Origin of the sequence: Specibacter sp. NPDC057265 (assembly GCF_042668835.1) — a bacterium.
Taxonomy (GTDB): Bacteria; Actinomycetota; Actinomycetes; order Actinomycetales; family Micrococcaceae; genus Specibacter.
Genome location: NZ_JBHUYE010000005.1, coordinates 1 through 112,388 on the forward strand (window position 1 = coordinate 1; position 112,388 = coordinate 112,388).

Consider the following 112,388-nt stretch of genomic DNA (forward strand, 5'->3'; position numbering starts at 1 on the left):
GTGGCTCCCACCCAGGAAGGTACTGGCCCCCAACGGCAATATCAAAGGTCCCCAACGGCAATAATGGGTGGTCCCCAAACCGTCGAATACTCACCTCAAGGACTTGGATCCGCTTGATCAAAACTGAAAGCGGGATTTCATGACAGCTACACGAGTCATGCGTCTGTGAAGTGCATCTATAAAATCCGGAGTCTTTGCATGAGTCAGCCGATCATGATGCCATAATGACACGGGTACTTGCAGTCCCTGGCTGGCTTTCATCGAAAGGAAACACGGAATGAGTACCATTGCATCCAGCGCCGATGTTGCGGAAGATTCGTGTCTGGGTGAAGGTAGCCAAATTTGGCATTTAGCCCAAGTCCGGGAAGGTGCTGTGCTGGGGCAAAACTGCAACGTTGGCCGAGGTGCCTATGTGGGTCCTGGAGTTAAAATCGGTGACAACACCAAAATTCAGAACTATGCCCTCGTCTATGAGCCCGCAGTCCTGGGTCATGGTGTTTTTATTGGCCCGGCAGTTGTGCTCACCAATGACACTTATCCACGTGCCGTCAATCCTGACGGGACCTTGAAGAGCGCACATGACTGGACTCCGGTGGGAGTAACAATTGAAGACGGGGCCTCCATTGGCGCCCGTGCCGTGTGCATTGCGCCGTTGACCATTGGCCGCTGGGCAACAATCGCAGCCGGCTCCGTAGTCACCAAGGACGTTCCCGCCTTTGCCTTGGTTGCAGGTGTTCCCGCGCGTCGACTCGCTTGGGTGGGAAAGGCAGGCTTCCCGCTCACTGCCGATGGCGCTTTCTGGGTTTGCCCGGAAACAGGTGCAAAGTATGTAGAGGAATCTGGTTCCCTGAAAGAAGCAGCGGACAACAGCTGAATCGCGGCCCCATACCCGCAAAAGCGGGTGCTTCGGCACGGTCAAAGCCGGACCCTCGGCCAGACAAAACTGCATCGGCGTCCGGAACAAGTTATCCACAGTTCCCACTTCCCTCTGGCGTGTTTCGTTGCCCCGGGTCTAGGCTCCTGAACTACAACAGGGTTGGGGGCCGCCATTGCTGCGGGGGTGATCTGAGTGGATGCGCTGGGGCTTGTCGAGGATGAGGTCCGTGAGCTTATCCGGCGCAGGGGCTTGGACCCGTTAAGGCAAAATTTCCAGGTCCGTGCTTTGGTGGACGCCGCCGTGGATGACTACGGCGAGCGGGCACTCTTGGGGGCCGTTCCCGTGTTGAACCCAGGCCAGGACGCCAAGCGGCATGTGTTCAACGCTGTGGCGGGGTTTGGGGAGTTGCAGACGTTCCTGGATGATCCCGACATTGAGGAGATCTGGCTCAACGCCCCCGATCAGGTGTTCATTGCCAGGCACGGCGAATCGGAGCTGACAGGGATCATTTTCACCGCCCAGCAGGTGCGCGACCTGGTGGAGCGGATGCTCAAAAGTTCCGGTAGGCGCCTGGATCTCAGCAGTCCTTTTGTGGATGCCGCATTGCCTGACGGCAGCCGTCTGCATGTGGTCATCCCGGACATCACCCAAAGCCACTGGGCGGTGAACATCAGGAAGTTCACTGCCCGCGCCAGCCACCTGGAGCACCTCGTGGAATTGGGCTCCCTCACCCCTCAGGGGGCACGCTTCCTGGGCGCGGCCGTCAGCAGCGGACTAAACATTCTGGTCTCCGGTGCAACCCAGGCAGGGAAGACCACCTTGCTCAATTGCCTGGCCGCCGGCATCGGTTCACGTGAACGCGTGGTCACGGTGGAGGAGATTTTTGAGTTGCGGCTGCCGCTGCGGGATGTGGTGGGTCTGCAGTGCCGTCAACCTAATCTTGAGGGGATGGGCGAGATTCCCCTGCGCCGCCTGGTGAAGGAAGCGCTGCGCATGCGCCCGGACAGGTTGATAGTGGGTGAAGTGCGCGAGGCTGAAAGCCTGGACATGCTCATTGCCCTCAACAGCGGCTTGCCCGGCATGGCAAGCGTGCATGCGAATTCGGCCCACGACGCCGTCGTGAAGATCTGCACCCTGCCGCTTTTGGCAGGGGAGAACATCACAGCCGCCTTTGTGCTCCCCACCGTGGCGGCGTGCATTGACTTGGTGGTCCACTGCGTCAGGGCACCTAACGGCCGCCGCAGCATTGGGGAAATCCTGTCCCTGGGCCGCCGGGTGGAAAACGGCATCATTGAATCCAGTCTGGTCTTCAGCACCGTCGACGGCCGCCTCACCGCATCCAGCACCGCCATGCCCGCGCCGGAGAAATTTGCCGCCGCCGGTTTCAGTGTGGCGGCGCTCATGGGGGAGCCCTGATGTCCGCCGTGGTGGGCTTGCTGGCCGGGTTGGGCTTTTTTCTGCTGTGGACCGCGTGCTGGAGCGTCCCGGTCCGCCACGGGCAGCCGGGCCGGACCGGCAGGCTGGAGCAGTTGCTGGCGCAGGCCGGCATCCACCAGGTGACGCCCGCCTCGCTGTTGGCCAGCACCGCCGGTTTGGCCCTGGTGGTGCTGCTGTTGGTCTATGTCCTGACCGGGGCGCTGGCCATTGCCGCGTGCCTTGGCTTGTTCAGCGCCTATCTGCCTTTTGCATTGGTGAAAATGCGTGCACGACGCCGGGCCGCGGTCATGCGTGAACTCTGGCCCGACGTGGTGGACCACCTCCGCTCGGCGATCCGTGCGGGGCTGTCCCTGCCCGAGGCCCTGGTGCAGTTGGGCGCCAAGGGACCCGAGCAGCTTCGCGGGGAATTCACCGCCTTCGCGGCCGACTACCGCGCCACCGGCCAGTTTGAGGGTGCCCTGCAGTTGCTCAAGTCCAGTCTGGCGGACCCGGTGGCGGACAGGATCATTGAGGCCCTGCGCTTGACCCGGGACGTGGGGGGTTCCGATTTGTGCAGATTGCTGGGCACGCTCTCGGAATTTTTGCGCGATCACGCCCGCACGCGCAGTGAGCTGGAGGCACGGCAGTCGTGGACGGTCAATGCCGCCAGGCTGGCAGTGGCGGCGCCGTGGATTGTGCTGCTGCTGATGTCCACCAGGGCCGAGGCGGTGGCTGCCTACAATTCCCCGGCGGGATGGGCGGTCCTGGGTGGCGGTCTGCTGCTGTCCGCGCTGTGCTACCGGATCATGCTGCGCATTGGGACGCTGCCCAACGAACAAAGGGTGCTGCGGTGAACGGCCAGCTGGCGCTGGTGGCCGCCGTGGGACTGGTTTTGGGAACCGGGTTGTGGCTGACGCTTTTCCGGCTTCCGGTGATGCGCCGCCCCAGCTTCTCCCAACGCGTGGAACCGCAGTTGAAATCCCTGACGGGGTACTCGCGGCTCCTGGCCGAGGAGGAGGCAGGGGCCATGTTTGGCCCGCTGGAGAAAATCCTGCGGGTGGCGGTCTCCGACGCCGCGCACCGCCTGGGGAGGTTCAACATCAGTGTGCAGGGGCTCGGGGCCCGGCTGGAACAGGCTGGGCGGAACGAATCGGCGCTGGAGTTCCGTGCCATGCAACTGCTCTGTGCCGGGGTGGGGCTGCTGGCTGGCGTGCTGCTTTCGCTGCTGCTGCTGTGGCAGGGGAACATCAGCATGATGGGAGCCGTGGCGTTGACGCTGGGACCCATGGTGGGCGGTTACCTTTGGTACGACTACCTGCTGGGCCGGCGCATCAAGAAGCGCCAGGCCCGCATGCTCGCTGAATTCCCGGCACTGGCCGAACTCATGGCGCTCGCCGTGGGGGCGGGGGAGAGCGCAGCCGGGGCCCTGGACCGGGTGGCACGAACCTCCAATGGCGTGTTGTCGGCGGAATTTTCCGCCGTGCTGGCGCAAACACGCACCGGCATGCCGCTGGTGGTGGCGTTGAACCAGTTTTCACGCCGGGTGAACATCCCGGCCCTGTCCCGCTTTGTGGACGGCATTTCCGTCGCCGTCAACCGCGGCACCCCGTTGGCCGAGGTGCTCAGGGCCCAGGCCCAGGACGTGCGCGACGTGGCGAAACGGGAACTGATGGAATCGGCGGGACGCAAGGAAATCGCCATGATGGTTCCGCTCATTTTTGGGGTGCTCCCGCTGACCGTGGTCTTTGCCGTATTTCCGGGTCTGGCCATGTTGCAAATGGGTTTTTAAATGACACCGGAACCAGCCAGTGTCCAAGGGAAGGGACATCGCCATGCAGCTCGGCATCAGCATTGTGGAACGGGGGAGGGCGCTGCTTTTCGCCGTCGGACTGTGGGTCAGCGCCGCGGTGGCGGCCCTGCTGCGGCGCCTGCGAAGCTGGCGGCCCGCCGCCGGGGGCACCCGCGGGGACGTTCCCGGCTGGGTTTTGATCACCTTGATGTCCGCGGTGCTGGTGGCCGGACTGCTCGCCATCGCCGGACCCGCGCTGCAACAGCTGTTCAACCAGGCCATGCAGCAGGTCCAGCCCTAGCCGGGGCGCACAGGGACCGGGCAAGCCCCGCACGCCAGGTGGGATCCGCCGTCGTCGACTTTGTCCTGGTGGGGGCGCTGGTCACAGTGATCTTTGTGGCCCTGCTGCAATTGGCGCTGGTCCAGCACGTGCGCAACACCGTCGCCGATGCCGCCTCGTCGGCGGCGCGCTATGGGGCCTTGGGGGACAGGACAGCAGCGGACGCGCAGGAACGGGCCCGGGTGCTGCTGAGCTCCGCGCTGGGGGAACGCTATGTCCAGGAGGTGGCGGCGTCGGTGGAAAACCGGGACGGTCTGAATGTCATGACGGTCACCATCACCGCGCCCCTGCCGTTGATTGGTTTGGCCGGGCCGGCGCGCTCGCTAAGGATGACCGGCCATGCAGTGGTCACGCGCTAGGGTCCGCGGTGCCGGGTTCCGCCGACAGGCGCGGCGCGGCGGGGCGGAGGAGGGCAGTGCCGTGGTGGAGTTCATTTTCCTGGCGGTGCTGCTGATGATCCCGGTGGTGTATTTGATCCTGACGGTGGGCCAGGTGCAGGGCGGCGCCTACGCGGTGGTGGGGGCCGCGGACCAGGCTGCGAAGGTCTTTGTGCTCAGCGACAACCCCGCCGCCGCGCATCAAGCCGCCGAACAGGCAGTGGCCTTGGCCGTGACGGATTTGGGATTTGACGCGGCCAACGCCAGGCTCACCATCAGCTGCGACGGCGGCTGCCTCACCGCCGGCAGCACCGTGCACGCCCGCGTGGAACTGAGCGTGGAACTGCCCGGGGTGGGCGCCGTTCCCGGCATCGACGCCACGGCGGCCACGGTGGATGCCTCGGCCCACCAAAAAGTGGGCAGGTTCAAGTGAGGACGCGCGGCGCAGGGGACGCAGGGCACGTGACGGTGCTGATGATTGGCTATGTGCTGCTGGTCCTGCTGGTGGTCACGGTGGTGGCGGCGGCCGGCAGCCTGTACCTGGGCCAGAAAAGACTTCTGTCCCTGGCCGACGGTGCCGCGCTCGCAGCCGCCGACACCTTCGTGTTGTCCGGCGGCAGCGGCACCGCCGATCCCGGCACGCTGCTGACGGGCCCAGGCGTCATCTCCGCGGCGCAGAACCATTTGGCGGAAGTGGGAACGCCCGCCGGGATGGGCGGCATTGCCTTGGCTCCGGGCACCGGCGCCCCGGATGGGCACACGGCGCAGGTGAGCGTGTCCGGCGTCGTCCATCCGGTGTTCATCAATTTTCTGGTTCCCGAGGGCATAACCATCACCGTGACCAGCACGGCGCGTGCCAACCTGGCCCTGTGAGTGCCCGCGCGGGCGGCTCATGACGTAGGCTTGAACATCATGGCAGAGATCGACTTTCCCGCAGAAATCAAGGCGCTCCGCGCAACCTACGTCTCCATTGAGCAGGTCTCCGAGGTGGAGCAGCTTATGGAAGACATTGAGGACTTGTCTGATCAGGCCGGCTCGCCCAATTTGTGGGACGACCCCGCCGCCGCCCAAAAAGTCACCTCCCGGCTCAGCCATGCCCAGTCCAAGTTGGAAAAGCTGCGCACGCTCGAGTCCCGGATTGATGATCTGGAGATTTTGGTGGAAATGGCCCAGGAAGAGGCCGACGCCGACTCGCTCGCCGAGGCTGCGAAGGAACTTGATGCGCTGCGCAAATCTCTGGCCGAGTTGGAAATTGTGACGCTGCTGGCCGGTGAATGGGACGAACGTGAGGCCGTCATCACCATCCGTTCCGGTGCCGGGGGAGTCGACGCCGCGGACTGGGCCGAGATGCTGCTGCGCATGTACCTGCGCTGGGCCGAACGCCACGGCTACCCCACGGCCGTGCTGGACACCTCCTACGCCGAAGAGGCCGGGCTGAAATCCGCCACCTTTGAGGTCAAGGCACCCTACGCCTTTGGCACGCTCAGTGTGGAAGCCGGAACGCACCGGCTGGTGCGCATCAGCCCCTTTGACAACCAGGGCCGGCGCCAGACGTCCTTTGCCGCCGTGGAGGTCATTCCCTTGATTGAATCCACCGACAGCATCGACATCCCTGACAATGACATCCGCGTGGACGTGTTCAGGTCCTCCGGCCCCGGCGGCCAGTCCGTGAACACCACCGACTCCGCCGTGCGCTTGACCCACCTGCCCACGGGCACCGTGGTGTCCATGCAGAACGAGAAGTCCCAGATCCAGAACCGGGCTGCGGCCATGCGCGTGCTGCAGTCGCGCCTGCTGCTGTTGAAAAAGGCTGAGGAGGATGCGCAGAAGAAGGCCATGGCCGGGGATGTGAAGGCCTCCTGGGGAGACCAAATGCGCTCCTACGTGCTCAACCCGTACCAGATGGTCAAGGATCTGCGCACCGAACACGAGGTGGGCAACGCCGCCGCCGTGCTCGACGGGGACATTGATGACTTCATTGACGCCGGCATCCGCTGGCGCGCCGACAACCGCAACGCCGCCAAGGCGTAGCTTCCAGGCCCAGGCACAGGCTGCTGCCGTGGAGGTGGCACCCAGGGCCGCAACAAGCGCAATCCCGTCCGCAGTGCCCCGGCATGTTGCGGGGGCAGGACCCCTGCTGCAGGGCCTGCGGCGGCCCAAGGCCTGGGGATTCACAGGAAGCCGCCGCTGCGACACGCCACCAGGGGTTGGGGAATCGCCGGTGGCTGCGCATATAGTCGATATGCTGGCGGCTTCCTCCCCCAAACCCTGCCCTTCCTCCGGCGGCTGCTGTCCCAGCAGCCAGGCAATGAAAAAGTCATGATTCGTTTTGAAAATGTGAGCATCGCCTACGACCGCAGGTCCAAGCCGGCGCTCGACGACGTATCCCTGGACGTCCAGCGCGGCGAGTTCGTGTTCCTGGTTGGCTCCTCGGGTTCGGGAAAATCCACCCTGTTGCGCCTGGTGCTGCGTGAATACCGCACTCCGCACGGCCAAATCTATGTGGCCGGCCAGAACGTGGCCACGGTGCCCAGCTGGCGTGTGCCCAAGTTCCGCCGCGGCATTGGCGTGGTCTTCCAGGATTTCCGTCTCATCCAGACCAAGACCGTGTTTGCGAACGTGGCCTACGCCATGCAGGTGTTGGGCAAGTCCCGCGCCGCCATCCGCGCCGAAGTGCCGCGGGTGCTGGAATTGGTGGGCCTGGAGGACAAGGGGCGCCGCCTGCCCACCGAACTTTCCGGCGGTGAGCAGCAGCGTGTGGCCATTGCCCGGGCCATTGTGAACCAGCCCGGGATCCTGCTTGCCGATGAGCCCACCGGCAACCTTGACCCCACCACCAGTGCCGGCATCATGGAGATCTTGGACAAGATCAACCAGAACGGCACCACGGTGGTCATGGCCACGCACGATGAGGAAATTGTCAACACCATGCGTAAGCGCGTCATTGAGCTCAAGCATGGCAAAGTGGTGCGCGATGAAGCAGTTGCCCAGTACACCTCCATGATTCCGATCGTGCCGGCCGCAGGCAGCAAGGCAGAGGGGGCGGAGCAGCTCGGCAAATCCGACGCCGAACCCCAGACCCGGCGCCAGCGCATTGTCAGCGCCGCGCAGCTCCGCGCCGCCGACGCGGAGGAAGGCATGCCGCCACGCCTTGAGCGCAAGCGCGGGAGCCTGCCGGCCGGTCCGGGAACGCCGCCGACACACACCGAAGTTGAGGACCACAAGTGAGACTTGCTTTCATTCTGGGCGAGTTGGGCAGTGGCCTGCGCCGGAACATGACCATGGTTATTTCAGTGATCCTGGTGACCTTTGTATCGCTGACCTTTGTGGGTGCGGCGGGTCTGCTGCAGATGCAGATCGGCCAGCTCAAGGGTTTTTGGTACGACAAGGTGCAGGTGACCGTTTACCTTTGCAATGACGTCCCTGCCAACACCAACTGCATCTCGGGGCCGGTGACGGAGGAACAAAAGTCCACCATCGAGTCAATGCTGGAGTCGGAGGCTGTGAAGCCCTACATTGAAACCTGGGCTTTTGAGAGCCAGGATGAGGCACTGGGCCACTTCCAGGAACAGTTTGCCAACTCGCCGCTGGTGGATTCGGTGGAAGCGAACAACCTTCCAGCGTCCTTCCGCATCAAGCTGACCGACCCGGAGAAGTACCAGATCATTAATGAAACATTCTCGGCGACGCCGGGGGTGGATTCAGTGGTGGATCAGCGCAAGGTGCTGGAGAAGCTGTTTTCCTGGATGAACATTGCCACCTATGTGGCCATAGCCGTGGCCGGGTTGATGACTGTCTGCGCGGCCCTGCTCATTGCCACCACCATCAGGCTTTCGGCGCAGTCCCGGACCAGGGAAATTGAGATCATGCGCCTGGTGGGCGCTTCCCGGACGGTGATTCAGCTGCCCTTTGTGCTCGAAGGCGTCATTGCCGCCACTGTGGGTGCCCTGTTGGCCTCCGGCGCCGTGTGGTCCATTGTGCACTTCTTCATGGGCGGATATTTGGCCGAATCCAACTCGGGAACGCCCTTCATTTCAGCAAGCGACGCCCTGGCGATCTACCCGGTCCTGATTCTTTTGGGCGTGGTTTTGGCGGGTGTGGCCTCGGCGGTGTCATTGCGGAAAAACCTAAAAGTGTAGGGTAGGTGTGGCGCACCTTGCGTGGCTGACATGTGACGGGCGCAACCATCTTCGTTTGAGCGCGGCTTTTGACGGCATTTTTGAAGGAGCATTACGGCATGTATTCCACACCTTGCAGGGCAACTGACAGGGCCCACGCCCCTCGTTTTGCCCGGCGCATGACCGGCGCGCTCACAGTCCTGTTGGCTATTGGGCTGGTGGGAGTCATCCCGCCGGCACAGGCACAGGACCTCAACGAACAGGCTGCGGCCCTTGAAAAGCAGGCGCAGGATGTGGAAACGTCGCTGGAGTTCGTGGACTCGGGGATTGCCAAATCCGCAGCGGATCTGGTCCTGTACCAGGGCCAGCTTCCCGGTGCGCAGGCCGCGTTGGCGGACGCGCAGAACCGGGTCAGCACGGCAACGGGTGAAGTGAACTCCCTGGCCTCGCGCATTGACCTGGCTCAAAAAAGCAAGGACGACATTACGGCGCAAATTGCCGCGGATGCGCAGAAGGCCACGGAAACCAAGGCCATGATTGGCCAAATTGCCGCACAGTCCTACAAGGCTGGTGGCCTGCCCGTGAACCTGACCTTGATTTTGGGTGCGGCATCCCCCACCGACCTTGCCGGTTCCATTGACTTGGCGGAGCAGGCCCTGCGCAGCCAAACCGCTGCGCTGGAGGCCCTCACCGCGCAGAAGGCCACAAATCAAAATGCCGAAGCCCGGCTGGTGGCCGTGGAAGCGGAAATCAAGGATTTGAAGGAACAGGCCGAAGCCGCCCTGGCCGCAGAGCAGGTGGCGCGCGATGCGGCCGCGGCCCAGAAGGCGACGGTGGATAAGCTCATCAGCGACTCCGCTTCACTGAATGCCAAGTTGGAGGCGGAAAAGCCCCGCGTCCAGGCGCAGCTGAAGCAGGTTCAGGCCCAACAAAGTTCAGTGGCCAACCAGATTGCTGAAATTCAACGCAAGGAACTTGAGGCAGCCGCCGCGGCAGCCAAGGCGGAAGCCGAACGGGTTGCCCGTGAGCAGGCGGCAGCGGCAGCAGCAGCCCAGAGCAGCGGCGGGGGCGGGGGCGGCGGTGGTGGCGGCGGCTACGTTCCGGCGCCTTACGTTCCGCCGGCTCCTGGCAATGTCTCGGCCTTTGGACTGCAAAAGCCGTTCCCCGCCAACATTCCCGTGACCTCTCCCTTTGTCCGCAACCGTCCGGTGCCTGCCGGCACGGCCGACTTCAACGGCACGGGCTATTACGACCATACGGGCATTGACTTTGGCGCACCCTGCGGCACCCCCATTTACGCCCCCGCCGACGGCAGCGTGACCATAGCCGGTCAAACCAATGTGGTCTTCGGCGGCGGCAATGTGCTGTACATCAGCCACGGCGTCATCCAAGGCAATGCCTTAATGACTGTTTTCTACCACAATTCCTCGGTGCTTGTTTCCGCCGGCCAGAGCGTCAAGCGTGGACAGCTCGTGGCCTACTCCGGCAACACGGGCAATTCCACCGGCTGCCACGCCCACTTTGAAACCTGGCTCAATGGTTCACCTGTTGACCCTGCAGGTCTGCTCTAGGGACCCACAGCTGTTGCTAGACTGGAAGGCACTGCAAGTCTGCGGTCCAAACGTGTAAAAGGAGTTAGCCGTGCCCAAGGAAAGTGGCCTGAAGGTGGTGGCCACCAATCGCAAGGCCCGGCATGATTACCACATCATGGACAGCTACGAGGCCGGTCTGGTCTTGATGGGCACCGAGGTTAAATCCCTGCGCGAGGGCCGGGCTTCGCTGGTGGACGGCTTTGCCACCTTCTACAACAATGAGCTCTGGCTTGAGGCCGTGTACATTCCCGAATACCTCAACGGCAGCTGGACCAACCACACGGCGCGGCGCCGGCGCAAGCTGTTGCTGCACCGGGACGAGCTGGAAAAGATTGCGGCGAAGACCCGCGAATCAGGCTTCACCATTGTCCCTTTGCAGCTGTATTTCCTGGACAGCCGGGCCAAGGTGGAAATAGCCATTGCCCGCGGTAAAAAGGATTACGACAAGCGCCATTCGCTGCGCGAAAAGCAGGACAGCCGCGAGGCTTTGCGCGCCATGCGCGAAAAGAACCGCGGCAGCGCGTAGCCCCCATGACCCCCTGCCCCGGGGGAGGGGCATATAAAAATTGCCTGTCAGGAGGTGTTGACTGTGGCAGCAGGTTGGCGCCGCTGGATCATTGCCGTACTCCTGGTGGTGGGTTTGGCAGCCGCGCTGGCCCTGGCGCTTAACGTCCTTCCGGCCGGGCCGCCCCCTGCCGGTACGACGGCGTCCGCGGCCCCCAGCGCAACTCAAGGACCAGGCGCGGACCAGACGCCGCCGTCGTTGGTTCCGATACCCACAGCCACAGCCACGGATGTGGCCCGCTCCCGGCTCGCCACCCTGTCCCTGGAGCAAAAGGTGGGGCAGCTGTTGATGGTGTCCTCGCCCGTGACGGCTGCCGACGCCGATGCCCTGTACGCCCTGGACACCCTGCAGGTGGGCAATGTGTTCCTCAAGGGCCGCAGCACTGCCGGTGTGGCCGGAATTGGCGCCGAAGTGCAGGCGCTGGGCGCCCACATTGGTGCACACGGCCCGGCCGGGGTGCGCCCCTTCGTGGCCACCGACCAGGAGGGCGGGCTGGTGCAGGTGATGCGCGGCCCCGGTTTCTCGGACATGCCCCAGGCCATCGAACAGGGTGCCTTGGATCCGGATGCCCTGGCCACCGCTGCCGGCAGCTGGGGCCGGCAGTTGGCGGCGGTGGGCGTCAATGTGAATCTGGCTCCCGTGCTGGATACCGTGCCAAGCGCTGAATTCGCCCCGCAGAACGGACCCATCGGAAGATTTGGCCGTCAGTACGGCTACACCCCCGAGGCCGTCTCCAGCCGCGGACTCGCTTTTGCCCGGGGCATGATGAGTGCCGGGGTGGACCCCGTGGTGAAGCACTTCCCGGGGCTGGGACGGGTCACAGGCAACACCGATGATTCCAGCGGGGTCAGTGATCCGCTCATGTCCGCCAGCGATCCACACCTTGTGCCGTTCCGCGATGCGGTCGGCGCCGGGGTGCCGTGGCTGATGATCTCCAACGCGTCCTACCCGGCTCTGGACCCCGGGCGCCTGGCCCCGTTTTCGCCCATCATTGTCCGCAACATGGTGCGCGGAGACTTGGGCTTTGCAGGCATCATTGTCAGCGATGACCTGTGCGACGCCGTCCAGCTGGCCCAGGTGCCGGTGGCCCAGCGCGGCGTGGACTTCCTGGCCGCCGGCGGCACGATGGCGCTGTGCACCAACCAGGCCCTGCTGCCGGCCATGCAGGAAGGCATGGTGCGCGCCGCCGCGACGGTTCCGGGCTTTGCGCGGCTCGTGGACGAAGCGGCGCTGGTGGTGCTCGCCGCCAAGGCCGAAAAAGGGCTCATCGGCTGACTGCCGGAGGAATAATTTTGGGCCTGGATGCGCTACCATGGATACACCACCACCGGTTCCACACCGTGGGGACCAGGGGTGGTTTTGAAAAATAAATAGGGGATGATCGGTTTCGACGGTGTTTGTCGAGACAGGTGAAGCGGGTCGAGGATACAGGGTTAACTCGTAAACGATCTCTGTAAAAAACAAGTGCTGAATCAAAACGCACTGACTTCGCTCTTGCTGCCTAAGCAGTAAGACAGTCCGTCAGCCCGGGAATGCTCTCGTCCCGGATCCTGGCGTCATCTAGAGGGCCACTGCTCCAAGTGCTTGTTGCAGGCGCTTGGGGGACTTTAATGCAACTGGGCCTGGCAGCTGCTTGTTTGCGGGACAGCTGGGGCCGAGAAAAACCGTAGGCAAACTGCACCCGGAGAAGCCCTGACAACACAACATCGGACGGGAGTTCAATTCTCCCCATCTCCACATCCCTATTGAGGGGCCTGTTCCTGCCGTTGCGGCGGGAACAGGCCCTTTTTCATGCGCCCGTTAAACACTTGAGTGGTGATCAAGTTCCTACCCTTGATCACCACCCACCCCCAAAAAGCCCGGTCCACCGAAACGGCCCGGTTTGTTCACACATTCATTATCTTGCCAGATACTAATGCTTTTGTGGACATTGTGACCGCAATCGTTACCCAGCTGATGCATCCGGGCGCGGCCTGAGCGTGAATGACAGCCACAGCAGGCTCAGTCCCGCCGCCACCAAAAGAATGGCCACGAAGGCCGCAATGGTCTCAATGCCGTGGGACAACTCCAGGGTGTTCAAGGGAACCAGGGCCGCGGCGAGGGCAAAGCCGGCACACATGAGCAAGGCGGCAATCCTGTCCGGCCAGGGCCGCGGTGAAAGGGCGGCCTTGGCCGTGGGAATCACCACCACAGCCGAAATGTAGCCAACATAGGCCAGTCCAAACCATTTGTAGACCTCAATGGAGCTCTGATGGGTGGACAGGCTGGCCAGGCCCACGGAAGACCCCGCCACATCCGAGGCGAGGTAGCTCAGGCAGATCCCCAGACAGCACAGCACCAGTGCGGCAATTCCCACCGGTCCCTTGATGAGCCGGGCCGCCAGTGGGGAATCATAGGCGGCCGCAATCCTGGAACCGAGCAGGTAAAAAACCGCAAACAGGCTCAGGCGCAGGATGACATTGGCCACGTTCCGCTCGCCCAGCACCCCGTCCACCGCCAAATAAATGGGCGGGATGCTCAGGGCCACACAGAGGGACATGCAGGCAAGAATCCAAAACATGCCGCGGTTGTGTCCCCTGAGCATGCTGGGCAAGCGCCACAGGGCACACCCGAGCAAAACGGCCAAAGCTGCCCACTGCACACCAAATGTCATCCCAAGTTCTCCCACACGCGCAGCACTGCCGCTGAATCTTCCTCATGACGCCGCAAGGCCTTGCTTAACGCCTCCAGTCGCTGGGCCACCAGCAGCGCCAGGGCGCTGTCGGGGGTGTCTTGCAAAACTTTGGTCCTGCTTCCCGGCACCCAACCGGCCTCGCCCGGAGCCAGGAAACCATTGGCCACCAGTCCATTGGCCAGTCCCACCCCGGCAATGCGGGCACTTTCCACCGCCAGTTCCGCGCTGAGCCGGTTGGCGCTGATTTGCGCCGAGAGGTTTTGCGGTGCCATGGACATGCTGCGTGCCACCTTTTGCCGCAGATCCGAACCGTCAATGGCGTCCATCCAGGCGCGCACGGAGGAACGGTGGTAGGGCGGAGCCAGCAGGATTCCCGGGGGCTCGGTGTTCGTCTCCTCCGCCTTGCGCCGGTTGAGGAACTCCAGCAGCAGATCGTTGTCCGGAATCTGGCTCAGGAGTTCAGCATGTGTTGGCAGCTTGAGGCCCTGGGCCAGATCGTAAAATTTGGGAAACACCGACAGTGACTCCACCACCGGCAAATCCAGGGAACGGCTGACGGCTGCCACGGTGGCCACGGAGACGCGGCCGCGGACCAGCTGCTGGGCCAGGGTGGAGCGTTTAATTCCAGCCGCGCGGCACACAGCTGCCTGGCTGGTGTCACCGGCAACGCAGCTGAGCCATTGCTGGAAAAGTTTTGCCGGTACAGTCACGCCGTGAAGTCTACTTCAGTAATGTTCCGGCAGCGGTGGAGCGTTACCCGGTGGGCGGGTCCTGGGAGTCCACGATCCCCACAAAACGTGAGCCCACGCCGTCGTACCTGCTGCGGCGCCAGCCCTGTGCCAGCTGGGGAAGTTCGGCCGGGCCGTGGAAGTCGCAGACCACATAGGTGAAGTCGGGCCACCACTTCTTGGGCCGGGCCACTTCAAGGAAATCACACAGATAACAGCGCAGCTCCACCCACACCGGGCGCTTGCCGGTGGCATTGGCACGGGATTGGGCCAGCCAGGCCGGCGGGTCCGCGTCAAGGGCTGCGACCTCCGCCGCGGACATGCGCGAAGGGATGCCATTGCGGGCAGCCATTTCCGGGGGGATGTTCAGGGCCTGCGCCACTTGGCGTCGATTGAGTGAGGAGCGGGGGGAGGAATTGTTTGCCATGTTCATCCAAGGATAGGACGTGCAGCCGCGGCCGGTGCGCGCGGCGCGGTCCTGGAGGGCTGATGCGGGCCGTTCCAGGGAGGCCAGGCACGTGAGAGTGGCCACATTTGGCGCCGGCTTTAGGTGACGCGCGGATAAAGTTCGCCAGAATACAGGGATTTGGCGCGGACATCCCCTATGCTGTGGGAAAACATTGAGCGAATTAGTGCGCGGCCGCTGCTTTCCGGGGCTATGATAATGCGCTGAAAGACCAAGCCACAACCACCAGCAGTTCAGGAGTTAAAAAACCGAATGGCAACGGATTACGACGCACCCCGCAACAAGGATGAAGACCACGAGACAGAATCGCTGCAGGCGCTTCAGGTCCAGCGTGGCGGTGCCCAGACAGCCCACATTGACGTTGAGGATTCAGATACGGCCGAGGGCACGGACCTGCCCGGAGCTGACCTCTCCAACGAGGAATTGATCATCCAGGTCATTCCGGCCCAGGAAGACGAGTTCACCTGTGGTTCCTGCTTCCTGGTCCGCCACCGCAGTCAGGTGGCGCGTGAGAAGAATGGAATTTTCTACTGCAAGGACTGTGAGGGCTGACGCCTTCGCAGCAAGCTGCGGCCCGCCTGCGGCCGATTGTGGCATGGCTCTGACCATGCACCGGGAGTGAAACATGGGAAAAGGTGTGCAGGAACGGCTGGCTGCCTTCTCCGGGCAGGCGGCCGGTGCAGTGCACTTGTTCTGTGACGGGCACCGAGCGCAGGACACGGCATTGAGCTGCGTTGCGGCAAAGCTGAATTCCCAAGAGCTGAATTCCCAAGAGCTCAGTTACGGCGAACTGCGGGAGAAATCCACGCGGTTCGCCGCAGCTTTAAGCACCTTGGGGGTGGGCCGGGAGGATCGAGTGGCCATGCTGATGGCGGCTTCGGCCAACTGGGCCATAGCCCTGCTGGGGATCTGGCGTCTGGGTGCCGTGGCCGTGCCGCTGGCCACCACGCTTGCCCAGGACCGCATTGCCTTCGCGCTGCGCTCCAGCGGCGCCGGCTTGGTCATTGGCGACGCCGATCAGCGGCGCAGGCTGGTGCCGCCGGGCCAGGTGCCCACCGACGCCTCCACCCCCGTGGTGGTGGCCGGTGGCGAAGCATTTGGCTATGACCACAGTTTCGCTGAAATGGTTGCCGGGTCCGGCAGTTTCAGCGCCGTGCCCCAGCCGTCGACGGCTGACGCGTCCTTCCCTGGCGGGCCAGCCCACGGCCCGGTTGAGGACCCCGCGGGTGGTTCCCCAGCCCTGCTCCAGCTCTTCACCCCCGACAGGCCTGCAGGAGTGGACATGGGACTGCAGGAGCTCGGCTCCTTCGTAAAGGCACTGGACGCTGCCCTGGACGTCCGCCGGGACGACGTCCTTTTGGACCTCAGCGATGCCGGCGGGGCCAGCGGCAACTGCTGGGCCCTCATTGCCGCCCTGGCTTCCGGCCGCCGCGCCCTGCTGCTTCCCGCCGGCTTTGATGCCCGGCTGGTCTGGGCTGTCATGGACAAGTTCAAGGTCACCAAGCTGGTGGCCACAGCCGGCGTCTACAAATCCCTGCAGGCGGACTCGGCACCCGGCCGGCGCCACCGGCTGCGCCGCGCTTCCAGCACCGGGGAGCCGCTGGCGGCCGAGGTCGTGGCCTGGGCCCTGGAGGCCCTGGGTGTGGAGCCTGAGGCCCGGACGGCGGATGGGACCCTGGACAAACACCTGCCCCCAGGACCCGACGGCGTCCCCGTGCGCCGCAGCCGGTAGCTGCCGGCGCGGCCCCACCCCCGGCCAGCAGGAAAGTGACCATCATGGACAACCCTGCCGCTGCCCAGACAAACACAGCGGCCGGAGCTGCGGCCCTCCTGGCGGTCTGTGCGGCGGTGAATTTTACCCTGGCGCTTGTTGATGGGCGCCAGGGTGTGCCGCCACCGCCGTGGGGCTGTGGCGGTGCATGAGGGAACCGCCCGTGAGCTGCTGCACCGTGCAGCCGGCATGGGTGCCTTCGGACGCCAGCCACAGCGATGCCGCCACCTCGTCGCCCAGCATCTGCCCGGCGTCGGGCCCGTCGGTGGGGGAGTCCAGTACGCGCACCTGCAGCCCGGCACCGAAGGGGGGCCTGCCCAGCACCATCAATTCGGTGTCCAGGCCGATGCCCAGGCTCTGGAGGTGGCGCAGCAGATCCGGGTCATGGTCGCTGATGCGCGAGACGCGTCCGCAGTGGCCGGGATCGAGCTCGTCCAGACGGTGTGAGGGGGTCATGGTGATGTGGCCGGCGGCAGTGGGAATGGGGTCGCCGTGGGGGTCCCGGTCCGGGTGGCCCAGCTTGGCGCTCATGCGTTCAATGAAATGGTCCGACACGGCATGTTCCAGCCGTTCGGCCTCCTCATGGACCTCGTCCCAGGAATATCCCAGTTCACGGACCAGGTAGCTCTCCAGGAGCCGGTGGCGCCGGACCATGGACAGGGCCAGCCGCAATCCGTTGGCCGTGAGGTGGATGGGGCTGTAGGGCTTGTGGTCCACCAGGCCCTGATCCTTGAGCTTGCGCACCATTTCCGACACCGAGGAATTTGCCACCCCCAGCCGTGTGGCCAGCGCGGTGGCGGTGATGGGCTTGTCCTGCCACTCCGTGTGGGAGTAGATGGCCTTGACGTAGTCTTCAATGCTGGAGGATGCGGCCACGTGTTTCACCCCTCCAGACTACCCGTTGCACGCCCATCGTCCGTAGCCGCGCCTAGGCCTGACCGGTGGCTGTGAGCCACAGCAAAAGCGCGTTCAGGGCCACGATCAGCACCACGCTGAGCAGCGCCGCCGCGCGCAGCGGGAGCCGGTCCCGGTGTTCGCCCATGACTTTTTTGCTGGCGGTCAGCCGCAGCAGGGGAATCAAGGCGAAGGGGATGCCAAAGCTCAGCACCACCTGGCTGACCACGAGCGCCCAGGTGGGGTCCACGCCCACGGAGAGCAGGACCAGGGCCGGGATGAGGCTGATGACGCGCCGTGCCTGCAGCGGGATGCGGACCTTGAGCAGGCCATTCATGATGGTGGCTCCGGCGTAGGCGCCCACCGACGTCGAGGCCAGCCCTGAAGCCAGCAGGCCCACGGCAAAGACGACGCCGACCACAGTTCCCAGGTTCTCCACAATGGCCGCGTGGGCGCCTTCAATGGAGTCGGTTCCAGCCACCCCGCCAAGGGTGGAAGCTGCCAGCAGCAGCATGCCAATGTTGACGGCTCCGGCCAGGATCAAGGCCAGCACCACATCCAGCCGCGTGGCCTTCAGGATCCGCCGCAGCCGCTCCGGGGTGTTGCGGGCGTCAGTGTGCCGGTCCTTGGCCAGCTGGGAGTGCAGGTAAATGGCGTGCGGCATGACTGTTGCCCCCAACATGCCTGCGGCCAGCAGCACGCTGTCGGTTCCCGCGAATCGTGGCATCAGGCCGCCGGCCACGCCCGCCGGATCCGGAGGGCTCAACACCAGCCCGGTGAGGAAGCCAATGGTGATGATCACCAGCAGGAACTCAATGACGGATTCAAAGGAACGCTGGCCGTGGCGGTTTTGCACACTGAGCAGGATCATGGACACAATCCCCACCAGCAGCCCGCCCAAGGGCAGCGGGATCTGGAACAGCAGGTACAGGGCAATGGCCCCGCCCACCACTTCGGCCAGGTCGGTGGCCATCGCCACCAGTTCCGCCTGCACCCAAAAAAGCCGGCGGCTGGTGGTTTTGAACCGCTCACCCAAATGTTCCGGCAGGGACTTTCCCGTCACCACGCCAAGCTTGGCCGATTGGTACTGCACCAGCATGGCCATGATGTTGGCTGCGACCAGAACCCACACCAGCAGGTAGCCGTAACTGGCCCCGGACGTCAGGTTCGCCGCCACATTGCCGGGATCCACATAGGCAATCGCCGCCACGAACGCCGGGCCCAGCAGCAGGAGCATCCGGGCGCGCGGCCGGCGCGCCTTGACCGGCTTGACAGTATCGAGCACTTGACCACCTTCGCTGTGCCTAAGGAAATAATTTAGGTATGCCGAAATCATAGGCGGGTGAAGGTGCTGTTGTCGAGGGGCGCGGCCGGGGCAACGCCGGCGGGGCTAGAGTTTGCTGCTGTGCCAGGTCTGTGTCACGTAGGGCAGCTGTAGTTCCCTGCCCGCGGGGTGGCCCAGGTGCTCGTGCAGATACCACTGCAGATTGGCCATGACCTTGGCGCGTACGGCTGTGCCGGCGCGCAAATAGTAGCTGCGGGACTGGGCGAGTTCCATGATGCCCTCCGGCGTCAGCTCCTGCGCCCAGTGGCTGCGGTGGACGCGTGCCGGGGCGAACTCGGCTCCCAGTGCAGGCCGGAAGCCGGCCTTGTGCACATCCCCGGCGTGCATGATGCGGGCCAGCCGGTGCACCCAGGGGAGTTCGACGTCGAGCTGGTTCCAGATCAGCCCCAGGGACCCGCCGGGGCGCAGCACACGGGCAATGTCGGTGCTGGCGGCCACGGGGTCGCACCAGTGCCAGGCCTGGGCGACCACCGCAAGGTCGAAGCTGCCATCGGCCAGAGGCAGCTGCTCGGCCGTGCCCACCTGGACCGTGACCTGCGGCAACTGGCCGCGGAGCTGGGCCAACATGTCCGCCGAGGGGTCCACGGCTGTGAGGCGCCAATCCTGCTGGGCCAAAAGCTGGGTGTATTTGCCCGTTCCGGCACCCACATCCAGCACGTCCCGGATCCGGCCGGCGCTGTTGTGCGTGAGCCACTGCAGGGATTCCCCGGGGTACCCGGGGCGCACCTTGTGGTAGTGGCCGCCGCCGGCAAGGAACGCCGCCGCCAGGTCGGTGCGCCGCCCGGGATCAAAAACCGGTCCGCCAGTGCCTGCCATGGTGCTCCCGTCGGTTCAAGGCTTTAGTGCGCTTCAACCATACCCGCACCGCTTCCGCCCTGGCCGGTGGAGCAGGGGGCGGCGCCGGCCGTGCCGGGTGTGTTGGGCGCCCAAGCCGGGAACCGGCGTTCATCGTTTACCGGGATCCAGCGGCCCGCGTCCACCTCATAATCCCAGCCCAGCCCGTCCCGCAGCAGCGCTGCGACGCCGTCAATGAGCCGCTGGGCATCCTCCAGCCTTGAGCCCACCCCGAAGCTGGCGCGCAGGGATCCGGCCGGCAGCCCCAGCCGTTTGAGCAGGGGGTGCGCGCAGAACCTTCCGTCGCGTACGCCCACGCCGTGTTCGGCCGCCAGATAGGCGGCCACCAGGCCGGCGTCGTAGCCGGTGACCGAGAAGTTGACCACGCCAATGCTGCCGCAGCCGGGGTGGCTCTGTGAATCGGGGAACATCCTGTGGACGGTGGCCCCCGGCAGCGCCGCCAACCCCGCCACCAGGTGGGCGCGCAGCAGGGATTCATGCTCCGCCCACTGCCCGGGATCCAGGGCGCCCAGCACGCTGGCGGCCTTGGCCAGCGTGGCGGCGCCCAAAACATTGGGGGAGCCGGCCTCATGCCTGGCCGGACCGTGGGTCCACTGGGTCGATTCGAGCCGGACTTCCTTCACGGCGCCGCCGCCGGCCAAATGCGGTGCCCCGGCGTCGAGCCAATCGGGGCGGCCCAGCAGGACCCCTGCTCCGAAGGGGGCATAGAGTTTGTGGCCGGAAAACGCCAGGTAGTCTATGCCGCTGGCCTGGACATCAATCCGGCGGTGCGGGGCCAGCTGGGCGGCGTCGACCACAATGCGGGCCCCATGCCGGTGCGCCAGGGCGGCCAGTTCGGCAACGGGCAGCACCTCCCCGGTGACGTTGGAGGCCCCCGTGACGGCCAGCAGCAGCACATTTCCGGCGCGCAGGGCGGTTTCCACCCGGGCCAGGGTGGCTGCCAGGGAATCGCCTGCCACCACCGCGCGGTGCGGCAGGCCCTGCCAGGGCAGCAGGTTCGCGTGGTGCTCAATGTCCAGGTACAACACCTCGCCGTGGGCATTGGAACGGCCCGCCAGATGGCCATTGCGCGCCAGGATGCTGGCCACGCACCCGGCCAGCAGGTTCAGCGAATCAGTGGTGTTGCGGGTGAAGATGACGGTGTCGTCGGGGCGGGCGCCCACAAAGTCGGCCACAATGGTGCGGGCATTTTCATACAGGGAGGTGCTTACCTGGGAGGCGAATCCGGCGCCGCGGTGGACGCTGGCGTAATAGGGCAACACCTCGTTCAAGTGGTCCGCGACTTCCGCCACCGCCGGCGCCGAGGCCGCATAGTCCAAGTTGGCGTAACGGATGCTGCCGCCGTGGATCAGGGGCGCCAGCAAATCATGTCCCACCACCGGCAACAACGGCGAGTCCGCCAGCGTGCCGGCCAGGGTTTTTTCCAAAAGGGCATGGCTCATGGGTGTTTCCTTCTCACCAAAGGACCCCAAGGGCGTAGGAGTCCGCGCTTGCCATCACCGAATGGTCATGGCCAGGTCGTCACCCGGGGCACCCCGCCGCGAAAGGAGGGTTGCCGGCCAGCAAACCGGGGTTTAGCGCTGGCACTCGTGACCTATGCCCAAAAGAGTAGCCCAAGTTCCCCGCCGGGGAAACTTGTTACGAACGTTGACGTGGCGCCACCGCGCCGGGAACGCGCAGCTAGTTCAACAAATCATCCCAGGCGGGGTTCAAACGCTGCAGCACCTCACGGTGCAGGATGGAGTTGGTGGCCAGCGCGTTGCCGCCAAAAGGACCGTCGGCGCCCTCAAGGGAGGTGAAACGGCCCCCCGCCTCCTGCACTATGGGAACCAGCGCCGCCATGTCATAAAGGTTCAATTCAGGTTCGCAGGCAATGTCCACGCTGCCTTCGGCCACCATGCAGTAGGACCAGAAGTCCCCGTAGGCGCGGGTTCGCCAAACGTCATCGGTGAGGGAGATGAAGTCGTCCCGGTTCCCGCGTTCGGCCCAGCCGGTCAGCGAGGAATAGGACAGGGAGGCGTCCTTGAGTTCGGCCACATTGGAAACGCGGATGCGCGTGGCGGCGGCCAGGGACTTGCCCATGTACGCCCCGGTTCCCTGGGCGGCCCACCAGCGCTTGCCCAGGGCAGGGGCGCTGACCAGGCCCACCACAGGCACCCCGTCCTCCACGAGGGCGATGAGGGTGGCCCACACGGGCACGCCGCGCACAAAGTTCTTGGTCCCGTCAATGGGGTCAATGATCCAGCGCCGCGAACCATGCCCGCTGCTGCCAAACTCTTCCCCCAACACCGCATCCCGTGGCCGCACCCTGGCCAGCTGGCTGCGGATGGATTCCTCCGCGGCCTTGTCGGCGTCCGTTACCGGGGTCAGATCCGGCTTGGTCTCCACGGCCAAATCCAGGGCCCTGAACCGGGACATGGTCAGGGAATCGACGCTGTCTGCCAAAACGTGGGCCAGGCGGAGATCGTCATTGTACGTCTGAGGTGCGCAGGTCATGTGTTCACGCTACCGCGCTTTGCCGCCAATGCCCGGCAGGGCGCGGTGGCGCCACGGGCCGTTAATCAATGGTTCCCAGTTCCTTGGCCTCCGCGCGGCCCTCGGTGCGGTCGCTGGTGCCCAGCAGCCGGCGCAGGGAGGCCAGGCGCGCCGGTCCGGCGTCGCCGGCGTTGCCCTGCTCCACATAGGGGTCCAGACCGCAATTGACGGCCACGCTGTCATGCTTGCAGCCGCGCTCGCAGCCGTCGGTGCCGGGCTGCAGATCGGGGAAGGCCTGCAGGATCCTGTCCGCGTTGACGTGGGCCAGGCCAAAGGAGCGGATGCCGGGGGTGTCGATGATCCACGATCCCGGCAGCCCGTTTTTCAGCTGCAGGGCCAACGCCGAGGAGGAGGTGTGCCGGCCGCGGCCGGTGACGGCATTGACGCCGCCGGTGGCGCGCCGGGATCCGGTGAGGGCATTGACCATGGTGGATTTTCCCACGCCTGAATGCCCCACCATGACCGAGACCTTGCCGTCCAAATGGCCGTGCAGCTGCTCCACGGCGCCACCGGCCAGGAGGGCGGAGTCGCCGTCGTCGCTGCGGGCGTCAATGCCTGAGGCGCCGTCGGTGGCCGTGCGGCTGATGATCACGGTCATGTCCAGGTGCTCGTAATTGGCCAGCAGCTCCGCGGGGTCCTTGATGTCGGTCTTGGTGATCAGCAGCAGCGGGGCTATGCCGGCGTCGTAGGCGGCCACCAGCGCCCTGTCAATGAAACCGGTGCGCGGTTCGGGGTTGGCGGCCGCCACGACAATCACCAGCTGCTCGGCGTTGGCCACCACCACGCGCTCCACCGGGTCGGTGTCGTCGGCGCTGCGGCGCAGCAGGGTGCGGCGGTCCTGAACCCGGACCAGCCGGGCCAGGGTGTCGGGTTTGCCGCTGACGTCCCCCACCAGGGCCACAAAGTCACCGGCCACCACCGGGTTGCGGCGCAGTTCCCTGGCGCGGGCGGCCACCAGGATCCGCTCGGTGGGCAGGTCCTCATCCACAATGGCCGTGTAGCGCCCGCGGTCCACGGTGACAATGCGCCCAATGACTGCATCGTCATGGGCCGGGCGGTCCTTGGTGCGTGGCCGGCTGCCCTTTTTGTTGGCCCGCACGCGGACATTGGACTCGTCCCAGTTGCTGTAATCCTTTGCCATCTTTAAGCCTTGGCTTCCACCGCCGCGGACCCTTGCTCCTGGGCCGACGGCTGCTGCGTCTGCGCCATCATGGCTGCCCACAGGGCAGGAAATTCAGGCATGGTCTTGGCGGTGGTGGCAATGTTCTCCACTTCAATCCCGGGCACCGCCAGTCCCAAAATGGCGCCGGCGGTGGCCATGCGGTGGTCGTGGTAGCTGTGGAAGACGCCGCCGTGCAGGGGGGCGGGGGTGATGATCAGGCCATCGGGTGTTTCCTGAACCGCGCCGCCCAGGGCATTGATTTCAGCCACCAGCGCCGCCAGCCGGTCGGTCTCGTGCCCGCGCAGATGGGCAATGCCGCGCAGCCGCGAGGGAGCCTCCGCCAAGGCGCACAGGGCGGCAACCGTGGGGGCCAGCTCGGAGCTGTCGGCCAGGTCCACCCCGTGAATGTGTGTGCCGCCGGTGACGCTCAGCACGCCGTCCTCCAGTGTCACAGTTGCCCCGAACTGCGGCAGGATCTGGCGCCACTTGTCACCCACCTGGGTGGTGTTGGCCGGCCAGTTGGGGATGCGCACGGTGCCCCTGGTGGCCAGGGCTGCGGCCAAAAACGGTCCGGCGTTGGACAGGTCCTGCTCCAGGGAAACGTCAAAGGCGGCAATGCGTGCCGGCTCCACCACCCAGTGGCCGGGCGTGGAATCGTCAACGGTGACGCCCAGTGAGCGCAGGATTTCCACAGTCATCTTGATGTGGTCGGGGCTGGGCACAGACTCGCCGCTGTGTTCCAGATGCAGGCCGTTGCTGAAGCGGCTTGCCACCAGCAGCAGGGCAGAGATGAACTGCGAGGAGCCGCCGGCGTCAATTTTGACGTGCCCGCCGGCCACACTTCCGGTGCCGTGGACAGTGAAAGGCAAAAACCCGTCACCGCCGCCGTCCACCGCGACTTCCAGCCCTGCCAGCCCTGCCAGCAGGGGCGCCATGGGGCGCACCAGTGCGGCGGGATCGCCGTGGAAGCCCACCGGCCCGTTGACCAGTGCCGCCAGCGGCGGAACAAAACGCATGACAGTGCCGGCCAGGCCGCAGTCCACCTGCACGCCTGTGGCCACCTGGCCGGCCGGCAGCGGGGTGACCAGCAGGTCGGGGACGCCGCCGCTGCCGGGGACCTCCACAATGACAGCACCCAAGGCCCGCAGCGCCTTGATCATCAGGGTTGAATCGCGTGACTGCAACGGCGCGCGCAGGCGGGATTCGCCGTCGGCAATGGCGGCCAGGATCAAATACCTGTTGGTCAGCGACTTGGACGCCGGGATGGTGACGGTGGCGTCCAAGGGTGTTGCGGCGAAGGGTGCGGGCCAGTGGGAGGTCATGGGGAATTACTGTCCTGTCACATCGTGGGCGAGCGCGCGGACCTGCTTGTCCGCGTTCCGCAACTGCTTTTTGGTGGTCTTGCGCCCGGTCTCAATCAGCTTCCCGGCGCGCCAGGCCAGACCCGGACGGCCGGCGGTGTCGACGCTGGCCAACAACGCCCCACCCAGCAGGCCAATGTTCTTGGTGAGCTGGTGGCGCCGGTGTGAACGGTTTTCGCTGGTCCCGGCATCCGCACTGCGGTATTCCACCACGGTGGTCAGGCCGGCTGTGAGGGCCAGGGCCACCGCGGCCGTGCGGGAAGACTTGCCCAGTGCCAGAAGGAGGCCGGCGCCAAGCTGCGTGCCGGCAATGACGCGTGCCAAAGTCTTCTCGCTGGCGGCAACAGGCAGAGCCTGGCTCAGCGGCCGCAGCACCGGGGCCAGCTGCGCGGCTGTCTGATCCACATGCCGCAGCCGGTCAACGCCGGAAATGATGAATGAGGAGGCCAACATGGGACGGGCAAGGACGCGGACAATTGACAAGAGAATCTCCTTCAATAGGTGCAGGATGGTGCCGGAAACCTTCCTCCCGGCCCAGGAACGGCCGGTGGGAGGCTCATGCTGCTTCCAAGTCTCCCACGATTTGCCAAGCTGGCCATGTAGCCATTTGGGGCGTGTGCGGAATAGCTTTCGGCATGGCGGTGTTTGCATCAGTAGTGCCACGTCAAGAAAGGTTCAAATGCAGACTCTCAGCCCCACGGCAGCCCCGGAATCCGGGCTGTCGCTGCAACTGAGCATAGACTCGACTGTGATGAACACTTCCGAGCCCAGGCAAACCATCCACCCCGAAGCGGAGGCCGGCACTGCCGCCGTGGTGACGGACGTTGCCGATGTTGATGTTGCCAATGAATCCCCCACCGCCCGCCGGGCCCGTTTTGAACGTGACGCCATGGTCTACGTGGACCAGCTGTATTCGGCCGCCATGCGCATGGCCCGCAATCCCAGCGACGCCGAGGACCTGGTCCAGGAGGCGTACACCAAGGCGTTTTCGGCTTTTCATCAATACAAGCCGGGCACGAACCTCAAGGCCTGGCTGTACCGGATCCTCACCAACACCTACATCAACCTGTACCGCAAGCGCCAGCGCGAACCGTTGCAGTCCAACGCCGATTCCGTGGAGGATTGGCAGCTGGCACGGGCGGAATCACATACCTCGCGGGGTTTGCGCTCGGCTGAGGCCGATGCCCTGGACCACCTGCCTGATTCGGATGTGAAGAAGGCCCTGCAGGGCATTCCGGAGGAATTCCGGCTTGCCGTGTACTTTGCCGACGTGGAGGGATTTGCCTACAAGGAAATCTCGGAGATCATGAACACCCCCATTGGCACCGTCATGTCACGGCTGCACCGGGGACGAAAACTATTGCGGGAAATGTTGGCGGATTACGCCGTGGAACGCGGGTATCTCAAGGATGCCGAGCCAACAACTGAAACGGAGAAATAACCATGGGCGACTGCCAAACCTTGGGCGACTGCAACGATGAACGCATTGTCCGCATTTACGAATACCTGGACGGGGCACTGTCCCGGGAGGACCTGGGTGAGATCAAGACGCACCTGGACAACTGCACTGACTGCTCGGGCGAATACGACCTTGAGTGCGTCATCCGCTCCGTGGTGAAGCGTTCCTGCAAGGAAGCGGCGCCGGAGACCCTCAAGGCCGCCATTCTGGCCCGCCTGCACGGCGACTCGGTGGCCGTGTAACGCAGCTCAGCTGCCTGGCCGCCGGCCTGCTTCGGGCTGCCGCATGCCAATGGTGTGCAGCGCACCGGCGGGCCGGCCATTGACCCTGCGATGCAGGGAACCGGCAATTTGGTGGGCCTGGACCTTGGCCAGTTCGGCCTTCTCCCCGGCAAACAGCTCATCAACGGTGGCCGTCCACAATTGCAGCCAGCGGTTGAAGGACGCCGCATCCAGGGGCGATTTGGCAGCAATGGCAAGATGCACCGCCAGGGCGTTGCGGCGGTAGAGCCCGACCTTGAACAAGACCGTCTGCCAGAAGTCCGCCATGATGGGCAGGTGCCGCGGCAAATCCAGCTGCACCACCTCGGTAAAGACAGGCCCAATGAGTTCGTCCCGGAAGGCGCGGCGGTAGAAGGCCTCCACCAGCATGATGATGTCCCCGCGCCCGGTGATGTCCCCGTGCCCGGTGATGTCCCCGTGCCCGGTGATGTCCCCGTGCCCGGCGATGTCCCCGTGCCCGGCGTGCCTTGCGGCTGTGCCGCTTCTTGGCGCGTAGGGGGCCAGGGCCGACGCCGTCCTGCCGCCGGGCTGCGGATAGGGCTGCGTGCTGCCGCCGTCCGTGCCGTTGTGCTGGCTCATCGCTTTCCATCCTTTTTTCGGCAAGTGCCGCCGGGTGCGCAAAAACCCGTCCTGCCGGTGGGCGGAACGGGCTTTGGCTCGTGCATCAAGACTTACGTGTTGGGACGCTTACCGTGGTTAGCGCCGCCCTTTTTACGATCCCGACGCTTGCGTGAACGCTTCGACATAGCTGCCTCCAATCATTACAAAAAAGATCTTCAAAACCGATCCTCATCTAGTTTCGCATAAGTGGCACATGCGCACCTAACTGAAGCCCCTAGGCGCCCTCGGGAATCTCCAGCCACTGGTACCAGCCGCGGTGCAGCACCAGCCACGCCATCAGCCCGTACCCCGCCTGGCCGGGGGAGCCGGCGTTCGCGGCGACGTCATTGCGCCACTGCTCGTGGTTTTGCAGGGGTGCGAAGGTGTCAACATAGTGGTGCTTGCGGCGGGTGGTGACATCGGCGAAGGCCGCGTTGAGTTCGGCCAGTTTGCGGTTCAGGGCCGGGTCCAGCGAGGGTGGCGGACCCACCACAAAGACGGGAATGTTCAGCTGCGTGGCGCCGTCGAGGATATTGGCCAGGTTCAGCCGGCTGCGCGCCGTGGACAGCCCGTAGTCAATGTCCCGGCCGGACAGGCCAATGACCAGGCGGTTTTCGTGGAAGTCGTCAAAACGGCGTCCAGCCTCGTTCAGCCAGCGTCCTGCCAACGCCTCGGTGCCTTCACGCGGGGAAGCCAGCACAAATGGCTCAATGCTGACGCCCTCAGCGGACGTCCTGGCCAGCACCCGGCCCAGCCAGCCCAGCGCGCGGGGATCGCCCACGCCGGCCACCAGCTCGTCCCCAACAGCCACAATACGCACTTCCCGTTTCTCCACCGCGTCCTCTTCCTAATTCCACGTATCAAATGTCCAGCCATGAAATAAAAGATGCCCGGCCTGACGTTGCAGACCGGGCATCAGTATGGTTTTAGCTGCGATCAAACGCCTGCTTGACCAACAACGTTTGCTCCACGGCATGGTTCTTGGCCGAACCCGTCGCAGTGGCGGCCGAGGCCGGGCGTGAAACGCGGCCCAGCTTCTTCTCCAGTTCGGGCGCCAGGTTCAGGCCCATGTACGGCCACGGTCCCTGGTTTGCCGGCTCGTCCTGGGCCCACACCACGTCCGCGTTGGGGTACTTGGCCAGCTCGGCCTTGATCTCCTCCAGCGGCAGCGGGTACAGCTGCTCCACGCGGACAATGGCCACCTTGTCATCTTCGGCCTTGTCACGGGCCGCCAACAGATCGTAGTACAACCGGCCCGAGACCAACAACACCCGCTCCACGGCGTTGTTTGCCAGCGCCGCATGTTCGCCAATGACGGTGCGGAAACCACCCTGGGTGAAGTCCTCCACCGCGGACGCCGCCGCCTTCAAACGCAACAGCTGCTTCGGAGTGAAGATCACCAAGGGCTTGCGCGGACGCAGGTACGCCTGGCGGCGCAGCAGGTGGAAGTGCGAGGCGGGCGTGGTGGGGTTGGCCACGATCATGTTCTCTTCAGCGCACATCTGCATGAAGCGCTCAATGCGGGCCGAGGAGTGGTCGGGACCCTGGCCCTCGTAGCCGTGCGGCAGCATGAGCACCAGCGAGGAACGCTGTCCCCACTTCTGCTCGGCGGAGGAAATGAACTCGTCAATGACTGTCTGGGCACCGTTGACGAAGTCGCCGAACTGGGCTTCCCAGACCACCAGGGCGTCGGGACGCTCCACGGAGTAGCCGTATTCAAAGGCCATGGCGGCGTATTCGCTCAGCAGCGAATCATAGATCCACAGTTTTCCCTGGTCTTCGCTGAGCTCACCCAGCGGGGTCCAGACATTGCCGTTTTCACGGTCGTGGAACACTGCGTGGCGCTGCACGAAGGTGCCGCGGCGGGAATCCTGCCCGGCCATCCGCACCGGCACGCCTTCCATGAGCAGCGAACCATAGGCCGCCAGCTCGCCAAAGCCCCAGTCAATGCCGCCTTCACGGGACATCACGGCCCGCTTTTCCAGCAGCGGCTTGAGCTTGTGGTGGACTTCAAAGCCCTCGGGGATGTTCAAGTGGGCGTCGCCAATGTGCGCCAGGGTGTCGGCGCTGATGGCTGTCACCTGCGGGTTGTTGACCCCGCTGTCGGCCTGCTGCGAGGCGGGCCGCTCCAGATCCGAAATGGACTGCGCATCCCGGGTCACGATCGGGATGGGGGAGGTTTGGGCTGCATGCGTTTCAGCAAACACCCGTTCCAGCCGCTCCTGGTAGTCGCGCAGCAGCTGCGTGGCTTCCTCCTCCGTGATGTCGCCGCGGCCAATGAGGGCCTCGGTGTAGAGCCGGCGCACGGAACGCTTGGCCTCGATCAAGTTGTACATCAGCGGCTGGGTCATCGAGGGGTCGTCACCCTCGTTGTGGCCGCGGCGGCGGTAGCACACCAGGTCAATGACAACGTCCTTGCGGAAGCGCTGCTGGAACTGGTACGCCAGCTGGGCGGCGCGGACCACCGCTTCCGGGTCGTCGCCGTTGACGTGGAACACGGGGGCCTGGATCATCTTGGCCACGTCGGTGGAGTACACCGAGGAACGCGAGGACGACGGCGCCGTGGTGAAGCCAACCTGGTTGTTCACCACCACGTGGATGGTGCCGCCGGTGCGGTAGCCGCGCAGCTGGGACAGGTTCAGCGTCTCAGCCACCACGCCCTGGCCGGCGAAGGCGGCGTCGCCGTGGACCATGATGGGCAGCACGGGGAAGTTCTCGCCCTGGTCCAGGCGGTCCTGCTTGGCGCGCACAATGCCTTCGAGCACGCCGTCCACGGCCTCCAGGTGGGAGGGGTTCGCGGCCAGGTAGACCTTGGTCTGGTTGCCGGCGTCGGACGTGAAGGTGCCTTCGGTGCCCAGGTGGTACTTGACGTCGCCGGAGCCCTGGACACTGCGTGAATCCTGGGTGCCCTCAAATTCGCGGAAGACCTGGGCGTAGGTCTTGCCGGCAATGTTGGTGAGCACGTTCAGGCGGCCGCGGTGGGCCATGCCAATGGCCACCTCGTCGAGGCCGTCGTCGGCGGCGTCGGAAATGACCGAGTCCAGCAGCGGAATCAGGGATTCGCCGCCTTCCAGGGAGAAGCGCTTCTGGCCCACGAACTTGGTCTGCAAAAAGGTCTCGAAGGCCTCTGCGGCATTGAGCTTGGAGACAATGCGCAGCTGCTCTTCGCGGCTGGGCTTGGAGTAGGGGTGCTCGAGCTCGTTTTGGAACCATTCGCGCTGTTCCGGCTCCTGAATGTGCATGTATTCCACACCCGTGGTGCGGCAGTAGGCGTCACGGAGCACACCCAGGATGTCCCGCAGCGGCAGCTTCTGCTTGCCGCCAAAACCACCTGTGGGCCATTCGCGGTCCAGGTCCCACAGGCTCAGCCCATAGGTCAGCACGTCCAGGTCGGGGTGCTTGCGCTGGACGAATTCCAGCGGATCGGTGTCGGCCATCAAGTGGCCACGCACGCGGTAGGAGTGGATGAGCTGCTGGATCCGGGCGACCTTGTTGATTTCATCGGCCGGGTCCACCTGCTGGTCAACGCTCCAGCGCACGGGCTCGTACGGGATGCGCAGGGACTCAAAAATCTCGTCGTAGAAGTTCTCCGCACCAAGCAGCAGCTGGTGGATCTTCTTCAGGAACTCCCCGGAGCCGGCACCCTGGATCACCCGGTGATCGTAGGTGGAGGTCAGGGTCAGGATTTTGGAGACGGCATTGTGGGCAATGATCTTGGGGCTGGCGCCCTGGTACTCGGCCGGGTAGTCCAGGGAACCGACACCAATGATGGCCGCCTGGCCCTTGGACAGGCGCGGCACGGAGTGCACGGTGCCAATGCCGCCGGGGTTGGTCAGCGAAACCGTGGTGCCTGAATGGTCGTCGGCCGTGAGCTTGCCGGCACGGGCACGCTTGATCAAGTCTTCGTAGGTATGCCAGAACTCGGCGAAGTTCATGGTCTCGGCACGCTTGATGTTCGGCACCATGAGCAGGCGCGTGCCGTCGGGCTTGGGCATGTCAATGGCAATGCCGAAGTTCACATGCGGCGGCTGGACGGCGGCGGGCTTGCCGTCCACCTCTTCGTAGTACACGTTCATGGACGGGAAGGCGGCCAGCGCCCTGATCACGGCGTAGCCGATCAAGTGCGTAAAGGAGACCTTGCCGCCGCGGGCGCGGGCCAGATTGGAGTTGATGACCAGGCGGTTGTCAATGAGCAGCTTGGCCGGGATGGCGCGCACGCTGGTGGCTGTGGGCACTTCCAGGCTGGTGACCATATTGGCGGCAATGGCCTTGGCAGGCCCGCGCAAAATGGACTTCACGGCCTCTTCGGGAACCGACTTGTCCTTGGCGGTCTTGGGCAGCTGGGCCGGAATGGGGGTGGTGCCGGTGCGGGCGGCATCCTTGGCCGGGGCCGGCGGACGCGGGGCTGCCGGCGCCTTCGGAGCCGTGGCGGGAGCCGCCGGGGCGGCGGCGGGCTTTGCCGGCGTCGAAGCTGCTGCGGGGGCGGCAGCCTGGGCCGGGGCGGGCACTACCGGAATCTGGGCTGTGACAGGGGCGGGGTCCGCTGCGGCGGCGTGGCGGCCATTGCCGGCCGCGTCGTCGGCGGCAAAGCCCTCAAACAACGGCCACCATTTGGTGTCCACGGAGTTCTTGTTCCCTTTGTAGCGCTCATACAGTTCATCGACTAACCACTCGTTGCCGCCAAATTCTTCGGGTAGACGGTGGATGGATTGCTCTGGCACGTGTATTACGCCTCTTCCATGAGTTCTTGTTGCCCGTTGTGCAGTTTTGCGTTCACACGCACCCAAATCCGGCGGAGGCGTGAATCCTGCTACCTTGCACAGCCTAATCAGTTGGTCGGGGCCAACACACCCCGTCCCTTACGGCAAGTCTAGTAAGCTCCCGGGCCTGGAGGCCAATCAATCGTGCGGCGCGCCCCGGCTTGATCAACATTGTGTCCGGATTTGCGGCCAATTGCGCCACGGGCGCAGTCGGCGGCGCTGGTTAGACTCGTACAGCCGGGCAGCGGGCCCGCCCCGACCGGGTCCAAGGTGGACCCACGCCAGCCAGGAGAGTGCCATGCGTTTTCTCAACCAGCCCGTCACGGATTTAACCTACTCGGATGTGTTTTTGGTGCCCTCGCGCTCCACTGTCACCTCGCGGCTGCACGTTGACCTGTCCAGTGGCGACGGCACCGGCACCACCATTCCCCTGGTCGTGGCCAACATGACGGCGGTTTCCGGCAAGCGGATGGCCGAGACGGTGGCCCGCCGTGGCGGGATGGCTGTCCTACCGCAGGACGTGCCCGTGGAGGTGCTGCGGCAGGTGGTGGAGTGGGTGAAGATGCGCGATGCGCTTTTTGAAACGCCGCTGCTGATGTCCCCGGAAAACACTGTCCTTGACGCCACGCATTTAATGGACAAGCGCTCCCACGGTGCGGTGGTGGTGGTGGCGGGCAACAGCTTTGCGGGTGTGGTGCGCGGCTCCGATTGTGCCGGCGTGGACAGGTTCTCCTCCCTGGCCGCGGTCATGCGCGCCAATGCCTTGACGCTGGATGCGGCACCCTTTGATGCCATTCGTGCGCTGGCCGACGCCGGGGAACTGGACTTCGCGGCCGCCAAGGCACGCACCGACGCGGCCCTGCGTGCAGCCTTTGCCGTTTTGGACGCAGCCGGGACCGACTACGCGCCGGTGCTGCGCGGCAGGGAGGTGGTGGGCGTCCTGACCCGGGCCGGGGCCCTGCGCTCCACGATCTACCAGCCTGCCCTGGACGCGGACGGCCGGCTGCGTGTGGGCGCTGCCCTGGGCATTAACGGGGACGTGGCCGCCAAGGGTGCAGCCCTGTTGGACTGTGGGGTGGACGCCCTGGTGGTGGACACCGCCCATGGACACCAGGAGGGCATGGTGCAGGCGCTGCGTGCCGTACGGACCCTCTCGCCGGGCGTTCCGGTGGCTGCCGGCAATGTTGTCAGCGCTGACGGTGTGCGCGAGCTGGTGGCGGCCGGCGCCGACATCATCAAGGTGGGTGTGGGGCCCGGCGCCATGTGCACCACGCGCATGATGACGGCGGTGGGCAGGCCACAGTTTTCGGCGGTGCTGGAATGTTCGACGGCGGCGGCCGGGCTCGGTGCGCATGTCTGGGCCGACGGGGGTGTGCGTTATCCGCGGGATGTGGCCCTGGCCCTGGCGGCGGGGGCCAGTCAGGTCATGATCGGCTCGTGGTTCGCCGGCACCTACGAAAGCCCGGGGGACCTGCATCTGGACGCCGACGGGCGCCGGTACAAGGAAAGCTTCGGCATGGCCTCGGCGCGTGCGGTGCAAAACCGCACCTTGGGCGAGGCCGCCTTTGAGCGGGCGCGAAAGGGCTTGTTTGAGGAGGGCATCTCCACCTCCAAAATGTATCTGGATCCGGCCAGGCCAGGTGTTGAGGACCTGCTGGACATGATTACCTCAGGTTTGCGCAGCTCCCTCAGCTACGCCGGTGCCGCGTCCTTGGCCGAATTCCGGGAGCGGGCCCTGGTGGGCGTGCAGTCGGCCGCCGGTTATGAGGAGGGCCGGCCGCTGCCGCAGGGCTGGTAGCGGCCGGCTCCCGCAGTGGGGCCGGGCACGCCGGCCCCCAACACCAGGGCGGGAATCCTTCGACACCGGCGGCACGTGCCGCGGCCCCGCTGTGATCTTTGCTATACAGGAAGTCATGACCAGCCTCCACACCCGCACCAGCAGGCCCGCAAACCCGCCCACCGCCACCCATGTGGTGGTGATGGGCGTTTCCGGTGCCGGGAAAAGCACCATTGGTGCCTTGATTGCCGATGCCTTGAATTTTCCCTTTGTCGACGCCGATTCCCTGCATCCGCCGGAAAACATCCGCAAAATGGCTGCGGGCACGCCGCTGAGCGATCAGGACCGCTGGCCCTGGCTGGAACTGGTGGGGCACGAGCTGGCCCAGGCGCAGGGGGACGGAATGGTGGTGGCGTGCTCGGCCCTCAAACGCAGCTACCGCGACGCCATCCGCAGGCAGGCCCCGCACACGGTTTTTCTGCACTTGAACGGTTCCCTTGAAGTGTTGGGCACCCGTCTGGAGGGCCGCTCCGGCCACTTCATGCCGCCGGCCCTGCTGGCCTCGCAGCTGGCGGCGCTTGAGCCGCTGGAAGCGGATGAAGCCGCCGTCGTGGTGGATGTGGCCGCCGGCGTGAACCACATTGTGGAGCGTGCGGTGTCAGGCATCCGCGCCGCCACCGGCGCCTAGCCATGGCGGGGGTGCATGCCGGGCAGCAGTTGAGCGTGGGCCAGGTGGCCGAGCGGGCGGGCGTGAGCGTCTCCGCGCTGCACTTTTATGAGCGGCTGGAACTCATTTTCTCCACCCGCACCTCGGGAAACCAGCGCCGCTACGAGCGATCGGTGCTGCGGCGGGTGGCGGTCATCCGGGCTGCGCAGCGCGCCGGCATTCCGCTGTCGCTGGTGGCCGAGGTGTTTGCCACCCTGCCCTCCCAGGGCGTGCCCACCCAGACTGACTGGCAGGAGCTGTCCCGGCATTGGCAGGCGGAGCTGGATATCCGCATTGCGGCCCTGGAAAAGCTGCGCGGCAGTTTGGGCGGCTGCATTGGCTGCGGCTGCCTGTCCCTGGCCGAGTGCGGCTTCGTCAACCCGGAGGACCAAAATGCCCTCAAGGGCCCCGGCGCACGTGCCTTTGACGGTTCCCTCCAAGACGTTCCCCCAAATCCTTCGCCCAACGCCTGTGAGCCGCATCATGGCCACCCCGCTTGACCTCAACTAAGGTTGAGGTCTTAGAGTCGCTTGAGGATCCCGGCCACGGCGGCGGGACGTGGCGGGAGGAAAGGCAAAACCATGACAGTGCAGATGCGGCGGGAGCCGGCCGGGCCGGGGGCATTGACCAACGGCTTCAAGGCGGCCTTTGGCGGCCATCCGGCCGGGGTGGCCATCATCACGGCCCCCTCCGCCACGGGACCGGTGGGAATCACGGCCTCATCCGTGGCGTCAGTGTCCGCCGAGCCGCCGCTGCTCGCCTTCTCCCTGGCCGCCGCCAGCGGTTCGGCCGCCGCCATTGCCGCCGCGCAGACCGTTGTGGTGCATTTGCTGACCTCGAAGGATCTGGAACTGGCACGCATCTTTGCCAGTTCCAAGAGCGAACGTTTCTCCGGCTCCATGGCGTGGACCACCCTGGAGACGGGCGAACCCCTGCTGCTCCACGGCGGCTACGCCCTGCGCTGCACCATTTTGAGCCGCACCCCCGCAGGAGGTTCACTGCTGCTGGCGGCCCAGGTGGTGGACGTTTTGGCCCCGGCGGACACGCACGCGCCCATGGTCTACCACAGCCGCACCTTCCACGCCCTGGGAGAGCACAGCAGGCTTGCCTAGGCGCCTGCGCACCTTGTCCGGGCAAGGCGCTGGGGTACACTAAAACTCCTATGGAAAGTAAATCTAGGGGCCGGCGGAACAGCCTGCGAAGCACAGTGAAATGTGCACGCAAAACTGTTGCACATGCCGGCAAACCCCGAACACATGAACCCAGCACCACCATCGCCGCGCCGGCCGCCACGGGCCAGCCCGGCGCCGACCACCCTCCGCCGGCGGCCAGGCGGGCCTTCACCGCCACGCAGGATGCGCCACTTGCCCCTGCGCCGGCCGCCAGCATGAAGCGGGGGGTGGGGTAGCGCGTGGAATGGCTTCTTTTGGCAGCCGGCCTGCTGCTCATTCTGGGCACGGGATTCTTCGTGGCCGTGGAATTTTCCCTCGTGGCCCTGGACCAGGCCTCCGTGCAGCGCGCGGTGAACCAGGGCGACCAGCGCGCCGTGCCACTGCTGCGGTGCCTCAAATCCCTCTCCACCCAGCTTTCCAGCTGCCAGCTGGGCATCACCTTGACCACCCTGCTCACCGGCTTCCTCATGGAACCGTCGCTGGGCGCACTGCTTGCCACACCCGTGGCCGCGGTGGGGATCCCCGCGGCAGCCGCCAAGGGCGTTGCCCTGGCCATTGCCATGGTGCTGGCCACCCTGCTGTCGATGTTGATTGGTGAGCTGGTGCCCAAAAACATGGCCATTGCCAAGGCCTTCGAAATTGGCAAAATGGTGGCCCGGCCGCAACTGCTTTTTACTGCCATCTTCAAGCCCGCCATTGTGGTGTTGAATGGTTTTTCCAACAAGGTGTTGAACGTCTTTGGCATGGAAGCCAAGGAAGAGATTTCCGGGGCCCGTTCGCCGTCGGAACTGGCCTCCCTGGTGCGCCGCTCCGCCGCCATGGGCACCCTGGATGAGGGCACTGCGACCTTTATTGCCCGCACTTTGAGTTTTTCCGCCCGCACCGCCGCCGACGTCATGACCCCGCGCATGCGCGTGGAAACCATTGAGAGCACCAGATCCGTGGCCCACATCATTGACATTGCCCGGCGCACGGGTTTTTCACGCTTTCCCGTCATTGGGGAGTCGGCCGATCAAGTCCTCGGCGTGGTGCACTTGAAAAGCGCCGTTTCCATCCCCTTCCACAAACGCGAGGGCATTGAAGTGGGCGCCATCATGACCGAGGTCCTGCGGGTTCCGGAAACCGTCCATCTCGATGCCTTGATTTTGGAGCTCCGCGAGGGGAATCTGCAGATGGCAGTGGTGCAGGACGAATACGGTGGCACCGCCGGCGTCACGACCCTGGAGGACCTGGTGGAGGAAATTGTGGGGGAGGTCTCCGATGAGCATGACCGGGTCAAGCCCGGAATTCTGCTCACTGCCGACGGGACCTGGTATTTCCCGGGTCTGATGCGCCCCGATGAGGTCTCTGAACGCATTGGCGCGCTGAATGTTCCGGACGAGGCCGGCTATGAAACCCTGGGCGGTTTCATGATGGCCGAGCTGGGCCGCATAGCAGTGGTGGGGGACACCGTGGCGGTGGAGGGTGGCCTGCTGGTGGTGGACCGGGTGGAACGGCGCCGGGTCGATAGAATCCGCTTCATTCCCGCCGCACCGGATCCGGCAGGGGAAGCGCAATGAGCGCCGGAGCCGGAATTGCCTGGCTGGTGGTGCTGCTGCTGGGCAACGCCTTCTTTGTGGCTGCGGAATTTGCCGTCATGAGCGCCCGGCGGAGCCAAATCGAACCCCTGGCCGATGCCGGTTCCAAACGGGCCAGGATCACCCTCGGGGCGATGGAAAACGTCTCCCTGATGCTGGCCTGTTCCCAGCTGGGCATCACGGTGTGTTCGCTGTTGATCTTGAACGTTTCCGAACCCGCCATCCACCACCTGCTGGAAGGGCCGCTGCATGCCGTGGGCCTGGCCGAGGGCGTGGCGGGACCGCTGGCCTTTGTGGTGACGCTTGCGCTGGTGACCTTTCTGCACGTGACCTTTGGGGAGATGGTGCCCAAAAACATGAGCGTCTCCGCCGCGGACAAGGCAGCCCTGCTGCTGGCTCCGCCCCTGGTGCTGGTGGGCAAGCTGGTGCGCCCGGTGATTGTGGCCCTGAACTGGAGCGCCAACCACCTGGTGCGCTGCTTTGGGATCACGCCCCAGGATGAGGTCTCCTCCAGCTACACCCTGGAGGAGGTGCAGTCCATTGTGGAGGAATCCACCCGCAGCGGCCTGGTGGATGACCAGACGGGACTCATCACAGGGGCGCTGGAGTTCTCTTCGCAGACCGCGCGCGGGGTGATGGTGCCCTTGTCGGAGCTGGTGACGCTGCCCACCAGCGCCACGCCCGTGGACTTTGAGCACAAGGTGGGCAAAACGGGCTTTTCCCGCTTTGTCTTCGCCGATGACCAGAGCACCCTGCTGGGGTACCTGCACTTGAAGGATGTGCTGCGCATTCCGCGGGAGCGCTACCAGCTGCCCATTGGGGAGGGCCGGGTGCGCTCCATGGTGAACTTGTTGGCCACGGAGGAAATTGAGGACGTGCTGGCCACCATGCAGGCCACCGGCACCCACATGGCGCGGGTCATTGACGAGCAGGGCAGCACCCTGGGCGCCTTGTTCCTGGAGGACGTCATTGAACAGCTGGTGGGTGAGATCCGTGACGCCACGCAGACAAACATCCAGGACCGGCGTCGATCTTGATGCGAACCATTCCCAATATCAGCTATGCTGGTTCTCTTGGTAACAATTCTCATTAGCAACCTTCTAAGGAACCGCATGCTTTTTCCGCGCCGGATCTCTTTTCCCCTGGCGGCAGCCGCAGCTGCCGCGTTGACGCTCTCCGCCTGTGCCCCGGGCGGTACGGCGGCCGAGGGCGGTGCCGGCGCCCCGGACACCATCTCCGTGGTGGCGGCGACCAATGTTTACGGCTCCATTGCCCAGCAGGTGGGCGGCAGCCACGTGTCCGTGCACTCGATCATTTCCCAATCTGGTGCCGATCCCCACGGCTATGAGGCCAATGCCCAGGACAAGCTGGCGGTGTCCAAAGCCGATTTGGGCATTGAAAACGGTGGCGGTTATGACGATTTCTTCGGCCAGCTGGCCAAGGGCCAGGTGGATGACGCCAACGTCATCAATGTCAGTGAGCTCTCCGGCCTGGAGGCGGACTCCGGGGCGGGGGAGGAGTTCAACGAGCACCTCTGGTACTCGCTGCCCACCATGGGCAAACTGGCTGATGAGCTGGCCGGCCGCTTCAGCGCCGCACAGCCGGAACAGGCTGCGGATTTCGCTGCGTCGGCCGCTGCCTTTAAGGAAAAGCTGGCAGCACTGCAGTCCCGCCTGGATGCGCTGGCGCAGCTGCACCGGGACCAGCCGGCGGCCGTGACCGAGCCGGTGCCGCTGTACCTGCTCGAAGCGGCGGGCTTGAGCAACCAGACCCCTGAGGAGTTTACGGAGGCGGTGGAGGACGGCAGCGACGTTCCCGCCCCGGTGCTCAAACAGACCCTGGAACTCATGCGCTCGGAGGGGCTGGGCGTGCTTGCCTACAACGCCCAGACCAGCAGCGCCCAGACCGAAGAGGTCAAGGCCGCAGCCGTGGCCGCCGGCGTCCCGGTGGTGGACTTTGCCGAGACCATGCCGGACGGGCATGACTATGTGCAGTGGATGGACGCCAACACCACGGCACTGGAACAAGCCCTTGGGCAGGCACCGCAGGCGGCGTCCGGACAGTGACCACCCCCGTCATCAGCCTCAAGCGCGCCGCCTTGAAATACGGCAGCCGCACCCTCTGGCAGGACCTTAACCTCCAGGTGCAGGCCGGCGAATTTCTGGCCGTGCTTGGCGCCAACGGCAGCGGCAAGACGTCGCTGCTGAAGGTGCTGCTGGGCCTGGCCCCCTTGAGCTCCGGGCAGGTGATGCTCGACGGCGTCCCCGCCAGACGCGGCAGCCGCACCATTGGCTACGTCCCCCAGCAAAAAACCCTGGCACCGGAGCTGGCCCTGCGGGCACGTGATCTGGTGGGCCTGGGGCTGGACGGCCACAAATGGGGTTTCCGGCTGCGCGGGCGCAGCCACCGCGCCCGGGTCGATGAACTCCTGGCCCAGGTGGGCGCCGAGGACTACGGCCACATTCCGGTGGGCATGCTGTCCGGCGGCGAGCAGCAACGCCTGCGCGTGGCCCAGGCCCTTGCCGGCAATCCCCAGGCGCTGCTCTGTGATGAGCCGCTGCTGTCCCTGGACTTGAACCACCAAAAGGCAGTCAGTGCCCTGGTGGGCCGGCAGGCCAGGGAAAACAATACGGCGGTGGTCTTTGTCACCCATGAGATCAACCCCATCCTGGAACACGTGGACCGGGTGCTGTACCTCGCCGGCGGCCGTTTCACCATGGGCACCCCGGAGGAAGTCATGCAAACCTCGGTGCTTTCCAGGCTCTACGGCACCGATGTCGAGGTGCTGCACCTCAACGGCAGGATGGTGGTGGTGGGCCGCCCCGACACGGTGGTTGACGGCCACAGCTTCGATGAAGGCCACGCCCTGCTGCACGGCGGGGGTGTGCGGTGAACTGGGCGGATATTTTCGGTGCCGTCCTGGACTTCTCCAACTACGGGCAGCTGCTGCCGCTGTTCCGGGACACCCTCATTGCCGGGGCCATCCTGGGCCTGGTGGGCGGGCTCGTCGGCACCTTTGTCATGATGCGGGATTTGGCTTTTGCAGTCCACGGGATCGCCGAGCTGTCCTTTGCCGGGGCCGCCTTTGCCCTGCTCATTGGCGCCGACGTGATCTTCGGGTCCCTGGTCGGTTCGGTGCTGGCGGCCCTGCTGCTGGGCGCCATGGGTGTGCGGGCCAGGGAGAAAAACTCCGTCATTGGCGTCATCATGCCCTTTGGGCTGGGGCTGGGGATCCTGTTCCTCTCGCTTTACGAGGGGCGCTCGGCGAACAAGTTTGGCTTGTTGACGGGGCAGATTGTTTCAGTGGATTCCACCCAGCTCTCTGTTTTGGCCGGCACGGCGCTGGTGGTGGTGGCGGGGCTGGCCTTGATTTGGCGGCCGCTGACCTTTGCCAGCGTGGATCCGGACATTGCCACCGCGCGCGGCGTTCCGGTGCGGACGCTGTCGCTGGCCTTCATGTTTTTGCTGGGGATCGCCGTGGCGCTTTCCATCCAGGTGGTGGGTGCGCTGCTGGTGCTGGCCCTGCTCATCACCCCTGCGGCCGCGGCGCTGCAGGTCACGGCGGCACCCCGGATGGTGGTTGCGCTGAGCGTGGCCTTCGCCATGATTTCCACCGTGGGCGGGATCATGCTGGCTTTGGGCGGCAGCATCCCCATCAGCCCCTACGTGACCACCCTGTCCTTCACCATTTATGTGCTGGCCCGGGTGGCGGGATCGTGGCGGCGGCGCCGCGGCTGGGCCGCGCGGCCCGGCACTGCGGTGGCAGCGCAGCTAGGCGCGGGCTGAGCATTCCGGGCAGAGGCCGTAAATCTCCACCGTGTGCTGGACCTGGGTAAAGCCGTTGGCCTGGGCAATCTTGGCCGCCCAGCTCTCCACGGCCGGGGCCTGCACCTCCACTGTCTTGCCGCACTCGCGGCACAGCAGGTGGTGGTGGTGGTTGGTGGCCGAGCACCGGCGGTAGACGGCTTCGCCCTCACCATTGCGCAGGGTGTCCACCAGTCCTTCCTCGGCGAGGGAGGCCAGGATCCGGTATGTGGTGGCCAGGGAGACCCTGGTGCCCTGCGCATGCAGCAGGCGGTGCAGCTCCTGGGTGCTGACAAAGTCATCCAGGGTGTCCAGCGCGGCGCTGATGGCAAGGCGCTGTTTGGTGACCCGCTGCTGACTGACAGGCGCATCCGCCATGTCCACTACCTTCCCTCCTGCAGAGTATTCCAATGGACCAGCCTAGCGCACCCGCCTGCATCCCCAGCGGTGGCCATGGCCAAGAAGCGGCTGCGGCAATAGGCTGGGCCCATGCTGCTGACAAAATTCACCCATTCCTGTGTCCGGCTTGAACGCGACGGCAGGACCCTGGTCCTTGACCCGGGCGTGTTGTCCGAATCGGCGCAGGCGCTCACCGGTGCCGACGCCGTGTTGATCACCCATGAACACGCCGACCATTTCGACGCCGACGCCCTCGTCCAGGCCCTCTCCGCGTCGCCGGCGCTGACCATTCATGCCCCCCACAAGGTGGCGGCGGAACTGCGCGGCCAGGCTCCCGGGCAGGCCGAACGCATCCACGACACGGCGCCCGGCACCGGCTTCGAAGCTGCCGGCTTTTCCGTCCGGTGCTTTGGCGGCCAACACGCACTTATCCACGCCTCGGTCCCTGTGGTCCCCAATGTGGGCTACTTGATTGAGGACGCCGACGGCGCGGTGTATCACCCGGGGGATTCGCTCATTGTTCCCCATGGCGTTGCGGTGCACACCTTGCTGGTGCCCGTGCAGGCACCGTGGTCGAAGGTGGCGGAGGTGGTGGATTTTGTGGTCTCGGTGCGGGCTCCACGGGCCTTCCAGATCCACGACGGCCTGCTCAATGAGCAGGGCCTGGAGTTCACCGAGTCCCACATTGCCCGCATCGGAGCCCAGCACGGCGTGGTGTTTGAACACTTGGCGCCGGGCCGGACGGTGGAACTTTAGGAGCGGCCGCCGGCGTCCCAGCTGCCCGTGGCGAAGAAGTCGGCAAGGGTCCGCAGCTGTGCCGCAGGATCCAGGCCCTTGGCCGCCAGCCATTCGCTGTTGTTGTAGCTGCCCGCGTACCTTTCACCGCCGTCGCACATGAGCGTGACAATGCTGCCGCGCTCACCGGCGGCCACCATGCGCGCCACCAACTGCCACACGCCCCACAGGTTGGTGCCCGTGGACGGGCCGGCGTGGAGGCCGCTCAGCTGCTCAAAGTGGATCATGGCTGCCACGGAGGCGGCGTCGGGAACTTCAACCATGGCGTCAATGACCCCCGGGATGAAACTGGGTTCCACGCGTGGCCGGCCAATGCCCTCAATGCGGGAGGAGCGTCCCGTGACCCACTGCATGTCGGAATTTTTCCAGGCCGGGTAAAACGCCGAGCCTTCCGGATCCACCACCGCCAGAGCCGTGGCATGGGCGTGGTAGCGCAGGTACCTGCCAATGGTGGCCGAGGTGCCCCCGGTGCCGGCACCCACCACCACCCAGCGCGGCTCCGGGAAGCGTTCGTGGGCCAGCTGGCTGAAGATTGATTCGGCAATGTTGTTGTTTCCCCGCCAGTCGGTGGCCCGCTCGGCGTAGGTGAATTGGTCCATGTAGTGCCAGTTGTCCTGTGCAGCCAGGGTGGCGGCGGCCTGGTACACCTCCGGCGCGTGGTCCACAAAGTGGCAGCGCCCGCCAAACTGCTCAATCAGGGCAATCTTCTCCGGGCTGGTCGAACGCGTCATGACGGCCACAAAGTCTAGGCCCAACAGCTGGGCAAAATACGCCTCCGACACCGCCGTGCTGCCTGAACTCGCCTCCACCACAGTGGTGCCGTGGTTGATCCAGCCGTTCACCAGGGCAAAAAGGAACAGGGAACGGGCCAGCCGGTGCTTGAGGCTGCCGGTGCGGTGGGAAGATTCGTCCTTGACGTATAAATCCACTCCCCAGTGGGCCGGGAGCTCGATTTTATGCAGGTGCGTATCCGCCGAGCGGTTGTTTTCCGCCTGGACCTTGGCAATGGCTGCCTTGGTCCAGGCCCGCTGGGCTGCGGTGGCAAGATGGTCGGCGGGGTTTGCGTGGCTTGGCTCCATTGTTCCAGTCTAGGCACGCTGCCGCCGGCTGCCGCACGCTGCCGCCGGAACGGCGCTAGTGTGGATTCATGACCGAAGTAAAAGCATACGCAGCCACCTCACCCACCTCGGGCCTGGTGCCCAGCACCGTTGAACGCCGCGAGCCCGGCGCGCACGATGTGGAAATCGCCATTGAATTTTGCGGGCTCTGCCACTCCGATGTGCATACCATCCGCGCCGAATGGGGCCAGGTGAGCTACCCGCTGGTTCCCGGGCATGAAATTGTGGGCACCGTCAGTCGTGTGGGCAAGGCGGTTCAGGGCTTTACGGTGGGCCAGGTGGTGGGTGTGGGCTGCATGGTGGACTCGTGCCGCGAATGCGGTTCCTGCCTGGAAGGCTTTGAGCAGTACTGCGAAATGGGCAACACCGGCACCTACGGGGCCGTGGACCGGCGCAATGGGGACACCATCACCCAGGGCGGCTACGCCAAGGCCATTGTGGTGGATGAGAACTACGTGCTGCACATTCCCGAGGGCATGAACCTGGCCGCGGCCGCACCGCTGTTGTGCGCCGGCGTCACCACGTATTCGCCGCTGCGCTACCTCGACGTCCAGGAAGGCGACGCTGTGGGCGTCATTGGCCTGGGCGGGCTGGGCCACATGGGCGTGAAGATCGCCAAGGGCCTTGGTGCCACCGTCACGGTGTTCACCACCTCCGCCGCCAAGGCCGACGCCGCCCTGGCGTTGGGTGCCGACCACGTGGTGGTGTCCACTGACGCGGAGGCCATGGCGGGGGCCGCGAACTCCCTCAATGCGATCCTGGACACGGTGGCCGCCGTCCACGACCTCAACCCGTACCTGGCCACCCTGGCCCGGGACGGCGCCCTGATCCAGTTGGGTCTGCCCGCCGAGGCCATGCCGCCCATCCAGCCCGGGCTGATGATTGGCAAGCGCCTGGCCTATGGCGGCTCGCTCATTGGCGGCATTGCCGAAACCCAGGAAATGCTGGACTTTTGTGCCGAGCACGGCATTGCCTCGGACATTGAACTGGTGGCGGCCTCCGATTTGGACGCCGCCTATGACCGCATGGTGGCAGGGGACGTGAAGTACCGCTTTGTCCTTGACGTCTCCACGCTTTAAACCTTTGACAGGAGTAGTTCTTGAGCACCTTGTTCAGCAAAATCATTGCCGGTGAAATCCCGGGCCGGTTCGTGTGGAAGGACGAGGAGTGCGTATCCTTTTTGACCATTGGGCCCATCACTGACGGCCATGTTTTGGTGGTGCCCCGGCTGGAGGTGGACAAGTGGACCGACGCCCCGCCGGAACTGCTGGCGAAGCTGGCCACTGTGGCCCAAAGCATTGGACAGGCCCAGCTGGAGGCCTTTGGTGCACCCCGGGCCGGGGTGATGCTCGCCGGCTTTGAGGTCGAACACCTGCACATTCACGTGTTCCCGGCCTTTGGCCTGGGAAACTTCAGTTTTGACGCCGTGGACAACCACCCGGAACCGGACGTGCTTGATGACAATGCGCGCCGGCTCAGGGCCGCCCTGCGAAGGGCTGGACACGGCCAGTTCGTCCCGCAGGACTAAGTTCGGTTCCGGCGGCGGTTCCCGGCGCCGCCGCCGGTCCAGTTAGGCCAGGGCCTTGGCCAAGGCCACCTTGATGCGTTTCTCGGACACCGGGTACGCCGTGCCAAGCTCCACGGCGAACAAGCTCACGCGCAGTTCCTCAATCATCCAGCGCACGTGCTGAAGTCCCGCGGCGGAACGTTGGCCGGGCAGCAGCGCCGCCACGGCGTCGTCGTAGTCATCCTCCAGCCGCTGGACCACTGCCATGGACTGGGCGTCGCGGGCCACATTGGCGGGCAGTTTTTCCAACCGCTTTTCAATGGCGGCCAAATAACGCGGCAGTTGGCTCAGCTGCGCAAAGCCGGTCTTCGCCACAAAACCAGGGTGGACCAGCAGTTCCAGCTGCTGTGAGATGTCATTGAGGGCGCTGATCAGGGGCAGGCTGGTGCTTTGGGCCAGGGCCCGGCGGATGCGCATGTTCGCGGCCAGGACCTTTTCCACAATGGCGGTGACTGTAAAGACGGTGTCGATCAGTTCGGCCCGCACCATCTCGTACAGGGTGTCAAAGCCGGCCCTGTCCCAGGGCAGCTGGGCGGGGGTGAGCTTGTCAATGGTGGCCAGCGTGCAGTCGGCAATGAGTTCGGTGACGCTGCCGTGCGGGTTTTGGCTGAAGGTGAGCTTTTCAGTGTTGCTCAAGTGGTCCAAAACGTAGCGGTCAGGTGAGGGCACCCGCAGGGCCAGCAGCCGGATGACGCCGCGGCGCATGGCGCCCTCCTGGGCATCCTGGCGCTGGAACACCCGGACCCCGGCAGTGGCCCCTTCATCCACCAGTGCCGGATAACCCGTGACGGTGTGGCCGCCCACCAGGCGCTTCACCTCGCGCGGCAGGGTGCCAATGCTCCACTCAGTCAGCCCGGAGCGTTCGGCAATGCCGCCGCCGGGAGCTGCCGGTCCGGCCGTCCCGCCGCTGTGCGGCGCCCGGCCGGGAGCCTGGGGACCGGCAGGACCTGATCCCCGTGCGGCCTTGACGCTTTGCGGGGTGGCGCCGAGGGACTCGGCAATGGCGCGGCGGGTGGCCCCCGCCAGCTGTGCCTGCAGAGCCGCCAGGTCCTGGCCCTCCTCCAGGACGCGGCCATTTTTATCCACCACGGAGAAGGTCATGCGCAGGTGCGTGGGCACGGCAGCCCAGTTCCAGGAACCGGGCGGAATGATGTGGCCCTTGATGCGGCGCAGCGCCAGTTCCAGCGAGGGCTCCAGTTCATCCACTGCCGGGTCGAAGTCGGCCGCGAGCGCCTGTGCCGCCTGCCGGGCCACATCGGGGGCCGGAATGAAGTTCTTCCGGATGGCCTTGGGCAGCGACTTGATCAGCGCCGTCACCAGCTCGGCGCGCAGCCCGGGGATCTGCCACCTGAAAGGCGCCTCGGACAACTGGTTCAGGAACAACAGCGGCACCTGCACCGTGACGCCGTCGGACGGGTTGGGCGCGGAACCCGGCGCGGTGGGATGGAACTCGTAGCTCAGCGGCAACTCAAACTCGCCCTGGGTCCAGAGCTTGGGGAAGGCGTCCTGGTCCAGCCCGGCCTCCTCGGCCATGACCACGTGCGTGTCAAAGTCCAACAGGGCGGGGTTTTTGTGCCGGGCGTCCTTCCACCACTTGTCAAAATGCCGCTCGGACACCACCTCGGCGCCCACCCGCTGGTCATAGAACTCAAAGAGGGTCTCGTCGTCCACGCGCAGGTCGCGGCGACGCATGCGCGTCTCCAGCTCCTCCACCTCGGCCAGCACGGCCTGGTTGCGGTGGAAGAACTTGTGGTTGCTATGCCAGTCGCCTTCCACCAGGGCATGACGGATGAACAGCTCACGGCTCAGTTCGGGGTCTATGCGCCCGTAGTGGATGCGGCGGTCCGGCACAATGGGCACGCCATAGAGGGTGACCTTTTCATGGGCCATGACCGAGCCCATCTTCTTGGACCAGTGCGGCTCGCTGTAGCTGCGCTTGACCAATTCCGGTGCCACCTGCTCCGCCCACAGGGGATCAAACTTGGCGGCCACCCGCGCCCACAGCCGCGAAGTTTCCACCAGCTCGGCGGCCATGACCCAGTCCGGTGACTTCTTGAACAGGGCCGAGCCCGGGAAAACGGCGAACCTGGTGCCGCGGGCGCCGGCATACTCCCGTTTGCGCGCGTCGTAGAGGCCAATGTGGCTCAGCAGCCCCGTCAGCAGGGACATGTGGATGGCGTCGTGATTGCCCACCGGGTCAATGTCGTTGCCGGAGACCTTGATATCCAGCGACCTGCCCATTTGCTTGAGCTGGGTGAACAGGTCCTGCCACTCGCGCACGCGCAGGTAGTTGATGAACTCGGCCTTGCACAGCCGGCGGAAGGCGCTGGAGGAGAGCTCCGCCTGCTTGTCCTTGATGTACCGCCATAGGTTCAAAAAGCCGGTGAAGTCCGAATGCTCATCCGCAAAGCGCTTGTGCTTCTCCGCCGCGAGCTGCTGCTTGTCCGTGGGACGCTCGCGCGGGTCCTGGATGGTCAGGGCAGCGGCCAGCACCATGACCTCCGCGGCCACGCCGCGCTTGGCGGCCTCCACGATCATCCGTCCCAGCCGCGGATCCACCGGCAGCTGGGAGAGCTGGCGGCCGACGCCGGTGATGCCGCCCTGGGCGCTCAGCGCACCCAGCTCGCGCAGCAGGGTCACGCCGTCGGTGATGGCCCGGGAATCCGGTGGCTGCACGAACGGGAACTTCTCCACATCCTTGGGTCCCTTGGCCACGCCCATGGCAGTCATCTGCAAAATCACGGCAGCCAGGTTGGTGCGCAGGATTTCCGGATCCGTGAACTCACTGCGGGAGTTGTAGTCCTCCTCGGCGTACAACCGGATGCAGATGCCGTCGGAGACGCGTCCACACCGCCCGGAGCGCTGGTTGGCCGAGGCCTGGGAGACCCTTTCAATGGGCAGGCGCTGGACCTTGGTCCTGTGCGAGTAGCGGGAAATGCGCGCGGTGCCCGTGTCAATGACGTACTTGATGCCCGGCACCGTCAGGGAGGTCTCCGCCACATTGGTGGCCAGCACAATCCGCTTCCGGCTGCCGGGGCTGAACACCGCATGCTGTTCGGCCAGGGACAGCCGGGCAAACAGGGGCAGGATCTGCACGTCCCGCAGCCGCGGATTGCTTTTGACCCGCCCGGCCAGGGCATCGGCGGCGTCGCGGATTTCACGTTCGCCGGAGAAGAAGATCAAAATGTCCCCGGGTGCCTCCTTGGCCAGTTCGTCCACGGCGTCGCAGACGGCATCCAAAGGATCCCGGTCCTCCTCACTGTTCCCGCCGTCAAGGCGCCGGTCGGTGCCCACCTTGGCATCGTCGTCGTCCGCTGCCGGGCTGCTCAGGGGGCGGTAGCGGATCTCCACGGGGAAGGTGCGGCCGGAAACTTCAATGATGGGGGCGGGGCCGTCTTCGGAGGCGAAGTGGCTGGCGAAGCGTTCGGGATCGATGGTGGCCGAGGTGATGACCACCTTCAAATCCGGACGCTTGGGCAGGATCTGGCGTAGATAGCCCAGGATGAAGTCAATGTTCAGGGAGCGCTCATGCGCCTCGTCAATGATGATGACCGAATATTTGCGCAGGAGCCGGTCGCGCTGGATCTCGGCGAGCAGGATGCCGTCGGTCATGAGCTTGATCTTGGTTTGCGGGCCCACATGGCCGGTGAAACGGACCTGGAAGCCCACCTCCTGGCCAATTTCCACGCCAAGTTCGCTGGCAATGCGCTCGGCGACGGTGCGCGCGGCCAAACGGCGCGGCTGCGTGTGGCCAATGAGGCCCTTCTCTGCCAGGCCCAGCTCCACACACATCTTGGGGATCTGGGTGGTCTTTCCGGACCCGGTTTCACCGGCAATGATGGTGACCTGGTTGGCGGCAATGGCAGCCATAATGTCCTCGCGGCGCTCGGAAACGGGCAGCGCGGCAGGGTAGCTAATAGTCAAAGACATGATGGCTTTAGTTTATGCGCTCACCCGCTGCGGGGTTTCCCCGCGCATGCGGGCAGGCAGCGTCAGTGTTCCCTGGATGGCAACTGCCAATAGTACGACGCCGGCAACGGCCAGTGCCGCACCTGCCACCGCAGCGGCTGTTATCCACGCGCCTGCGGAGCCCGCAGCCGCGTCCCCCATGGTCAGGCGTGCAAGCAGCGCCGTGGCGCCAAGACCGGCCAGGGCCATGCCGTTGGTGAAAGCGGCCAGGTTCCGCAGCGCAAGCTGGCGCCACCTTTGATCCAGCGCAGCCATGCGCGGATCGGACAGGCAGTGTGTTGTGGCAATCCGGCGTGCTGCCAACAAAGCCGAGCCGGCGAGCGCGGCGGTGGCCAGCAATGCCGGGATGCCGTTCTGCCACGGCAGGTACCCCGGCGCCGTGGTGCCGGCGGCTGTGACGAATGCGGCGCCGGCCAGCAGTATTGCCAGCGTCAGCGGCAGGGACCGCTTGGCGGTCCAGCCGGGGCTTTCCTTGGGGCTGCCGGCCGTGGCTGGTCCGCTTGCCACTTTCCTTGCCGGCAGCGTGGAGAACAGCAGCAGGCCGGCGCTGCTGGACAATTGCGCGGTGAGGACCGCCGTCAGGGCTGCCTGGCCCGCGACAGCCACTGAAAAACGGAAAATGGTGGCAAATAGGGCCAGCGTGAAGACGGCAGCAACAAAAGTTCGCAATTGCGCCCCACGGAAGGAGCGGTTCTGTTCTGCAAGGCCCACGGCAGGCAGTGCCGTGCCCCGTCCCAGCGCGCGGGGGGCTTTTTTGGCGGTGATCCAGGACGCTGTTGCCGTGACGGCCCACGCCAGTGCAACGAGCAGGGCAAGAAGGGCAATCAATTTGCTCATGGTGAAAGTGTTCCATGAATCCATTGCCCGGCGTTCCGGGTTGCTTGCAGGGCCTGGGCGGGTGGAGGCCAGCCGGAGGGTTATGGTGAAGGAAGCTACTTTCTGGGAAGGTCCATTCGTTGATGCTGGAAACTTTTGCGCTCGCAAACGGGGAATTTCAACTGCGGCGGGCCACCGAGGCGGATGTTCCTGCCATGGTGGAGCTGCTGGCCAATGATCCCCTGCGCGCGGCCGCGGAGTCTGTGGCACCGGAGGACCGCGGGCCCTATCTGGACGCATTTCGGGCAGTGGATGGTGACACCGCGCATTTATTGTGTGTGGTGGTTGACGGGGCCGGGTTTGTTGCAGCCACCATGCAGCTGACGTTTTTGCCCGGACTGGCCCGGCGGGGTGCCACCCGGCTTCAAATCGAAGCTGTCCGTGTTCATGAGCGGCTGCGCGGACAGGGTTTGGGTTCGGCCATGATTGCCTGGGCTGTTCAGGAGGGCGGGCGCAGGGGAGTTGCCTTGGTGCAGTTGAGCAGTGATGCCGCAAGGCCCGAGGCACACCGTTTTTACCGGCGGTTGGGCTTTATCCAGTCTCATGCAGGATTCAAGCTGCAACTGCTCTGAGGCCTGCGGCCCGTCCCGGCCGGAGCAGATCGGGGCGCGTGATTTCCCTGGTGCAGGGTTGCTTCCTCCACAGCATCGCCAGCGGTGGCAGTTGTCCACAGATTCTTTGAACATGCGGTTTTTCCTTGGCCACGGCTGTGCCCGTATATAGAATTAAGGTACGAGGAGAATAGGAATTCTTCGAACATCAGCTTCAATGTTCAATTGATTTTTTCTCCATCAGCGGGCTCTGCTGACAAGCTGAAGCCCACGGCGCAGGCGGTGATGGCAATGGTGGTCCCAGAGCTTTTTGCTTCGGCCGGATCGGGCTCTGCTTCAATGCCGTGGGAGGGGCCTGCCGCAGCAGCGCACGGCGTCCACCGCCGGGCCCATGATGCTGTGGTTGCCGGCGGCGCCCCCGTGGGAAATACCGGCAGCGACGTGATGGCCAAATGCGACTCCCTCAGGGGACTTTGTTCCAGCGTCATTGAAAGCGGCGGAATGCTTTTTGATCCGGCCATGCTGGCGCAGCTGGACGCGGCCCTGGCGCATCAATTTTCCGCTCAAGCGCAAATTGCCGCCCAGGGGGCAGCGGCGGAATTCAACGCAGCGGTGCGGAAACAGGAGGGTGCTCAACTGCTTCTTTCCCTGCATGAACGCGCAGCTACTGCACAAAGAGCTGCCAGCCATGCTGAAAAACGCGCCGTCCAGGCGAGCGAAGTGATTACGGCACTTGGCGGGGTTCCCACGGAGCTTGGATTTGATGCCGCTGCCGTGGAATCTTTATCCGCGAAGGGTTTTGTGGATCTCATTAACACCTTGGAAGAAGCCAAAAACTCCATGGCTGCCGCCCAGGCCCAGGTCCAAACCCTGTTTGTGGCACAGCAGCGGCTCACTCAAGCCCGGTCCGGGGTGCCACATAAAAGAATAGGTCAAGGAATTGCGCAGCAGATAGCCTTGGCCCGGCGCGAGTCACCGCACCGGGGACGTCAACTGTGTGAACTGGCCGAGGTGCTGGTGCGGGAAATGCCTTGTAGCATGCGCGCCTTCTCCGAGGGCCGGCTCAGTGAATACCGGGCCACCATCATCGCCGCTGAAACAGTGTTCCTCTCGCTGGCAGACCGGGCACAGGTGGATCGGCAAATCGGCGGCGCAGCAGCTGGGGTCGAACTTATGGGCACTGGCGAGCTTAGGTCGGCGGCGCGGAAGGCGGCCTATACCCTCGACCCGGAGTCCTTTGTCAAGCGCCGGCGGAAGGCCGCGAATGACCGCTATGTCTCCCTGCGTCCGGCACCGGACGGCATGACTTTTTTGACCGCACTCATTCCCTTGAAGCAGGGGGTGCGTATCCTCAATACGCTCACCAAGATTGCCGGCAGCGCTCAAGCGGCCGGAGATGAACGTGGCAAAGGGCAAATCATGGCCGATGCGTTGATGCATCGTCTAATTCACCATGCGGCCTGTGACGCGGGTGCCGGTACGGTGGGGGATCACCGGGGTGCCCCGGCTGCTGACGGCAGTTCAATGCCGGCTGCGACCGGCGCTCTTCGGGAGCCATGGTGCACTGCAGTGGCCCAGCCGGACGTGGCACTGGAACTGATCATGACTGACAGAACATTGTTCGGCAACGACAATGAGCCTGCAATGTTGGTGGGCTATGAGGCCATACCGGCTCCTTTGGCCCGGGACATGGTTCTCGGCGAAGGCCCGCCGGAAGCAAGCGGCGGTGGCACGGCTTCTTCGCCGCGGGTGTGGCTCAAACGGCTCTTCACCCACCCTGACAGCAACGGCCTTCTGGCTATGGATTCCAAGGCACGGTTTTTCCCTGAAAATCTCAAAGAGTTCCTGCGAATTCGTGACCAGCGTTGTCAGAGCCCCTACTGCGACGCTCCCATTAGGGAGTACGACCATATCAAGTCATATGCCGCCGGTGGTTCCACCTCCCTCAACAACGGCCAAGGACTATGCACTGCCTGCAACCAGGCCAAGGAAGCTTCCGGTTGGTCCTTTGAAAGGGACGCCGGGGCCCAGTCCGGCTACCCGGAAACCAGGATCACCACACCTACTGGCCACCGCTACATTTCCACGGCACCCCCGCTTCCAGGCCCAAGCCGGAACGGCTCCAACCGCGGCGCACGGCGCCGGTGCTGACGGTACTGCCATGGTGACCAGGGCCCGGTGGTCCTGCCCAACCAGCTCCTTGCCGTGCACGCCGTACCCGACCCGGACTCCCCAAAACCGGACCCAAACGCCGCCCAACGGCGGTCTCAGCGCTTCCCGGAACGCATAAAAAATGGTGCCCGGTCCGGCAAATGAATTTGCCAAACCGGGCACCATCACAAAGTGCCCTCGATAGGATTCGAACCTACGACCTTCCGCTCCGGAGGCGGACGCTCTATCCCCTGAGCTACGAAGGCGTGGCAACCGGAGCTGCCAAAGGGAACGAGAAAGAGCTTAGCAGGTACACGCCGCTGGATGTAAAATTGCCGCGCTGCTCCCCGTCAGGCAGTGCAGCTTCAGGGAAGCCAGCGGCCGTGGGTGTGTGGTTGTGGCAGTAATATTGGGACAATGGTGTGTACGTGTCTGTGAATCAGCGGCCAACGGGCAAGATTTGGCTCCTTGCAAGTGCAATTATTCTGACGGCCCTGACGCTGCGCGCGGCGGTGACAGTCGTCTCCCCGGTGCTGTCAAACATCGGCAGTGATCTGGTCCTGAGTCCCATGGCCATCGGCGTTCTGGGCATGCTGCCCACAGCCGCCTTCGGCCTGTTTGGCTTTCTCACCCCCTTTGTGATTCGCGGGGCATCGCTGGAAAAGCTGATCATGGCCTCCCTGGCCGTGGGCATGGTGGGCCAGATCGCCCGCGTTTTTGCTACCACCACCCCCCTTTTCCTCATCTTCTCAGTTGTGGCCTTCGCTGGTTTGGGGGCTGGAAATGTGCTGCTTCCGCCGCTGGTCAAAAAGCATTTTCCCACCAAGGTGGGCCTCATGACGGCCGTGTACGTCACTGCCATATCTGTGGGTACGGCGCTTCCGGCGCAGCTTGCGGTGCCCGTTGCGGACGCCACGAACTGGCAGTTCTCCCTTTCATCATGGGCGGCCTTGAGCGCCGTGGCACTGGTCCCGTGGTTGGTGGCTGCCTTTTCCAAGGATTCTGGGGAGAAAGCAGCGCCAGCCGGTGCCAACGGCTCCGGTCCAGCCGGATTGGCGGGCCTGAACGTGCCCGGCTTGCCGCTGCGCCCCGCCCCGGCCCCAGTGCCACTGAAAATGAACCTCTGGAAGTCACCCACTGCCTGGGGTTTGACGTTGATGTTCGGGTGCACCTCCCTGAATACCTATGCCTTGTTTGCCTGGCTGCCCCAGATCCTGACCGAGGCGGGCCTCAGCCAGGGTGAAGCCGGCAGCATGCTGGCGTTGTTTGGGGCACTGGGACTGCCGCTAAGCCTGGGCATCCCCATCATTGCGGCCAAAATGCGCAACCCCTTTCCCGCGGTGGTGGTGACCCTGAGTTGTTTTGTGGCCGGCTATCTGGGTTTGCTGTTCTCTCCAGCTGACGCCACATGGCTGTGGGTGTCCCTGACAGGACTTGGCCCGGGAACCTTCCCGCTGGCGTTGCTGCTGATAAACCAACGGACCCGAACCCAACAGGGCGCTGGTGCACTTTCCGGATTTGGCCAAGGCATGGGCTATGCCTTGGCTTGCGCAGGTCCGCTGTTTTTTGGGATGCTCCATGATCAGACAGGCTCCTGGACCCTGCCCTTTACCTTCCTCTTCGCATCCCTGGTGTTGCTGGGCACCGGGGCCTGGATCATTTGCCGTCCCCGCATGCTCGAAGACGATTTCCCCGCACCCCGATTGGGGGACGGTACTGGCTGAACCGTACACTTGGAGACGTGACTCCTGAAGAACTTTCCGCCGCCATTGCCACCTGCCTCAAAGAAGCCGTCGACGCCGGTGATCTCACCGTCCCCGCCGAGGCACTGCCGTCGGAAGTGCGGGTTGAGCGTCCCAAGAGCCGAGAGCACGGGGACTGGGCCACCAACATTGCTTTGCAGCTGGCCAAGCCGGCGGGGGTTGCCCCTCGCAGGATTGCCGAGGTCCTGCAAAACCGTCTGGGCGCCATTGCCGGGGTGTCCAAAGTTGATATTGCCGGCCCGGGCTTTCTGAACATCATTGTGGACACCGCCGCCGCAGCCGAATTGGCGAAGGCCATCGTGGCGGCCGGCGCCACCTTTGGCACCACCACTGCCATGGCCGGCACCAAAATCAACCTTGAGTTCGTTTCGGCGAACCCCACCGGACCCATCCACCTCGGCGGCACCCGCTGGGCGGCCGTGGGGGATTCCCTGGCCCGTATTTTTCAGTCCCAGGGCGCCGACGTCACCCGCGAGTACTACTTCAACGACCACGGGAACCAGATCGACAAGTTTGCCCGTTCACTGCTGGCCAGCGCCAAGGGCGAGCCGGCACCCGAGGACGGCTATGGCGGAGCCTACATTGTGGAAATTGCCGAAGAGGTCATGGCCAACAATCCCGGAGTCCTGACCGCTGACGATCCCCAAGAGGAGTTCCGCGCCCAGGGCGTGGAGCTTATGTTCGCCGCCATCCGTGCCTCGCTGCACGAATTTGGGGTGGACTTTGATGTGTATTTCCACGAGAACTCCCTGTTTGAGGACGGGGCCGTGGAAAAGCTGCTGGACCAGCTCAAGGGTTCGGGCAACATGTACCTCAAGGACGGGGCCTGGTGGCTGAATTCCACCGACTACGGTGATGACAAGGACCGCGTGGTCATCAAGAGCGACGGCAACGCCGCCTACATTGCCGGGGACATTGCCTACTTCAAGAACAAGCGTGACCGCGGCTTCGACCTGTGCATCTACATGCTGGGCGCGGACCACCACGGTTATGTGGCCCGGCTCAAGGCGGCCGCGGCGGCCATGGGAGACGACGCCAACCGGGTTGAGGTGCTGATTGGCCAGATGGTGAACCTGGTCCAGGACGGCAAGCCCGTGCGCATGTCCAAACGGGCCGGCACAGTGGTGACCATGGAGGACCTGGTGGAGGTGGTGGGGACCGACGCTGCCCGCTATTCGCTGGCCCGCTTCTCCTCCGACTCCAACATTGACATTGATTTGGATGTATTGACCAAGAGGTCCAATGAGAACCCCGTGTTCTACGTCCAGTACGCCCACGCACGCACCTGTGCAGTGGCCCGCAATGCGGCCGCCGCGGACGTTCAGCGCAGCGCCTTTGACGCCGCCGCGCTGGGCCATCCCACGGAATCCGAGCTGTTGGCAGTGCTGGGACAGTACCCCGGAGTCCTGGCGCAGGCCGCCGGATTCCGCGAACCGCACCGCGTGGCACGGCATTTGGAAGTCATTGCCGGCGCCTACCACCGCTGGTATGACGCCTGCCGGGTGACCCCCATGGGCGAGGAAGCCGTCACGGACGTCAACCGCACCCGCCTGTGGCTCAACGACGCCGTGGGCCAGGTCCTGGCCAACGGCCTGTCCCTATTGGGCGTATCAGCCCCGGAACGGATGTAAAGTGAACCACCAAGCCGCAGCCGGCGCAGAGCTGGCCCCTGCCTGGCTTCCCGCCGCCGGGGACCTCAATGAGCTTGTTCCCGCCATGTGGGCGCACGACGTCGAACGCGGTCCAGGCGGCGGTCTCACCATTGGCGGCATTGCCGTGAGTGAACTGAAAGAGCAGTACGGCACCCCGCTGTTTGTCATGAGCGAAGATGACTTCCGCGCCCGGGCCCGCACCTTCAAGGACGCCTTTGACGCGGCCTTTGCCGACATTTGCGGCGGCGTGGACGTCTACTACGCGGGGAAGGCCTTCCTGTCCACGGAAGTGGCGCGCTGGGTGGATTCCGAGGGGCTGCGCCTGGACACCTGCTCCGGGGGCGAGCTCGCCGTGGCCCGGCGTGCCGGTTTGACGGGTGAAAAGCTGGGCCTGCACGGGAACAACAAATCCGACGCGGAAATCAACCGCGCCCTGGACATGGACCTGGGCCGGATTGTGGTGGACAGCCTCCACGAATTGGTGCGGGTGGCGGATCTGGCCACAGCGCGCGGCACGGTGGCCAAGGTGATGCTGCGCCTGACCCCGGGCGTGCACGCCCACACCCATGAGTCCATTGCCACAGCGCATGAGGACCAAAAATTTGGCTTGTCCATGCTGCCCAGCGGCGCCACGGCGGAGATGGAACTGAGCCCCGCCGAGACCGCCGCCAAATTCGCTGTGGACTCGCCAGGCATCAACTTCCTGGGCTTCCACGCCCACATTGGTTCGCAGATCTTTGAAGCCGAGGGCTTTGAAATGGCAGCCCGCAGGCTGCTGGCCTTCACCGCCGAAATTCAGGGCAAGTATGCGGTGACCTTGCCCGAACTTGATCTGGGCGGCGGTTACGGCATTGCCTATACAGCCGTGGACTCCCCGCGGCCGGCGGCCGAGGTCGCCCAGGCGATGGCCGCCGTCGTCCGCGAAAGCTGCAGGGAGCTGGGCATCAAGGCCCCCAGGATCTCCATTGAGCCAGGGCGTGCCATTGTGGGCAGCACCACCTTCACCCTGTACGAGACCGGCACGCAAAAAACGGTGCAGGTGGAGGTGGACGGCCAGGAGGATCTGACCGCACCGCGCCGCTACGTTTCCGTGGACGGCGGCATGAGCGACAATGCCCGCCCGGTGCTCTATGAGGCCGATTATGCGGCAGTGCTGGCCAACCGCAGCTCCGACGCGGCAGCTGCGCTGTCCCGAGTGGTGGGCAAACATTGCGAGAGCGGTGACATTGTTGTTAGAGATGTATATCTGCCCAATGACGTGGCGGCCGGGGATCTGCTTGCAGTTCCCGGAACGGGCGCGTATTGCTGGGCACTGGCCAGCAATTACAACTACGTGCCCCGTCCGCCAGTAATTGCCGTCAAGGACGGCATTGCACGCCTCATTGTGCGTGGCGAAACAGAAGATGATTTACTGGCACGCGATTTAGGGGCCTAGAGACCTTTGACAGAGCGCAACACCGTGGACACGAACGCGTCCGCCAACACTAAAACCCTGAGGGTGGCGCTCCTGGGCGCCGGGAATGTGGGCTCCCAAGTGGCCCGCATTCTGCTCGACGACGCCGAGGGCCTCGCCGCCCGCACGGGAGCCCGGCTGGAACTGCTCGGCATTGCCGTGCGGAACGTTGATGCACCGCGTGAGGTGGCAATTCCCCAGGAGCTGTTCACCACTGACGCCTCGGCGCTGGTGCGCGGTGCGGACATTGTCATTGAACTGATGGGCGGACTGGAACCGGCCCGGAGTTTGATCCTGGAAGCCATTGAATACGGTGCCACCGTGATCACCGGCAACAAGGCGCTGCTGGCAGTGGACGGGCCCACCCTGTACGAAAAGGCCGACGCCGCCGGCGTGCAGCTCTCCTACGAGGCGGCGGTGGCCGGGGCCATCCCGATCCTGCGCCCCATTGTCGATTCCCTGGCGGGGGACAAGATCACCCGTGTCATGGGGATCGTCAACGGCACCACCAACTTCATCCTTGACGCCATGGATTCCACCGGCGCGGACTTTGCCGAAGCATTGGCCGAGGCCACGCGGCTGGGGTACGCGGAGGCTGATCCCACGGCCGACGTCGAAGGTCATGACGCCGCAGCCAAGGGCGCCATCCTGGCCTCCCTGGCCTTCCACACCCGGGTTGCGCTGGAGGACGTGGATTGCCAAGGCATCACGGCCGTCACGGCCGCTGACATTGCGGCCGCCCAGGACGCCGGATACGTCATCAAGCTGCTGGCCATCGCCGAAAAGCTCAACTCAGGTGTCTCCGTCCGGGTGCATCCGACGTTGATTCCCCGCGAACACCCGCTGGGCGCCGTCCGCGGCGCCTTCAACGCAGTGTTTGTGGAGGCCGAAAACGCCGGCGAGCTCATGTTCTACGGCCGCGGCGCCGGAGGTGCCCCCACGGCGTCGGCCGTCATGGGCGACGTGGTCTCGGCTGCCCGCCGGCTGGTGCTGGGCGGACCGGGCAAAACCGACTCCACCGTGGAAGTGCTGCCGGTGCTGCCCATTGATGCGGTGGCCACCCGCTACTGCATTGGTCTGGAGGCGGCGGACCAGCCGGGCGTGCTGTCCAAAATCACTGCATTGTTCGCCGAACATGGTGTCTCCATTGAGACCATGCGTCAAACAGTGCACCGCGACGGGGATGGCGGAAGCAACGGAACCGTCTCCGCGGAACTGCGCTTTGTTACCCACCGCGCAAGCGAGGCTGCCCTGGCAGCAACCGTCGAGGCCATCCGCGGCCTGGACATCATTAATTCAGTTACGAGTGTCTTGAGGGTGGAGGGAGTCTAATGGCTCATCAGTGGCGCGGGGTTGTCCGCGAATATGCAGAGCGTTTGCCGGTCACGGCGGAAACCAAAATCATCACCCTGGGGGAGGGCGGCACACCTTTGGTGCCTGCCCGGCACCTCTCGGAGCTGACCGGATCCACCGTGTACTTGAAGGTGGAGGGCATGAACCCCACCGGCTCCTTCAAGGACCGTGGGATGACCATGGCCATGACGGCAGCCGTGGCCAACGGCGCCAAGGCAGTGGTGTGCGCCTCCACCGGCAACACCTCCGCCTCGGCGGCGGCCTATGCGCAGGCAGCCGGCCTCACCTGTGCGGTGCTGGTCCCGGAAGGCAAAATCTCCATGGGCAAGCTCAGCCAGGCCGTGGCCCACGGCGCCACGATCCTGCAGGTGGACGGCAACTTTGACAACTGCCTTGACGTGGCACGCAAGCTGGCCGATTCCTACCCGGTGTTCCTGGTGAATTCAGTCAATCCGGCCCGCATCGAGGGCCAGAAGACCGGTGCCTTCGAGGTGGTGGACGCCCTGGGTGACGCCCCCGACTACCATGTGCTGCCCGTGGGCAATGCCGGAAACATCAGCGCCTACTGGCGCGGGTACAAGGAATACTGCGCCCCGTACGAATCGGCGGAAAACGGCACCCTGGCGCCGGTGTCCACCCGCACGCCAACCATGTGGGGCTTCCAGGCAGCAGGAGCGGCGCCCTTCGTGGCCGGGCACCCCATTACCGAACCCGACACCGTCGCCACCGCCATCCGCATTGGCAACCCGGCGTCGTGGGACATGGCAGTGGCCGCCCGCGACGAGTCCGGCGGACTCATTGAAGCCGTTACGGATGAGCAGATTCTTGCTGCCCACCGCTGGCTCTCGGCCAAGGAGGGCGTGTTCGTGGAACCTGCCTCGGCCGCCGGCGTTGCCGGCCTGTTGAAGAAGCACGCCGCAGGCGAGGTTCCCACCGGGAAAACCTTCGTCATCACCGTCACCGGCCATGGTTTGAAGGATCCCGACTGGGCCCTGAAGAACGCTGACGGCAGCACGGCCGCGCCGCGCTCGGTTGTCTTTGACGTGGTGACAGTTGCCGATGCGCTGGGCCTGACGGACTAGCGGAACCCTGATGACAAGGTCCACCATGGTTTCCCCGCTTGTGAAAACCCCCGCCAGCGCCACGGCAACGGTTCGCGTCCCCGGCACCAGTGCCAACCTGGGACCGGGCTTCGACTCCCTGGGCTTGGCGGTGTCGCTGCATGACAGCTTGTCAGTCACGGTCCTGGACGGGAATGAACTGGAGTTTTCCCTCAGCGGGGAGGGCGCGGCGGAACTGCCCAGGGATGCCAGTCACCTGGTGGTGAAGACGCTGGAGACTGCCTGGGCCCGCCTGGGCTACCGCCGCCCCGGGCTGCGGATCACCGCCGTCAATGTGCTGCCGCACGGGCGCGGCCTGGGCTCCTCCGCCGCCGCCATTGTTGCCGCCATCATGGCAGCGAACGCCCTCGTGGCGGTGGAGGACCGCCAGGACAGCAACTGGGTGCTGCAGCTGGCTTCGGAACTGGAAGGCCATCCAGACAACGTGGCCCCGGCCATCTTTGGTGCCGTGGCCATTTCCTGGGCCGAAGGTGCGGCCTACGCCAGTGCCAGGCTCACGCCGTCGGACGCCGTGATCCCGGTGGTGGCGATCCCGAACGTGGAACTTAAGACCGAACGCGCCCGCGGCATGCTGCCGGCCTCGGTGCCGCACGCGGACGCCGCGGCCAACGCCGGCCGGGCAGCGCTGCTGATGCATGCCTTGACGCACGATCCGGCGCTGTTGCTGGCGGGAACACGTGACTACCTGCACCAGGATTACCGTGCCTCAGCCATGCCCGAAAGCGCCGCATTGGTGACCGGTCTGCGGGCTGCCGGACATGCAGCGTTCATTTCGGGGGCCGGCCCCACCGTCATGGTGCTGGCCAACGGTGCGGCCGAGGCGGACCAAGTTGTGCGCCGCATCACGAATGAGGGCGAAAAGGGCGCCCATGCCGACGCAAAAAGCGTGTCATGGCGGGTTTTACGGCTGCAAGTGGACCTTGAGGGTGCTAAAGTGGAAGTGCATCCGTAGCTCACAAATCTTTCCCCACTGGTCATTCTCTTGATCTGCGCGGAATTTACTGATGCCTCCCTTGCGGCCCATGTTGTCTTCTATGGCGTCTGCCGCTCCAATGCATGGCAGCCGCAGCAATGGAAAAGATCAAAAGCTCCCCGTGAGATTTGATTCCAAGGGTGAACCCATTCATTTCCCGCGCCCCTGACCAGTGCAGACGCGAAAAATGGAACCTTGGATTCTTGACCCTGCCTGTGCGGCAGCAGGCGTCGAATCCGACACTAATCATCGCGGCCCCAGCCACTGGGCCCGCCATCGAGGGGGAAGGATCCTTCGTGACCGAAACCATAACTTCAGCTGCTGCTCCTAAAGCTGCTGAATTAAATCAAGCCACTGCTCCGGCAAAGTCTGCCGGCCTGGCAGGCCTGAAGCTGGCCCAACTGCAGGTACTTGCAGGCCAGCTGGGCATCACCGGCGGCTCGCGGATGCGCAAGGGGGACCTGGTGGATGCCATTTCAGCCCATCAGCGCGGCTCGTCCGTTGCCGACCGCCCCGCTGCCGGCGCCGACCCGGCGACCAAATCCGCCCCGGCCAAGCGCGGATCCCGCAGGGCCTCCGCAGCTGAAAGCGCGCCGGGCTCCGCCGCGGAAAAGCCTGCAGCGGACACTGGCGCAGCCGCCAGCCCCGCCGCTGAAAACAGCGCAGCCGCCAGCCCCGCGGCTGAAAACAGCGCAAGCGAAAACACCGAACGTCCCACACGGGGCCGGCGCACCCGCCGCGCCTCCAGCAGCGACGGTGTTGTTACCACCGGAACCCAGGAACCAGCTGTGCAGGAGGCTGCCGCAGAAACCGAGCCCGGCGCGGCAACAAGTGATTCCGACGGCGAAAACCGCCGCCAGCCACGCACCCGCAACCGCCGGGCACAGGGTGGCGGACGTACCCAGGAAGCCACAGCGGAAGCTTCGCAGACGCAGGCACCGGCAGCGGAACCCGCCGACAACGGCGCCGCCGAGCAGACCGCTGCCGACACCGGTGAAGGCGCCGAGCGCACGGGCCGCAACGGACGCAACAGCCGCAATGACCGGAACGACCGCAACCAGCGTTCCGAACGCAACGCCAACGCAGGCAACGGCTCCAACGCCTCCAACGCCTCTGGCAATGCAGCCACCGCCGGCAACTCCAACAACAACGACGACGAGGACGGGACGCGGAACAACCGCAACCGCCGCAACCGCCGTGACCGGAACGCCAACGACTCCAATGACAGGAACGACCGTTCGGACCGCAACGACCGCGGCGGCAACAACAGCCGCAACGACCGCAACGACCGCAATGACCGTTTCCGTGACCGCAACGAACGCCGTCGTGGCCGCAACGCCGGACCGGACTTTGACGACACTGAAGTAACCGAGGACGATGTCCTGTTGCCCGTGGCCGGCATCCTGGACATTCTGGACAACTACGCCTTTGTCCGCACCTCCGGCTACCTGCCCGGATCCAATGACGTCTACGTGTCCTTGAACCAGGTAAAGAAGTACAACCTGCGCAAGGGCGACGCCGTCGTCGGTGCCATCCGTGCGCCGCGCGAAGGCGAGGACCGCAGCCAGGGCCAAAGCGCGCGTCAAAAGTTCAATGCGCTGGTGCGCGTCACCAGCGTCAACGGCAAGAACCCCGATGAACTTAAAGACCGTGTGGAGTTCGCCAAGCTGGTTCCGCTGTACCCCTCCGAGCGCCTGCGCCTGGAAACGGATCCCAAAAAGGTGGGTCCGCGCGTCATTGACCTGGTGGCTCCCATCGGCAAGGGCCAGCGTGGTCTGATCGTCTCCCCGCCCAAGGCTGGAAAGACCTTGATCCTGCAGGCCATCGCCAATGCAATCACCATCAACAACCCCGAAGTCCACCTCATGATGGTCCTCGTTGATGAGCGTCCGGAAGAAGTCACGGACATGCAGCGCACTGTCAAGGGTGAGGTCATTGCCTCCACCTTCGACCGTCCCGCCGATGACCACACCCAGGTGGCCGAGCTCTCCATTGAGCGCGCCAAGCGGTTGGTGGAAATGGGCATGGACGTGGTGGTCCTGCTGGACTCCATGACCCGTTTGGGCCGTGCCTACAACAACTCCGCACCTTCCTCCGGACGCATCCTCTCCGGTGGCGTGGACTCCGCGGCCCTGTACCCGCCCAAGCGCTTCTTTGGTGCAGCCCGCAACATTGAAAATGGCGGTTCGCTGACCATTTTGGCCACGGCGCTGGTGGAAACCGGCTCCAAGGCCGATGAAGTCATCTTCGAGGAGTTCAAGGGAACGGGCAACATGGAGCTGCGGCTTTCACGCCAGCTCGCCGACAAGCGCATCTTCCCGGCCGTTGACGTCAACGCCTCCGGCACGCGCCGTGAAGAGAACCTGTTGTCAGCGGAGGAAGTGAAGATCATGTGGCGTCTGCGCCGCGTGCTCTCCGGCCTGGAAATGCAGCAGTCGCTGGAACTGCTGACCTCCAAGATCCGTGAAACGCAGTCCAATGTTGAGTTCCTCATGCAGATCCAGAAGACCACCCTGGGCTCCAAGGCGGAGCAGGACAAGTAGCTGCAGACAAGAGGCGGGGCCGCACATCACCGTGCGGGCCCGCCTCTTGGCATTGGTGCCGGTGCTTAGATAGAAGTTATTAGACTTGACTTGATGTCGAGAGAGGTTTTCACATGTTTGAATCCATCCACGGGCTCCTTGATGAGCACGCCGAGCTGCAAATGCGCCTGAGCGAGCCGGAAGTCCACGCCAATCAAGGGCTGGCCCGCAAGCTCGGCCGCCGCTATGCGGAACTGAGCAATGTGGTGGAGGGCTACCACCAGGTGGAGACATTGGCGGACGACCTTGAGGCCGCCCGGGAAATGGCAAGCGAGGATGCCGAATTTGCCGCCGAGGTCCCCGTGCTGGAGGGACAGCTCGCTGCGGCCCAGGAAAAGCTGCGCCGGCTGCTGATTCCCCGCGATCCCGACGACGCCCGCGACGTGATCCTGGAGGTCAAGGCCGGGGAGGGTGGGGATGAGGCGGCGCTTTTTGCCGCGGACCTGGTCCGCATGTACACCCGTTACGCCGATTCACGGAGCTGGAAGACCGAAGTCATTTCAGCAACCGAGTCCGACCTGGGTGGCTACAAGGACATCTCCATTGCCGTCAAAGGCCGCTCCAATGACCCTGCCGAGGGTGTTTTTGCACGCCTGAAATTCGAAGGCGGGGTGCACCGCGTGCAGCGCGTGCCGGCCACTGAAAGCCAGGGACGCATCCACACCTCGGCTGCCGGCGTGCTGGTGCTGCCGGAAGTTGATGAGCCCGAGGAAGTGGACATCAGCGCCAACGATCTCAAGATTGACGTCTACCGCTCCTCCGGTCCAGGCGGCCAGTCGGTGAACACCACGGATTCGGCCGTGCGCATCACGCACCTTCCCACCGGCATTGTGGTGGCCATGCAGAATGAGAAATCGCAGCTGCAAAACCGCGAAGCCGGCATGCGGGTGCTCCGGGCCCGCATCCTGGCGCACCAGCAGGCCATTGTGGACGCTGAGAACTCGGCCGTGCGCAAGTCGCAGATCCGCACCATGGACCGCTCCGAGCGCATCCGCACCTACAACTACCCGGAAAACCGGATTGCTGACCACCGCACCGGCTACAAGGCCTACAACCTTGACGCCGTGATGAACGGGGACCTTGAGCCGGTGGTGCAGTCGGCCATTGAAATGGACGAGCAGGCCCGGCTGGACGCGCTCGGTGACTGAGCCGGCTCCCGGGGAATCCCTGGCCGAGGCGGTGCACCACGCCACCACTGTGCTGGCCTCCGCGGGTGTGCCTTCGGCGGCCGTGGACGCCCAATTGCTCGCCTGCCACCTGTTGGGGGTAAGCCGTGGCGAACTGGCAGCCATGTTATTTGGTACAAGCGTGTCACCACCGGGCTACCGAGAACTTGTGGCACGCCGCGCCGCACGGGAGCCGCTGCAGCACATCACCGGACTGGCGCCGTTCAGACACTTGGAGCTGGCGGTGGGTCCGGGCGTTTTTGTACCCCGGCCGGAAACTGAAACCGTGGTGCAGCTGGGCATAGACGTCTTAACACGTCTGCGCCATGAACGCGGCCCGGAGGCTCAGCTGACCGCCGTTGACCTGGGCACCGGCTCCGGTGCCATAGCCGGTTCCCTGGCCACCGAAGTGCCCGGCTGCCAGGTGTACGCGGTGGAACTAAGCGATGATGCCTTCCCCTGGGCGGTGCGCAATCTTGCCGGCAGCAACGTCACCCTCATCCAGGGGGACCTGCGTGATGCCTTCGCCGAACTCAATGGTGCGGTGGACGTGGTGGTCTCCAACCCCCCGTACATTCCAGCGGCCGCCATCCCGCGTGAAGTGGAGGTGCGTTTACACGATCCCCACATGGCACTTTATGGTGGAGGGGAAGACGGCATGGAACTGCCGGTGGCGGCCGCCACAACAGCTGCGCGGCTGCTGCGCCCCGGCGGCTTCTTCGTGATGGAGCACGCGGAAGTCCAGGGGGCCCGGATGGCCGAAATGTTCCAAGGCAGTGGCAACTGGCACAAGGTGCAGGGGCATCAGGATTTAGGCGGCCGGGACAGGGCCACCAGCGGCATTCGCCGTTGACCAAGGAGCGGCGTCCCGTGCGCGGGCGCTGTAATGAAAGAATGGATCACGTGAGTACCACTTCCTATAACTGCACCAATGAAGGACAGCGCGCCGAGGGCCTGGCCCACGCGCAAAAAGCCATTGCCGCCAAGCAGGTCATTGTGATGCCCACCGACACCGTGTACGGCATCGCCGCCGACGCCTTCTCACCCCAGGCCGTGGCAACGCTCCTGGCCGCCAAGGGCCGTGGACGCAACATGCCCCCGCCGGTGCTCATTGCCCGCATTGGCACCATGGAAGGTTTGGCCACCGACATTCCCGACGACGCCCGCAAGCTGGCGGAAAAATACTGGCCGGGGCCGCTGACCTTGATTTTCCATGCCCAGCCCACCTTGACCTGGGATCTGGGGGAGACACAGGGCACCGTGGCCCTGCGGGTGCCCGATGACCGGCTGGCCCTGGAACTGTTGGAACTGACCGGACCCCTGGCTGTCTCCAGCGCAAACCGCACCGGACAAACCGCCGCCCAAACGGCGTCCGGGGCACGTGCGCAGCTGGCCGAATCCGTGGAGGTGTACCTGGAGGACGGCTTTCGCCCCGTGGAAGGTACAGACCCGACACCCTCGACCATTGTTGACGCCACCGGGCTGCGGCTGCGGGTGGTCCGCGAGGGTGCCATCAGCCTGGCCCAGATCCAGGAGCTGGTCCCCAGTGCCCTGGGCGGTGACGCGGAAGCTGCCATGTGGGCTCCGGTGAACCTGGGCAAGGAAGCGGCGCCGGATGCACCCGCTGCGGACCCTGCCGAGGAGGCAAGGCCCGAGCCCACGCCCCCGGCAGTTCCGCACTCAGGCCCCTAAGCTGCCCTGCGCCCTGCGGCGCGCCTGTTCCAAAACCTGAGCTGCCGACGGGGTGGGAAGCAGGCCCACGGTTTGGGCCCACCCCGGTTCCTGGTCCTGCCCGAACCACATCAGTTCCACCCGGCGCAAAGAGCCGTGGAGCCGTTCGCCCAGCAAGCGCGAGGACACCGCAAAGCCGGCCGCCAAGGCTGCACGGCAAAGACCGCGAGGCAAGGACAACGGGCGGCGCCCGCCCGCGGCCACGAGCACCCCGCGGACATCCAGGCCTTCCCAGGGCTGCAGCACCACCGCCGGGACTTCCCCTGCATGCTGGGCCACCTCCGCAACAAACCACGCCAGGGCCGCAAGTGAACTGACGGGGGTGGGTGCAGTACCGGGGGAGGCCACCGACGCCAAGGGGGAGCGGGCAATGGCCACCAGGGATTGTGTGGTGGCCCTGTCCGCCCCCTGCACCGATGTGGCACGCACCGTGACAAGGCTGAGATGGTCAGCGGTGGCCGGAGCCAGCAGCTCCAGCGCCTCCTCGCCCAGGGCCTTCGAGCGGGAATAGGCGGAAAAAGGCGCCCGTTCACCACTTTCGTCAATGCTGCTGCGCTGGCCCTGGACCGAGGCGCTGCTGAGGTGAATGAATCTCCCGGTGCCGGCGGCGCGGGCGGCCGACGCCACCACTGCCGGCAGCAGGGCATTGGCACCGGTCAGGGCCGGCGAGGCAGCGGCACCTGGCAGTGCCAGGCCCGCGGCATTGATGACCACGTCAACATTGGCTAGGGCAGCGGCCAGGGACGCGCGGGCAGGTGCGGCAAGGGCTTCGTCCAGCAGCTCCCGCGCCGTGGCGGCAGAACTGGCCAGGCGCGGGGCCGGCAGGACAACCACGCTGTGGCCACGGGCTTGCAGTTCCGCCACCACGGCGCTGCCCACAAAGCCAGTGCCACCCAAAACCAGATAATTCCGGGTTTCCTTCAGGCCTGACACGTCAATTGCCGCCTTCCAGGGCCGGCATGGGCAGAAAATCCTTGGCAGCCATGATGCGCCGCGATTCCCGCCAGCCGGCAAGCAGCCTGCCCACGCCACGGAAGGACTTCTCCACGGCCACCAGCCGCAGCAGCTCCTTGCCGGCTGTCAAAACCGTGCCCAGGGCAAAGCCAACAGCATTGAAGCTGCCGTGCACGCGCAGGTACTGCGCCACCAGGCCCCGATTGCGCATCACGTAATACCTGCCCAGATCGGAGGAGTCATTTAAGTGGCGGATGCCCAAATCAATGGAGCGCTGCGCCCGTGCCTTGTGCAGCACAAATTCATTGACGTACCGCACGGGCCCGTGCCGCGAAATCAACCAGCCATAGACCGTGTCATCCCAGGTGAGGAAGAAACGCGGGTCCGGCAGGCCCACCCGTGCCACGGCATTGCGGTGCACCAGCATGCCCTCAAAACAGCCCGCATTGGTGGCGAATTCATTTGAATGGCTGAAAACATCCCCCGGCACCGGCAACGGAAATCCCAAAAAGGTGCTGAAGCGGTTTTGCCAGTAAAAGGGTTCTCCCGCGGCGTCGTAACGCCTGCCCACCAAGGCGTCGTAGCGTTCCATCCAGGGCCCAAAGGCGCCGATGGCCCCGGGAACCACTGTGACGTCGTCGTCCATCAACCACATCCACTGCGCACCCTCGGCCAGGGCCCGCTCCACCCCGGCAGAGAAACCGCCCGCGCCACCGGAGTTTGCGGCCAACTCGTGATGCAGCACGGCGATCGGGTGCGCCAGTGCGGCCAAGTGCGCCTGGGCTGCCGTGATGACGGCGGCGGTGCCGTCGGTGCTGGCATTGTTCACCACCACCACAGCGTCGGGGGCCGGACGCAGCTCAGCCACCGAGGCCAACAAAGCCTGCAGATACGCGGCACGGTTGAAGGTGGTGATGACCAAAAAGAACGCCCCGTGCCTGTCGGCGCTCAAAATTTCTGCTCCTGAACAGGTCCAAACTTTGCCCCCCGCAGCCCGGAGCCGTAAGTCCTGGCCCACAACAGCAGACCCTTCACATCACCCTTTTTTAGAAAATACAGCGGGTAGCCCACCACATCCGCCACAAAGGAACGGACCCGGCGGTGCCTGCGGGTCAAGTGACCCCGGTTGCGGTAGTAGTAAAAGCGCTTGAAGGGCGTTTCGGGAACCAGCACATGCAGACGGTCGCCGAGGACTTCCTGCACCTCGCCCCAGCCCACGGGATGGCTGAGCGCCACCGAGGTGACGGTGCCGAAGCTGATCTTGGCCTGGCGCAGGCGCAGCATGAAGTCGGTCTCGTCCCCGCGGATGAACAGCCGCAGGTCGGGCAGGCCCACCTTGAAAAAGACATCGCTGCGGATCAGGGCGCCATTGAAAAACTGCCCCACATTGTCAATGAAGCCCAGCGGTTCCACCTTTGAACGCTCATGCGTGAGATGCCCGTCAATCCGGAACGGGAAGGACAGCTTGTCCGGCTCGCCCGGGGCCACAATGATGGGCAGCACCACATCGAGCCGGCGCTCCTTCGCCGCCGCCAGCAAGGTGGCCAGGGCCTGCGGATCCTCCGGGTGGGCGTCGTCGTCCATGATCCACACCCACTGTGCCCCCGAGGCGATGGCGTTGAGGATCGCCAGGGAAAAGCCGCCGGCGCCGCCCAGGTTTGCCAGGGAACGGATGTAATTGACGTCCGCCGGGGCCTCTGCGGCAATGGCGCTGACATCCTGCGTGCCGGAATCAACCAGGGTGATGGCGTGCGGGGCGTGGGTTTGGGCGGACAAGGCAGCGAGCAGTGTCCGCACGTCCGCGGGCCTGTCAAAGGTAACGGCAGCCACGGCTACGGAATCGGTCAAGGAAGATCCTCTCGGTGCCTGCCCGCGGTGGATGAACGGCTTGCGGCAGGGCTGAAGCGCGGGTAATCGCCGTGAAGGGATTACTATTCTTGTGTAACCTCCACTTTAGTACAGCCCTCCTCATGGCCAGCTGCGCCGTGGTGGATCGAGGCGGGCGCACCCCTTCACCTGGCAGAAAACGGAAAATACGAATCACGTTGAATACCTCCAGCAAAAAAGCAGGCGCCCAAAACGCAGCCGCCACCGGAACGGGTGCTTCCGGGGACAGCGAGCAAAAACCCCGGCTTTGGCTCGCCTCCCAGGCAGTCCTTGATTCCGTGTCCTGGGCCTTGGCGCTCGTGCTGGCGGTGCTGCTGCGCTATGAACTCGACGTGGCCCTGATCAATGCCCCGGGTCTGCTGGTGCTGATGGCGGTGGCCGCAGCGACCCAGCTCATTGCAGGCTGGTACATGGCCCTGTACCGGGGCCGGTACACCTTTGGCAGCATCCACGAGGCCAGGATTCTCGTGGCCGTGACGCTCATTGTGGCCGTGGTGGCCAGCATTTTCCTTTCCGTGCTCATCAATGAACTGCACATAGCCCGTTCCGTGGCCGTCATAGCCTTCCCCTTCGCCGCGCTGCTCATGGCCGCCGTGCGTTACGCCAAACGTCTTTATGTGGAAGGCAAACCCACCTTTGGTGAAGAAGCCCAGCGCACCTTGATTTACGGGGCCGGCTTTTTGGGCAACTCCCTGATCACCCGCATGCTGCAGGATCCCGAATCGCCCTACGTTCCCGTGGGGCTCATTGATGACAATCCCGCCAAGAAGCACCTGCGCCTGAGCTCGGTGGGTGTTTTGGGTGTGGGGGAGGACCTGCCGGAAATCATCAAGCGCACCAAATCCACGGTGGTGGTGCTGGCCATGGCGAATCTTGACGCACGCCAGATCCGCACCATTTCAGACCGCGTCTCCGGTCTCGGCGTGAAGGTGCTGGTGCTGCCGCCGCTGCAGGACATGCTCAGCCCCGAAACCGACAAGGACCACAAGGGCGGACTGGCTGACTTTCGGGAAATTGACGTTGCGGACCTCATTGGCCGTTCCCCGGTGGAAACCCAGGTGGAACAAATTGCCGGCTACGTCAAGGGCAGGCGGGTTCTTGTCACCGGTGCCGGTGGATCCATTGGTTCGGAACTGTGCCGTCAGCTCCACGGCTTTGAACCCGCCGAGCTGATCATGCTGGACAGGGATGAATCCGGGCTGCAGCACACCCAGCTGTCCATTTGGGGCCACGGGCTGCTCGACAACAAGAACATTGTGCTGGCGGACATTCGCGACGCGCAGTCGCTGACGAAGATCTTTGCCGAACACCGTCCCGAGGTGGTGTTCCACGCAGCCGCCCTCAAACACGCGCCCCTGCTGCAGATGTACCCGGAAGAGGGTTGGAAGACCAACGTGATAGGAACCTTGAACGTGCTGCAGGCGGCCCGCGCGGTGGACGTTGACACTTTTGTCAACATTTCCACCGACAAGGCCGCCAGCCCCACCACGGCGCTGGGCCACTCCAAGCGTGCTGCGGAAAAGCTCACCTCCTGGATGGCGGGGCAGACCCAGCGCAGCTACGTCTCGGTGCGCTTTGGCAATGTCATTGGCAGCCGCGGCTCCATGCTGCCGCTCTTTACCGACCAGATCAACAAGGGCGGCCCCGTCACTGTCACCCACCCGGATGTGACGCGCTTCTTTATGACCATTCCCGAGGCCTGCCAGCTGGTCATCCAGGCAGGCGCCATTGGCCACGGCGGGGACGTGCTGATCCTGGACATGGGGGAGCCTGTGCGCATCATGGACGTGGCCGAACGCATGATTGCGATGTCGGGACGGGACATTAAAATTGAAATCACCGGCCTGCGTCCTTCGGAAAAGCTCCACGAACAACTCACCGGCGACGATGAAATCAACGACCCCGACGGGCACGCCAAAATTTCCCATACGCACGCCCGCCCCCTGGACCCGGCGGAGCTGGACCTTGGGCTGTGGCTGCGCCGGACCCGGGAAGAGGCCGGCCCGGACGGTGCCAGCATTGATGATTCCGACGGCGACGTTGCGGCGGGTGCCTGATGGAACCCTGGGCATTTGCCGCCGTGGCAGCCGTGGCACTGGTTTTGGCACTGCTGTTGCCGTTTTTCGTACGCCCGCTGCTGGCCCGCGCCGGCGTACTTGACGTCCCCAATGCACGCTCCTCCCATTCGGTGCCCACCATCCGGGGGATGGGAATTACGACGGCGGTGGCCTTGCCTGCCGCTGTTGCCGTGGCGTGGTTCCTGCCCCAGACACCGGTGGCCGCGCAGGGGCGCTTGACGCTGCTGGTGATTCTCGGCGTGGTGCTGGCAGCCTCCACCATAGGCTGGCTTGAGGACATCCGGGGCCTGTCGGTGAAGGTGCGTGCCGGACTGCAGTTGGCCGTGGGTGCGCTGGCCACGGCGGCAGTGGCGCTTATTGATCCGGGCCAACAACAGTTGTGGCTGATTCCGGCCGGAGCCCTGGCCGTGGCGGCATACGTCAATGTCAGCAACTTCATGGACGGCATCAACGGCATTTCCGGCATGCATGGGCTGCTGGTGGGAGGCTTCTATGCCTACGCCGGATATGCCAGCGGCAACGCATGGCTGGTGTACGCCGGCATTGCCATTGCCGCTGCCTACGCCGGTTTTCTGCCCTGGAACCTCAGCCGGAACAGGGTGTTTCTCGGGGATGTGGGCAGCTATCTTCTGGGTGCGGCCATTGCCGTCAGCGCCATGTGCGCATTCCTGGTGGGGGTCGCGCCGGAGTACATCTTCTCACCCGTGCTGATTTATCTCACCGACACCTTTGTGACCTTCCTGCGGCGCCTTTTGGCGGGGGAGCGCTGGTATGCGGCGCACCGCCAGCACGTCTACCAGCGGCTGACCATTGTGGGCCTGGGCCACCTGCAGGCCACGGCAGTGGTCAGCGGGGCAACTGTGGCCGTCAGCGTGCTGGGAATCATTGCCGCCCGGGGCAATGAATTGACCCAGATCCTCGCCACCACGGCCGGATTCGTGGTGCTGCTGTGCTATTTGCGCACCCCCACCCTGTTTCAAAAGCTGCTCCGGCGGCGTGGGGAACGTCAGCTGTGAGTCATATATCTGAATCCAACGTGCAACACGAGTTCTATCTCGTGTAGAATTGTTGACGGTGACACCACCAATCCCCGCCCGTGAATGGGCACCCGCCTGAGACGACGGAGCTCCCATGAAGGACCACAGGGCACCTAACGGTGCAGCGCCGCGGGCTCTGTCGGTTTCCGGCCCCACACCCAGTCCCAGTGCAAATATTTTGTGCAGGTGTCTGCTGGTTGACGGCTTGGCCCTTCTCGTGATGGCTTTGCTGGCCGGAATCTTCAGTGACCTTCACGGCGTGCTCAGCGTGGTGCTGGGAACCGTGCTCGTCATGGTGTTCTTTGGATTGAGCCTGCTGGCTGCGCATTTGTTTGGCGGACGCCGGCCACAGGCGCTGATCAGCATCTTTTTCATGAGCTACTTTGTCAAGGTGCTGGGCTTCGCCGCGGTGTTGTTTGCCGTGGGAACGCCCGACTGGCTTGACAAGCCCTGGTTCCTGGGATCAGCGGTGGCGGCAGTGCTGTTCTGGCAGGGCGTTGAGGTGTGGACCTTCAGTCAACAGCGCTTCCTGCGCTTTGATGAGCCCGCCACTGCCCAGCGGCCCCGCCCGGGGGCCGGCACGGGGGAACCCGGAGTCAATGATGATGCAAGGAGTGCTTAAATGACGGCCAAAAAAGCCGCCCATGACGGCCCCGACCACCCCGTGGTGCCACCCAAGTCCCAGTCCGGAAAGCTGGACTACACCTACATTATTGGCGGAATCCTGCTCTGGGGTTTGATAGGGTGGGGACTGGAATTTATGTTGCAGACTGGCTGGATTCTGTTCGCTGCACTGCCTCTCGGGGCGCTGTGTGGATATTACCTGGCCCGGCATCATCAACGGCATGGTCGCCCTGATGATGAGAGGCAGCAATGATAGCCACCATCAGACTATTTTCCGGTGGGACCCATCCTGCGATGCTCCACCACACTTGCCCCTTGACCGAAACTGCAGAGAGGACAGCGCGTTGACCGCGTTTGCGCTTCCGATGGCCTCGAATGACGGTGGCTACGTTCCACCGACAATTAGTGACACCCACCTCCCCGACATCTTCCCCTGGATGGCCGAGTACGGCACCGGGCTTGGCAAACAGATGATCATGGTCATCTTGTCGGTGGTGCTGATCACTGTGTTCTTTAAAGTAGCGATCCGAAATCCAAAGCTGGTTCCGGGCCGTGTCCAATTCTTCGCTGAAGGCTTTTACGGCTTTGCGCGCAACACAATTGGCCGCGACATCATGGGTGAGAAGAACTTCCGCCCCTGGGTGCCGCTCCTGTTCTCAGTGTTCCTGTTTGTGCTGCTGAACAACATCTTCGGTGCCATTCCGGTGCTGCAGCTGCCGTCCTTCTCCCACGCAGGCAGTGCCTACGCCATTGCCTTGATCATCTACTTCACGTGGATTGGGGTGGGCGTGCAGAAGCACGGCCTTCGCTACTTCAAGCTGGCAGTGGTTCCCTCCGGTGTCCCGGGCTGGATCCTGCCGCTGCTGGTGCCGTTGGAAATCATCTCCAACTTCATTGTCCGGCCCCTGACGCACTCCCTGCGTTTGATGGCGACCATGCTTGCCGGCCACATGATTGTGGCGCTGGCAGGCAGCGGTGCCGAGCACTTGATAGTTGTCCAGGACAGCATCCTGCTCAACGCCACCGGTGTGGCAGTGATCATTGGCTCCATTGCCATGTACTTCCTGGAACTGCTGATCATGGTGCTTCAGGCATTCGTGTTCGCACTCCTGACCGCGATCTACATCCAGGGCAGCCTGGAAGCAGACGCGCACTAACTTTTCCCCAGATTTACCCCAGCTTTCCCCCAAAGGAATCACCTCACAACCTGCCGGCACAACGCCGGTATCTTGAAAGGAACGAAATGGAACTCCACGGCTCGCTCAACATGATTGGCTACGGCCTGGCCACAATCGGCTCGGCAATTGGTGTGGGCATGATCTTTGCCGCATACATCAACGGTGTGGCCCGCCAGCCGGAAGCACAGCGCATCCTGCAGCCCATCGCCCTGCTTGGCTTCGCCCTTGCAGAAGCTCTGGCCATTCTTGCTCTGGTCTTCGCCTTCGTCGTTGGCGTCTAGTTCAGGGATTTCCCGTCCCGGCCTACGGGGCTTGAATTTTTCCTGGACAACTATCAGATTAAGGATTAGTGAGAAATGATTACCGCAGAAGTAATCCTCGCTGCCAGTGAGGGTGCAAACCCGCTTGTTCCCAACATCTGGGAAATACTGGTCACCGCTGTGGCCTTCGCTGTCCTGCTCTTTGTAGTGAAGAAATTCATTGCACCGGCGTTCGAAAAGAACTACACGGACCGTGTGGAAGCAATCGAAGGCGGGCTCGAGAAGGCGGAAGAGGCGCAGCTTGAAGCCAATGCCCTCCTGGAGCAGTACAAGGCACAGCTGATGGATGCCCGCACGGAAGCGAACACCATCCGTGAAACCGCCCGTGCCGAAGGCGCCCAGATTCTGGCCGAGCTCAAGGCGAAGGCTGCAGAGGAATCTGCACGCATCACCGCCCAGGCACAGCTGCAAATTGAATCCGAGCGTGTTGCCGCAGTGAACTCCCTCCGCAGCGAGGTTGGCACACTGGCAACGTCGCTGGCAGGCAAGATCGTTGGCGAAGCACTTGAGGACGACGCGCGTTCAAACCGCGTTGTGGAGCGCTTCCTGGCCGATCTGGAACAGCAGACGAACGCGGGTGCATCGAAGTAATGGCAGGTGTATCGAGCAAGTCATTGGCAGCGGCCCTGGAGTCGTTGGAACCCCAACTCGCCCTTGCGACCACCGCACTGGCACAGGATCTCTTTGGGATCCTGGAGCTCTTGGACAGCAACGCCGGCCTGCGCCGGGCATTGACCGATCCCACCCGTGCGGGTGCGGACAAGGCAGTCCTGGCCACCAAGCTGGTTTCGGGAAAGGTCAGCGCCACGGCGCAGACCGTTTTCCTGGATCTGGTTGACGCACGATGGAGCTCTGCCCGTGACCTGGGCGATGCACTGGAAGTTTTGGCAGCAACATCGGCTATTGCCGTTGCTGAAGGTCAAGGTGGCGGTCCTGCCAACCTGGACAAGCTGGAAGAGGAACTCTTCGGCTTCATCCGTGTTGTTGAGTCCAGTCATGAACTGCAGCGCGCTTTTGATGACGCGCAGGCCACGGATGCAGCCAAGGCCACTCTGGCCCGGCAGCTTGCACCCGGTGCCGGCGATGTCGCTGCGCTGTTGATCCGCCAGGCCGTGACAGCCCCCCGCGGGCTCAAGCCCACGGCCCTGGTGCAACGTTTCGTGGAATTGGTTGCCAAGCGCCAGCAGCGGTGGATTGCCTACGTCAGTGTCACCCGTGAGCTGACGACTGAGCAGCTGCGCCGCCTGCAGGCCGGTTTGAACAACCTCTATGGTCGCGAATTGAAGATCAATGTCACCATCGACCCGACATTGGTCGGCGGAATCAAGGTTGTCGTGGGAGCTGAGGTTGTTGACGCAACGGCAGCAACCCGCGTTGCCGAACTTCGCCGCCGCTTGGCAGTGTAGAAACACCTGGTTTCTAAACCCGCCAGTTTCACAACAGACTGAATTAAACACTTAGGCAGCCGGCATTTTTGCCGGCCGCCACAACTTAGGAGAGCAGGGACTGCAGATGGCCGACTTGACCATCAATGCCGACGACGTCCGGAATGCCTTGAATGAGTTCGCAGCGTCCTATGAACCGGGCAACGCAGAGCGCGTCGAGGTTGGCCGCGTCACCACGGCAAGTGACGGCATTGCCAAGGTGGAGGGTCTTCCCTCCGTCATGGCCAACGAGCTTCTTCGTTTCGAAGACGGCACACTGGGCCTGGCCCAGAACTTGGATACCCGCGAGATCGGCGTGGTCGTCCTGGGCGACTTCAACGGCATCGCCGAAGGACAGCAGGTCCACCGCACCGGGGAGATCCTCTCCGTGCCGGTTGGCGACAACTTCCTGGGCCGCGTGGTTGACCCTCTGGGTCAGCCCATTGACGACCTGGGCGAGATTGAAACCACTGAGCGCCGTGCCCTGGAGCTGCAGGCACCGGGCGTCACCGAGCGCAAGTCGGTTCACGAACCGCTGCAGACCGGCATGAAGGCCATTGACGCCATGATCCCGATCGGCCGTGGCCAGCGTCAGCTGATCATTGGCGACCGCCAGACCGGCAAGACGGCCCTGGCCGTTGACGCCATCATCAACCAGAAGGCCAACTGGGCCACAAACGATGTCACCAAGCAGGTCCGCTGCGTGTACGTCGCAATTGGCCAGAAGGCGTCCACCATTGCCGCCGTCCGCCAGACCCTGGCTGATCAGGGCGCCCTGGAATACACCACCATTGTGGCTTCCCCGGCGTCCGACCCGGCCGGTTTCAAGTACTTGGCACCGTACGCCGGCTCCGCCATTGGGCAGCACTGGATGTACAGCGGCAAGCACGTTTTGATCGTGTTTGACGACCTGTCCAAGCAGGCTGAAGCCTACCGCGCCGTTTCCCTGTTGCTGCGCCGCCCGCCGGGCCGCGAGGCATACCCGGGCGACGTCTTCTACCTGCACTCCCGCCTGCTGGAGCGTTGTGCGAAGCTCTCCGACGAGCTGGGCGCAGGTTCAATGACCGGCCTGCCGATCATTGAGACCAAGGCCAATGACGTCTCGGCGTACATCCCCACAAACGTCATTTCCATCACCGACGGCCAGATCTTCCTGCAGTCCGATCTGTTCAACGCCAACCAGCGTCCGGCAGTGGATGTGGGCGTCTCCGTTTCCCGTGTTGGTGGTGCAGCCCAGGTCAAGGCCATGAAGAAGGTTGCCGGCACCTTGAAGCTGGAACTGGCCCAGTACCGCGACATGCAGGCATTCGCCATGTTTGCCTCCGACCTGGATGCTGCCACCAAGCAGCAGCTGACCCGTGGCGCGCGTTTGATGGAACTGCTCAAGCAGGGACAGTACGCGCCGTTCCCGGTGGAAAACCAGGTCGTGTCCATCTGGATGGGCACCAACGGCTACCTGGACAACGTCCCGGTCGAGGATGTGCTGCGCTTTGAAAGCGAATTCCTCGAGCACCTGCGTCACAAGACGTCGGTTCTGACCACGTTGGCTGAAACCAACCTGCTGGAACCGTCCACCGTGGATGCGCTCAAGTCCAACATTGATGACTTCAAAAAGGGCTTCTTCGCCGCCGGAAACGACCAGCTGGTCGGTGCCGGGCATGAAGAATTCGCAGCCCTTGCCGCTGAAGATGTCGACCAGGAAAAGATCGTCAAGCAGAAACGCTGACACCATTTTTTGTACGGGCTGCCGGTCCATCAGGGCCGGCAGCCCGCACGGGAATTAGGAAAGGACAAACATGGGAGCCCAGATACGGGTTTACCGCCAGAAGATCTCATCGACCACGTCGATGCAAAAGATCTTCAAGGCGATGGAACTTATCGCCGCGTCCCGCATTGGCAAGGCACGTGTTCGTGTCACGGCATCGCTGCCGTATGCCAATGCGATCACCCGTGCCGTTTCTGCCGTTGCGTCCCAGTCCGAGGTCGATCATCCACTGACCACCGAGCCCGCACAGATCCGTCGGGCCGCGGTATTGGTAATGACTTCAGACCGTGGTCTTGCCGGATCCTACTCCGCCAGTGTGTTAAAACAGGCGGAGCACCTTATTGAACTGCTGCACGGAGAAGGCAAGGACGTCTCAACCTATTTGGTTGGCCGCAAGGCACAGGCGTACTTCGACTTCCGTGGCCGCGAGTACGCCAAGGTTTGGACCGGCGGAACAGACGCCCCGAAATTTGAAACTGCACGTGAACTGCGCGAGGTCCTGATGCAGGACTTCGCCACCGACTTCGAGGAGGGCGGCGTGGATGAAATCCACGTTGTCTACACCGCGTTCAAGTCAATGGTTGTTCAGGAGCCCACGGTAATTCGCTTGCTGCCTCTTGAAGTGGTTGAGGAGGAAGTTGAGTCCTCCGCCGACCTTTTGCCGCTGTACGAGTTTGAACCGCGGGCCGAAGACGTCCTGGACGCACTGCTGCCACGGTACATTGAGTCACGGATCTTTGCGGCACTGCTGCAGGCCGCAGCGTCCGAGCTCGCGGCACGTCAGCGCGCCATGAAGACCGCAGGTGACAATGCCAGCGAACTGATCAAGAAGTACACGCGTCTTCGTAACAACGCCCGTCAGGCCGAGATTACGCAGGAGCTCTCCGAGATTGTTGCGGGCGCCGATGCGCTCAACGCGTCTTAGCAGCCGACATTCATACTTATTCAATGCCATCTACACAAGTGAAGTGAGAGAGATGACTGCCCAACTTAACGAGCAGGGAACCGCTGCGAAGGCCGGTGCCACAGGCCGCATTGCGCGCGTCATCGGCCCCGTTGTCGACGTCGAATTCCCGGCCGACGGCATTCCCGCCATTTACAATGCACTCACCACCGAGATCAACCTCGGCGGCGTGTCCAAGACCATCACCTTTGAAACCAGCCAGCACCTGGGAGACGGCCTCATCCGCGCCATCTCCCTGCAGGCCACCGACGGGCTTGTCCGCGGCACCGCCGTGCTGGACACCGGCAACCCCATCACCGTGCCCGTGGGCGACGGCGTCAAGGGCCACATCTTCAACGTCCTGGGCGAGCCCCTGGATGTTGCAGCCTCGGAGCTGACCATTTCCGAGCGCTGGCCCATCCACCGCAAGCCGCCGGCATTTGCCACCCTCGAGGGCTCCACGGAGATGCTCGAGACGGGCATCAAGTCCATTGACCTGCTGACCCCCTACATCAAGGGTGGAAAGATTGGCCTCTTTGGTGGTGCAGGTGTGGGCAAGACGGTGCTGATCCAGGAAATGATCACCCGTGTGGCCCGCAACTTCGGCGGTACCTCGGTCTTTGCCGGCGTGGGCGAGCGCACCCGTGAGGGCAATGACCTCTGGGTTGAAATGGAGGAAGCAGGCGTTCTCAAGGACACCGCGCTGGTCTTCGGGCAGATGGATGAGCCGCCGGGAACGCGTCTGCGCGTTGCCCTGTCGGCCCTGACCATGGCCGAGTACTTCCGCGATGTGCAGAACCAGGACGTGTTGCTCTTCATTGACAACATCTTCCGCTTCACGCAGGCCGGTTCGGAAGTCTCCACGCTGCTGGGCCGCATGCCCTCCGCCGTGGGTTACCAGCCCAACCTTGCCGATGAGATGGGTCTGCTCCAGGAGCGCATCACCTCGACCAAGGGCCACTCGATCACGTCCATGCAGGCCGTTTACGTGCCCGCTGATGACTACACCGACCCGGCCCCGGCCGCGACGTTCGCACACTTGGACGCCACGACCGAGCTTTCGCGTGAAATCGCTTCACGTGGCCTGTACCCGGCCATTGATCCGCTGACCTCCACCTCACGCATCCTGGACCCCCAGTATGTGGGCCAGGCACACTACGACACGGCTGTGCGCGTGAAGCAGATCCTGCAGAAGAACAAGGAACTCCAGGACATCATTGCCATCCTCGGCATCGATGAACTGGGCGAAGAGGACAAGATCGTTGTCTCGCGCGCACGCCGCATCCAGCAGTTCCTCTCGCAGAACACCTACACGGCCAAGCAGTTCACCGGCGTCGAAGGTTCCACAGTGGCCATTGCCGACACCATTGAAGGCTTCACTGCCATCTGTGACGGCGACGTCGACCACATTGCCGAGCAGGCCTTCTTCAACGTTGGCGGCATGGACGATGTTGAGCGCCAGTGGGCTGCGATCCAGGAATCGACCAAGTAAGCATGGCTAACCTCGAAGTTGAAATCGTAGCGGCGGACCACTTTGTGTGGTCCGGTGCGGCGACCCTGGTCAAGGGTTTCACCAGCGAAGGCGAGATTGGAATTCTTTCCGGTCACAGCCCGCTGCTCGCGGTTTTGGCGCCGGGCTTGCTGGAAATTGCTCCTGTTGACGGGTCCCGTTTTCTGGTGGAAGTCGATGGCGGGTTCTTCTCGGTCGATAACGACCGGGTGGTCATTGTTGCCGACAATGCGCAGTTGAAGGACAGCGCGCCGTCTGGCTCAGGGATTCGCTGACAAAACGCTGATGGACGAACTGAGCCCTTTGTTCATCGCGCTGGCCGTAATTTTTGGGCTGGCTGTAGCAGCACTGTGCCTCTCCGGGGTGCGCCGCATGACTTTGCGGCGCACCCTTGGCACGATCGACGCCTCCATGCGCACCTCGGGAAACCGCTGGTCCATGGGGGTTTGTCGTTACCAGGAATCCCAGTTGGAATGGATGCGGCTGTTTTCGCTCAGTCCCTTCCCGTCCCGGGCCATGAAGCGCAATGAAATGCAATTGCTGGGCCGGCGGGAACCCACAGCTGCTGAACTGACCCGCGTGCCCCCCGGCACTGTCATTGTGATGGTGTCGCACCGGGGCCATGAAGTGTTGCTGGCCATGAAGTTTGGCGCCTATGCCGGCTTGTCCTCCTGGTTGGAGGCCGGACCGCACACGGGTGTTGGCACGTGGCGCTAGCTGCCTGCGGGCATGGGCAAGGTGCATGAACAAGGGGACCCGGCGGATATCCGCCGGGTCCCCTTGTTTGCCTTCGGGTGCCTTAGAGGGCCGTCACGCCGGTGGCCTGGGGCCCCTTGCTGCCCTGGCCGATTTCAAATTCCACCCGCGCGTTCTCATCCAGGGTCTTGAAACCATTGCCGTGAATTTCCGAATAATGGACAAAGACGTCGTTGTGTCCTTCGTCGGGGGTAATGAAGCCGAAGCCCTTTTCAGCGTTGAACCACTTGACGGTTCCCTGTGCCATGTGCATTTCTCCTTGTAATGAAAGGTCTGCCGTCCGTAACGTCCAGCATTTTTTCAGCATGGCATGAGTCACAGGCAAGGGCAACGAAACCCTGCAATGAGTCGCCTTTATGAACCGGCTTCAGCGGCTAGTCCAGCCACTGGCCGGCGCGCATGACGCGTTGCAGGCCCAAATCGGCGTCGACCAGCAGCACGTCAGCACGCAGCCCCCGGCGCAGCGAGCCCACCTCGTCCGTGAGGCCGAGCACGCCCGCCGGCACCGTGGTGGCTGCCGTGAGGGCGTCGCTGAAGGGCACACCGGCGGCGGTGGTGCGGCGCAGCACATCCAGCAGCGTGGCAGTGCCGCCGGCAATGGAGCCGGTGGCATCCAAGGTGGCCACGCCGTCGGTGACGGTCACGGCGGAGGGCCCCAGCATGTAGTGGCCATCGGCCAGCCCGGCAGCGGCCATGGAATCGGTGACCAAAATGATGTTGGCCGCCCCCACCAGTTCAAAAACCATCTTTACGGTCTCAAAATCCAAATGGGTGCCGTCGGCCACCAGCTCAACGGCGGCATTGCCGGTTTTCGCCACCCGCAGGCAGGCTGCGACGGGGCCGGGGGAGCGGTGGTGCATGGGCGGCATGCCGTTGAAAAGGTGGGTCACCGTGGGCCGGCCCGAGACGCCGTCGAAGCCGGTCGAGTCCAGCCCCTCCCGGGCCTGCGCCAAGGATTCGGCGGCAGTGGCGCTGTCACAGTCGGTGTGGCCCACCGAAGGGGTGATGTCGTGGCTGGTGAGCATGTCCACCAGCTCATCGGCGCCCGGCAGCTCGGGAGCGTAGCTCATGGTGGTGATGGCCCCGCCGCCGGCGGCAATGAGTTCGCCCAGCAGCTCCAGATCGGGCTCGAGCAGAAAGGCCGGGTTCTGGGCCCCGCAACGGGCGTGGGAGAGGAAGGGACCCTCCAAATGAATTCCGGCCAGCAGCCCCTCCGCGGTCATTTTGGCATACAGGCCAATGCCCCTGCGCAGCTCCTCGGGTGCGGCAGTGACCATGCTGGCCAGCAAGGTGGTGGTGCCGGCGCGGTGCAGGAAGTCCACGGCAGTGCGCGCCAGTTCCTCGTCCCCACTGGGAAAGTCCCCACCATTGCCGCCGTGGTTGTGCACGTCAATGAGTCCGGGCAGCATCATGTGTCCGGCGGGCACCGCAATGACCTGCCCGGCAGGCAGGTCTGCACCGTCAAAGCCGGGCTCGTCGAAGTGATCGGCACGGCCGGCATACACGATCCGGTCCCCGTCAATGGCGAGCAGTCCCCCTTCCACAATGCCGCTGTCGGTGACAACAGTGCCTTGCAGCAGGTACTTTGTGGCAATCGGCGCAGGCGTGAATTCAGTCATGGCTCAAGTCTAGCCAGCAACCGTGCCGGTGCCCTAGGTGTCGGCTGCTCTGCCGGAGGCTAGAACAGGCGTGCGGCGCTGTCGTCGACGCCGCGCATGGCGTCATAGTCCAGGGTTTTGCACTCAATGCCACGGTCGGTGGCAAGCGTGCGGGCCTGTGGCTTGATTTGCTGGGCGGCGAAAATGCCCCGCACCGGTGCCAGCAGGGGATCGCGGTTCAGCAGCTCCAAATAGCGGGTGAGCTGCTCCACGCCGTCAATGTCGCCGCGGCGCTTGAGCTCAATGGCCACGGTGGCCCCGGTGTGGTCGCGGGCCAAAATGTCCACGGGGCCAATGGCTGTGAAATATTCCCGCCTGATCAAGGTGAAGCCGGAGCCGAGCAGTTCAATTTGTTCAGCGAGCAGACGCTGGAGATCCGCCTCCACGCCGTCCTTGATCAAACCCGGATCGACGCCCAAATCGTGGCTTGACTCGTGGAGCTGCTCATAAATGTTAATGATCAGCCTGTCATCGGTCTTTGCCGACTGCACCACCCACTGCTCCGCCACCCCGACTTCGAGCTCGGCGTCGGCGGCGGCCACAGTGCGCAGCGTCGCAGGTGGACTCATCCAGTTCAGCGGTTTGTAGGAACCGCCGTCGGAGTGGACCAGAACTGAACCGTCGGCCTTGACCAGCAGCAGCCGCACGGCAAGGGGAAGATGGGCTTTGAGGCGTCCGACGTAATCGACGGAGCACTTGGCAATCACTAAACGCACGCCCTCCACTCTAATGCTTGTGCCGCGCGCGCGGGTGCGGCGGGTGCGGCACAATGGATGCATGCCCCGTTCCAACCGTCCCCGCCGCCGTGGCTCGCCCAGCAGGAGCACAGCCCAGGGCGCCCCGGACAAAATTGCCGGGGACCAGCTGCGGTTGGGGATTCCCCAGCGCGAAGCGGCGCCTGACGGCGTCTGGGCCGTGCGGACCATCACCGCGGCCAATGCCCAAAAGACCTATACCTGCCCCGGGTGCCACCGCAGCGTGGCTCCGGGCGTGGCGCATCTGGTGGTGTGGCAGGAGGATGCCCTCTTTGGTGCCGAGGCCGGACTGCGGGACCGGCGGCACTGGCACACTAATTGTTGGCGTGGCCGCAGTTACCGTTACCGGTAAGGTGGAAACCATGGTTTTTGATCCCGCAGCCCTGGAATTTTCCGACGCCGGCACCCCCGTCCCGATCAGGGCCGCCACCATTTTGCCGGCCCTGCGGGAGAACATTGAATTCACCACCGCTGACGGCTTGACCCTGGTGGGGGAGCTGGCGCTGCCGGCTGCCGGCCCCGTCCGGGCCACCCTGATCACCCTGCACCCCTTGCCCACCCATGGCGGGTTCATGGATTCGCACGTGTATAAGAAGGCTTCGTACCGGCTGCCTGCGCTGGCCGGCATTGCCGTGCTGCGTTTCAACACCCGGGGCACCAGCTCTCCCCGCGGCACCAGCGGCGGCGCCTTTGACGAAGGCGTTGCCGAAGCCCTTGATGTGGCAGCGGCAGTGCAGTTCGCCCTCGACCGGGGATTGCCCCATCGCTGGCTTGTCGGTTGGTCCTTCGGCACCGAACTGGTGCTTAAATACGGTGCCGTGGAACCCGTGGCGCAGCACATTGCCGGAGCGGTGCTGCTGTCGCCGCCGCTGCACCGCGCAGGTGATGCCGATTTGGACGCTTGGGCGGCGTGCGGCAAACCGTTGACGGTGCTGGTGCCCGAACACGATGACTACCTGCAGCCGGAACAGGCGCGGGAGCGTTTTGCCAGGGTCCCGCAGGCGCAGCTGATTCCCGTTGCCGGGGCCAAGCACCTGTGGGTGGGGGAAAAATACGCGGCCCGGGCCCTGGATGAAACCGCATCCACCGTCCTGGGTGCCGCCACCGAGCTTCCCCGCCAGTGGCACGGACCCATGGCTGTGCAGCCTGCCGACGTTTAGTGCTTGTCCTGCCGGGCAATGAAGACTTCCTTCACCAGCAGCATCACGGCTGCGGCCGTGGGAATGGCAATAAGTGCACCGAGCACGCCCAGCAGGCTGCCGCCGGCGATGACTGATATGACGGCCACCGCCCCAGGTACTGCAACTGCCTTCTGCATGATGCGCGGCGAGATGAAATAGGCCTCAAACTGCAGGTAGGCAAAGTAGCAGATGGCATAAATGAGCGCCGTCTGCCAGCCGGCAGTCAAGCTCACGGCTATCACCACGACGGCGGCAATCACGCCGCCCACCAGGGGGATGAAGGCCAGCAGTGCCACGACAAAAGCCAGCAGCAGGGCAAAGGGAATGTCCAGGATGGTCATGAGAATGAAGGCGAAACTGGCGTTCAAAAATGCCACACACACCTGGCCAATGACGTAGTTGCCCACGCCCCGGGTGATTTGTTCGCTCAGTTCCTCCACCCGTGCCCGGCGCGAGCGCGGAGCCAACCGGAAACCCCAGCGTTTCATGGACGGCAGCGAGGCCAGGAAATACAGGCTCAACACCAGCACGATCAAGGTGCCAAACAACGCATTGGCAATGGTGGTGCCCACACCCACCACGCCACCAAAAATTCCGCCGACGGCCTGGGCGTCCTGGAAAAATTTGGCCACCTGGTCATTGATGGTGTCCAGGACGTGGTACTGCACATCGATTTGTTTGAAGAACTCGGAGTTCAGGAAGTCGCCAATCCATACCGGCGCCTTATTGACCAGCTGGGTGGTTTGTTCAATCATCGTGGGGATGAGGGTGGCAAAAAACAAGGCCACAATGCCCAGCAAGGCCAGCAGCACCACCACAATGCCCAGTGGCCGCGGCACCCGTTGCTTTTCCAGCCAGCGCACCACCGGATCCAGTCCCAGGGCAATGAACAAGGCTGTGACAATCCACAGCAGCAGGGATTCAGTGTTGGCGAGCATGTAGCTCAGAAACAGGGCAATGCCCACGCCCACGGTGCCCATGAAGCCAAAGTAGATGGGGTGGCGCAACAAACCACCGGAACGTGCTGCATCCATGGAGATGGAGCGGTCCGCGGAGAGGTCGTCCTCGGGCGGCACCGGCAGGTCAAAGCGGACCCGCGGTTGAGCGCCGGGGAGGGGCTGGCTGATGCGCTTGAGCACCCAGGAGCGCCACCCCTTGGGAACATGGGAGTGCGCTGCATTTTCCTGTGGGGCAGCAGTCCCGGACTCGACGGGGGCCGGGCCGGTGACAGGAAGGACGGCGAAGCCGCCGGGAGCGGCCTCGCCGGCACCTGCCTGCGGATCGACGGCGTCGTTCCCCGGATCCTCAGCGGCAGCGGTGGCGGACGCGCGCGCAGCAGGGGGTGCCGGGGTTCCGCTGGTGCCGGGGTCAAAATTGTCGGAGGACATGCTCACGTTGCTTGCCTTTGGATCGGGAGGGCAGGCCAATGGCCCTTCACTGGTCAATGGTGACTCGACAGTACCAGTGTGCTGCGCATGCGTCATTGCGGCAGTGGCGGTGCAGCGTGAGAATAATCAAAGGTGCATGACCTCTTGATAACGGTTCGGTTACCCTTGAAGTAACGACCACAGCAGTGTTCCGTCGATGTTAGGTAAGTTCTTGCGTTTAAAGATTGCAATTGTTTTGGCAGTACTGGGCTTGGTGGTGCTGGGCTTGGGAATTGGCCAACGCACCATCTGGCTGCCGCCGGCCACCCTGACGGCAGCTGTCCCGGCTGACCTGGCCCCGGCTCCGCTGACGGTTGTTGGCCCCGAGCTGCTCAAGACACGCGAGGGGCAATTTACCCTCACGGTTAAAAGCGAGGGGCCCATCCAGCTGGCAGTGGCACGTGAGCGCGACGTCAGCGCATGGGTGGGGGACGCCGCCCACACAAATGTTGGCGCCCCCGATGCCGAACATGCCTCATTGACCGCAGAGAGCGTTGCCGGGAGCGAAACCGTGCCCAATCCCAGCGGTTCGGACCTGTGGGTCAGCGAGGAAAAGGCCACTGGTGAAATGATCTACACCTGGCAGGAGCCGGGCCGTGGGGGCTGGGCGCTGCTGCTGTCCTCTGATGGAACGGCACCGGCCCCCACCGACATTTCAGTGACGGTGGACAACGAGGCCGGCACCCCCTGGGCCGTGCCGCTGATGGTGATTGGTTCGGCACTGCTGGCCCTTGCCGCGCTGCTGTTCCTGCTGGCACCGCGCAAACGTGAAGCCGTTGCGGCTCCCGGTGGGCGCCGTGCCGCCGGACGCGGACCTGGAGAGCCTGCCACGCAGGCCCTGGAAGTGGATAAAACGGCTCCGGGGCGAAACGACGGCAAGGCCGGTGCCACCCCTGCGGGAAGTGTGGACGCTGCCGCGCTGCCGCGTGAACTGAAGGGCAATGACCCCCACGGCGCCGGGGCCACCAGCGCTGACACGGCCCCGGCTGCCCAGGACGAAAGCGGCAAGACCGGCAGCATGGGCGCCGGTGCGGCCGCTGTGGCCGGCACGCCGAAGAACACAGCCACGCCGGAGAACGCAGCCACGCCGGAGGCGTCCGGCGGCTTGACCGGCAACGCCGGGAAGTCTGAGAAGTCCAACGGCAAGCCAGGCGGCAGCGACACCTCAGATGAGTCCGAGGAGTCAGACAAGTCAGACAAGTCCGACGGTGATGCCAGTGGACCCGGCGGGTCCGCCGGCGCCGATGCGCCCCAAAACGCAAAAACCCCGCGTGCTGCCAAGGACAAGACCACAGAAGATGGCAGCAACCCCATGACCAGGCTGCGTTGGGGCGCGGCCGTTCTGGCAGTGCTGCTGGCCGGCGGTGCCGGACCCGCCATCGCCGCCGACGAGACAAACAGCCCCAGTGCCCCGGCATCCAGCGAGGCCTCGGCTGCCCCGGAGGGCACCTCCGCCACCGCCACGGGTTTCCCGAACCTGCTGGACACGCAGGTTCAGCGCATTGCTGAATCCCTGGACACCGTGGTCGCCTCGGGGGACAACGCCAAAAACGCCAAGGAACTGGCTCCGCGGGTTGCCGGCATGGCCCTGTCCCTGCGTGCAGCCAATTACCAAATCAGCGCCAAGGTGGCCGATCACCCGGCCCCCGAGCCGGTCAATGCCGCTTCATTGCTGGCCAAGGCGGTCTCCACCACTGAAACGTGGCCACGGTCGGCCATGTTCGTCTCCAAGGGGGAAAGCAACGAACTTCCACAATTGCTGACCCTGGTGCAGGAAAGTGCGCGGGAGAACTACAAGCTCACCCAGGCCACACCCTTGTTGCCGGGCCAAACCTTCCCCAGTGTGGACCAGGAGGGCACCAGGGAGGTGCCACTTGACTCCGGTGAAGGACTGCTCATGAGCCCTGAAGCCGCCATTGGCGCACTCAGCGACCGCTTGAGCAAGCAGGACAGCAAGTTCAAGGATTCCTTCAAGGAAAGCGTCTACACCACCAGCGTCTTCGAGTTTGAAAAGCTGCTGCTGGAAAACGCCAAGGACGCCGATTACGTCTTCAGCCACAAGCCCGACCTCAAAACCGCGGTCTCCCTGCGCACTGCCGACGGCGGCGCCATCGTGGTGGTGGGCAACTCCTTCGGCACCGACGCCACGAGCAAGGAAGATGCCAACTTGACAGTGGGTGAGGATGCCGCGGTCTTCACCGGTGGCCGTGAAACCACCAAGGGATTCACCCTGAACTATGCCGAGCCCGTGGTCATGTTCGTCCCGCCAGCCGGCGGGGAAAAGCAAATCACCATCCTCTCGGCCAACCGTTCCCTGGTGGGGGCCACCTTTAAGTAGCTCCCCTGGACGAGGCTGCGAATCTGCCAATTTCACCCGCGGCGAGATCACGCCGAGCCGCTCATCAGCAAAGTTAGAGTGAAACCATGAGTCAAAACATGCCCCTGCCCCCCAACGCAGCCTCCGGACTGAACCTGCGTGGCGCCGTCGACCTTTCCGCCCTGAAGCAGCGCGCCACGGCGCCGGCGGGCACCCCCTCCGCCGGGTCGCCCTACGCAGTTGATGTCAATGAACAAAGTTTCCAGGAATTTGTCCAGCTTTCCCAGAAGGTGCCTGTGGTGGTGGCACTGGGATCGGGGCGCTCGCAGTTGTCCGTGCAGCTGACTGCCGTGCTGGAGCGGCTCATGAATGAAAATGAGGGCAATATTGCCCTGGGCCGGGTGGATGTGGACAGCAGCCCGCAAATTGCGCAGGCGTTTGGCGTCACCTCCATTCCCACCACCGTGGCACTGATCAATGGCCAACCGGTGCCCATGTTTGAGGGCGAGCTGGCCGAGGAGCAGATCCGCGCGCTTTTGGCGGAGCTGCTGAAGGTGGCCGCCGGCAATGGCGTGACGGGAAACCTCGGTGGCGCCGCAAACGCAGCGGCACAGCCGGAGGAGCCGCCGCTGCCGCCGCATCACCAGGCCGCGCTTGATGCCATTGATGCCGGCGATTTGGACGCCGCGGTGGCCAGCTATGAAAAGGCTCTGGCGGAGAAGCCCAATGACACCGATGCCAAGGTTGGCTTGGCACAGGTCCAGCTCATGCGCCGTGTGGCGGGCATCAATGTGACCCAGGCCGAACAGCTGCGCCAAAGCGCCGCGGATGATCAGGACAATCTGGACGACGCCCTTGCCGTGGCCGATCTGGATGTGACAGGCGGCCATGTGGAGGACGCGCTGGCCCGCCTGGTGAGCTACATTGCCACGCACTTTGGGCCCGAGCGTGAAAGCGCGCGGGTTCGTCTGCTGGAGCTTTTCGAGGTGGTGGGTGTCTCCGACCCCCGGGTCCAGGCAGCGCGGCAGGCCCTGGCCCGCGCATTGTTCTAGGCCCCGGCAGCCGGTCCGGCTTCCGGACTGCAGGGGACGCGGAGGCAAAAATCATCCTTCCGGATGGGTGGCGGCGCGGGCGCTGATTGTTAGTGTGTCTGCATGACTACTTCCGCTGCTGACGCTCCGGGCGTCCCGCCGGCCCTGTCCATCCGTGGGCTGAGCAAGCACTTTGGCACCAAGACGGCCGTCGCCGGCATTGACCTGGACGTGCCGGCCGGTTCCTTTTACGGCCTGGTCGGTCCCAATGGCGCCGGCAAGACCACGTCCTTGTCCATGGCCACGGGACTTTTGCGCCCCGATGCGGGCCAGGTGTGGGTCCACGGTGTGGATGTCTGGCGGAACCAGCTGCAGGCCAAGCGCCTGATGGGCTTGCTGCCCGACGGCGTGCGCCTCTTCGACCGTCTGACAGGCGAGCAGCTGGTCAGCTACGCGGGATTGTTGCGGGGCATGGACAAGGACACGGTAGCGGCCCGCGTCAAGGACCTGCTGCTGGCCCTTGACCTGGTGAAGGACGCCGGCACCCTGGTGGTGGATTACTCCGCAGGCATGACAAAAAAGATTGCTCTGGCCGCTGCATTGATCCATGCGCCCCGACTGCTGGTCCTGGATGAACCCTTTGAGTCGGTGGACCCCGTGTCCGCCGCCAACATTCGGGACATTTTGCATGATTACGTCGACTCCGGCGGAACCGTCATTGTCTCCAGCCACGTCATGGATTTGGTCCAGCGCATGTGTGACCATGTTGCCGTGATCTCCGGCGGGCGGGTTCTGGCCGCAGGGACCGTGGACGAAGTGCGGGGGGAGCAAAGCCTGGAGGACAGGTTCGTGGAACTTGTCGGTGGCCGGAACCAGACTGCGGGGTTGCAATGGTTGCGCACCTCCTAAGGCTAAAACTTGCGCTGCTGCGCAATTCACTTAAACGCAGCCCCTGGCAGCTGGTGGGATTGATTCTCGCTGCCCTGTACGGGCTGGGCGTGCTGGTGCTGCTTTTGTCCGCCCTGATCTTTGCCGGCAGTGTCGGTGACATTGGCGTTGTGGGCACCGCCGTGATCCTGGCCGGTTCGGTGTTGCTGGTGGGCTGGCTGGTGGTGCCGGTGCTGGCTTCCGGATTGGACATGACACTGGATCCGGCCCGCTTCACCACGTACTCCATTCCCATGAAGAGCCTTTTGACAGGTTTGGCCCTCTCAAGCTTTCTGGGGGTGCCCGGCGCCGTGACGCTCATTGCGGCAGTGGGTACCGCCGCGGCCTGGTGGCGCCATCCACTGGCGGCAGCGGCGGCGGTCATTTGTGGTGCGCTCGGAGCGCTGAGCTGCATTGTGGCCTCACGGGCCATCACGGCGGCCAGCACCAGTTTGGCCGCTTCCCGGCGCTTCAAGGATGTCAGCGGCATCATGGTGCTGATTCCGCTGATGTTCCTGGGGCCAATTATTGGCGCTTTGAGCTCGGGGTTGGAGAATTTTTCCGAGTTTCTGCCGCAGCTGGCGCGGACGCTGTCCTGGACACCCTTGGGCGCCGTGTGGGCGGTGCCGGCCAATGTTGCCGCAGGCGCGTGGGGCCCGGCGGCCTTGCAGTTCCTTATTGCCCTTGCCACCGTGGCCCTGCTGACGTGGGGTTGGCAGCTGTGCCTGTCCCGGGCCCTGGTCACACCCGCCTTTTCCGGCAGCGGAAAGCGCAAGCCCGGCAAGCTGGGCTTCTTTGCAGCCTTCCCGCAAACCCCCACGGGGGCCGTGGCGGCAAGGTGCCTAAGCTATTGGATCCGTGATCCGCGCTACAGCGCAGGCTTGATTGTGGCCCCGCTGCTGCCGCTGGTGATGGTCTTTGCCGGGGCACAGTCGGGCGGGCTGGACGCCGTCGGGCCCATCCTTGGCTATGGCGGTGCCTTGGCCACCTTCCTGATCGCCTGGAGCATCTCCGCTGACATCTCCTATGACAACACGGCCTTTGCCCTGCATTTGGCAACGGGTGTTTCAGGCACGGCGGACCGCACCGGCCGGGTCTGGGCAGCGGGCGTCCTGGCGCTGCCCATGGGTGTGTTGTTTGTGGTCATCGGCGGCCTGGTTTCGGGCCGCTGGGAGTCCGTGGGCGGGATGCTGGGACTGGTGTTCGCCGCAGCCGGAGCAGGACTGGGCCTGGCCAGCATCCTTTCCTCCCGCTTCACCATGAACGTTCCCCTGCCGGGGGAAAGCCCCATGAAGTCCAAACCCGGCAACAACTTTGCCACCGTCATGGTTCAAGTGGGCGGCTTTGCCGCAGCGGGCGCGCTGGTCATCCCCGCGGCCGTGTTGGCCATAGTGGGTGCCGTCACGGACAACCAGTTGTTTTCCTGGCTGGCCCTGCTGGTGGGACTGGTGCTCGGCGCCGTCTACACGGTGGTGGGCATCCGCCTCGGTGCCACGCAATACACCCGGCGGGCCCCGGAATTGTTGCAGGCCGTTTCTGTGGACCGCTGAGACTGGATAGGCTTGAGGCTGGAAATGCAGATTGCAGGCAACAGCGCCTACGCCACATCGCCGGGGGCGCGGTTGGCCCGACGCTGCCGCACGCACTCTGCCCCCGTCTGTTCGCCACCTGGCTCGGTGGCAGTGAAAGGAAGCGTGTTACATGGAGGTCATCATCCTCCCCGGCAGCAAGGAAATTGGGGCACTCGCCGCCGATTCCATTGAGTCCCTCATCCGGGCCAAGCCCGACGCCGTCATTGGCTTGGCCACGGGATCCTCGCCCCTGCCCATCTACGATGAACTGGCGCGCCGCCACGACGGCGACGGCCTGAACTTCAGCCAGGTCCGGGGCTTTGCGCTGGATGAGTATGTCGGCTTGCCGGTGGGGCATTACGAGTCCTACCGGGAGGTCATCCGCCGCGAATTCACCAACCGCGTGGATGTGGCCCCGGAAAACGTGCATGGCCCCGATGGTTCAACCGGCGACGTCCCCGGCGCCTGCCAGGACTATGAGGACGCCATTGCTGCCGCCGGCGGCATTGACCTGCAGATTCTTGGCGTGGGCACCAACGGCCACATCGGCTTCAACGAGCCCGGCTCCTCCCTGGCCTCGCGGACCCGCATTAAAACGCTGGCTGAGCAGACGCGCCAGGACAATGCGCGCTTCTTTGATCACCTTGACCAGGTGCCGCACCACGTGGTGACCCAGGGCTTGGGCACCATCATGGATGCCCGCCACGTGGTGCTGGTGGCCTTCGGCGCAGGCAAGGCCGACGCCGTACGCGATTTTGTGGAGGGCCCGGTGACGGCATCATGCCCGGCGTCGGTGCTGCAGTTCCACCCCCGGGCCACCATCATCATTGACGAGGCCGCTGCCGCCAAGCTTGCCGGTGCCCGCACCTACCGCCACGCCTTTGCGAACAAGCCCGCTTGGCAGGGCGTCTAGAGGCAGCCAACGGCCGGGCGCGGCAGTCGGGGGGCCGGCCCGCGCCCGTGCGCCCCGGACCGGGGCCGGTTTTCGCGCCGCCGGGGATGGCTCACGGGGAATTTGCGGCGCCCGGCGGCGAGTCGCGGAAGCGGAGGCGTTAGACTGGTTCTCATGAGTTTGCCTCCAGACCCCTTTGAAAATGATCCGCAGCACGGGCCCGGCCAGAGCGGTGGCTCCACTGCCGTCATTGAGCGCGAGGAGCTGCGTCAGCACGCGGAACCGGGCGACAGTGAACGCTTCTCGCACTATGTGCGCAAGGAAAAAATCATGGAATCGGCCATGACAGGTGAGCCTGTGGTCGCATTGTGCGGCAAGGTCTGGACTCCCGGCCGCGATCCGCACAAGTTCCCCGTCTGCCCGGAATGCAAGGAAGTCTATGACGGACTGCGTCCCGAAGGCGGCGGCAAGGGCCCCAAAAAGCCCAAGGAGTAAAGCAACAAACAACGTTTTTTGATGGATCCGGTGTTTCACCGGCGGTGGACCGCGCCCGGAATTGGGTGCCGGGGCAATGACAGAAGTGATGGGTGGCTGGTAGTTCTTGACGGAAACATTATTTGGTGGACCGTCCCTGCCGCCGGCGTATCCGGAACGGGCTGCATGGGGAACCGCGCAAAAGCTGCGCGCCTGGCAGAGCGAAGCGATGGAAAAGTACTTTGCCAACAACCCCAAGGATTTTCTGGCCGTGGCCACCCCGGGTGCCGGCAAAACCACTTTTGCACTTCACATTGCCACCGAACTCATAGCCCGGGGCACCATCAACCGTGTCACCATTGTCACCCCCACCGACCATTTGAAGCGGCAGTGGGCTGATGCGGCGGCGCGGGTGGGCATAGCCATTGACCCCAATTTCAAAAATGCCGACGGCCGGCACGGCAAGGGTTTTGTGGGCGTGGCGGTGACCTATGCCCAGGTGGCCAGCAAGCCCATGCTGCACCGGGCCAAAACCGAGGCCGCACGGACCCTGGTGATCATGGATGAAATCCACCACGGCGGCGACGCGCTGAGTTGGGGCGACGGCATCCGTGAAGCCTTTGACCCGGCCGCCCGCCGGCTGGCCCTGACCGGAACGCCCTTCCGCTCCGACACGGCCGCCATCCCTTTTGTGGACTACATCGAGGACAGGGAGGGCATCCGCCGTTCCAAGCCCGACTACAGCTACGGCTATGGTGAAGCGCTCAAGGATCATGTGGTGCGCCCCGTGATGTTCATGGCCTACTCCGGACAAATGCGCTGGCGCACCAGTGCGGGGGAGGAAATGGCCGCCACCCTCGGCGAAGCCGTGACCAAGGACGTCACAGCCCACGCCTGGCGTACGGCCCTGAACCCTGAAGGGGAGTGGATCCCCGCCGTTCTTGCCGCCGCCGACAAACGTTTGACGGAGGTCCGCCGGACCGTGCCCGACGCCGGCGCCCTGGTCATTGCCACCGACCATGAGGACGCCCGCGCCTACGCGGCCAGGTTGAAAAAAATCACCGGGGAGGCGCCCACGGTCATCCTGTCCGACGACGCCAAGGCCTCGGACAAAATTGACGATTTTTCCGCCAGCGGACAGCGTTGGATGGTCGCGGTGCGGATGGTGTCCGAAGGCGTCGACGTGCCCCGCCTGGCCGTGGGGGTCTATGCCACCTCCACGGCCACGCCCCTGTTTTTTGCCCAGGCCGTGGGGCGTTTTGTGCGCGCCCGCAAGAGGGGGGAGACGGCGTCGATCTTCCTGCCTTCGGTGCCGAATCTGACCAACCTCGCAAACCAGCTGGAATTGGAACGCGACCATGCGCTGGACCGCCCGGACAAGGACCCTGACGGGTTCATGGACGAGGACGCGGAAATGGAGGAGGCCAACCGCGAGGAAAAGGCCTCGGACACGCTGGAGAAATTCAAGTTCGAGGCACTGGAATCGCAGGCCTCCTTTGACCGGGTGCTCTTTGACGGCGGCGAGTTTGGCACCGGCGGGGCCATTGGCAGCGACGATGAAATGGACTTCCTGGGCATCCCGGGCCTGCTCGACGCCGAGCAGATGGGTGTGCTGCTGCGCCAGCGCCAGGCGGACCAGCAGACCCGGCACCGCAAAAAGGCCCCCGCCGCCGAGCCGGAGGCGCCACAGCTGGTGGACCACCGCATGCTCATGGAGCTGCGTGCCGAACTGGCCAAAAACGTCTCGGCCTGGAGTGCCCGCTCGGGCATGCCCCACGGCATGGTGCACAGCGAACTGCGGCGCATCTGCGGCGGCCCGGCCGTGGCCCAGGCCAATGAAGGACAATTGCAGACGCGCCTCAAAAAGCTGCAGGATTGGTTCATTGGGCGCAAGTAGTTCCCAGCGGCAATAAAGAATCCTACTTAGGCCGCGGCCATAGACGGCTGCTGCATTGCCTAGGAAACAGCCGGCTCCTTGCAGGTTCTGGTCCCCGAATCCCTACTCCACTTGGCTGGGTGGAAATACTGTGATGGTTGCTGCACCACTAAAGCCGTCCTGGGTCACGGTGATGGTGGCTGTGGCGGCGGGGGATTCGGGGGCAGTTCCTCCTTCAGTGGCCGATCCGGGACCGGAACCCACAGCGTCGGCCTTTCCCGACTGGTCAACCTGCACCACTTTGCCGTCACTTGTTGACCAAAGGGCCTGGTCAGCGGCACTGGTGGTGCCGTTGTTGTAGACGAACTGCGCAGAAAGCTGCTGGCTTTGGCCCACCTGAAGCCTGGTTGCGGCGGGAATGATGCGCAACGTCTCAATCACCGCCGGCACTTCAATGAGGCTCAGGCCCGTCTGTCCGTCCTCCGTCAAGGTGATTTCGGCACGGCCGGTCCCCGTAGCGGTGACCAGCCCGCCTGCATCCACGGCAGCCACGGCCGGGTCGCTGGAGCGCCACGTTCCCCGGGCGCCTGCCGGGGCGGTGGAACCGTCACTGAACGTGCCAGTGGCGGCCAGCTGCACCGATTGCTGGAGCGCCATAGTGTTGCTTGCCGGCACCAGTGCAATTGAAAGCAGGGAAATTGGGGGATCCTGCACGACCGTCACGGTGAGGCTTCCCTGAATACTGTCCACTGTTGCCGCGATAGTGGAGCTGCCAGGTGCCTGGGACCTGACCAAGCCGGCGGCATCGACATTGGCGATCGCCGCATCGCTGGAGGTCCAGCCAACGCCACTGGTCAAGGGCTCCACGGAACCATCGTTGAAGTGGCCCTCAGCCGTCATTTGCACTGACTGTCCCACGCCAAGGGTGCTCTCTTCGGCGCGGATTGAAAGGGACGTCATGGTTCGTCCGCCCGGAGCATCGGAAGGATCGCCTGGGCCGGCATCCAGTGAATGGGCCAGGAACAACGATCCGGTGAGGGCCAGCATCACTGCCGTGGCCGTGGCGTAAGTGAGCGCGAGGCGGAGGAGGTAACGTTGCCAGCCGCGCTCCAGTGCCCGCCCTTCATCGAGTGCCTGGAGCGTGGAACGTTCGGCTGCCTGCAGCCAAAGCCTCTGCTTTAAGGACGGGTTCATTGCCGGGTCCCGTCTGTGTCCGCATGATTGACGGCAGCCTCCGCACCATGCAGCGTGGCGGCGGCCTGTTGCAGGGATGAGCCCGTGATCGCGGCTATTTGGGACAGTGGGAGGTCGGCGAACTCGTGGAGAACGACGACGACGCGTTGGCTGGGTGTCAACATTGCCAACGCCGCCGCAGCTGTTGCGGAGGCGGAAGTCCGCCCTGGTGGCTGCGCCCACTTCTGGTGGGATGCAAGCAATTTCACTAAAACGCACAAAACGTAAATGCGGGTCTCAGGGGTAATGGGGCCGCGCCAGCTTGAAGCCGTTTTGGCCCATGCCGACTCCAATAAAGTCGCCGCCAGGGCCGGGTCGTCACACAGCAACTGGGCGCACAGTTCCAGCTCCCCGGAGTCCTCCCTGATGGCTGCAGAGAGTGCCTCCCTGCGGTCCTTCACCGCCGCCAGGACCCTCACACCGGTGGGGAATCCCAATTCAATCTCGTGGACAGAGGGAAGCAAAACCACCGACATGAACAGGACCATGCCCAATCCCAGGGGGATGAGGCCAAATGTATTGGGAATTTGCCACCCGGCAAGCACAATGCCCAATGCCAGCAGGGCCAACAGAATCCGCGCGGGCCGAAGAGCTGTCCGCCACTGCCGTTGGGGAACATTGCACATGATTGCTTCCTGTGGGCCCGGCAGGGACCAATCAAAATAAGGGCACGCACTCCGGGCTCGCTAGGGAACATTTTAGGACCCGGCCGCAAGGTTCGAAAGGGGGCGTCAAAAAAATGGCTTGGAAATGCCCCGCTGGCGGCCATGCCTTGGGGCCCCTCCGGGCGTGCGGGCCAGGCCGTGGCCGGGTTTTGCCGCCAATTGTTCATCAGTGACGCAGCTCACAGTTGAGAGTATTCTTGGCTTATCCCCTTGCCGGGGGAGTGGAAGGTGGTGCAGCCGTGGGCGTGGTGAAAACCGAGTTGGCTGCACTCCTGGGAATCCTCCGCTCCGCGGTCAACCCGGAGGAGGTTTCCCTCGTTGAGGACGAGCAGGAACAGGCAGCCGTAGCCGTCCAGGTCCTTGCCCTGAACAGGGTGGGACGATCACGCCGGGCCGGCCCGGTGCTCGATTTGGAACTGGCCGTTTCCGTGGTCTGCACCGGTGGGCAGCGGTTGGAAAATTTGGAAAAACTCTTGACCAGCCTTGAAGGTGGCAGCCGGTACACCACCAGTGCGCTGAACGCAGGAGCCTTTCCCCAGGCGCCAGGGGCACTTGGTTTTCAAGTGCACGTGCCGGTGGCGGTCCCGCTTGAAGAACCGAAGGCGCCGCCCGTCCGCGAGCCGCTGCACGTGAAAATGCAGACGGGGCGGCAGCTCAAGGGCGTTGTCATTGATCCTGCCGGCAACGGTCTTGGCGGTGCGTGGGTCCGCTCCCGCGCTTCGGGAGCAGCCGTCGCCTGTGATCAACAGGGGCGGTTCGAGTGTTTTTCCACCCAGGAGGCCGAACAGCTGCTCACCGTCGAGTTCAGGGACACGACCCAGCAGTTCACTGCCAATGCAACAATGCTTCCCATCACCCTGCGATGGGATGGAGAGGATTAGCCATGCCCAACTATCTGGCCCCTGGCGTTTATGTGCAGGAAGTGCCCAGTGGGGCACGCTCCATTGGACGGGTCAACACCAGCATCGCCGCCTTCATTGGGGTGGCGCCCCTGGCTTCGGCGCGGTTGGACGAGGCTGTGGTCATTGACAACTACCCGCAGTTCGCCCAAATGTACGTGGGGGATTCGACCTCCGGGACGGTTCTGGCCAACGCCGTCTATGGGTTCTTCGAGGAGGGCGGGGGCAGGTGCTATGTGGTCAATATTGGCCCGCACGGCTCCCTTACGGGAACGTCAGCCAAACCGACGGGTTTAAAGCTGCTGGAAGCCATCGATGACATTTCCATGGTCGCAGCACCGGGATATGCCGATGCCGAGGCATTTGCGGCCCTGATTGGCCACTGCGAACACCCGCTGCGGCAGGACCGGATGGCGATCCTGGACACCGTTGAACTGGTGTCCGACATTTCAGCATTGACCCGGGTCGCCACGGTGGAAGCTTCGGATCCCCGATCCGGCACACCGGCCCCCGGGCGGGGGGAGGGCGCCGCGCCGGGCCCCATCGAAGCCGAAGGCGCCGACGCGGAGCCAGGGAGCACCCAGCCAACCCCACCGGCACCCAAGGTTGCCGGCACGGAATTGGCGCTCGGCTCGCCGCAGTCCCTGGGCGGATATGCGGCAATGTACTATCCCTGGCTTCGGATTAAGGACGTGGTGACGGGCAACATTGTGAGCCAGCCGCCGTCGGGCCATATCGCCGGAGTGTGGGCGCGGGTGGATGGCAGCAGGGGCGTTCACAAGGCTCCCGCCAATGAGCCGATCCGGAACGCACTGGGCCTGGTCCACCGCATCAGCAGGGGAGAGCAGGAAGTGCTCAATCCCGCCGGGGTCAACTGCATCCGGTATTTCGCGGCCGAGGGGACCCTGGTCTGGGGCACCCGGACGCGCGCCGCCGAGGCCAGTCCCTACAGGTACATTCCAGTACGCCGGCTAACGAACATGATCAAGGAATCAATTGCAGATGGCACCAGGTGGTGTTTGTTCGAACCAAACAACTTCACCTTGTGGCGCTCCATCCACCGGGAGATCAGCGAGTTTCTGACGGGTGTTTGGCGCGACGGGGGCCTTTTAGGGCGGACGCCGCAAGAGGCCTTCTTTGTGCAGTGTGATGCGATCACCAATCCACCCGATGTGCGCGATGCCGGCCAGGTCATTGCGATCGTTGGCATAGCACCTGTAAAGCCCGCCGAGTTTGTCATTTTCAAGGTGATGCAGTCGGCGGACATCACCGAAATTCAAAATGTAGGAGCATGAGATGAGCGAACAGCCATCATCAGCGCCGGCCGCCCAACCGGGCAATATTGTTGACCCGTACCGCCAATACAATTTCAAGTTGGTCATTCAAGGTGTGGTGCAGGGGCACTTCACCCGGATTGATCCCTTTGAAATCATTGTCCATCACCTGGATCACCGCGAGGGAACTGACCACGCCACCACCACGACCCTGATGGGCAGGGTCGAGTACCCTCCAGTGACCCTGCGCTATGGCTTGACGGAGTCCAGGGAAATGTGGCGGTGGCTTTTTAACGCCGTTTCCGGGGTGGCGGACCGACGCAATGTTTCAATTGTGCTGCTCAACGAGTCCGGAACCGACGAAGTGCGCCGGTGGAACCTCATCCGGGCCTGGCCCTGCCGCTGGCGCAGCCCCTCCTTCAAAGCCCTGGGAAACGGTTTGGCCATTGAACACATGACACTTGCCTACGACAGGCTGGAGCTTGACGATGCTGGCGCAGCTGGCTAAGGGGATGGGGGCCCTGCTTCGGAAGGCCGCCCAGGTCCTCGATGCACAAGCGGATAAAAGTGCCGGGCCACCGGCGCAGCCGCCGCTGGCCGGTGCGGAATTTGACCAGCAGGATTTTTCCGGGGCGCCGGAGCACTGGGTCCAGATGCTGCAGGAAAACGGCATTGAGCCGCGCACGTCCCCGGAAACCGCCCTGGACGCCCCCGGGCCGCCCACCGGCTGGCTGCCTGTCATGGACGGCCCTCCGGACGCAGCCTTCCCGGCACCCCGGCCCACCGCGGCACCGGCTGCCGGCGGCGGGCCCCGGCGTTGGCCCACCAAGAGCCCCGGGGGCCGCCTCCGGCTGCCGCATCACGGAGCCGCACCAAAAATCAACGAATCCCACGCCCCGGATGACCCGTCCGGACCGGCCAAGGGGGCAGCACCCAAGGTGCAGCCCATTACCGGCGTCGACGGTCATGATCAGCCTGCCTTGTACGTGGGCACCGGGCAGCAACAGCGTGACGGCCTGCCCGGAACGTCCCGGCCTGCCGGGCCGCCGGCAGCTGGCCCCTCCCACAGGGGAACGTCACCAGCTGCAGCTGAAGGCGTGCGTGGAAAGCCGCCGCCAGCCACCGCCGGCTGGCCCAGCGCAGGACCACCAGCGGAGGAATTGGAAAGGAAAGCCGCCGCCCGCCGGCGCGCCACCGCTTCACCGCCCCCTGCCCCGGGTGGTGTCCGCAGCACGAATGCATCCAGGCGGGATGGTGCCGGCCCGGCGCCGCAGCAGCCTCCGGATGGCCGGGCTGCCGCCGGGTCTGCAGCTGGGGCCCCGCGGCAGGGCGGTACTGCCAGGGGGCGGGACTTCCTGGACGCCCGCCGCCGCCCGCCGCCCGGCACTTCAAGGCCCTCCCAGGACAACAGGCAAGCTCCCGGCCAGGTCCAGGGAGCCGTCCTGCCAACAGCTGAAAAGCTGCTTTCAGCCAGTCAGCCCCCCTGGCCGGAGTTGAACCACCCAGTCCCGGCGCCGCCCGCGGTGCCGGTGCCGGCCATTGAAAGCGCTGCCATCGTGGAACGTGCCCTGGCACGAAGCCAACGGCTGCACACCGAGCAGGCTGGGGTGTGAGATGGAGAGGGTGGCGTTTTTAATAGAGGACACCGGCGAACACTTTGGAGCGCTGCTGAATCCTGAAACCGTGCTGATGTCGCGTACGGCCGGAGTGGAACCCCACCGGTCCGGCGGTGGCAGGCTTGCTGGTGCCGCCCTTGCCGACGACCCCCTGTTGTTCACAGGAGGTGGGCACACGGAACTTCGCATGGATCTGGTCTTTGACGTTGATCTGGCACCAGCCCAGCTGCACGTTGTGGATGTGCGGCAAATGACCAGACCCATTTGGAGCCTGGCGGAAAATTCCACTGAAATCGAGCAGCAACGGCGGCCACCATGCGTGCGCTTCGTCTGGGGCCGGGCCTGGAACGTGCCGGGGGTGGTCACCGAGGTGGCCGAGCGGTTTGATCGATTTGCCCCTGACGGTTCACCGCTGCGGTCATGGATGCGCTTGGTTTTTGTCCGGGTGGGCCAAAACCCCGACGAAGAACACGGCGAAAACTACGAATTGGCCCAGCGGCTGCCGCTCGTGGATTTAACGGCACCACCGGTGGATGCTTTGGAAGTTGTCGGTGACGGCAGCAGGGATGAAGGCCTGCTGGGAACAGCCGGCGGGGAGGGCGCCGGGGCTTTTACGCGGGTTCCTCCCGTGGAGCTGGGAATGTTGTCCTGGCGTGCTTTTGGCACGCCGCTGCAATGGAAACTCCTGCTGGGCTACAACAACATCGACAACCCCTTTGGGTTCGCCGGCCCTTTGGCGGTTCCCCCCGTTATTGAGGACCGATGAGAGCGATCCAGGGATTGCCTGAACTCGTCGTCACCCTCGGGAGGCGGCGGCTTTCCGCCGTCGAACTGGCGGCCATGACGCGGATTCAAGTTCGTTCGGCCCTGGCCCAACCGACGCAGTGCCAAGCCGTCTGGCGGTTCGACGACGTCAGCGGCGCCCGCCGGCTGGAACCGGCTCCTGGAGATTGCCTGCGCGTGGAGGTGGCAGGACACCGGACACCGTTGTTCGTGGGGGAAGTGACTGTCATTGAGCATGGCTACAGCTCCGGGCGGCTTCAGGAAATCCGGGTGCGGGCCTATGATGCACTGCACCGGCTGCGCAAACGCCACCATAGCCGCCGGCACGAAGCTGGAGACCTTGCGGAGTTGGCCGCCCGGCTGGCAGCGGATACGGGACTGCGCGTAGTGGGCGGCGGCCACCGCATGGGAGCCGTCTACCAGTGTGCGCGATCCGATTTGGAGCTGCTGGTCGACGCCAGTGCGCGGCTGGGACTGTATCCCGTGGTGCGGGAATCCACTTTGCATCTGGTGGGTTTGGACGGGGAGGGCGAACCGCTCGGGCTGCTCTTGGGGTCCACCCTGCACTCGGCGGAGTTGGAAGTAAGCCAGGAGCCCTCCTTCCGCAGTGCCGTGGTCCACGCCTGGAACCTGGATGAGGCAGCGACCGTCCATGGCAGCGCCGGCAGCGAACGGGCCCGTGCTGGTGTCCGTGCCGATCCAGCACCGCAAGGGGTCGGTGGAGGGGGTCTGCTGCAACGGGCCAATGAATCCTTCGACGACGAGCGCCTGGCCACCGAACTGGCGCAGGCGGATCTCGATGTGCGTTTGGCAGCGGAAGTGGGGGGCACGCTTGTGGCTGCGGGAAATCCCGCCCTGCAGGCCGGACGCAGGGTGCAGCTCAGCGGAGTGGCCCGGGACTTTGAAGGTACCTACACCATCTGCAGTGCAGTGCACATCCTCAGCGGAGAAGGTTATGAAACCACCTTGTCCACACTCCCGCCCCCCTCGCCACGCCCCCGCGCGGCAGACATGACAACCCTTGGTGTGGTCTGTGACACGGCAGACCCCGAACAACGTGCACGGGTGACAGTCAGGCTCCCAGCTTTCGCGGACCTCATGACGGGGTGGGCGCCGGTTCTGGTGCTGGGTGCCGGAGCAGCGAAGGGCTCGGTGATCCTGCCGGATGCCGGTGACACCGTGTTGGTGCTGCTGGTGGCGGGGAGCCCGGACGAGGCGGTTGTGCTCGGCGGACTCTTTGGTGCACATCAGCCCCCGGACGCCGACATTCCCGGTGAGCGGGGAAAACGCTACACGATGCGCACTTCCGACGGCCAGGAGTTGGTTTTAAACGGCACCTCCCACGGTCTGCGGTTGAGCGATGGGCGGGGCTCACGTGTGGACATGGGCCCGGATTTGCTGCAAATCACTGCGGCCACCGACCTGGTGTTGGAGGCTCCCGGCCATGCCATCCGCATCCGGGCCCGATCCGTCGATTTTGAGGAAGCGACATGAAACTTCTCACCAAGCGCGGAACCATCCGGTGCGGACACGACGGCGGCGTCGTCAATGTGCCGTCCCAAAGCTGGGTGCGGATCAATTCCTCAGCTGTGCTCGTTGAACCTGATCCGCAGGGGCGGGGTTTGCACATGTGCCCCAATGTGGGTGTGAACATCAAACCTTGCACCCTGACACTCTCCGTCGAACGGGGGTATTCGGTGTTTCTCCGCATTGGCCAGCAGGCGGTTTGTCTTGATTCAATCCAAGGTTTCACCGACGGGACACCGCCGGGTGCGGTGAAGTATACGGTCCGTTCCCCCGGGCAGACCTTTGTGGGGGCAACATCATGAATCAGCCCCGCTACCGTTCCCTGGCTCTGATCCATCCCGACTTTGATCCCGCACAGGGGCTCCCCGGCCTGCGCGTGGGCCCCGGCGGCAGGCTTGCCACAGTCGTTGATGCCGCGTCGGTGCGGCAGGCGGTACTGCTGCTGCTGAGCACCCGGCCAGGGGAACGCATCAATCGTCCTGACTACGGTTGCCACTTGTTCCGGCTTGCCTTCGCACCAAACGACGACACCACGGCGGGGCTGGCCATCCACTATGTTGCCCGTGCCCTGGACCGGTGGGAGAAGCGCATAGTGGTGCTTTCCCTCGACGCAGCCCAGGCACGCGAAGATCCGGCCTTGCTGGAGGTGCGGCTGCACTATCGGGTGCGGGCCTCATCGCGTGAAGACAACATCGCCATCGTGGTCCCCGTCGGGACAGGAGGGGCACGATGAGCATCCCCACGCCCAATCTGGACGACCGCTCCTTTGCCGATCTGGTCGAAAGCGCCCGCGAACGCATCCGGCAAATTGACCCCGACTGGACCGATTTGTCAGTGCATGACCCGGGCATGGTGCTAATTGAAGCATTCGCGCACCTTACCGACATGCTGATGTACAGGCTCAACAGGGTGCCGGAGAAACTGTATGCCGTGTATTTGAATCTGCTCGGAACAGCGCTTCGACCCCCCAGTGCAGCTGAAACAACACTGGAATTCACCCGCATCGCTGCCGGCGGTGATGACATCCGCATACCCCGCGGAACCCAGGTCAGCGGTGTCCCGGGACTTGCCGGCACACCGCAGGCAGTGTTCAGCACCACGGCCGACGCGGTGCTGCCGGCCAACGCCACCAGCATAAAAGTCCCGGCCGTGGATGCAGCCTTTCACGACGCCGTCCTTATTGGCACCGGGACGGGCCGGCCCGGACAGACCTGCACACTGCCCAACTCCCCGGCAGTGGCAGGCCCCGGATTGAAGATCGCCGTGGAGGTGCCGGAGGGTTCAAAAGCTGCCCGTGGAGAAGCTGTTCTGGTTGACAATGCCGCCTACAGGCATTGCCGGGAAGTGGAGGCATTTGCTGATGCCAGGGAAGGGGAGATGGCAGTCCACCTCGACCGGGCGTCAGGGACGGTTTCCTTTGCTTGGTGGAATGATGCCGACCCCCACCGGCCCGAGGCACCGCCTCCCGGCGCCCGCATCCGCGCCTGGTACCTCTTGGGCGGCGGTGAACAGGGAAATGTTGCTGCCGGAAGCCTCACGGTACTGCGGACGCCACTGTCGGGGGTGCGGGTGGGCAATCCGGAGCCGGCAACGGGGGGCCGGGCAACCGAGCCATTACCGCAGGCCCTGCGGCGGGCGCCACAGGACTTTCAGGCACGTGACCGGGCGGTGACCGCGCGGGACTATGAAGCGCTCGCGGTCCGCAACCCAGCGGTGGCCAGGAGCCGCGCATTCACCCGCAAGGAGGCCTGGGCGTTCGCCAACCCCGGTGAGGTGGAGGTGGTGCTGGTGCCTCATATTCCCACAGCGGCCAGGGCCGGGGGACGGGTTGATGCCGATGTGCTGGCCGCACATGAACAAGAGGGTGTCCGCCGTGAAGTGGCCCGTTATCTGCAGGAGCGGGCAACCATTGGCGCCCAACCCGTCGTCCGCTGGGGACTGTACAAGGAAGTGCTGGTTCAAGCGATTGTGGTGGTGCGCCCCGATGAGGACCCGGAGACGGTGCGGAGCCGCATATCCCGGCGTCTGGCACAGGCCATCAATCCATTGCCGGACGGCGCTCCGGGGTACGGCTCGGGCTTTGGCAAGGCCCTGAGGGTGTCGAATTTGTACCGGATCATGGAGGAGGCCGAGCCGGGGGTGAAATATGTCCAATCTGTACGGTTGCGGCTGGACAAGGCGCCCGACAGTGACGCCATGGCACTCATCCAAGCCCAGGGACAACCCAAGACCTGGTTTGTTGCGCAAAACGGGACACTTTTCCGGACCACGAATTCCGCTGCCGGGTGGGAGGCTTGCGGGGAATTTCCCCAGGAGGCGATTCGCGCCGTTGCTCCTTTCCCCACTGCCGGTGCCGGCCGTTCCGGGGGGACGAAACATCCGGGGAAAGTTGCTGTGGCCACCAGCAGGGGCGCCGGATCCCGGGTGTACGTCAGTGACGATCTAGGTGAAAGTTGGCACTGTGCCGCCGAACTGGGGTTCCCGCTGTCAGATTTGGCGTGGGTGGACAGGGGTGGCCGGGCGGTGCTGCTCGTCGTGGGTCAAAACGGCCTGTACGAACTGGGCGGCGAAGGGGCTGTGCCGGTGCAAAACCTGGTCGATCCGGCAAAACCCGACAGGGGTTTCTACGCCGTGGATAGCTTTGTCGATGTCCGGGGCAGAACCGGGGTGGTTGTTGCCGCGGAAGCGTCTGCCGGGATCTGGCTCTCCCCGGACGCCGGCGCTCCGGAGAGCTTTCATCAAATCAAGGCTGCCGGAGAAGATGTGCGTTGCATGTCGGTGCAGTACGAAGGACCCGCAACGTTTTTGTGGCTGGGCCGTTCCGTGGCCGAAGGTGGGGGAACGGGGTGTGCACGGCTAAAAATTGATGAGCTGGCACGAACCACTTTCGACGCCGCGCTGCAGGGCTCCTGGGAGCAGCTGAGCCAGGGCTGGAGTGGGGGAAGTTGTTGGGGCATGACTGTTGTTGGTGACTTCGCCCATGCGGCAACGCAGAGCGGGGGAGTGTTGCGCCTGCGTCTTGACGGCCAGGGCGCATGGGAGCAGTGCGATGTCAATTGCGGTCTTCCGCTGCGCGACAGGGCCCGCTTCGAACCCGTGCGTGCCGTCTCCGGGGCTGTGCGCGAGGACGGCGCGCCGTTGCTCATGGCCGCAGGTCCCCGCGGCGTCTATCTTTGCGGCGACGCGGCTCCGAACTGGGAAAATTGCAGTTCCCGGGTGGTCTCCGACGTTGTGACGATCCCGGAAACCTGGCTGTTCTGTTCAGGACCCCACCGGGTGGAGGTGATGCGCGAGAATGGCTAATGTCCCGTTGCTCATGCTGCTGCCGGAGGTTTTTCAGCTGTGCGCGCCCAACAATGCACCACTGCGGGCCCTTTCCGCCGTCGCAGCTGACATGCACGCACCGGTCCAGGAGGTCCTGGACTCCATGGACCGGTTGGTGGACCCCTTCAGAGCGCCGGAAAACATGCTTGGCCACCTGTCCCGGTGGGTTGATCTGGATTGGCTGACGCTGCCGGAACCGGAATCCGCACCCGGTGCGGCTTTAGGCATCCCATCGGCGCGGCTGCGCGGGCTGATAGCCAATGCAGCGGATTTATCCGCCCGCAGGGGCACACCCGGTGGACTGCTGCGGTTCCTGCAACTCGCCACGGGTCTGGACGGCTTTGAAATTGATGTTGATCCGGCAGAGTTCCATCTGCGGGTCCGGGTTCCGGCCAACGCGTCCGGGCAAATCGGCACGGTCCGGCGGATCGTGGCGGGATGGAAACCCGCCCACATCACTGCCGAGCTTCTGATCCTGCCCGACGGTCCTGCGGAACCGCCAGTTCCGGAAGGCCCCGGTGAAGGGCCGGAGACAATTCCCGCCCGACCCACCACGCCGCCACGCAGTTCGCCAGCGGGGCAGGTGGATGCCCATGGGTGAAATCAGCCGCAAACCAGTCATTGCAGCGATCGTGTGCGCTGCGGTGGCACTTTTGGTGTGGGGCCTGGGCTTTGGCCTCGGGGCCGGCGGGAATTCCCATGCCGGCGGCTGGCAGGAAAAGTTGTCAGCCATCCAAACAAGCCAAACCCTCACACTTGAAGATTTGTCCCTGCAGGAAGGAAGCTGCAGCAAAAGTGGATCTTCCCTCACAGTGCAGGGCGCCTGCACCTTTGCGGTCGCGAAATTCGGCGGTTCCTTTGACCTGGGACCACCCACCAAGGAGGCCACGCTGGGGGTGCTCGGCGGAGCGGTGGAACTCAAGGCGCAGACCGAGGGAGTCTGGGCCACGCAGGATCTAGGGGCCGGGGACCAGACACACTTGACCTTTGGCACCTCCGGAGGACTGCTGACGGTGCTCTGCGCTGCCATCAGCTGCACCCTTGTGCTCGCCCCGGGCTCATGACCGCGCGCAAATTCAAGACACCACTGACCCAGACACTGGCCAAGAGGAGCGCAGGCGGCGCAAAATGGGGACTAGGGAATCGCGCCGCTCGCATGAGGAGGATGGCATGAAGAAGATCTCGATGACCCTAAGCTCACCCACCGTGTCCCTGACTGACGGCAAGGGCGCATTGACGGTTTCGGTGACGAACAGTTCCCCCACGCCGGAACGGGTGGTTCTTGGCGCGTTCTCCGACTCCGCGGCAGGGACAGCCCAGAGCCCCGCTCCCACCTGGACCAGCATCACTGAGCCGCAACGGACCATTGAGCCGGGGGCAACCGTGCAATACGAGGTCAAGTTCGACACTGCGGGGGCGGCACCCGGAAGTTATCCCATTAAATTCATCCCCTATTCCGCGGACCAGGCGCCTGAGGAATATGCGGAGCTGGCCGCCGTCATTCAACTCGTGGTGCCCCAAAAAACGGCTGCCCCGCCCGCCAAACGCTTCCCCTGGCTTTTGGCCGCGGGTGCCGCCGCCGTCGTCATTTTGCTGGCTGTGGGCGCCATCTGGTTCTTTAACTCCCGAACCGCAGCGCCCCTGGCCCAGACCTCCCCCAGTGCAAGCGCACCGGCGCTGGAGTTGACCTCCGTTGTACCCGGCGTTGGCCCGCAGACAGGAGGCACCGCGGTCAAGCTTCTGGGGCGGTTCCGGGAACCGATGGTGGTGACCCTGGCGGGTGTGGGCGTGCCCGGCACCCTGACAAACAACAGCGAATTTTCCTTCACCACCCCGCCGCAGACCCCGGCGGGAAAGGTGTTGCTGGAAGTGCGCAGCGGCGGCGTCCTCATTGGTGCCTCGCTCTTTGAATACTCGGCGGTCGGCGGAACCACCGCCAGGCCAACCTTCATCTGCGTCAAGAAAAAGGACTGCGTCATCCTTGAGCAGAAATTCAGCCAAAACCAGCCCGGCATCCCGATGCAGCCAAAAGAACTAAAAGACCTCAAAGAGCAGCTGGGGGTGGTGAATCCGTAAGCGCTGCGCCGACGCGGACTGCATTGACAATGGCCGGTATGGCCCCGATCAGCATGACCAAGGCCCACATCAATGCCACCACCCCAATGACAATGGCCCAAAACTGGTCACCAATGGATACCACTGGCCCGGGCAGGAAACCATGGATGAAGCCAAGGACCAACTGCAGCAGCACGGACAGGGCCGTGAGGATCACCAAGCCCTTGATGCGTAAAAACCTTGGCTGCGCCAGGATGAGCAGCACCCCGGCGGCAATTTTCAGCAACAGCACAAGTCCCAGGACAACAGCGGCCCGCCCCGTGGGGAAGCTGCCCCACAGGGCCAAGTAGGCCAGGGTGCCAAACGGCGCCGCGACAAACAGCCCCATCATGAGAAACAGCTTCACCACGGCCTGGAGCGTCACCAAAACACACAGCAGCAACCACAGCAGGCAGACGATCAAGGTAATGAGCCCTTGGATCCTCCCGTAAATGCGCAAGGGCATGACAAGGCTGGCCCCGAGAAGCAGCAAGGTGAACAGCAGCAGCCCGTCCAGCAGCGCAAGGGATCCCACCCCCGCGCCCGCGGCGGCTGCCGATCCCGATTCCATTCCGACTCCGGCAGGCACGCCAAGTCCGGCAACCGTGTCCGCACCGACCTGCCCCATTGTCCCGCCCGGAACAACAAGCGGGGAACCAAGCTCAAGCAGAAGCACCAACACCAGCACAAACACAGCAGCAACAAAACACGGGGTGCGCAGAGCCCCCGTTGCGGGCACCTTAGTCTGTCTGACCGTGGGTGACGTAGGAGAGGATGAGGAAGACCGCGCAAAAAACAGCTATCACTGCTCCTGCCACGATCAGCCACGTGCTGGGAAGGAAGATTCCCACAACGAGCAGGACAACTCCGAGCGCGATGCCCAACATCCACGTGATGCGGCCCCGCGCGAATACACCAACCATGACTGCCTCCTGGTAAATTCAGGAAATACGTGCTATTAGAATATCACTGCAGCACTGGGACGGCCCCGGAAAATGGAAACTTATCCCGCCCGCCCGCAGCAACCGCCCCCGGGCCGGAGGGGTTACTTGATTTCCACGCCCGCCTCTGCCAGTTCCTCCAGGGCCTCCTCGACGGAGTCGTCATCAATTCCCACCACATAGCTGCGCAGCACGGTGGTGTCGTAGCCGGCGTTCACCGCATCCAGGGCCGTGGCGCGCACGCAGTGCTCGGTGGCGATCCCCACAATCAGCACCTCGTCCACCTCGTTCTCCCGCAGCCAATCATCCAGGCTCTGCGGAATCCCGGCGTCATCATCAGCGCTCTCATGGGCCTCACGCTCGCCCACGGCCACCTCGTCCTCGGGAGCCAACAGGCCATCAAAGCCGGAGTAGGCGGCGTCGAATTTACCCTTGCGGAAGTAGGCGTCAATGTCCTCGGTATCCAAATTGCGGTGCAGCGACGCCCCCCTGGTCCCCGCCACGCAATGCTCCGGCCAGCTGGTGCGGAAGTTCGGCTCCTGCGAAAAATGCGCGCCGGGGTCAATGTGCCAGTCCTGGGTGGCCACAATGAAGTCCAGATCAACTGACTCTTCGAGCAGTTCACTGATCTGTGTGGCCAGATCCGCGCCGCCTTCCACGGGCAGCGAGCCGCCTTCGCAAAAATCGTTTTGCACGTCAACAATGATGAGGGCCTTGGCCATGGGAATGCTCCTTTTGCTTCGCCGCGGCTAGTGCGCCGCGAGGGCTTGTTCGTAATCGGTGGGGATGACGGGTTCCCCGCGCTGCAGGCGGCGGGCCGTTCCCGGCATTTCCGCCATGGAGGCGCCATGGCGGGCGGTGGCGCGTTCCACCCCGGCAGCGCCCGTCCAACCCGGCGCCAGCACGCCGTCGTGCATGAATTGCTCAATCAGGGCACGGTCATTGGCATCGGCCTGCGGGTGGTGGCCAATCCCCACCGCCTCCGCGGTGGCGGTGCCGGAATCATCCAGACGCCGCAGCGCGTACTTGCGCCCGCCCACGCTGGCCTTGTTTTTGGCGGCCTTGGCCACGGAGACGAATTCGCCGTCGTCGCCCTCGCGGGACACCAGCTTGTAGACCATTGACGCGGTGGGCGCACCGGAGCCGGTGACCAGGGAGGTGCCCACGCCGTAGGAGTCCACGGGCGCCGCCGCCAGGGCCGCAATGGCGAATTCGTCCAGATCGCTGGTGACCGTGATGCGGGTATTGGTGTTGCCCAAGGAATCCAGCAGCGCCCGCACATCCCGGGCCTGGGCCAACAGGTCACCGGAGTCCAGCCGCACCCCGCCCAGGGCGGGACCGGCAATGGCAACAGCCTTGCGGACGGCGGCTTCGACGTCGTAGGTGTCCACCAAAAGCGTGGTCCCGGTGCCCAGGGACGCTATTTGGGCCCGGAAGGCGTCGTCCTCGGAGTCATGCAGCAGGGTGAAGGAATGCGCCGCGGTGCCCACCGTCAGCACCCCGTAACGCAAGCCCGCCTCCAGGTTGGAGGTGCTGTGGAAGCCGGCAATGATGGCGGCCCTTGACGCGGCCACCGCCGATTCCTCATGCGTGCGCCGCGAACCCATTTCAATGCACGGACGCGCCCCGGCGGCTCCGGTCATGCGCGAGGCGGCCGATGCAATGGCGGAGTCGTGGTTCAGGATCGAGAGCACATAGGTTTCCAGGATGCACGCCTCGGCAAAGGTCGATTCCACGGTCAAAATGGGCGAATTGGGGAAGTACAGTTCGCCCTCTGCGTAACCAAAAACGTCACCGGAGAACTTGAAATCAGCCAACCAGGCGAGGGTCTCGTCGTTCACCACCTGGTTTTCGGCCAGAAAATTCAGCTCGTCGGGGCCAAAGCGGAAATGCTCCAGGCCCTCCAAAATGCGTCCCGTGCCGCCCACCACCCCATAGCGCCGGCCGTCGGGCAGGCGCCGGGCAAAGGCCTCAAAGACGCTGCGGCGGTGCGCGGCCCCGGAATGCAACGCGGCCTGGAGCATGGTCAGCTCGTAATGGTCGGTAAACAGTGAAGTGCGGGGGTGGCCCCAATTAGTCGGCGTAGTCACGGAATTTACTTTATCGGGGCGACACTAGAATGGATACATGAGTGTCAGCACAGCCCCGGAAACAGACCGGGAAGCCACCACGCGCGAACACAGCTCCCCGGACATCCCCTGGGAGCTGGTTGTGTGGAACGACCCGGTGAATCTAATGAGTTACGTCAGCTATGTGTTCCAAAGCTATTTTGGCTATTCCGAAGCGAAGGCCGCGAAATTGATGCTGGAGGTCCACACCGAGGGCCGCTCGGCAGTGGCGCACGGAGCCAAGGAAAAGATGGAGGCCCACGTGGTGGCCATGCACGGCTATGGCCTGTGGGCCACGGTCCAGAAGGGCGGTCCCCGTGGCTAGGGCGTTTTCCGCAGGCAGGCGCGGCATCAGCGCCCATTTGGAAGCTGCCGAACGTGATTTGCTGCGCAAGCTTTTTGCCGACATCGTCACCATGCTCGAGCCCGCCACGCCCGCCCACACCGATCCGCTGGCCGCCCTGATTGGCTTGGACATGGACGTAAGCGTCCCGCGCGATCCCGCCCTGCTGCGGCTGCTGCCCGATGCCGTGAAGAACGACGCCGAGGCCTCGCTGGAGTTCCGCCAGCTCACGGAACGATCGGTGCGGGAGAACAAGATCGCCGCACTGCGCGCCGCTTCCCTGGCTTTGGAAAGCGAGAAGGTGGTCCTGGATGAGGAGGCGGCACGCCTGTGGGCCAGCGCCTTGAACGATGTGCGGCTGGTGTTGGCCGAGCGGCTGGAGATCCGCAGCGAGGCAGACGCCGAAAAGGTCCACCAGGTGCAGGACTGGAGCCATGCCGAGGACGTGGACAGCTACCTTTCCCTGGTCTACAACTTTGTGACGTGGCTGCAGGAAAGTTTGGTCCAGGCGATGCTGTCCAATCTGGCCGCAAGGGACTAGTTTGTCCATCCCGCGCCGCCAGCCACTAGTGTTAAAGCGACCATGAGTACACATCCAGGAACCACAGCGGCCACTGCCGGACGCGGTGCCGCCACAGCGGCGCAGCCCATTTCCGAGCGTGCCATTGGCATTTTTGATTCCGGGGTGGGCGGTCTCACGGTGGCCCGGGCCGTCATAGACCAGCTGCCCAACGAGTCCATCCGCTACGTGGGGGACACCGCCAACGGCCCCTAC

The 112,388-nt window shown here is 64.3% G+C and carries 111 protein-coding genes, 1 tRNA gene, 1 other RNA gene and 1 riboswitch (1 of these 114 running past the window's edge); of the genes, 80 read left to right on the plus strand and 33 right to left on the minus strand.

Annotated elements, in window-relative coordinates; translation table 11 throughout:
* Positions 1–277 precede the first annotated feature (277 nt).
* From ACFUCV_RS05150 to ssrA, 15 genes are all read left to right on the plus strand, one after another.
* Positions 278–874, plus strand: coding sequence for an acyltransferase (locus tag ACFUCV_RS05150; RefSeq protein ID WP_380812802.1), 597 nt, complete (start codon positions 278–280; stop codon positions 872–874).
* 195 nt (positions 875–1,069) lie between these two features.
* Positions 1,070–2,293, plus strand: a complete 1,224-nt coding sequence (locus tag ACFUCV_RS05155; RefSeq protein WP_380812805.1) for a CpaF family protein — start codon at positions 1,070–1,072, stop codon at positions 2,291–2,293.
* The gene (locus ACFUCV_RS05160; RefSeq protein WP_380812808.1) at positions 2,293–3,147 is read left to right on the plus strand and encodes a type II secretion system F family protein; all 855 of its coding nucleotides are present in this window, start codon (positions 2,293–2,295) and stop codon (positions 3,145–3,147) included. The genes ACFUCV_RS05155 and ACFUCV_RS05160 overlap by 1 nt, the downstream gene beginning before the upstream one ends.
* The gene (locus ACFUCV_RS05165; protein ID WP_380812811.1) at positions 3,144–4,082 is read left to right on the plus strand and encodes a type II secretion system F family protein; all 939 of its coding nucleotides are present in this window, start codon (positions 3,144–3,146) and stop codon (positions 4,080–4,082) included. The genes ACFUCV_RS05160 and ACFUCV_RS05165 overlap by 4 nt, the downstream gene beginning before the upstream one ends.
* A gap of 43 nt (positions 4,083–4,125) precedes the next feature.
* Positions 4,126–4,383: a hypothetical protein gene (locus ACFUCV_RS05170; protein ID WP_380813343.1), complete on the plus strand. Its 258-nt coding sequence runs from the start codon at positions 4,126–4,128 to the stop codon at positions 4,381–4,383.
* 38 nt (positions 4,384–4,421) lie between these two features.
* The gene (locus ACFUCV_RS05175; RefSeq protein WP_380812814.1) at positions 4,422–4,781 is read left to right on the plus strand and encodes a TadE family protein; all 360 of its coding nucleotides are present in this window, start codon (positions 4,422–4,424) and stop codon (positions 4,779–4,781) included.
* Positions 4,762–5,232, plus strand: coding sequence for a hypothetical protein (locus ACFUCV_RS05180; RefSeq protein WP_380812816.1), 471 nt, complete (start codon positions 4,762–4,764; stop codon positions 5,230–5,232). Before ACFUCV_RS05175 ends, ACFUCV_RS05180 begins: the two co-directional genes overlap by 20 nt.
* Positions 5,229–5,672 carry a pilus assembly protein TadG-related protein gene (locus ACFUCV_RS05185; protein WP_380812819.1) on the plus strand — a complete coding sequence of 148 codons (444 nt, stop codon included), beginning with the start codon at positions 5,229–5,231 and terminating at the stop codon, positions 5,670–5,672. The genes ACFUCV_RS05180 and ACFUCV_RS05185 overlap by 4 nt, the downstream gene beginning before the upstream one ends.
* Before the next feature lie 39 nt (positions 5,673–5,711).
* The gene (prfB, locus tag ACFUCV_RS05190; protein ID WP_380812822.1) at positions 5,712–6,830 is read left to right on the plus strand and encodes a peptide chain release factor 2; all 1,119 of its coding nucleotides are present in this window, start codon (positions 5,712–5,714) and stop codon (positions 6,828–6,830) included.
* 288 nt (positions 6,831–7,118) lie between these two features.
* Positions 7,119–8,027, plus strand: a complete 909-nt coding sequence (gene ftsE / locus ACFUCV_RS05195) for a cell division ATP-binding protein FtsE (protein ID WP_380812824.1) — start codon at positions 7,119–7,121, stop codon at positions 8,025–8,027.
* Complete coding sequence (ftsX, locus tag ACFUCV_RS05200; protein ID WP_380812826.1) at positions 8,024–8,938, plus strand: permease-like cell division protein FtsX; 915 nt, start codon at positions 8,024–8,026, stop codon at positions 8,936–8,938. The genes ftsE and ftsX overlap by 4 nt, the downstream gene beginning before the upstream one ends.
* 98 nt (positions 8,939–9,036) lie before the next feature.
* Positions 9,037–10,488 carry a peptidoglycan DD-metalloendopeptidase family protein gene (locus ACFUCV_RS05205; protein ID WP_380812829.1) on the plus strand — a complete coding sequence of 484 codons (1,452 nt, stop codon included), beginning with the start codon at positions 9,037–9,039 and terminating at the stop codon, positions 10,486–10,488.
* A 70-nt stretch (positions 10,489–10,558) separates the two neighbouring features.
* Positions 10,559–11,035 carry an SsrA-binding protein SmpB gene (smpB, locus tag ACFUCV_RS05210; RefSeq protein WP_380812832.1) on the plus strand — a complete coding sequence of 159 codons (477 nt, stop codon included), beginning with the start codon at positions 10,559–10,561 and terminating at the stop codon, positions 11,033–11,035.
* A gap of 63 nt (positions 11,036–11,098) precedes the next feature.
* Positions 11,099–12,349, plus strand: coding sequence for a glycoside hydrolase family 3 N-terminal domain-containing protein (locus tag ACFUCV_RS05215; RefSeq protein WP_380812835.1), 1,251 nt, complete (start codon positions 11,099–11,101; stop codon positions 12,347–12,349).
* A gap of 98 nt (positions 12,350–12,447) precedes the next feature.
* Positions 12,448–12,814: a transfer-messenger RNA gene (ssrA, locus tag ACFUCV_RS05220) on the plus strand.
* Positions 12,815–13,019: 205 nt separating this feature from the next.
* Here ssrA and ACFUCV_RS05225 read toward each other — a convergent pair.
* From ACFUCV_RS05225 to ACFUCV_RS05235, 3 genes are read right to left on the minus strand one after another with little or no spacing between them, the layout of a single operon-like run.
* Positions 13,020–13,727 carry a hypothetical protein gene (locus ACFUCV_RS05225; protein ID WP_380812838.1) on the minus strand — a complete coding sequence of 236 codons (708 nt, stop codon included), beginning with the start codon at positions 13,725–13,727 and terminating at the stop codon, positions 13,020–13,022.
* A complete protein-coding gene (locus tag ACFUCV_RS05230) occupies positions 13,724–14,458 on the minus strand; it encodes a hypothetical protein (protein ID WP_380812844.1) in 735 nt (244 codons plus the stop codon). Before ACFUCV_RS05230 ends, ACFUCV_RS05225 begins: the two co-directional genes overlap by 4 nt.
* Positions 14,459–14,501: 43 nt before the next feature.
* The gene (locus tag ACFUCV_RS05235) at positions 14,502–14,903 is read right to left on the minus strand and encodes a DUF5997 family protein (RefSeq protein WP_380812849.1); all 402 of its coding nucleotides are present in this window, start codon (positions 14,901–14,903) and stop codon (positions 14,502–14,504) included.
* 291 nt (positions 14,904–15,194) lie between these two features.
* On the opposite strand from ACFUCV_RS05235, the gene ACFUCV_RS05240 reads away from it, so the two are divergent.
* Both ACFUCV_RS05240 and ACFUCV_RS05245 read left to right on the plus strand, forming a co-directional pair.
* A complete protein-coding gene (locus tag ACFUCV_RS05240) occupies positions 15,195–15,494 on the plus strand; it encodes a DUF4193 domain-containing protein (RefSeq protein WP_380812853.1) in 300 nt (99 codons plus the stop codon).
* A gap of 73 nt (positions 15,495–15,567) precedes the next feature.
* Positions 15,568–16,674, plus strand: a complete 1,107-nt coding sequence (locus tag ACFUCV_RS05245) for an AMP-binding protein (protein WP_380812856.1) — start codon at positions 15,568–15,570, stop codon at positions 16,672–16,674.
* 123 nt (positions 16,675–16,797) lie between these two features.
* On the opposite strand, the gene ACFUCV_RS05250 is transcribed toward ACFUCV_RS05245, so the two are convergent.
* From ACFUCV_RS05250 to ACFUCV_RS05285, 8 genes are all read right to left on the minus strand, one after another.
* Positions 16,798–17,598, minus strand: a complete 801-nt coding sequence (locus ACFUCV_RS05250) for a metal-dependent transcriptional regulator (protein WP_380812859.1) — start codon at positions 17,596–17,598, stop codon at positions 16,798–16,800.
* Between the two features lie 43 nt (positions 17,599–17,641).
* Positions 17,642–18,892: an Nramp family divalent metal transporter gene (locus ACFUCV_RS05255; RefSeq protein WP_380812862.1), complete on the minus strand. Its 1,251-nt coding sequence runs from the start codon at positions 18,890–18,892 to the stop codon at positions 17,642–17,644.
* Positions 18,893–18,997: 105 nt separating this feature from the next.
* Positions 18,998–19,768, minus strand: coding sequence for a class I SAM-dependent methyltransferase (locus ACFUCV_RS05260; protein ID WP_380812864.1), 771 nt, complete (start codon positions 19,766–19,768; stop codon positions 18,998–19,000).
* Positions 19,769–19,791: 23 nt separating this feature from the next.
* Complete coding sequence (locus ACFUCV_RS05265; RefSeq protein ID WP_380812867.1) at positions 19,792–21,249, minus strand: aminotransferase class V-fold PLP-dependent enzyme; 1,458 nt, start codon at positions 21,247–21,249, stop codon at positions 19,792–19,794.
* A gap of 39 nt (positions 21,250–21,288) precedes the next feature.
* Positions 21,289–21,402, minus strand: a riboswitch (SAM riboswitch).
* An 85-nt stretch (positions 21,403–21,487) separates the two neighbouring features.
* Entirely contained in the window at positions 21,488–22,303 is an 816-nt protein-coding gene (gene hisN / locus ACFUCV_RS05270) for a histidinol-phosphatase (RefSeq protein ID WP_380812869.1), read from the minus strand.
* A gap of 61 nt (positions 22,304–22,364) precedes the next feature.
* Positions 22,365–23,483 carry a ribosome small subunit-dependent GTPase A gene (rsgA, locus tag ACFUCV_RS05275; RefSeq protein ID WP_380812872.1) on the minus strand — a complete coding sequence of 373 codons (1,119 nt, stop codon included), beginning with the start codon at positions 23,481–23,483 and terminating at the stop codon, positions 22,365–22,367.
* Between the two features lie 2 nt (positions 23,484–23,485).
* Positions 23,486–24,826: a 3-phosphoshikimate 1-carboxyvinyltransferase gene (gene aroA / locus ACFUCV_RS05280; RefSeq protein ID WP_380812875.1), complete on the minus strand. Its 1,341-nt coding sequence runs from the start codon at positions 24,824–24,826 to the stop codon at positions 23,486–23,488.
* Positions 24,827–24,832: 6 nt separating this feature from the next.
* Positions 24,833–25,348 carry a DoxX family membrane protein gene (locus ACFUCV_RS05285; protein WP_380812877.1) on the minus strand — a complete coding sequence of 172 codons (516 nt, stop codon included), beginning with the start codon at positions 25,346–25,348 and terminating at the stop codon, positions 24,833–24,835.
* A 196-nt stretch (positions 25,349–25,544) separates the two neighbouring features.
* Between ACFUCV_RS05285 and ACFUCV_RS05290 the strand changes: the two genes are divergently transcribed.
* Together ACFUCV_RS05290 and rsrA are read left to right on the plus strand one after the other, a co-directional pair.
* The gene (locus ACFUCV_RS05290) at positions 25,545–26,306 is read left to right on the plus strand and encodes a sigma-70 family RNA polymerase sigma factor (RefSeq protein WP_380812880.1); all 762 of its coding nucleotides are present in this window, start codon (positions 25,545–25,547) and stop codon (positions 26,304–26,306) included.
* A 2-nt stretch (positions 26,307–26,308) separates the two neighbouring features.
* Entirely contained in the window at positions 26,309–26,566 is a 258-nt protein-coding gene (gene rsrA, locus ACFUCV_RS05295) for a mycothiol system anti-sigma-R factor (protein ID WP_380812883.1), read from the plus strand.
* 6 nt (positions 26,567–26,572) lie between these two features.
* Here rsrA and ACFUCV_RS05300 read toward each other — a convergent pair whose 3' ends face one another.
* From ACFUCV_RS05300 to ACFUCV_RS05315, 4 genes are all read right to left on the minus strand, one after another.
* Positions 26,573–27,184 (minus strand): group III truncated hemoglobin, encoded by a 612-nt coding sequence (locus ACFUCV_RS05300; protein WP_380812886.1) that lies wholly within the window; start codon positions 27,182–27,184, stop codon positions 26,573–26,575.
* A 92-nt stretch (positions 27,185–27,276) separates the two neighbouring features.
* The gene (locus ACFUCV_RS05305; RefSeq protein ID WP_370739471.1) at positions 27,277–27,351 is read right to left on the minus strand and encodes a 50S ribosomal protein bL37; all 75 of its coding nucleotides are present in this window, start codon (positions 27,349–27,351) and stop codon (positions 27,277–27,279) included.
* Between the two features lie 89 nt (positions 27,352–27,440).
* Complete coding sequence (locus ACFUCV_RS05310; protein WP_380812889.1) at positions 27,441–28,040, minus strand: GDSL-type esterase/lipase family protein; 600 nt, start codon at positions 28,038–28,040, stop codon at positions 27,441–27,443.
* A 91-nt stretch (positions 28,041–28,131) separates the two neighbouring features.
* Positions 28,132–31,926, minus strand: a complete 3,795-nt coding sequence (locus ACFUCV_RS05315; RefSeq protein WP_380812893.1) for a multifunctional oxoglutarate decarboxylase/oxoglutarate dehydrogenase thiamine pyrophosphate-binding subunit/dihydrolipoyllysine-residue succinyltransferase subunit — start codon at positions 31,924–31,926, stop codon at positions 28,132–28,134.
* 337 nt (positions 31,927–32,263) lie between these two features.
* On the opposite strand from ACFUCV_RS05315, the gene ACFUCV_RS05320 reads away from it, so the two are divergent.
* From ACFUCV_RS05320 to ACFUCV_RS05360, 9 genes are all read left to right on the plus strand, one after another.
* Positions 32,264–33,763, plus strand: coding sequence for a GuaB1 family IMP dehydrogenase-related protein (locus ACFUCV_RS05320; RefSeq protein ID WP_380812896.1), 1,500 nt, complete (start codon positions 32,264–32,266; stop codon positions 33,761–33,763).
* A 115-nt stretch (positions 33,764–33,878) separates the two neighbouring features.
* The gene (locus tag ACFUCV_RS05325; RefSeq protein WP_380812899.1) at positions 33,879–34,430 is read left to right on the plus strand and encodes a gluconokinase; all 552 of its coding nucleotides are present in this window, start codon (positions 33,879–33,881) and stop codon (positions 34,428–34,430) included.
* A 2-nt stretch (positions 34,431–34,432) separates the two neighbouring features.
* Positions 34,433–34,948 carry a redox-sensitive transcriptional activator SoxR gene (gene soxR / locus ACFUCV_RS05330; protein WP_380812902.1) on the plus strand — a complete coding sequence of 172 codons (516 nt, stop codon included), beginning with the start codon at positions 34,433–34,435 and terminating at the stop codon, positions 34,946–34,948.
* Positions 34,949–35,029: 81 nt separating this feature from the next.
* A complete protein-coding gene (locus ACFUCV_RS05335) occupies positions 35,030–35,560 on the plus strand; it encodes a flavin reductase family protein (RefSeq protein WP_380812905.1) in 531 nt (176 codons plus the stop codon).
* Between the two features lie 299 nt (positions 35,561–35,859).
* The gene (locus ACFUCV_RS05340) at positions 35,860–37,179 is read left to right on the plus strand and encodes a hemolysin family protein (protein ID WP_380812908.1); all 1,320 of its coding nucleotides are present in this window, start codon (positions 35,860–35,862) and stop codon (positions 37,177–37,179) included.
* Positions 37,176–38,234 carry a hemolysin family protein gene (locus ACFUCV_RS05345; protein WP_380812911.1) on the plus strand — a complete coding sequence of 353 codons (1,059 nt, stop codon included), beginning with the start codon at positions 37,176–37,178 and terminating at the stop codon, positions 38,232–38,234. The genes ACFUCV_RS05340 and ACFUCV_RS05345 overlap by 4 nt, the downstream gene beginning before the upstream one ends.
* 75 nt (positions 38,235–38,309) lie before the next feature.
* Positions 38,310–39,263 carry a metal ABC transporter solute-binding protein, Zn/Mn family gene (locus tag ACFUCV_RS05350; RefSeq protein WP_380812913.1) on the plus strand — a complete coding sequence of 318 codons (954 nt, stop codon included), beginning with the start codon at positions 38,310–38,312 and terminating at the stop codon, positions 39,261–39,263.
* Positions 39,260–40,090, plus strand: coding sequence for a metal ABC transporter ATP-binding protein (locus tag ACFUCV_RS05355; protein ID WP_380812916.1), 831 nt, complete (start codon positions 39,260–39,262; stop codon positions 40,088–40,090). The genes ACFUCV_RS05350 and ACFUCV_RS05355 overlap by 4 nt, the downstream gene beginning before the upstream one ends.
* Positions 40,087–40,983, plus strand: coding sequence for a metal ABC transporter permease (locus tag ACFUCV_RS05360; protein ID WP_380812918.1), 897 nt, complete (start codon positions 40,087–40,089; stop codon positions 40,981–40,983). The genes ACFUCV_RS05355 and ACFUCV_RS05360 overlap by 4 nt, the downstream gene beginning before the upstream one ends.
* Here the strand turns inward: ACFUCV_RS05360 and ACFUCV_RS05365 are convergent.
* Complete coding sequence (locus ACFUCV_RS05365; protein ID WP_380812921.1) at positions 40,969–41,379, minus strand: Fur family transcriptional regulator; 411 nt, start codon at positions 41,377–41,379, stop codon at positions 40,969–40,971. The two genes, ACFUCV_RS05360 and ACFUCV_RS05365, sit on opposite strands and share 15 nt — an antisense overlap.
* Before the next feature lie 111 nt (positions 41,380–41,490).
* Between ACFUCV_RS05365 and ACFUCV_RS05370 the strand changes: the two genes are divergently transcribed.
* Positions 41,491–42,156, plus strand: coding sequence for an MBL fold metallo-hydrolase (locus tag ACFUCV_RS05370; protein ID WP_380812924.1), 666 nt, complete (start codon positions 41,491–41,493; stop codon positions 42,154–42,156).
* Here ACFUCV_RS05370 and ACFUCV_RS05375 read toward each other — a convergent pair.
* Positions 42,153–43,274 (minus strand): PLP-dependent cysteine synthase family protein, encoded by a 1,122-nt coding sequence (locus ACFUCV_RS05375; protein WP_380812931.1) that lies wholly within the window; start codon positions 43,272–43,274, stop codon positions 42,153–42,155. The genes ACFUCV_RS05370 and ACFUCV_RS05375 overlap by 4 nt on opposite strands.
* A 68-nt stretch (positions 43,275–43,342) precedes the next feature.
* Between ACFUCV_RS05375 and ACFUCV_RS05380 the strand changes: the two genes are divergently transcribed.
* Entirely contained in the window at positions 43,343–44,392 is a 1,050-nt protein-coding gene (locus ACFUCV_RS05380; protein ID WP_380812934.1) for an NAD(P)-dependent alcohol dehydrogenase, read from the plus strand.
* A 20-nt stretch (positions 44,393–44,412) separates the two neighbouring features.
* The gene (locus tag ACFUCV_RS05385) at positions 44,413–44,841 is read left to right on the plus strand and encodes an HIT family protein (RefSeq protein ID WP_380812937.1); all 429 of its coding nucleotides are present in this window, start codon (positions 44,413–44,415) and stop codon (positions 44,839–44,841) included.
* Positions 44,842–44,883: 42 nt separating this feature from the next.
* Here ACFUCV_RS05385 and hrpA read toward each other — a convergent pair whose 3' ends face one another.
* Together hrpA and ACFUCV_RS05395 are read right to left on the minus strand one after the other, a co-directional pair.
* The gene (hrpA, locus tag ACFUCV_RS05390; protein ID WP_380812940.1) at positions 44,884–48,810 is read right to left on the minus strand and encodes an ATP-dependent RNA helicase HrpA; all 3,927 of its coding nucleotides are present in this window, start codon (positions 48,808–48,810) and stop codon (positions 44,884–44,886) included.
* Positions 48,811–48,822: 12 nt separating this feature from the next.
* The gene (locus ACFUCV_RS05395; RefSeq protein WP_380812943.1) at positions 48,823–49,686 is read right to left on the minus strand and encodes a hypothetical protein; all 864 of its coding nucleotides are present in this window, start codon (positions 49,684–49,686) and stop codon (positions 48,823–48,825) included.
* Positions 49,687–49,808: 122 nt separating this feature from the next.
* Between ACFUCV_RS05395 and ACFUCV_RS05400 the strand changes: the two genes are divergently transcribed.
* Positions 49,809–50,297, plus strand: coding sequence for a GNAT family N-acetyltransferase (locus tag ACFUCV_RS05400; RefSeq protein ID WP_380812946.1), 489 nt, complete (start codon positions 49,809–49,811; stop codon positions 50,295–50,297).
* Positions 50,298–50,501: 204 nt separating this feature from the next.
* On the plus strand, positions 50,502–52,427 hold the full coding sequence (locus ACFUCV_RS05405) for an HNH endonuclease (protein ID WP_380812949.1): 1,926 nt from the start codon (positions 50,502–50,504) through the stop codon (positions 52,425–52,427).
* A gap of 193 nt (positions 52,428–52,620) precedes the next feature.
* On the opposite strand, the gene ACFUCV_RS05410 is transcribed toward ACFUCV_RS05405, so the two are convergent.
* Positions 52,621–52,693, minus strand: a tRNA-Arg gene (locus ACFUCV_RS05410).
* Between the two features lie 162 nt (positions 52,694–52,855).
* Between ACFUCV_RS05410 and ACFUCV_RS05415 the strand changes: the two genes are divergently transcribed.
* From ACFUCV_RS05415 to ACFUCV_RS05460, 10 genes are all read left to right on the plus strand, one after another.
* On the plus strand, positions 52,856–54,151 hold the full coding sequence (locus tag ACFUCV_RS05415; RefSeq protein WP_380812952.1) for a CynX/NimT family MFS transporter: 1,296 nt from the start codon (positions 52,856–52,858) through the stop codon (positions 54,149–54,151).
* Positions 54,152–54,168: 17 nt separating this feature from the next.
* Positions 54,169–55,821 carry an arginine--tRNA ligase gene (argS, locus tag ACFUCV_RS05420; protein WP_380812956.1) on the plus strand — a complete coding sequence of 551 codons (1,653 nt, stop codon included), beginning with the start codon at positions 54,169–54,171 and terminating at the stop codon, positions 55,819–55,821.
* Between the two features lies 1 nt (position 55,822).
* A complete protein-coding gene (gene lysA / locus ACFUCV_RS05425) occupies positions 55,823–57,277 on the plus strand; it encodes a diaminopimelate decarboxylase (protein WP_380812959.1) in 1,455 nt (484 codons plus the stop codon).
* 6 nt (positions 57,278–57,283) lie between these two features.
* The gene (locus tag ACFUCV_RS05430; RefSeq protein WP_380812962.1) at positions 57,284–58,627 is read left to right on the plus strand and encodes a homoserine dehydrogenase; all 1,344 of its coding nucleotides are present in this window, start codon (positions 57,284–57,286) and stop codon (positions 58,625–58,627) included.
* Entirely contained in the window at positions 58,627–59,730 is a 1,104-nt protein-coding gene (gene thrC, locus ACFUCV_RS05435) for a threonine synthase (RefSeq protein ID WP_380812965.1), read from the plus strand. Before ACFUCV_RS05430 ends, thrC begins: the two co-directional genes overlap by 1 nt.
* 25 nt (positions 59,731–59,755) lie before the next feature.
* The gene (gene thrB / locus ACFUCV_RS05440; protein ID WP_380812968.1) at positions 59,756–60,721 is read left to right on the plus strand and encodes a homoserine kinase; all 966 of its coding nucleotides are present in this window, start codon (positions 59,756–59,758) and stop codon (positions 60,719–60,721) included.
* Between the two features lie 317 nt (positions 60,722–61,038).
* Positions 61,039–63,285: a transcription termination factor Rho gene (rho, locus tag ACFUCV_RS05445; RefSeq protein WP_380812971.1), complete on the plus strand. Its 2,247-nt coding sequence runs from the start codon at positions 61,039–61,041 to the stop codon at positions 63,283–63,285.
* A gap of 113 nt (positions 63,286–63,398) precedes the next feature.
* Positions 63,399–64,472 carry a peptide chain release factor 1 gene (gene prfA, locus ACFUCV_RS05450; RefSeq protein WP_380812974.1) on the plus strand — a complete coding sequence of 358 codons (1,074 nt, stop codon included), beginning with the start codon at positions 63,399–63,401 and terminating at the stop codon, positions 64,470–64,472.
* Positions 64,465–65,343 (plus strand): peptide chain release factor N(5)-glutamine methyltransferase, encoded by an 879-nt coding sequence (prmC, locus tag ACFUCV_RS05455; RefSeq protein WP_380812977.1) that lies wholly within the window; start codon positions 64,465–64,467, stop codon positions 65,341–65,343. Before prfA ends, prmC begins: the two co-directional genes overlap by 8 nt.
* Before the next feature lie 50 nt (positions 65,344–65,393).
* Positions 65,394–66,182, plus strand: a complete 789-nt coding sequence (locus tag ACFUCV_RS05460) for an L-threonylcarbamoyladenylate synthase (RefSeq protein ID WP_380812980.1) — start codon at positions 65,394–65,396, stop codon at positions 66,180–66,182.
* On the opposite strand, the gene ACFUCV_RS05465 is transcribed toward ACFUCV_RS05460, so the two are convergent.
* The 3 genes from ACFUCV_RS05465 to ACFUCV_RS05475 are packed head-to-tail and all read right to left on the minus strand — an operon-like array spanning position 66,171 to position 69,023.
* Positions 66,171–67,154, minus strand: coding sequence for an NAD-dependent epimerase/dehydratase family protein (locus ACFUCV_RS05465; RefSeq protein ID WP_380812983.1), 984 nt, complete (start codon positions 67,152–67,154; stop codon positions 66,171–66,173). The two genes, ACFUCV_RS05460 and ACFUCV_RS05465, sit on opposite strands and share 12 nt — an antisense overlap.
* 1 nt (position 67,155) lies before the next feature.
* Positions 67,156–68,127 (minus strand): glycosyltransferase, encoded by a 972-nt coding sequence (locus ACFUCV_RS05470; protein ID WP_380812986.1) that lies wholly within the window; start codon positions 68,125–68,127, stop codon positions 67,156–67,158.
* Complete coding sequence (locus ACFUCV_RS05475; protein WP_380812988.1) at positions 68,124–69,023, minus strand: glycosyltransferase family 2 protein; 900 nt, start codon at positions 69,021–69,023, stop codon at positions 68,124–68,126. The genes ACFUCV_RS05470 and ACFUCV_RS05475 overlap by 4 nt, the downstream gene beginning before the upstream one ends.
* A gap of 197 nt (positions 69,024–69,220) precedes the next feature.
* Here ACFUCV_RS05475 and ACFUCV_RS05480 point away from each other — a divergent pair, with 197 nt between their 5' ends.
* The 13 genes from ACFUCV_RS05480 to ACFUCV_RS05540 all read left to right on the plus strand — a co-directional run bounded on the left by ACFUCV_RS05480 (position 69,221) and on the right by ACFUCV_RS05540 (position 80,658).
* Complete coding sequence (locus ACFUCV_RS05480; protein WP_380812991.1) at positions 69,221–71,119, plus strand: polysaccharide biosynthesis protein; 1,899 nt, start codon at positions 69,221–69,223, stop codon at positions 71,117–71,119.
* Positions 71,119–72,156, plus strand: a complete 1,038-nt coding sequence (locus ACFUCV_RS05485; protein WP_380812994.1) for a glycosyltransferase family 4 protein — start codon at positions 71,119–71,121, stop codon at positions 72,154–72,156. The genes ACFUCV_RS05480 and ACFUCV_RS05485 overlap by 1 nt, the downstream gene beginning before the upstream one ends.
* 226 nt (positions 72,157–72,382) lie before the next feature.
* Complete coding sequence (locus ACFUCV_RS05490; protein WP_380812997.1) at positions 72,383–72,799, plus strand: hypothetical protein; 417 nt, start codon at positions 72,383–72,385, stop codon at positions 72,797–72,799.
* Complete coding sequence (locus tag ACFUCV_RS05495) at positions 72,800–73,054, plus strand: hypothetical protein (protein ID WP_380813000.1); 255 nt, start codon at positions 72,800–72,802, stop codon at positions 73,052–73,054.
* Between the two features lie 112 nt (positions 73,055–73,166).
* Entirely contained in the window at positions 73,167–73,958 is a 792-nt protein-coding gene (atpB, locus tag ACFUCV_RS05500; protein ID WP_380813003.1) for a F0F1 ATP synthase subunit A, read from the plus strand.
* 86 nt (positions 73,959–74,044) lie between these two features.
* A complete protein-coding gene (locus ACFUCV_RS05505; protein ID WP_380813006.1) occupies positions 74,045–74,260 on the plus strand; it encodes a F0F1 ATP synthase subunit C in 216 nt (71 codons plus the stop codon).
* A 75-nt stretch (positions 74,261–74,335) separates the two neighbouring features.
* Positions 74,336–74,890, plus strand: a complete 555-nt coding sequence (locus tag ACFUCV_RS05510) for a F0F1 ATP synthase subunit B (protein WP_380813009.1) — start codon at positions 74,336–74,338, stop codon at positions 74,888–74,890.
* Positions 74,890–75,705 (plus strand): F0F1 ATP synthase subunit delta, encoded by an 816-nt coding sequence (locus ACFUCV_RS05515; protein WP_380813012.1) that lies wholly within the window; start codon positions 74,890–74,892, stop codon positions 75,703–75,705. Before ACFUCV_RS05510 ends, ACFUCV_RS05515 begins: the two co-directional genes overlap by 1 nt.
* Before the next feature lie 106 nt (positions 75,706–75,811).
* The gene (atpA, locus tag ACFUCV_RS05520; protein ID WP_380813015.1) at positions 75,812–77,449 is read left to right on the plus strand and encodes a F0F1 ATP synthase subunit alpha; all 1,638 of its coding nucleotides are present in this window, start codon (positions 75,812–75,814) and stop codon (positions 77,447–77,449) included.
* 70 nt (positions 77,450–77,519) lie between these two features.
* Complete coding sequence (locus ACFUCV_RS05525) at positions 77,520–78,413, plus strand: F0F1 ATP synthase subunit gamma (RefSeq protein WP_380813018.1); 894 nt, start codon at positions 77,520–77,522, stop codon at positions 78,411–78,413.
* Between the two features lie 52 nt (positions 78,414–78,465).
* Positions 78,466–79,923 carry a F0F1 ATP synthase subunit beta gene (gene atpD / locus ACFUCV_RS05530; protein ID WP_380813020.1) on the plus strand — a complete coding sequence of 486 codons (1,458 nt, stop codon included), beginning with the start codon at positions 78,466–78,468 and terminating at the stop codon, positions 79,921–79,923.
* 2 nt (positions 79,924–79,925) lie between these two features.
* Positions 79,926–80,216, plus strand: a complete 291-nt coding sequence (locus ACFUCV_RS05535) for a F0F1 ATP synthase subunit epsilon (protein WP_380813023.1) — start codon at positions 79,926–79,928, stop codon at positions 80,214–80,216.
* Positions 80,217–80,226: 10 nt separating this feature from the next.
* A complete protein-coding gene (locus ACFUCV_RS05540) occupies positions 80,227–80,658 on the plus strand; it encodes a DUF2550 domain-containing protein (protein ID WP_380813026.1) in 432 nt (143 codons plus the stop codon).
* Between the two features lie 82 nt (positions 80,659–80,740).
* Here ACFUCV_RS05540 and ACFUCV_RS05545 read toward each other — a convergent pair whose 3' ends face one another.
* The 3 genes from ACFUCV_RS05545 to nucS form a co-directional block, all read right to left on the minus strand.
* Positions 80,741–80,944, minus strand: a complete 204-nt coding sequence (locus tag ACFUCV_RS05545; protein WP_380813029.1) for a cold-shock protein — start codon at positions 80,942–80,944, stop codon at positions 80,741–80,743.
* Between the two features lie 127 nt (positions 80,945–81,071).
* Positions 81,072–82,316 carry an N-acetylglucosamine-6-phosphate deacetylase gene (locus ACFUCV_RS05550; protein WP_380813032.1) on the minus strand — a complete coding sequence of 415 codons (1,245 nt, stop codon included), beginning with the start codon at positions 82,314–82,316 and terminating at the stop codon, positions 81,072–81,074.
* A gap of 59 nt (positions 82,317–82,375) precedes the next feature.
* Entirely contained in the window at positions 82,376–83,071 is a 696-nt protein-coding gene (nucS, locus tag ACFUCV_RS05555; protein WP_380813036.1) for an endonuclease NucS, read from the minus strand.
* Positions 83,072–83,132: 61 nt separating this feature from the next.
* Between nucS and ACFUCV_RS05560 the strand changes: the two genes are divergently transcribed.
* Together ACFUCV_RS05560 and ACFUCV_RS05565 are read left to right on the plus strand one after the other, a co-directional pair.
* Positions 83,133–83,462, plus strand: a complete 330-nt coding sequence (locus ACFUCV_RS05560) for an ATP/GTP-binding protein (protein ID WP_380813039.1) — start codon at positions 83,133–83,135, stop codon at positions 83,460–83,462.
* A gap of 10 nt (positions 83,463–83,472) precedes the next feature.
* A complete protein-coding gene (locus ACFUCV_RS05565) occupies positions 83,473–84,270 on the plus strand; it encodes an alpha/beta hydrolase (protein WP_380813041.1) in 798 nt (265 codons plus the stop codon).
* Here the strand turns inward: ACFUCV_RS05565 and ACFUCV_RS05570 are convergent.
* Positions 84,267–85,685 (minus strand): AI-2E family transporter, encoded by a 1,419-nt coding sequence (locus tag ACFUCV_RS05570; protein ID WP_380813044.1) that lies wholly within the window; start codon positions 85,683–85,685, stop codon positions 84,267–84,269. The two genes, ACFUCV_RS05565 and ACFUCV_RS05570, sit on opposite strands and share 4 nt — an antisense overlap.
* 205 nt (positions 85,686–85,890) lie before the next feature.
* Between ACFUCV_RS05570 and ACFUCV_RS05575 the strand changes: the two genes are divergently transcribed.
* The 7 genes from ACFUCV_RS05575 (at position 85,891) to ACFUCV_RS05605 (ending at position 94,827) form a co-directional block, all read left to right on the plus strand.
* On the plus strand, positions 85,891–88,056 hold the full coding sequence (locus ACFUCV_RS05575) for a hypothetical protein (protein ID WP_380813047.1): 2,166 nt from the start codon (positions 85,891–85,893) through the stop codon (positions 88,054–88,056).
* Between the two features lie 86 nt (positions 88,057–88,142).
* On the plus strand, positions 88,143–89,087 hold the full coding sequence (locus ACFUCV_RS05580) for a co-chaperone YbbN (protein ID WP_380813054.1): 945 nt from the start codon (positions 88,143–88,145) through the stop codon (positions 89,085–89,087).
* A 102-nt stretch (positions 89,088–89,189) separates the two neighbouring features.
* A complete protein-coding gene (locus tag ACFUCV_RS05585; protein ID WP_380813057.1) occupies positions 89,190–89,975 on the plus strand; it encodes an ABC transporter ATP-binding protein in 786 nt (261 codons plus the stop codon).
* Entirely contained in the window at positions 89,957–91,543 is a 1,587-nt protein-coding gene (locus ACFUCV_RS05590; RefSeq protein ID WP_380813060.1) for a transporter, read from the plus strand. The genes ACFUCV_RS05585 and ACFUCV_RS05590 overlap by 19 nt, the downstream gene beginning before the upstream one ends.
* Before the next feature lie 151 nt (positions 91,544–91,694).
* Entirely contained in the window at positions 91,695–92,477 is a 783-nt protein-coding gene (nagB, locus tag ACFUCV_RS05595; RefSeq protein ID WP_380813063.1) for a glucosamine-6-phosphate deaminase, read from the plus strand.
* Between the two features lie 153 nt (positions 92,478–92,630).
* On the plus strand, positions 92,631–92,951 hold the full coding sequence (locus ACFUCV_RS05600) for a DUF3039 domain-containing protein (RefSeq protein ID WP_380813065.1): 321 nt from the start codon (positions 92,631–92,633) through the stop codon (positions 92,949–92,951).
* A gap of 106 nt (positions 92,952–93,057) precedes the next feature.
* The gene (locus tag ACFUCV_RS05605; protein ID WP_380813067.1) at positions 93,058–94,827 is read left to right on the plus strand and encodes a DEAD/DEAH box helicase; all 1,770 of its coding nucleotides are present in this window, start codon (positions 93,058–93,060) and stop codon (positions 94,825–94,827) included.
* Between the two features lie 102 nt (positions 94,828–94,929).
* Here the strand turns inward: ACFUCV_RS05605 and ACFUCV_RS05610 are convergent, their stop codons facing one another.
* On the minus strand, positions 94,930–96,000 hold the full coding sequence (locus ACFUCV_RS05610) for an Ig-like domain-containing protein (protein WP_380813069.1): 1,071 nt from the start codon (positions 95,998–96,000) through the stop codon (positions 94,930–94,932).
* Complete coding sequence (locus ACFUCV_RS05615; RefSeq protein ID WP_380813072.1) at positions 95,997–96,665, minus strand: sigma factor-like helix-turn-helix DNA-binding protein; 669 nt, start codon at positions 96,663–96,665, stop codon at positions 95,997–95,999. The genes ACFUCV_RS05610 and ACFUCV_RS05615 overlap by 4 nt, the downstream gene beginning before the upstream one ends.
* A 236-nt stretch (positions 96,666–96,901) precedes the next feature.
* Here ACFUCV_RS05615 and ACFUCV_RS05620 point away from each other — a divergent pair, with 236 nt between their 5' ends.
* From ACFUCV_RS05620 to ACFUCV_RS05675, 12 genes are all read left to right on the plus strand, one after another.
* Positions 96,902–97,585, plus strand: a complete 684-nt coding sequence (locus ACFUCV_RS05620; RefSeq protein WP_380813075.1) for a hypothetical protein — start codon at positions 96,902–96,904, stop codon at positions 97,583–97,585.
* Between the two features lie 2 nt (positions 97,586–97,587).
* Positions 97,588–98,898, plus strand: coding sequence for a phage tail sheath family protein (locus ACFUCV_RS05625; protein ID WP_380813078.1), 1,311 nt, complete (start codon positions 97,588–97,590; stop codon positions 98,896–98,898).
* A 1-nt stretch (position 98,899) separates the two neighbouring features.
* The gene (locus ACFUCV_RS05630; RefSeq protein WP_380813081.1) at positions 98,900–99,385 is read left to right on the plus strand and encodes a phage tail protein; all 486 of its coding nucleotides are present in this window, start codon (positions 98,900–98,902) and stop codon (positions 99,383–99,385) included.
* 4 nt (positions 99,386–99,389) lie between these two features.
* On the plus strand, positions 99,390–100,490 hold the full coding sequence (locus ACFUCV_RS05635; protein WP_380813084.1) for a hypothetical protein: 1,101 nt from the start codon (positions 99,390–99,392) through the stop codon (positions 100,488–100,490).
* Positions 100,491–100,500: 10 nt separating this feature from the next.
* Complete coding sequence (locus tag ACFUCV_RS05640) at positions 100,501–101,259, plus strand: hypothetical protein (RefSeq protein WP_380813087.1); 759 nt, start codon at positions 100,501–100,503, stop codon at positions 101,257–101,259.
* On the plus strand, positions 101,256–102,770 hold the full coding sequence (locus tag ACFUCV_RS05645; RefSeq protein WP_380813090.1) for a phage baseplate assembly protein V: 1,515 nt from the start codon (positions 101,256–101,258) through the stop codon (positions 102,768–102,770). The genes ACFUCV_RS05640 and ACFUCV_RS05645 overlap by 4 nt, the downstream gene beginning before the upstream one ends.
* Positions 102,767–103,105 carry a hypothetical protein gene (locus ACFUCV_RS05650; RefSeq protein ID WP_380813093.1) on the plus strand — a complete coding sequence of 113 codons (339 nt, stop codon included), beginning with the start codon at positions 102,767–102,769 and terminating at the stop codon, positions 103,103–103,105. The genes ACFUCV_RS05645 and ACFUCV_RS05650 overlap by 4 nt, the downstream gene beginning before the upstream one ends.
* Positions 103,102–103,536, plus strand: coding sequence for a GPW/gp25 family protein (locus ACFUCV_RS05655; protein WP_380813095.1), 435 nt, complete (start codon positions 103,102–103,104; stop codon positions 103,534–103,536). Before ACFUCV_RS05650 ends, ACFUCV_RS05655 begins: the two co-directional genes overlap by 4 nt.
* Positions 103,533–106,106, plus strand: a complete 2,574-nt coding sequence (locus ACFUCV_RS05660; RefSeq protein WP_380813098.1) for a baseplate J/gp47 family protein — start codon at positions 103,533–103,535, stop codon at positions 106,104–106,106. Before ACFUCV_RS05655 ends, ACFUCV_RS05660 begins: the two co-directional genes overlap by 4 nt.
* Complete coding sequence (locus tag ACFUCV_RS05665; protein WP_380813101.1) at positions 106,099–106,728, plus strand: phage tail protein; 630 nt, start codon at positions 106,099–106,101, stop codon at positions 106,726–106,728. Before ACFUCV_RS05660 ends, ACFUCV_RS05665 begins: the two co-directional genes overlap by 8 nt.
* A complete protein-coding gene (locus tag ACFUCV_RS05670; protein ID WP_380813104.1) occupies positions 106,721–107,191 on the plus strand; it encodes a hypothetical protein in 471 nt (156 codons plus the stop codon). The genes ACFUCV_RS05665 and ACFUCV_RS05670 overlap by 8 nt, the downstream gene beginning before the upstream one ends.
* 106 nt (positions 107,192–107,297) lie before the next feature.
* Entirely contained in the window at positions 107,298–108,203 is a 906-nt protein-coding gene (locus tag ACFUCV_RS05675; RefSeq protein ID WP_380813107.1) for a hypothetical protein, read from the plus strand.
* On the opposite strand, the gene ACFUCV_RS05680 is transcribed toward ACFUCV_RS05675, so the two are convergent.
* From ACFUCV_RS05680 to ACFUCV_RS05695, 4 genes are all read right to left on the minus strand, one after another.
* Positions 108,172–108,792 (minus strand): hypothetical protein, encoded by a 621-nt coding sequence (locus ACFUCV_RS05680; RefSeq protein WP_380813110.1) that lies wholly within the window; start codon positions 108,790–108,792, stop codon positions 108,172–108,174. The genes ACFUCV_RS05675 and ACFUCV_RS05680 overlap by 32 nt on opposite strands.
* Before the next feature lie 169 nt (positions 108,793–108,961).
* Complete coding sequence (locus ACFUCV_RS05685; RefSeq protein WP_380813113.1) at positions 108,962–109,144, minus strand: hypothetical protein; 183 nt, start codon at positions 109,142–109,144, stop codon at positions 108,962–108,964.
* 122 nt (positions 109,145–109,266) lie between these two features.
* Positions 109,267–109,884, minus strand: coding sequence for an isochorismatase family protein (locus ACFUCV_RS05690; RefSeq protein WP_380813116.1), 618 nt, complete (start codon positions 109,882–109,884; stop codon positions 109,267–109,269).
* Positions 109,885–109,911: 27 nt separating this feature from the next.
* Positions 109,912–111,213, minus strand: a complete 1,302-nt coding sequence (locus ACFUCV_RS05695; RefSeq protein WP_380813347.1) for a nicotinate phosphoribosyltransferase — start codon at positions 111,211–111,213, stop codon at positions 109,912–109,914.
* 76 nt (positions 111,214–111,289) lie between these two features.
* On the opposite strand from ACFUCV_RS05695, the gene clpS reads away from it, so the two are divergent.
* The 3 genes in view from clpS to murI are tightly spaced (at most 42 nt apart) and all read left to right on the plus strand, a layout consistent with a single transcriptional unit that may run on beyond the window.
* Positions 111,290–111,595, plus strand: coding sequence for an ATP-dependent Clp protease adapter ClpS (clpS, locus tag ACFUCV_RS05700; protein WP_380813119.1), 306 nt, complete (start codon positions 111,290–111,292; stop codon positions 111,593–111,595).
* Complete coding sequence (locus ACFUCV_RS05705; RefSeq protein ID WP_380813122.1) at positions 111,588–112,154, plus strand: DUF2017 domain-containing protein; 567 nt, start codon at positions 111,588–111,590, stop codon at positions 112,152–112,154. Before clpS ends, ACFUCV_RS05705 begins: the two co-directional genes overlap by 8 nt.
* A 42-nt stretch (positions 112,155–112,196) precedes the next feature.
* Positions 112,197–112,388: the 5' portion of a glutamate racemase gene (gene murI / locus ACFUCV_RS05710; protein ID WP_380813125.1), read on the plus strand. The gene runs 849 nt beyond the window's last position; only the first 192 of its 1,041 coding nucleotides appear in the window; the start codon lies at positions 112,197–112,199; its stop codon lies beyond the right edge, outside the window.

What these genes read in the sequence shown, in the direction of transcription:
- ACFUCV_RS05150 (WP_380812802.1), top strand. Translation starts at nt 278, where the DNA reads ATGAGTACCATTGCATCCAGCGCCGATGTTGCGGAAGATTCGTGTCTG.
- ACFUCV_RS05160 (WP_380812808.1), top strand. Translation starts at nt 2,293, where the DNA reads ATGTCCGCCGTGGTGGGCTTGCTGGCCGGGTTGGGCTTTTTTCTGCTG.
- ACFUCV_RS05170 (WP_380813343.1), top strand. Translation starts at nt 4,126, where the DNA reads ATGCAGCTCGGCATCAGCATTGTGGAACGGGGGAGGGCGCTGCTTTTC.
- ACFUCV_RS05180 (WP_380812816.1), top strand. Translation starts at nt 4,762, where the DNA reads ATGCAGTGGTCACGCGCTAGGGTCCGCGGTGCCGGGTTCCGCCGACAG.
- prfB (WP_380812822.1), top strand. Translation starts at nt 5,712, where the DNA reads ATGGCAGAGATCGACTTTCCCGCAGAAATCAAGGCGCTCCGCGCAACC.
- ftsE (WP_380812824.1), top strand. Translation starts at nt 7,119, where the DNA reads ATGATTCGTTTTGAAAATGTGAGCATCGCCTACGACCGCAGGTCCAAG.
- ACFUCV_RS05205 (WP_380812829.1), top strand. Translation starts at nt 9,037, where the DNA reads ATGTATTCCACACCTTGCAGGGCAACTGACAGGGCCCACGCCCCTCGT.
- ACFUCV_RS05225 (WP_380812838.1), bottom strand. Translation starts at nt 13,727, where the DNA reads ATGACATTTGGTGTGCAGTGGGCAGCTTTGGCCGTTTTGCTCGGGTGT.
- ACFUCV_RS05235 (WP_380812849.1), bottom strand. Translation starts at nt 14,903, where the DNA reads ATGGCAAACAATTCCTCCCCCCGCTCCTCACTCAATCGACGCCAAGTG.
- ACFUCV_RS05240 (WP_380812853.1), top strand. Translation starts at nt 15,195, where the DNA reads ATGGCAACGGATTACGACGCACCCCGCAACAAGGATGAAGACCACGAG.
- ACFUCV_RS05245 (WP_380812856.1), top strand. Translation starts at nt 15,568, where the DNA reads ATGGGAAAAGGTGTGCAGGAACGGCTGGCTGCCTTCTCCGGGCAGGCG.
- ACFUCV_RS05260 (WP_380812864.1), bottom strand. Translation starts at nt 19,768, where the DNA reads ATGGCAGGCACTGGCGGACCGGTTTTTGATCCCGGGCGGCGCACCGAC.
- ACFUCV_RS05265 (WP_380812867.1), bottom strand. Translation starts at nt 21,249, where the DNA reads ATGAGCCATGCCCTTTTGGAAAAAACCCTGGCCGGCACGCTGGCGGAC.
- hisN (WP_380812869.1), bottom strand. Translation starts at nt 22,303, where the DNA reads ATGACCTGCGCACCTCAGACGTACAATGACGATCTCCGCCTGGCCCAC.
- rsgA (WP_380812872.1), bottom strand. Translation starts at nt 23,483, where the DNA reads ATGGCAAAGGATTACAGCAACTGGGACGAGTCCAATGTCCGCGTGCGG.
- aroA (WP_380812875.1), bottom strand. Translation starts at nt 24,826, where the DNA reads ATGACCTCCCACTGGCCCGCACCCTTCGCCGCAACACCCTTGGACGCC.
- ACFUCV_RS05290 (WP_380812880.1), top strand. Translation starts at nt 25,545, where the DNA reads ATGCAGACTCTCAGCCCCACGGCAGCCCCGGAATCCGGGCTGTCGCTG.
- rsrA (WP_380812883.1), top strand. Translation starts at nt 26,309, where the DNA reads ATGGGCGACTGCCAAACCTTGGGCGACTGCAACGATGAACGCATTGTC.
- ACFUCV_RS05300 (WP_380812886.1), bottom strand. Translation starts at nt 27,184, where the DNA reads ATGAGCCAGCACAACGGCACGGACGGCGGCAGCACGCAGCCCTATCCG.
- ACFUCV_RS05320 (WP_380812896.1), top strand. Translation starts at nt 32,264, where the DNA reads ATGCGTTTTCTCAACCAGCCCGTCACGGATTTAACCTACTCGGATGTG.
- ACFUCV_RS05325 (WP_380812899.1), top strand. Translation starts at nt 33,879, where the DNA reads ATGACCAGCCTCCACACCCGCACCAGCAGGCCCGCAAACCCGCCCACC.
- soxR (WP_380812902.1), top strand. Translation starts at nt 34,433, where the DNA reads ATGGCGGGGGTGCATGCCGGGCAGCAGTTGAGCGTGGGCCAGGTGGCC.
- ACFUCV_RS05335 (WP_380812905.1), top strand. Translation starts at nt 35,030, where the DNA reads ATGACAGTGCAGATGCGGCGGGAGCCGGCCGGGCCGGGGGCATTGACC.
- ACFUCV_RS05345 (WP_380812911.1), top strand. Translation starts at nt 37,176, where the DNA reads ATGAGCGCCGGAGCCGGAATTGCCTGGCTGGTGGTGCTGCTGCTGGGC.
- ACFUCV_RS05350 (WP_380812913.1), top strand. Translation starts at nt 38,310, where the DNA reads ATGCTTTTTCCGCGCCGGATCTCTTTTCCCCTGGCGGCAGCCGCAGCT.
- ACFUCV_RS05365 (WP_380812921.1), bottom strand. Translation starts at nt 41,379, where the DNA reads ATGGCGGATGCGCCTGTCAGTCAGCAGCGGGTCACCAAACAGCGCCTT.
- ACFUCV_RS05370 (WP_380812924.1), top strand. Translation starts at nt 41,491, where the DNA reads ATGCTGCTGACAAAATTCACCCATTCCTGTGTCCGGCTTGAACGCGAC.
- ACFUCV_RS05375 (WP_380812931.1), bottom strand. Translation starts at nt 43,274, where the DNA reads ATGGAGCCAAGCCACGCAAACCCCGCCGACCATCTTGCCACCGCAGCC.
- ACFUCV_RS05380 (WP_380812934.1), top strand. Translation starts at nt 43,343, where the DNA reads ATGACCGAAGTAAAAGCATACGCAGCCACCTCACCCACCTCGGGCCTG.
- hrpA (WP_380812940.1), bottom strand. Translation starts at nt 48,810, where the DNA reads ATGTCTTTGACTATTAGCTACCCTGCCGCGCTGCCCGTTTCCGAGCGC.
- ACFUCV_RS05395 (WP_380812943.1), bottom strand. Translation starts at nt 49,686, where the DNA reads ATGAGCAAATTGATTGCCCTTCTTGCCCTGCTCGTTGCACTGGCGTGG.
- ACFUCV_RS05400 (WP_380812946.1), top strand. Translation starts at nt 49,809, where the DNA reads ATGCTGGAAACTTTTGCGCTCGCAAACGGGGAATTTCAACTGCGGCGG.
- thrC (WP_380812965.1), top strand. Translation starts at nt 58,627, where the DNA reads ATGGCTCATCAGTGGCGCGGGGTTGTCCGCGAATATGCAGAGCGTTTG.
- thrB (WP_380812968.1), top strand. Translation starts at nt 59,756, where the DNA reads ATGGTTTCCCCGCTTGTGAAAACCCCCGCCAGCGCCACGGCAACGGTT.
- prfA (WP_380812974.1), top strand. Translation starts at nt 63,399, where the DNA reads ATGTTTGAATCCATCCACGGGCTCCTTGATGAGCACGCCGAGCTGCAA.
- ACFUCV_RS05485 (WP_380812994.1), top strand. Translation starts at nt 71,119, where the DNA reads ATGGAACCCTGGGCATTTGCCGCCGTGGCAGCCGTGGCACTGGTTTTG.
- ACFUCV_RS05495 (WP_380813000.1), top strand. Translation starts at nt 72,800, where the DNA reads ATGACGGCCAAAAAAGCCGCCCATGACGGCCCCGACCACCCCGTGGTG.
- atpB (WP_380813003.1), top strand. Translation starts at nt 73,167, where the DNA reads ATGGCCTCGAATGACGGTGGCTACGTTCCACCGACAATTAGTGACACC.
- ACFUCV_RS05505 (WP_380813006.1), top strand. Translation starts at nt 74,045, where the DNA reads ATGGAACTCCACGGCTCGCTCAACATGATTGGCTACGGCCTGGCCACA.
- ACFUCV_RS05510 (WP_380813009.1), top strand. Translation starts at nt 74,336, where the DNA reads ATGATTACCGCAGAAGTAATCCTCGCTGCCAGTGAGGGTGCAAACCCG.
- ACFUCV_RS05515 (WP_380813012.1), top strand. Translation starts at nt 74,890, where the DNA reads ATGGCAGGTGTATCGAGCAAGTCATTGGCAGCGGCCCTGGAGTCGTTG.
- atpA (WP_380813015.1), top strand. Translation starts at nt 75,812, where the DNA reads ATGGCCGACTTGACCATCAATGCCGACGACGTCCGGAATGCCTTGAAT.
- ACFUCV_RS05525 (WP_380813018.1), top strand. Translation starts at nt 77,520, where the DNA reads ATGGGAGCCCAGATACGGGTTTACCGCCAGAAGATCTCATCGACCACG.
- atpD (WP_380813020.1), top strand. Translation starts at nt 78,466, where the DNA reads ATGACTGCCCAACTTAACGAGCAGGGAACCGCTGCGAAGGCCGGTGCC.
- ACFUCV_RS05535 (WP_380813023.1), top strand. Translation starts at nt 79,926, where the DNA reads ATGGCTAACCTCGAAGTTGAAATCGTAGCGGCGGACCACTTTGTGTGG.
- ACFUCV_RS05540 (WP_380813026.1), top strand. Translation starts at nt 80,227, where the DNA reads ATGGACGAACTGAGCCCTTTGTTCATCGCGCTGGCCGTAATTTTTGGG.
- ACFUCV_RS05545 (WP_380813029.1), bottom strand. Translation starts at nt 80,944, where the DNA reads ATGGCACAGGGAACCGTCAAGTGGTTCAACGCTGAAAAGGGCTTCGGC.
- ACFUCV_RS05550 (WP_380813032.1), bottom strand. Translation starts at nt 82,316, where the DNA reads ATGACTGAATTCACGCCTGCGCCGATTGCCACAAAGTACCTGCTGCAA.
- ACFUCV_RS05560 (WP_380813039.1), top strand. Translation starts at nt 83,133, where the DNA reads ATGCCCCGTTCCAACCGTCCCCGCCGCCGTGGCTCGCCCAGCAGGAGC.
- ACFUCV_RS05565 (WP_380813041.1), top strand. Translation starts at nt 83,473, where the DNA reads ATGGTTTTTGATCCCGCAGCCCTGGAATTTTCCGACGCCGGCACCCCC.
- ACFUCV_RS05580 (WP_380813054.1), top strand. Translation starts at nt 88,143, where the DNA reads ATGAGTCAAAACATGCCCCTGCCCCCCAACGCAGCCTCCGGACTGAAC.
- ACFUCV_RS05585 (WP_380813057.1), top strand. Translation starts at nt 89,190, where the DNA reads ATGACTACTTCCGCTGCTGACGCTCCGGGCGTCCCGCCGGCCCTGTCC.
- ACFUCV_RS05590 (WP_380813060.1), top strand. Translation starts at nt 89,957, where the DNA reads ATGGTTGCGCACCTCCTAAGGCTAAAACTTGCGCTGCTGCGCAATTCA.
- nagB (WP_380813063.1), top strand. Translation starts at nt 91,695, where the DNA reads ATGGAGGTCATCATCCTCCCCGGCAGCAAGGAAATTGGGGCACTCGCC.
- ACFUCV_RS05600 (WP_380813065.1), top strand. Translation starts at nt 92,631, where the DNA reads ATGAGTTTGCCTCCAGACCCCTTTGAAAATGATCCGCAGCACGGGCCC.
- ACFUCV_RS05610 (WP_380813069.1), bottom strand. Translation starts at nt 96,000, where the DNA reads ATGAACCCGTCCTTAAAGCAGAGGCTTTGGCTGCAGGCAGCCGAACGT.
- ACFUCV_RS05615 (WP_380813072.1), bottom strand. Translation starts at nt 96,665, where the DNA reads ATGTGCAATGTTCCCCAACGGCAGTGGCGGACAGCTCTTCGGCCCGCG.
- ACFUCV_RS05625 (WP_380813078.1), top strand. Translation starts at nt 97,588, where the DNA reads ATGCCCAACTATCTGGCCCCTGGCGTTTATGTGCAGGAAGTGCCCAGT.
- ACFUCV_RS05630 (WP_380813081.1), top strand. Translation starts at nt 98,900, where the DNA reads ATGAGCGAACAGCCATCATCAGCGCCGGCCGCCCAACCGGGCAATATT.
- ACFUCV_RS05635 (WP_380813084.1), top strand. Translation starts at nt 99,390, where the DNA reads ATGGGGGCCCTGCTTCGGAAGGCCGCCCAGGTCCTCGATGCACAAGCG.
- ACFUCV_RS05645 (WP_380813090.1), top strand. Translation starts at nt 101,256, where the DNA reads ATGAGAGCGATCCAGGGATTGCCTGAACTCGTCGTCACCCTCGGGAGG.
- ACFUCV_RS05650 (WP_380813093.1), top strand. Translation starts at nt 102,767, where the DNA reads ATGAAACTTCTCACCAAGCGCGGAACCATCCGGTGCGGACACGACGGC.
- ACFUCV_RS05655 (WP_380813095.1), top strand. Translation starts at nt 103,102, where the DNA reads ATGAATCAGCCCCGCTACCGTTCCCTGGCTCTGATCCATCCCGACTTT.
- ACFUCV_RS05660 (WP_380813098.1), top strand. Translation starts at nt 103,533, where the DNA reads ATGAGCATCCCCACGCCCAATCTGGACGACCGCTCCTTTGCCGATCTG.
- ACFUCV_RS05665 (WP_380813101.1), top strand. Translation starts at nt 106,099, where the DNA reads ATGGCTAATGTCCCGTTGCTCATGCTGCTGCCGGAGGTTTTTCAGCTG.
- ACFUCV_RS05670 (WP_380813104.1), top strand. Translation starts at nt 106,721, where the DNA reads ATGGGTGAAATCAGCCGCAAACCAGTCATTGCAGCGATCGTGTGCGCT.
- ACFUCV_RS05675 (WP_380813107.1), top strand. Translation starts at nt 107,298, where the DNA reads ATGAAGAAGATCTCGATGACCCTAAGCTCACCCACCGTGTCCCTGACT.
- ACFUCV_RS05680 (WP_380813110.1), bottom strand. Translation starts at nt 108,792, where the DNA reads ATGGAATCGGGATCGGCAGCCGCCGCGGGCGCGGGGGTGGGATCCCTT.
- ACFUCV_RS05685 (WP_380813113.1), bottom strand. Translation starts at nt 109,144, where the DNA reads ATGGTTGGTGTATTCGCGCGGGGCCGCATCACGTGGATGTTGGGCATC.
- ACFUCV_RS05690 (WP_380813116.1), bottom strand. Translation starts at nt 109,884, where the DNA reads ATGGCCAAGGCCCTCATCATTGTTGACGTGCAAAACGATTTTTGCGAA.
- clpS (WP_380813119.1), top strand. Translation starts at nt 111,290, where the DNA reads ATGAGTGTCAGCACAGCCCCGGAAACAGACCGGGAAGCCACCACGCGC.